The sequence below is a fragment of the Marinobacterium weihaiense genome (genome assembly GCF_019061305.1).
GTDB lineage: Bacteria > Pseudomonadota > Gammaproteobacteria > Pseudomonadales > Balneatricaceae > Marinobacterium > Marinobacterium weihaiense.
In genome coordinates this window covers 1-115343 of the sequence record NZ_JAHQZT010000010.1, presented here as the reverse complement: position 1 = coordinate 115343, position 115343 = coordinate 1, and the positions used below count along the sequence as shown (strand labels likewise).

Here is a 115343-nt window from a genome sequence, read left to right as displayed (position 1 = left end):
CGACCCTGCTGTGGCTGGACTCGAGCAAGGATTGGCTGGGCTGGACCGAGTGGTTCCAACAGATGGCGATCAAGCCGGCACCGCCCAAACGGCGCCTCAACCTCAACAACTACCCCATGCTGATTCAGGCGGCATTGAACGGTCAGGGCGTGGCGCTGGGCTGGGAGCAGTTGGTCTGCCATTACCTCGACAGCGGTCTGCTGGTGCGGCCGGTGCCGGTAGAACTGAACACCGAAGCCTGCTTTTACATGCTGGAGCCCGAGATCACCCTCAGGCGCAAGCCTGGTGTCGACGAGTTTCGGGCCTGGCTGCTGGAGTTGGTGACCGCCGAACAGATCGAGCAGCGCGCGGCCGACTGAGCGGCGCTAGTCCAGCGCCAGGGTATCCTCACGCAGCCAGGGAGCGGACTGCTGCAGATCCTGAAGCACCGATCCGCTCATCAACTCCCGGACATGGTGCGCGATTTCTGCGGGAATGTTGCCCAGTTCCTCCGCGCGTGCCAGCAGGTGCAGCTGGCGTGCATGGCGATTGTCATCCAGTGGCTGGATGCGGATACGGGCATCCAGCGGGCTCGCCTGTGCCAAGCAGAGCGCACTGATGATGCCCCAGCTGTGACCATCGCGGACAAAGTTCATCAGGGTATGGGTGTCATCGGTTTCGTAGCGCACTTGGGTCAGTATGCCCATGCGCCGCAGAGCCACTTCCGTCATGGCGCCGATGTGTGTGTTGCGACCATAGCGGATCAGCGGGTGCCGGCCGGCCAGCTCGGCCACCATTTCGCGCGGTGAGCGTTGCGTGTCCAGCGGCCAATCGGCCGGCACGGCCAGCAGCAGCGGGTCGCGGAACAGGCAATGGCGCTCCAGCCCTTCAATATCGTCCAGCGGGTCGTTGGACACCACGATATCCACTTCCCGGTTCAGAAACGACTGGATCATGGCCGGCGTCAGCCCGCTGCGCAGGGTCAGCTGTTCGATGCGGTTGTCCAGGCGTGCGATCAGGCGGCTGCCGAAGACCTCCGAGCAGGAGGTCACCAGCCCCAGACGGCATTGGGTCAGCCCCTGATCGGCGGCGTCACGGACGCTGTGGGTCAGTCGGCGCAGGTCGCCGATGATGGTGTCGGCCTGTTGTTTCAGCACCAGCCCGGCGGCGGTCAGCCGCAGCGGACGGGTACGCCGCACGACCAGAGGCGTACCCAACAGGGTTTCAAGCTGTTTCAGTGTCTGCGAAACCGCGGACTGGGTCACGTTCAGGCGCCCGGCCGCATCGGTCAGCGAATCGGCCTCGGCGATGGTGACAAAGCAGGCCAAGGCATGTGTGTCGATCAAAGAAGTAGGGCTCATAATATAAGTTATTCTTATGTTTATGCTTAGATTAAGTTAATTGAGCTTTATATCGTAGAAAATCTAATCTTTAGTGGAATAATGCATATCAGCAACACCGCCCTTGAAGGTGTAGGCATTCCATACAACTGAAGCCGAGTATGACAATAATGATTCTTCCCCGGTATGACAGACGTTGTGGCTGGTATGAACAGCTTGATTCCGTTTCCGACTTTCCAGAGATTACCACGGACACCCATGTCGATGTGTTGGTAATTGGTGCCGGTTTTGTCGGCTGCGCCGCCGCCCGGCGCATGGCCGAAAACCGACCTGACGCACAGGTGCTGCTGATTGATGCCATCAAGGTAGGGCAGGGCGCATCCGGGCGCAACTCGGGTTTTGTTATCGACCAGCCGCACAAGCGGGACCTGGAGAGCCACGATGAAACCCTGAAACAGAAAATCGTACGGCTCAACCGTGTGGCTGTCGAGTACCTGGAAACTCAGATCGAGCGTTACGGCATTAATTGTCATTGGTCCCATGCCGGCAAGTACCAGGCTGCCGTGGGCCCGCGTGGCGAGCAGCATCTGGCACATTACGAGTCCCTGTTGAACAAGGGCGGTGAAACCTACCATTGCCTGAGCAAGGCCGAGATGCGCGATGTTTTCGGAACTGATTTCTACTCGGCGGCCATTCATACACCCGGCGGGGCACTGATGCAGCCGGCCGCCCTGATGCGGGGCCTGGCGGACAACATGCCGAAGAACGTGCAGGTGGCCGAGCGTACAGCCGTGCAGGCAATCACCCGTACGAGCCAAGGCTTTGAAGTCCGCACCGGAAAGGCACGCATTCAGTGTCGCCAGCTGATTCTGGGCACCAACATCTTCACCGCCGAGCTGGGGTTCATGCGAGACCGTATTTTGCCGATCATGACCTTTGCCAGCATGACCGCACCGCTGAACGATGAACAAATGCAGCGTTATGGCGGACGCCTGGACTGGGGCATCACCCCGGCGGACCATGGCGGCACTACCTTGCGTATGACGCAGGATCGCCGCCTGATCGTGCGCAACTCCTACCGTTATGCCCATGATTACAACACGCCTCAGGAGCTGATCCCAACAATCGCGGCACGCCATCGCGAGGCCTTTGACCAGCGTTACCCGCAGCTCAACGATGTCGCCTTCGAGTATACCTGGGGCGGGGCCAGCGGTCTGTCAGCCAATTTCGAAACCTATTTCGGCGAGCTGGAACAGAATATCTTCGCGTCCTGCTGTGACCAGAGCGTGGGTGCGGCACGCGGCACCATCTCCGGCATGATGCTGGCTGATATGGCCGCGGGCCTGAAAACTGATCTGCTGCGCGACATGCAGCAGGTGTCTGGCAACCCGTCTCGTCTGCCGCCGCGCCCGCTGTTGCGCATCGGCGTGCCGCTGCGCCTGGCCTATGAACGTTTCAAAAGCCGATCAGAAGTTTGATTATCACGGTTCAAGGAAAAATATATGTCTGCAAAATTGATCAAAGGTTCCAGTCTGACCTATATGCACCGCGGCGGTCCGCCGGGGGATGCCGGTGTTGCCCGTGCCGTCAGCACGGATGTGAGTGCCACTCTGGGGGCTGGTGTGGCGCATTTCGATGCCTGCTCCATCAGCTGGACGGTGCTGTATGACGAGGTTATCTATGTCATTGACGGCGTGTTTCGTCTGGTCACAAACGATGGCGTACTGGAAGGCGAAGCAGGGGATATCATCTGGGTGCCCGAAGGCACCGAGCTGAAGTATGAGGGGGACCAGGCGCGTATCTTCTATGCGGTCTACCCGGGCAACTGGAAAGAGATTCACGGCCTCGCTTGAGGCCGTGTCGGTCAGGCCTGCTCCAATGTACGGGCCCGACTGCGACCGGAGTAGGACAGGCGTGTCAGCTCGCTGGATACTTCGACGGTCGGCTCCGGTTGCGGCATGCTGATCAGCTCCCCCTGGGAGAAGCTGATGCCCAGCCGCAGCACTTCCATCTGCACTTCCCGGGAGTGAACGAACTCCGCCACTGTTTCGATCTTCATGCTTCGGGCCAGGCCCACGATACCCCGTGTGACGCGGCGCGAATTGGCATCCTTGTCGAGGTTGCGGATCAGGCTGCCGTCGATCTTGATGATATCGACCTGCAGCTGCAGCAGGTGCTCGAAGTTGGAATACCCGGTGCCGAAATCATCGATGGCGATGCGGCAGCCGCGCTTTTTCACTTCATTCACGAATGCGCGTACCTGGTCATAGTTCTCGATGCTGGCGGACTCCAGCAGCTCGAAAATGACACGCGGGCCGACGCCGGTTTCGTCCAGGCGCTGCAGAATGAAATGGGTCAGCTCTTCGCTCTGCAGGTCGGTGTAGGACAGGTTGATCGAGAACTGCAGCGGCGAGTCGGCAAAGCGCGTCATGCACTTGTCGACCATAACGCGCGTAATATGCCCGTCCAGGCGCAGTTTGCCGGCCACATCAAGGAATTTCCCCGGGCTGATGATTTCGCCATTATCGCCCAGCATCCGCACCAAGCACTCATACTTGTCGATGCGGCCGGTGGTATTGTTCAGGATTGGCTGAAACCAGGCCACGAGCCCTTCGGAATCAAGTGCATCGCGGAGTTTCCCCGCCCACTTCTGATTGTATTCGAATGACTGCTCCAATGGTTCGGAGCCGTCATAAACACGGCAATGCAGGCCTTTTTCACGCGCTTCACGCATCGCTTCACGAGCATGGATATACAGGCTGTGCTCGCGGGGCACCTCGTGCCAGGGCACGGCGGCACTGACGGTGGCGCTCAGACCGATCTCGTGGTTTTGCCAGTGGATAGGCGTCTGGCGAATGAAATTGAGGATCTGCTCCAGCTGCGCCTGGACCATTTCCGGGCGGCGCCGAGGCAGAGCAATGGCAAACTCGTCACCCTGGACGCGGTACAGGCGCCCACCCCTGTTTTCGTCGCTGGACAGAAAGGACTGCATGCGCAATGTGACTTCTTTCAGGATCAGGTCACCGCAGTCATCGCCAAACAGGCCGTTCACTTCGCGAAAGCGGTCCAGGTTGACCAGTACCAGGCTGACCGAGCTGTCTCGCTCCAGGTCCTGCAGTAGCCGGGAGCGGTTGGGCAGGCCGGTCAGGCTGTCCAGGCTGGAAACGCGTAGGCCGCGCAGGGCCGGGACCAGCTGGCTCAGGCCCAGCAGGGTCAGCAGGGCGATTGCCAGCCCTAATGTAATCAGGTTGCTGCGATAGTCGGCTTTAAGGTTGGTCAGCGGGGCGTTCAGGTCGGCCATAGGCACGGCCAGCGTCAGGCTCAAGCCATTGTCCAGAGGGGCGACAAAGAGTTCAGCCGGGTGTTCCGGGTAATCCAGCGGCTGATGCTCGAAGTCGGTCACGAAAACCCGTCGGGGCAGTTGCTGCTGTGCACGTTGAACCAGCGCACGGGCATAGTCCCGGCGCTCATCAAAGTACGTCGGTGTCTGAAGGCGGTCCAGTGCGTCGGTCAGCCAGACCAGGCTGCCGTCTGTCGCTTCCGCATCACCTGCTTGTGCCAGCAATGTCTGTACGCGCCAGTCCAGTGTCAGCAGGCCGACAACACGTCCTTCAGCGGTCAGCAGGGGCTTAGCCAGCGTGATGACTTGTTCGTCGGTGTCCGCGTGCGCGTGCATCGGGCTCCACCAGAACTGATCCTTGCCGCTGTTTTGCAGCAGGTGGTCGGGCATCTGCTGCAGCCAAACAGGTGGCAGCTCATCTGTGCGACGCTGAACCTGCCCGTCAGTGCCATGGAGCGAGTACGTGACCTGGCGTTCGTTCCAGCGTGCATGAATGGAGCCGCCTGCCAGACCTTCCGACCAGCCGAGGGTTTGGCCCAGCGCATCCTGCCAGCGTGAAAGGGCGACCTCAGGCGGGTTGTCGAGCCAGAGGCTGGCCAACAGGCTGGCGTGCTGCTCTAGTTTTCGGGTGCGTTGGTTAATCTGGTTCAGTGTATTGTCAAAGCGGTACAGCACTTGCTCACGGACCTGGGCTTTCAGCGGCTGCTCGGTTGTGGCGAACATGGCATGGGTATAAAACCAGAAAATGGCCCAGGAGGTCAGTCCCAGAAACAGAATGCTTGTCAAAACGGTTTGTTTGGATGAATGGTCTGAATACTTGAACTGGGGGAATTTCAAGTTCTTAGCCTCCTGCCTTCACAGCCGAGTCTTGAGCTGGAGCGAATCAAATAGATGTTTCATTATGCCTGAACACGCGAGTGTCGTCCGAGGTGTCATCATGACATTGGTCAGGCATGATGCGTGTTTCCGGTCAGATATGCGAGCTGATACAGCTGTTTGATCTGACGCTATTCATTTCAACATATTGTCGGGGATTGATGGCAGTCTATTTGCGCACTTTGTTTCAGCAACGTATCGACCCTGGTCCGGCCAAAGGGGCTGTCAGGCCTCCTGCTTGCGGTAGGCCAGGGGACTGACGCCGGTCCAGTGCTTGAACGCCCGTGAAAAGGCCCCCGGCTCGGCAAAGCCCAGCTGGCTGGAGATTTCGCCAATGCTCAGGTTTTGTCGGGTCAGCATCATGATGGCCTGATCGCGACGCAGGTTGTCTTTGATCTTCTGGTAGGAAGTGCCTTCGGCCTTGAGCTTGCGTGACAGGGTGTAGGACGTGGTGTGCAGCTGCGCCGAAACCCAGTCCAGATTGGGCAGGCCACCGTCGTCAAAGCCTTCCAGCATGTTGCGCACGCGCGTGGTCAGGCTGTCATCCTCATCGGTCCAGATCAGCAGATCCCGCGGCGAGTTGAGAATGAAACTGTCCAGCTCCTCTCGGGTGCGGACCACTGGCATGCTCAGATAGTTTTTGCTGAAAAAAATGCTGCTGCGCGACTGCTCGAAATGACACCGGCAGGGGTAGATGAAGCGGTATTCATCGAAATGCGCCGGTAGGGTATGGCTGAAATGAGCGTGGCTGAGCACGATCTTGCGGCCGATCAGCCAGCCGATCAGGCGGTGCCATACCATCAGTAGCCACTCCACCAGGAAGTTGTCCGGGTCCAGTTCCGGGTGTCGGTGCGTCATGCTGAGTTCGACTTCGTCGCCGTCGAGGTCGAGCCGAATCTCGATATCCCGCGAAAACAGCCGATAGCAGCGGATGCTCTGCTCGATGACTTCCTGCAGGTTGCGGCTGTGGACGACCAGTGAACCCATCAAATGGAAGTGCCCCACCCGGCAGGGCGCCGACGTCAGGCCCATAAACTCATCGTCCAGCTCGCGCCAGATGGAGCGGAACAGGCGAATGAACTGGCCGGTGCCGATGCGGGCCTTGGGCTGGCGGATCAGGTCGGGGTCGATCCCGCAGGCCGCTAACAACGTTCTGTCATCATGCCCCTGAGCCTTGTAGCCGTGCAACATGGCGCGCGCGTAATGTGAGGAGAAGGTCAGGTGCTTCATGAAAACGGGACGGCTCCGAGCAGTAGGGAACGTGCCTGAATCAGCACAGTTGGCAATTCAGCGTTGCAAAAAATGTCAATTTATCTGTTGGAAGTTGTCATTCTGTCCCGCGTTCCAGTTGCATTAACCTGCATCCATACACAGCGGATAAGGGAAATCCCTTGTCGGCATGTCTGCTCAGGGAGCCGCTTGCACGGCGGCAGACCGATTACAACAATAAAACAGGTTTCAGTATGGACAAGACCCGCTACAACGATTTCATCCGGGACTTCACGCCGGAATCGATCATACAGAACTTCATCGGCGATTTTAATTCAGGCCTTAACGTGTGCGAAGAGATCTGCGATCGCTGGGCCGACGATCCGACACGGGTCGCACTGCGCTATGAACTGGCCAACGGTGACCGGGGGGAAATGACCTTCCGCGAGCTGATGCAGCGTTCGGCGCAGTTCGCCAACTTTCTCACGGCACAGGGCATCGGCAAGGGCGACCGCATCGCGGCACTGCTGACGCGCACTCCTGAGCTGATGATCGCCGTGCTGGGTGCGCTGCGCGTGGGAGCGGTATACCAGCCGCTGTTCACGGCCTTTGGCCCGGGGGCCATCGAGTATCGCCTGCAAAAGGCCAGTACGCGGCTGATCATTACCAACCCGGAGCAATGGCCCAAGCTGAAAGAGGTCAACGGGTTGCCGACGACCATGCTGGTCGCGGACGACACAGACCCGCTGGCGGGAGAGGCTGATTTCCTGTACTACCAGACCCTGGATGCTCAGCCCGATCAGTTCACGCCGGTGAAAATCGGTGCAGATGAGCCCTTCCTGCAGATGTTCACGTCCGGCACCACCGGCAAGTCCAAGGGCGTAACCATTCCAGCCCGCGCCCTGGCGGCGTTCCATGTCTACATGCGCTACGCCATCGGCCTGCGCGATACGGACAACTTCTGGAACGTGGCCGATCCGGGCTGGGCTTATGGTCTGTATTACGCCGTGGTCGGGCCGCTGCTGCTGGGCTGTACCACCCACTTCAACGAAGCGGGCTTTACCGCCGATAACACCTTCGAGTTTCTGCGCCGGTACAAGATCACCAACCTGGCGGCCGCGCCAACGGCCTACCGTATGCTCAAGGCCAACGATGCCCTGCTCAAGGACTACCCGGAAATCGATCTGCGCGTGGCCAACAGTGCCGGTGAGCCGCTCAACCCGGAAATCGTCAATTGGGTACAGCGGGTCTTCGACTGCCGGGTGTGTGACCAGTATGGCCAGACCGAAACCGGCATGACGTCGGCCAACTTCCATGAACTGGAGCACGAATACCGTGAAGCCAGCATGGGCTACCAACTGCCCGGCTATCGGCTGGTGGCGCTGGACGCCGATTTCAATGAAGTGGGCCCGGGCGAGAGCGGCGAGCTGGCGATCGACATGGAAAATTCGCCGCTGTACTTCTTCCAGGGCTACACCTGGGGTGAAAAGAGTCCCTATTTCGATCGCTACTACCTGACCGGCGATGTGGTGATCAGCAATGGCGACGGCTCCCATTCCTACACCGGGCGGGATGACGACATCATCGCCTCGGCCGGTTACCGCATCGGTCCGGCGGATGTCGAGAGCACGCTGCTGGAACATGAAGCGGTGGTAGAAAGCGCGGTGGTCGGCAAGCCGGACGACAAGCGCGGCAGCATCGTCAAGGCGTATGTGGTGACACACCCGCAGTTCGATGCCGACGACCAGCTGGCCGAAGCGCTGCAGCAGCACGTGCGCAACCGCTTGTCGACACACGCCTTCCCGCGTGAAATCGAATTCGTGACCGATCTGCCCAAAACCTCCAGTGGCAAGATCCAGCGCTTTTTGCTGCGCAAGCAGGCCGAACAGGAAGTGGCCGCGGGCTGAGGCTGCCTGCACTACCGCTGACCCATGAACATGAGGATATACCGATGAAAGTACTGGTCGCCGTCAAGCGCGTGATCGATTACAACGTCAAGGTGCGGGTCAAGTCCGACCGCAGTGACGTGGATCTGGCCAATGTCAAAATGGCCCTCAACCCCTTCTGTGAAATCGCCGTTGAAGAAGCCGTGCGCCTGAAAGAAGCGGGCACTGCCAGCGAAGTGGTGGTGGTGTCCATCGGCAGCAAGGCCTGCCAGGAGCAGCTGCGCACCGCGCTAGCACTGGGTGCCGATCGTGCCATCCAGGTGGAAGCGGCAGACCAGCTGGATTCCCTTTCGGTGGCCCGCATTCTCCAGAAGGTCGCCGAGGAAGAATCCGCCGATCTCATTCTGCTGGGCAAGCAGGCAATCGATTCCGACAACAACCAGACCGGCCAGATGTTGGCCGCGCTGATGGACCGTCCCCAAGCCACCTTTGCCTCTGCCGTAGTGGTGGAGGGCGAATCACTGCAGGTGACCCGCGAAATCGATGGTGGCCTGCAGACCCTGAGCCTGAACCTGCCGGCGATTGTGACCACCGACCTGCGCCTGAATGAACCGCGTTACGCCTCGCTGCCCAACATCATGAAGGCGAAGAAGAAGCCGCTGGATGTGAAAACACCGGATGAGCTGGGTGCCCAGCTGGCGGGGAGTGTCGAGCTGCTCGGCGTTGAGCCTCCGGCCGAGCGCCAGGCGGGCATCAAGGTCAGCTCCGTTGAAGAGCTGGTGGACAAACTGCGTAACGAAGCCAAGGTGATCGCATGAGCATTCTGATTATTGCCGAACATGACAACCAGTCCCTGAAGCCGGTGACCCTCAACCTGGTGACGGCAGCCCGGCAGATCGGCGGCGACATCGACCTGCTGGTGGCGGGTGAAAACGCCCAGGCCGCTGCCGAGACCGCTGGCGCCATTGCGGGCATACGCAAGGTGATCCTGGCTGACCATGCCGCCTACGCGCATCAACTGGCGGAGAACCTCGGCAAACTGGTGGTGGAGCTGGCCGACGGCTACAGTCATATCCTGGCCCCGGGCACGACCACCGGTAAAAACGTCGCGCCACGGGTGGCAGCGCTGCTGGGAGTCAATCAGCTGTCCGACATCATCGCGGTGGAAGCGGCCGATACCTTCAAGCGTCCGATTTATGCCGGTAATGCCATTGCCACCGTTAAGTCCACGGATGCGGTCAAAGTGATGACCGTGCGCGGGACCGCCTTCGATGCCGCTGAAGCAACCGGGGGCAGTGCCGCCATCGAAGCCTGCGGTGCGGTGCATCAGCACGCCGATGTGCGTTTTGTCGGAGAAGAGTTGGCTCAGTCCGACCGTCCGGAACTGACGGCCGCCTCGGTGGTGGTCTCCGGTGGTCGCGGCATGGGCAACGGCGACAACTTCGAGCTGCTCAACAAGGTGGCTGACAAGCTGGGCGCGGCGGTGGGTGCATCCCGCGCGGCGGTTGATGCCGGCTTTGTCCCCAACGACATGCAGGTGGGGCAGACCGGCAAGATGGTGGCGCCGGAGCTGTACATCGCTGTGGGCATTTCAGGCGCCATTCAGCACCTGGCCGGCATGAAAGATTCCAAGGTGATCGTGGCGATCAACAAGGACGAGGAAGCGCCCATCTTTCAGGTGGCAGATTACAGCCTGGTAGGGGATCTGTTCGAAGCAGTTCCCGAGTTGGAAAGCCGCCTCTGACAGGCTTGGGCGGGGCCGGGACTCAGTGTCCGGTCTGGCCCTTTCCGGTCTGACCATAATTGATCGCGGTCAGCGTCTCGTTGATATCGAAGATGCGGCCGCGAATGTTCTTGGCCCCCATCGCTTCCACCCGCTTCACGTGCATCTCCATGTAGGCCTGCGCCGATGCCCGGTCGGCAAAGTGATAGATCCCGCCGGCTTCACCGGTTGCCGTATTTTCTGTCCAGATCTTGGACATGAACCCCGGTTCCTGATTAATCGATTCGGCCAGGCCTCGTGCTGCTTCTGTCAAGTTTTCGCCGAGCATCTCGGCGGGCATGGTAAAATCGATCTGCAAGATGACAGCCATATTAGACTCCGCTAAATAACATTTCGCCCAAGCTTAGTGTGCTTTGGCTGTCGCGACAAGAACGGGCGCGAGCTCCTGCTGCGGCGGGACGAGAGAGGTGGTCATGTTGGCAGGCGTATTCGGGCGTCTTGGTGCGGTCCTGGGAGTCTCCCTGGCCGTTGCCGGGTGTGCCGTATCTCCCACGGGTGAAAGGACGCTATTACTGAACTCCCCGGCACAAATGAATGCGATGGGGACGCAGTCCTTTGAACAAATGAAAGCGCAGCTGACCATTGAGCAGGATGCGCAGACCAATCGTTATGTGCAGTGCGTGGCCGATGCCATCGTCATGCAGGTGCCCCGCGAGTATGGTTATGCGCCCCAGGACTGGGAACTGGTGGTGTTCAAGGACGATGCCGTCAATGCCTTCGCACTGCCGGGCGGCAAGATCGGCGTGTATACCGGCATGCTCAAGGTGGCCGGCAACCAGCACCAGCTGGCCTCGGTGATTGGCCATGAGGTATCCCATGTATTGGCTCAGCACGGTAATGCCCGCATGAGCCAGCAGATGGTGACGCAGCTGGGCATGGCGGCGGCCACCCTTGCGCTGGCCGACCGGGTGGACAGCAACACCCAGAAAGCGGCTGTCATGGCGCTGGGGCTGGGTGCCCAGTACGGCATTCTGCTGCCGTACAGCCGCAAGCATGAATCCGAAGCCGATACGCTGGGGCAGGGGCTGATGGCGCAGGCCGGTTTCGATCCGCGTGAAGCGGTCACGCTGTGGCAGACGATGGCCCAAAAGGGGGGCGCAACCCCGCCGGAGCTGTTATCGACCCATCCGGCGCCGAGCACCCGCATCCACCAACTTGATGCACAGGTGCAACGATATATGCCGGTGTACCAGCAGGCGCGGGTCGAAGGGCGTCGGCCGGACTGTGATCGGCTGAAGCCGCGCTAAGATACGTGGTTACATGCCTGTAACCGCTGCCTACCATACATCCTGTACATACAAACCTCCCACTGCTGTCAGAGCAGGGGAGGTTTTTCAATTGCTACGGCAGGTGTCAGATCAGTCGATCAGACCGTACTGGTCGCGCAGGATCTCGATGATCTCGGCTTTCGGGTTCTCCGACAGCTCGATTTTGTGACCGACGACCTTCTCGGCGATATCCAGATAGGTACGGGATACGTCCATCAGTACCTCGGTCGGCAGGGCGTTGTCACGGGCCAGGGCTTCACGTTCCGGCATGCGCTCCTTGTTGAGCAGGATGTCCGGGTCCGGGAAGTGGTTCAGCAGCAGCTGGCGGAAGCCTTCCTTGGATTTCTCGATCACCTTGCCATCGCGGTAGGCCGGGCCGTCCCAGATACGGGAGGAGTCCGGTGTACCCACTTCATCCATGTAGATCAGCTTTTCGTTGCCGGATGCGTCGGTGACGTAACCGAATTCGAACTTGGTATCGACGAACACCTGGTCCAGCTCGGCCAGCGCATCGCTGATCACGCCGAAGCCTTCTTTCAGCAGCTTTTCGTACTGGGCAATGTCGTCAGCGGAGCGGAAGCCAAAGGCTGCGAAGTTGTCAGCGATGTTGGCACGGGTGATGTTGACGTCATCCGCTTCCGGTACGCCCGGGATGCCTTTCAGAATGCCCTTGGTGGACGGGGTCATCAGCAGTTCGGGCAGCTTCTGGTCTTTCTGCAGGCCTTCCGGCAGGGTGATGCCGCAGAACTCGCGCTCGCCCTTGGTGTAGGCGCGCCACATGGAGCCGGTGATGTACTGGCGACAGATCGCTTCAATCATCACCGGACGCGCCTTCTGTACGATCCAGACGAACGGGTGCGGGATGTCGACGATATGGCTGTCGGCCAGACCCTTGTCGCGGAACAGGCCGAACCAGTGGTTGGAGATCGCGTTGAGTGCCGCGCCCTTGCCCGGCACGCCGTTGAGGCCGCCTTCACCGTGCCAGATGCAGTCGAACGCGGAGATGCGGTCGCTGATCACCATGATCGCCAGCGGCGCGTCAGGGGCGACATCGTAGCCTTTTTCTTCGATCAGGCGACGGCTGTCCGCTTCGGTCAGCCAGTAGACGGAACGTACCTTGCCACTGTGAACGGGGCGGTCGGTACGGATCGGCAGGTCGTTGTTTACGGCCAGAACGGATTGCGCAAGGCTCATGGTGTTACAGGTCCTGTAGCTTGGATTGATCAGCCATCATGGGCAGACATGAATGGCGCGATTCTAGCACAAGCAGGCGCGATGTCGCGCACTCCAGGCCTTGGACCGGGGCCGAACGCTGCTGCGACTTGTGCGCCCGTACTGGGTTGGCTGGACCGGGGGCTTGGAGCTGACAACAGCACTCCCGCCGCTGCATTCCCATACAATGGATGCATGTGTGGGTCTCATTCCAGCAAGTGCTCGTAGCGCTGGTCAGTCAGGGTCTTGAGGAACGCAACAATCGCGTCCACGCGCCTGTCCTCAAGGGCCGGGCCCTGTTGCAGTTCGTCCAGTGCCAGGTTGGCCTCGACTTCCGGCTCAGCCCAGGGTTGGCCGGTTTCAGGATTATGAGTACGGGAGGGGTTGTTGTACTTGTCGTAGAACAGCACCACGGTGCGCAGATCCTTGAACACGCCGTTGTGCATGTAAGGGCCGGTAACGGCGACGTTACGCAAGGTCGGCACCTTGAATTTGCCGGCCTGGGCGGGATCATCCACCGCCGGGTTCTGCAGCAGCCCCGTGTCGACCGTGTCGGCCCCGTTGACCGCCCTCAGTGCGACGTTGGCCGGGGTGCCGATATTGCGATATTCATGGTTGCTGAAGACCTCGTTTCGGGCGCGCGGATGGGTACGCAGCTGGTGACACTGGTTGCAGTTGGTGAACTGCTGAGAGAAGAAGAGCAGGCGCCCCAGCTCTTCCTGATCGGTCAGCTTGGCTTCACCGCGCAGGAAACGGTCATACTTGGAATCAAAGGGCGCAAAAAAGTCGCTCTGCTCGAATGCTTCAAGGCTTGCCGTCATGGCGTCATAGGCCTGTGCCGGCTGTTCCAGAATACCGGTGCCAAAGAGGGCATTGAACTGGCGTACATAGTTTGGATTCTCCTTCAGCCGTGCCACAACACTCGCCTTGTCGGGCATGCCCATTTCGACGGGGTTCAGCGGTGGCCCGCCGGCCTGCTCCGCCAGTGTCGAGGCGCGACCATCCCAGAACTGGCCGCCGACCCACTCGCCATCATCCCGGCGGTGAAACGCGGGACTGAAGCGGGCATACCCGGCAGTGGGGGCATTGCGGTCGCCAATGGAATGTCCGTCATCGCCAATGGAGCCGCCCGTGTGTGTGCCAGGGCGTGTATCGATAAACCCCTGAGCCGGGTTGTGACAGCTGGCACAGGATTGGGTGCGGTTTTTGGACAGGCTGGTATCGAAGAACAGCTGCCGACCCAGGGCAGCCTGGTCGGACAAGCTGTCGGCCGCCAAGGTGGGCAGGCTGATGCACAATAGCAGAGGCAATAAACGGGTAAGTTTCATGGATGCAACCTGATTATCAGAATCATTCTCATTGGCGTGCATGATATCATGCTGTCACGGCAGATAAAGGGTGGAGTAAAAGCGGTTTGATCCGGCGCAAGGCTGCGCTAAGGTGTTGGTTTTCATAACGCACAGCAGGAGGCCGACATGCGTGCTGCAACCGCACACAACCGTGACCAGCAGGTGATTGAAGCGCTAGAAGGATTCAACGCCGATCTTGATGACAGCCTAAGGCAGCAAAAATACAGCCGCATGTCGGCCTCGGCCTTCAGCTTTTTCCGTGGCAGCAACCACCTGTACTGGCAGGATCTGTACCGGGATTGGCACTTTTCACTCTTTGGCGGAGTGACGGCCACGCAGACCTGGCTGCAGGGGGACGCCCACCTGCATAACTTCGGTGCCTACGGCAGCCATGATGATCGCGTGCGTTTTGGCCTGGATGACTTCGACGACGGCATTGTTGGTGACTACCAATATGACCTCTGGCGTCTGCTGACAAGCGTGGTGCTGGCCGTGCGTGAAAGCGACAACCTCAAGCCCGAAGCTCTGCCGGAGATTCAGACCGCGCTGATCGAGGCTTACCTCGAAACGCTGCAGGGGGATACCGATACGGCCGCTGACTGGGCGGCCATGGCCGACACCACCGACGGCAAGCTTCAGGCCTTTCTGATCAAACTGGCGGGCAAGAAGGATCGCCAGCGCATGCTGGACAAGTGGACCTGTTGTGAGGATGGTCATGAACGCCGTTTTCAGCCGGACCATCCCAAGCTGGCGGCATTGGGCGAGTCTGAAAAGGCGTCGCTTGAGCAGGCGCTGACAGCCTACCAGGCAACCCTGAACGACGAAGTGCCGGGCCACAGTCGGCAGCATTTCAAGGTCAAGGACGTGGCGCGTCGCTTGAGTGCCGGTACGGGCTCACTGGGGACCGATCGCTTTTACGCGCTGGTAGAAGGCCAGGGCGACGGTGACCATGATGATGTCATTCTCGATATCAAGGCACAACAGCCCCCAGCTGCCTGGTGGGTCATGAATACCCGCGAGCGCAGCGAATATGCGCGCATGTTCGCCCATGAAGGCGAGCGTCATGCCCGTGCGTTTCAGGCCATGGCCCGTCACCCGGACCCTTACGTGGGCTGGCTTGAGCTGGGCGATCAGGTGTTTTCCGTGCGCGAGCGTTCACCGTTCAAGGCCGACTATCCGACCGACAAGCTGCACAAGCCCAAGCACTGGAAGCATATTGCGAAGGCCTGGGGGCGCATTCTGGCCGCGTCACATCTGCGCGGTGCCCGAGCGCTCAGTGAGGGGGGGGCTCAGGCGTTCGCGGATGGTGTACTGGCACGGGCACTGCCACAGCAGCAAGCCTTTACCGACTTGCTGCTAAACATGGCACAGGCGTACGCCGACTGTGTACGTAATGATTACGAGGCATTCTGTCGCTATCTGCAGGGCTGATCACTCGATCACGATCAACTCACGCAGCTGCTCCAGTTCTTCGATGCGCTTGCGGGTTTCATCGATGAAGGCCTGGCCGGCCGCGAAGCGAGCCACTTCGCCATCCTTGTCATTGAGGAAGGCGCGGGTCATCGCTTCGGCGCGCTGGTCGAGCCAGCGGTTTTGCAACTCCACTTCATGGCGCTGTGCCTGCTCGGGCAGGTAATCAAGGGTGTCCTGAAACAGCAGGTAAAGGCGTGCATCCCACAGGTAGGCGATGCTGGACAGGGTATGGTTCTTGGCCATTTGCGATTCTTCCAGCTGCATCTGGGCTTCCAGCTGAGCAATGGGCTGATCAAGCTTAGGCTCCCAGTTCAGATCGGCGCTGGCCGGCAGTGTGTCGGCGGCCCGGGGTGCCCCGGGTGCCGCCGATGCTTCCTCTTTCGGCATGGGTGTCGGCGTCGGCTCTGCGGGTTTGGCAAAGGGCATCGGCAGTGTCTGGCATCCGGCCAGAGTAAGGCTGAACAGCAGGCAAGCAGCGGCAGATCCCAGTCGTGCAGTCATCGGTAACCCTTTAATCTGAGTGAGGCAAAGTCATCATTCTACCCGAGCCAGAGCAACAGGCCAGTGCCGGGTTGTAATTGCACCGCCCCGGTGAGGCTGGTAGTATTGCCGCCGCTCTTGGGGGAGTAATCTTCCGTCCGATGCGTCGGCGGAGTGGCTGTCAACATAATTGAGCCTCACGCTCATGGCAGTCGCGTCCCGAACGGGATTGATGAGACCTGAGACATGACGCACTGTCCTGGCGGGCCGGTGTGTGATGTCTTATGGAATCAACATGCCCGCCGGACGTAGTATCAATGGACGCATTCCTGCCTTCGACCCTCGCGGTCGCCATCGCCGAAATCGGTGACAAAACCCAGCTTCTGACGCTGTTCCTGACGGCACGCTTTGCCCAGCGCAACGCGATCATCCTTGGTATTCTCGTGGCCACGCTCCTCAATCATGGTCTATCCGCCTGGCTGGGTGCCTGGCTGGTGCAGTGGGTGCCGGAAAGCTGGGGACCCTGGATCATTGGCCTGAGCTTCATTGCGGTCGGGCTTTGGGTGCTGATCCCGGACAAAGACGACGAGGAAGACACTGCCATATTGAAATATGGTGCTTTCGTTGCCACCTGTGTGCTGTTTTTCATTGCCGAAATCGGGGACAAGACCCAGGTCGCGACCGTGATTCTGGCGGCGCGTTATGACAGCCTGTTGTGGGTTATTCTGGGGACGACCATCGGCATGATGCTGGCCAATGTACCTGTGGCCTACGCCGGCAGCTGGCTGATGCAGAAAATCCCGCTGCAGCTGGCGCGCTGGTCGGCCTGCGGCCTGTTTGTCGGGCTGGGTGTACTGACTTTGATCATGGCCTGACCGAGTCGTTCAGACCCGACTCAGTTTGGTTGTCTATACTGCTGCACCCGACATCAGCATGATCAGGAGGCAAGCAAATGAATATATACAAGATGATGGGTGCCGCCGTATTGACGTCGGCCATCGCTCTGACCGGTTGTGGCGAAGAGGAGGCGGCAACTGAGTCATCACAGCAGGCACCAGCGGGCGAACAGCCGGCAGAAGCCTCTTCCGTTGAGACCCTGAAGCAGAAGGCCGGTGAAACGCTGGAAGCGGCCGGTGACGTTGTCAACGATGCGGAAACAGCCGCCCGTGATACAGCGGCAGACGTTGGTGAAAAGGCCGCTGAAATGAGCGAGCAGGTTCAACAGGATGCGGCCAAGGCCTACGAACAGGCTGAAGAGGGTGCGCGCAAGCTGAGCGAAGAGGCTGCTGAGGCAGCGGCTCAGCTGGAGCAGCAAGCAGAGGAAAAAATGGAAGCTCTGCAGTCGAACCCTGAACAGAAAGGCGAGGCTGACAGCGCTCAGTAATCGCACTTGAACCATACTTTGCAAACGCGGCCCGGTGGCCGCGTTTTTTTGTGTCATCGCACTGTCATAGAGGGCTGCTAGCGTTCAGGGTTGTTGCTTTTTGATAACATTTAGCCCCCTGTAGAGATCATTGCTTGAGCCAGCCGCTGGAACGAGATTCGGTATCGCTTACCGCGCAACAAGTGGCGGTTGCCCTGCTTGTCGTGGCGCTTCTAACGCTGCTGTGGGGCGCCCTGGGGCATGCCTTGCATGAGAGTCGCAGCCGACAGCTCAGCCATCACGCTCGGATGCTGACTCAACAGGTCCAGTGGCTGGCCCTGCAGCTGGAACAGTCGCCGGCCTATGTGCCCGTTGCCTCGACTCTGCTGCGCCGCCTGCCGACCGGGGTGTCGCAAAAGCCGGAGTTATCGGGTGTGGTGCTGCAATTGCTCGACGAGCGGGGCAAGGTGCTGACGGCGCTGGAAAACTGGCAGCCTCAGTTCGAGGATCGGCATCATTTCGACAGTAACCTGATCATGCGCGTACCTCTGGACCAAGGGCGGTTGGTACTGCGCAATCGGGACAATGGCGCTCGCTATATCAGTGTGTTTCAACGCTTTGAATTCATGCCCTGGACGCTGGTGATGCATCAGCCGGAGCGCCAGGTGCTGGCGCATTACCATCAGCAGCGAAGGCGTTATCTGTGGGCAGGGGGCCTGGCCAGCCTGCTGGCACTCATGGCTCTGGCCGGGTTGCTGTGGCGCCTGCATTGTCGGGAGGCCCAACTGCGTCAGCTGGAACGCAACGAGCAGCGCAGCCGGCTGCTGCTGCAGCGGCTGCGTCATGAACACCGGCAAACGCTGGAAGCTGCTTCACGGGATCACCTGACAGGGCTCTATAACCGTCGCCTGTTCATGGAGCTGGCCCATGCGCACCTGCTGGGGGCTAAGCGTCAGGGGCGTTTTGCCGCCGTGCTGTTCATTGATCTGGACCGTTTCAAGGCGATCAACGATACTCTGGGGCACAAGGTCGGTGATCAGCTGTTGCAGAGCGTTGCCCGTCGCCTGAATGACAGCCTGCGTGAAAGCGACATTATCAGCCGCTTTGGCGGGGATGAGTTCGTGCTCATGCTGACCGGTGGCGTGCAGCGTGATGACATTGCGCGCATCGCCGCCACGCTGGTGCAAGTCTTGGCCGCACCCTATGCCGAACTGGCCGGCTCCGAGCTGAGTACCAGCCCCAGTATCGGCATCGCACTCTCGCCCCAGGATGGCCCGGATACGGCAACGCTGGTGAAGCACGCTGACATGGCGATGTACCGCGCCAAGCAGGCCGGGCGCGGCCAGTACGCCTTTTTTGATGCGGTGCCACGGCTGGAAGCCGCGGATCAGGCCAGTCTTGCCAGGCTGCTGCCCGACGTCATGCGCGAGCAGGTCCAAGTCTACCTGCAGCCTCGCGTCTCCCTGCCGGACTACCGCCTGACCGGATTCGAGGCGCTGGTTCGCTGGGACAGCCCGGAGTTCGGGTTGCTGTCGCCGGCGCAGCTGCTGCCGTTGGCCGAGTCGCTGTCACTGATGCCGGCGCTGACGGAACAGGTTCTGGCACAGGCCTGTGCCCAGCTGGTGCAGTGGCGGGCCGATGGGCATGTGGTCGTGCCGGTGGCGGTGAATCTCGGTTGCGTACAGCTGCGCGATGCCAGGTTGGTGGAGCGAGTGGGGCGAGTGCTGGAACGGTTTGATATCGACCCCGCCTGGCTGGAACTGGAAATCGCGGCGCGTGACCTGCCGCAGTTGACCGAACGCGAGATCGAGCGCCTGTGTGCCTTGCACCAACGGGGGCTGCAGCTGACCCTAGATGATGTCGAATGCCTGGATAAGGGGCTGGGGCTGCTGGAACACCTGCCGTTCAATCGCGCCAAGTTAAGCCGCGCTTTCATTCGAGACATTCGCAACAGTTATGATGATCAGGCGCTGCAGTCGGCCGTCATCTCCGTGGCCAAGAAATTGAAGCTGCAGGTTGCGGCCAAGGGGGTCGAGACCCCAGACCAGCTGGTGTACCTGAAACTGGCCGGGTGTGATGAAGTGCAGGGGCATTTGTTCGGCCGGGCACTTAATGCAGAGGAAGTGAAGCAGTACCGCCAGCAGGGCCGGACGCCGCTGGCGGTATGATCAGGCCGGGCCGTTGTCAGGCAGAAACCGTTGCTGCAGCTCCTGCAGGCTGTCGCGACACAGGCAATCCAGCTGCCGCAGCGCCTGTTCCGAGCATTGGCCCTGTTGCTCCAGTTGACGGCTGAGATCGGCGGCCTGCTGCATGCCGAAATTACCCAGCGTACCAGCCAGCTTGTGCAGCAGCAGCGCGTGCTGACCGGGCGGTGCCGTCATCAGCTGCTGCAGCAGGTCCAGGCACTGGGCGTTCATCTGCTCGCACAGGCCGGCAAAGCGCATCTGCCCCAGCATGTTCAGGTGCTGGTTAAGCAGTGCAGCATTGAGCCGTGTCTCGGGTGTTGATCGTACCGGTTGGGCCGTTGCGGCGCCATCGGCCTGTCGCAGCAGCCGGTTGAGCTCATCGAACTGCAGCGGCTTGCTGACCACGGCATCCATTCCGGCTTCCTGATAGGCGCGCACCTGCACCGGGGTGACGGAGGCGGTCAGGGCGATGATGCGCACGCCGGCGCGGCCGGGATCGCTGTGCTGGCGCATGCGCCGGGCCGTTTCCACGCCGTCCATGTCGGGCAGGTGAATGTCCATCAGGACCAGGTCGTAACGGTGATCATTGTGCATCGACAGTGCCGTGTACCCGTCGTCGGCCACGCTGACCCGGTGCCCCTCGGATTCCAACAGCCCCACGGTGACCTGCTGGTTGATGGGGGTGTCTTCCACCAGCAGGATATCGAGGCTGGGCTTGTGCGGGTCCTGGGCGAGGCGTTCCGGTGCCACCGGGCCTTCCAGCGAGCAGGACGTGGCATAGCCGAGTTCGACCCAGAAGCGGCTGCCGGCTCCGGCCTTGCTGTCAAAGCCGATGCGGCCGCCTTGAAGTTCCACCAGCCGCTTGCAGATGGACAGCCCCAGCCCGGTGCCGCCGAAGCGACGCGTGATCGAACTGTCGGCCTGGCTGAAATGCATGAAGATGCGCGGATGCGCCGCTTCGGGGATGCCGATGCCGCTGTCCTCTACCTCGAACAACAGCCTGAAGCGGCCGTCGCTGTCGGGCAGTCGCCGGGCCTTGATCAGCACATAGCCTTCATGGGTGAACTTGAGCGCATTGGTGCACAGGTTGAGCAGAACCTGATTGAGGGCCCGGGGATCGCCACAGACCCGTTCCGGCAGTTGTGGGTCCGGTCGCAGAATCAGGTCCAGCCGTTTCTCCGCTGCCATGGGGGATAGCAGTTGGCGCAGCTGCTGCAAACGTTCGACAGGGCTGAACTCGACCAGCTCCAGCTCCATCTGACCGGCCTCGATCTTGGTAAAGTCGAGCACGTCGTTGAGAATGCTCAGCAACGACTGGCCCGACTGGTAGATCGATTCCACCTGCTGCTGCTGGGATGGGCTCAATTCGCTGCGCATCAGCAGCTGAGCCATGCCCAGGATGCCGTTCATGGGCGTGCGGATTTCGTGGCTCATGGTGGCCAGAAACTGGCTTTTGGCCTCGCTGGCCGCTTCCGCCTTTTCCCGGGCCAGTTCGGCCTGTTCCTTGGCCTTGCGCTCGCGAATATCGGTCAATGAGCCTTCATAATACTGCAGCGCCCCCTGCTCGTTGCTGACGCAGTGGGCGGAGATGGCGATGAAAATCTCGTCGCCGTTGCGGTGGCGCCAGCGGGTTTCAAAGTTCAGTACCCGCTTCTGGCGCCGGATCAGCACCAGAAAACGGCGGCAGTCGTCGCGGTCAACAAAACCGTCGCGGATCACATCGGTGACCTGCTGCAGAAACTGTTCGGCGCTGTCGTAGCCCAGCAGCCGAACCAGTGCCGGGTTGGCCGAAATGAAGCGCCCGCGGCGATCCAGACGAAAGATGCCTTCGCTAGAATTCTCGAACAGGGAACGGTACTGCTGCTCCGATTGTTCCAGACTCTGGTACAGCTTGGCATTTTCGATGGAGATGGCCGCCTGTGAGGACAGGATCTGCAGGGTTTTCAGCCGTTCCCGATTGAAGATGTCACGGCTTTCCGAATGTTCCAGATAGAGAATGGCGGTCAGTTCGCCGTGGTAGAGGATTGGCATGGCCAGCAGCGAGCGCGGTTGATGCTGACGGATGTAGCTGTCCTGCTGAAACATCTGATGCTCGGTGGCATTGCCCAGCACCACGTCATCCTTGGTGCGGGCGACATAGTGAATGATGCTCAGTGGCAGCAGGCTTTCGGCACGCTCCAGCTCCAGCGCATTGAACAGCCGCGGAGGCTGGTTGAGGCAGATTTCCGCTTCCAGAAACAGGCCCCGCGGGCGGCGCAGCATGAGAATGGCGCGTTGGGCACCGGCATTCTGGAGCGCCAGTTGCATCAGGCGCTGCAGCAGGCGCTCCAGTACGATTTCGTCTGAAATCGCCTGGGAGGCGTCAATCACCGAGTTGATGTCGAAGGCGCGGTTGTCCAGCGGCAGGCCGCTGCTGTCGCCGGCATGGATCTGTACCGGGTCCAGGTGGCGCAGCGGTCGCTCCAGGGCAAAGGGGTAGTGCTGCTGCATCTGCTCCAGCTTGGTCCGGCCGCCCCAGTCGGCATAGCGTTCATAAGCATCCTGCAGATAGGTGCGGGCAATGCCGGGCTTGTCCCAGTCGAGGTAGAACTGACCCGCCAGCTCCGAAGCCATGGCCTCGTCCAGCACAAAGCCCTGCTGACGCGCATGCTCGATGGACTGCTCGTACAGGTCCATGGCCTTGGTGTGAGCATGCTGGCTGCGGTAAAGCTCGGCCTGCAGCAGGTCGGCATGATGGCGGTGATTTTCCGGCGAAAAGCGGGCCAGCTTGCGCAGGTAACGCAGGGCCTGACGTACCTTCTGCAGCCGGGCCGGCTGTTGCAGAATGCTGGTGTGCGGCAGGCGCGCCAGGATGCTGAGTGCATTGATCAGCTGTAGCCGTGGCACAGTGAGGGTGCCACTGATGGACGCTCGCAGCTCCATGCCGGCCTCACTGTGGCGATAGGCGGCGGCATGGTCACCGAACAGGTAGCACAGCAGGCTCTTGTAAAAGTGGTGCAGGCTGATGGCGGTACGGTGATTCTCCCGCTTTAGCTCCGCCAGATCCCGTTCCTCATGATAAAAGCGGCCGTCGAAGCGCGTCGGGTCGGCACACTGGCCGCGCAAATTATCCATGGTCTGGAGCACAAAGCGTGAATACTGCAGGGACTGCTGCTGGCCGGATTCCACCAGCAGGGCTTCATACTGCTCCAGGCGCGGCTGCAGCTCGTCCAGATTGCGGCACAGCGGGAAGGCATACTGGATATAGGCCGCTAGGGCATAGGCGCCCCATTCCATGTCGCCGCTGTCCAGTGCCAGCTGATGTGCCTCCAGCAGTGACTCCATGCAGTTGCGCACCGGCTCGCGGTAATGGCGAATATAGGTGTCGAACAGAGACAGGGTGCGGTGATGCGTCAGCACCGCCGGTTGCTGTCGATCCAGCTGCAGGGCAAGCTTGCCCAGTTTGTAGCCCTGTTCGATGGCATTGAACTGGCCGCACAGTACACCGCCATAGCCGGCAAAGGCCAGTGCGGCCGAAGGGCTGAGGCCGTGTTTCAAGGTCAGTTCGACCTGGCGTGCCATGACCAGCGGGCGCAGCTCCGAACTGGAAAATTTGATGGCGCCGAACATGCTTGCCAGAATCGGCATGGCGGCCAGTTGGTGGCGATCGGTCATGGCCGGCAGTTGCAGAATGCGCTCTGGCGGCGTACGGCGCAGCAGCCACTGGGTGCGGGCGACCGCCAGCGTCAGCGGGCCTGTGCCAGGCGTTGAGGGGATGCGGATGCCCAATTGCTGCAGGGCCAGCTGGGCCGTCTGCAAGGCCTGGTGAAATTCGTTGTTGGCAACCTGCGATTGAATCTGGATCTCATAGACGCGAATACGGTCCAGCAGGTGCTGGGCACGGGCTTCCACGGTGCGAATCAGCTCCAGCATGCGACCGTGCTGGCCCTTGATGTTGGCGATGTCGGCAGCGGCGGTGTGCAACTCCAGCGCCAGCGGATAATCGCGCTGCCAGCCGTTGATGGGCAGCAGGGCCAGACCGGTTTCCAGGTACTCCATGGCCGAATCAAACGCAGCGGACTCGCGCGCACGCAGACCGGCACGCAGATTGAGACGGGACAGCTGCAGGCGCTCGTCGTCGTTGCCGAGCAGGCGGTGAGCCTGGTTGAGGTGGTTGCTGATCTCGAAGATGCGGGCATCGGTTTCGTCAGCGCTCAGGCTTTGCAACAGCTGGTGGCCGATCTGCAGATGCAGTGATTCCAGCGACGCATCGGGGATCAGGGAATAGGCGGCCTGCTGCACCCGGTCATGCACGAAACGAAAGCGGGTGCGCTCCGGCTCCAGGTTCTGAAACAGGCGATAGCTGTCGTCCTGAGGCACAATCAGCCCCTCGGTCAGGGCCGGCCAGAGGTGGTGCGTGACCTCCCTGGGTGTCTGCGCGCTGACCACTGACAGGGTGCGCAGGTTGAAGCGGCTGCCGATGCAGGCGGCCAGCGGCAGCACCGTCTGGGTCGAGGTCGGCAGGCGCTGTATCTTGCTGACCATCAGCTCGATGACATTGTCCGTCATCTCCTGGGCATGAATGGCACACTGGTCCCATTGCCAGCGCTGTTCGCGGAAGCTGATCAGCCCGTCCTGGTGCAGCGCGTGCAGAAACTGGCTCAGGAAGAAAGGGTTGCCCTGGGTCTTTTCCATGCAGGCCTGAGCCAGCTCCCGGCAAGCGTGGCGTTCCACCTTGAGCGTATCTGCGATCAGCTGGTTGACCTCGTGCGTGTCCAGGGGCTTGAGGGCGATCTCCAGTGGCGGTCGCGGGCTTTGCTGCAGCCGTTCCAGACAGGTGCGCAGGGGGTGAGTGGCGCTAAGACCGTGGTCGCGGTAGCTACCGATCAGCATCAGCCCGGGCGGGGCGCTGCCGTTGACCAGCGTTTCGATCAGATGCAGCGAGGCGAGGTCGGCCCAGTGCAGGTCATCCAGAAACAGGACCAGTGGCCGCTCCGGCGATGCCAACACGCCCAGCATCTGGGTAAACAGCCGGGAAAAGCGGTTCTGTTCCTCGGCCGGAGGCAGGGGCGGCAGTTCGGGCTGGCGGCCGATGATCAGCTCCAGCTCCGGGATCAGCTTGAGCAGCACTTGGGCATGGCTGCCCACGGTGTCCAGCAGCTGCCGGCGCCAGTGTGCGATGTGCTCTTCCGGCTCGGTCAGCAGTTGGCGCACCAGCCCCTGCAGTGCCTGGAAAATGGCGTAATAGGGGCGGTTGCGGCGGAACTGGTCGAACTTGCCGCTACTGAAGCTGCCGCTCTGTTCGTTGACGTGCTGGCGCAGTTCGTACACCAGGCTGGTCTTGCCGACACCGGCATACCCGGTAATCAGTACCAGCGGCTGGGGGCTGCGGCGGCAGCGGTCGTACTGCAGGCGCAACTGCTGCAGCAGGGCTTCACGGCCGTAGAGCCGTTGTGGAATCTGAAAGCGGGCCGAAAGATCATGCCGGCCGGGCGTGAACGCGGGGTCGTATTGCTGGCGTTGATGGGCCTGCAGGCATTGCTGCAGGTCATGGATCAGGCCGACGCTGGACTGGTAGCGTTGGGCTGCATCCTTGGCGAGCAGCTTGAGAATCACCCGCGACAGCATCTCTGGCAGCTGCGGATTGACCTGGTGAGGCACGCTGGGCTGCTTGGCGATCAGATCGTGCACCAGCACCATGCTGTCGTTACTGACAAAGGGCGGCCGGCCGGTCATCATCTCGTACAGGGTCGCGCCCAGGCTGTAATAGTCGCTGCGGTAGTCGATGCTGCGGTTGATGCGGCCGGTCTGTTCCGGTGCGATGTAGGCCAGGCCTTCCTGGCTCAGGTCCGGGGTGTGCCAGTTGGCCTGTTCCCGGCTCAGGCCGGTGCTGCGCGAAAACCCGATCAGCTCGACCATGCCGGTCTCCGGGTTGAGCAGCAGGTGGTCCGGGTTGATCTGCTTGTGGGTGACGCCGGCTTCATGCAGGCGTCCCAGCAGGTTGCTGATACGGACGGCCACGGCCAGCCATTGTGGCCACTCCAGCTGCTGCTCGGCGATCAGTTGGCGCAGCGGGATGGAGCCGGAGTCGGCGTGGATGGCGGCCGGTCCGCTTTCCAGGGTCAGCAGATCCAGCGGTTCGACCACGCCGGGAATGCGCAGCCGCGAGAGAATATCGTATTCATGCTGAAAGCGGCTGAGCCGGTCACGGCTGCACTGGCTGCGGTCCAGTTGCTTGATGATGACATTGCGCCCGTCGCGCAGGCGTACCGCGCGGCTGATGCGGCAGCCCTTGTCACGGTGCAGCTGGCGATAGATGCGGTAGCCTTCGGGCGCCTTCATGTGCCGGTATTGCCGGCAAACATGTAGCCAGCGCCATGGGCAGTCAGAATCAGCTGAGGGTTGGAAGGGTTGTCCCCGAGCTTGCGGCGCAGTCGGCCGATCAGCACATCCACCGAGCGGTCATTGGGCGTCCATTCGCGGTCGTGGATCGCATCCATCAGTTGGTCTCGGGACAGCACCTGGCCGGGGTGATTGACCAGCGCCTGCAGCAGTTTGAATTCACCTTCGGGCAGGCGTTCCTGCACGCCTTCGGGGCTGGTGAGCTGGCGTTTGTGTGGGTCCAGCTGCCAGCCTTCGAAACTGTAGCCGCCGTTGGCGCGGCTGTCCTGGCTGCGTGTTTGCTTGTCGCTGTCATGCATGCGCCACAGCAGATTCTTGGCCCGTACCAGCAGCTCGCGTGGATTGAAGGGCTTGGTGACATAATCGTCTGCACCCAGCTCCAGGCCTACGATGCGGTCGATTTCATCTCCCTTGCTGGTCACTAGGATGATGCCGACGGAGGAGCTGGCACGCAGCTCCCGGGTAACGGTCAGGCCATCCTTGCCGGGCAGGCTGATGTCCAGCAGCACCAGGTCCACACTGTCCTGCTCGATGCGGTCGCCCAGATGGTCGGCATTGTCGCTCTCCGATACCCGGTAGCCGGCGTTTTCAAAGTAGCTGACCAACAGGGAACGCGAGGCCAGATCGTCCTCTACAATCAGGATATGAATGTCGGCAGGCGTGGTCATCATGGGATGGATCTCTTGGTTACTGCGTGAGTGACTGCACGGGAACCGCCGAGGGAGCGGCGACCTCCAGGTGGCAGGCAATATCAACCGAGACGGGTGAAAGTAAAAGTCATTTTTACATTCTGTTACATCTGGGCACAACTTAGCACAAAAGCTGAGTATTTCATTTACATGCCCCGTTTAGTTTAGCCATGAGCGATGTAGTAGGTCGAGGCCCTGTACCGCCTTGCCGCTCGGGTGAAACACAAGATCCATCTCATCAGTGAGGGAGTGATGGCATTGAGTAATAATAATTCGAAACGTGCAGTTCTGGGCACGGGCGTTCTGGCCCTGGCCGGGCTGGTCAGCACGCCGGTGCTGGCACAGGATGCACAACAGATCATTCGGGACCGCTGCCTGGCGTGTCACACCGAAAGCGGTTCGGCGGAAGCCCCCAGCTTCTCCCGTATCAGTGAACAGCGTAAAACCCCGGAAGGCTGGTTGATGACCATCAACCGCATGACCCACCTACGTGGCCTTGAATTGAGCCGTGACGAAAAGCGCGAGCTGGTTCAGTACCTGGCCGACACTCAGGGCCTGGCCCCGGACGAGACCCAGGACTACCGTTATCTGCTGGAGCAGGACACCAATCGTGTGGAAACCGGTATCGATCAGGGCTTGGCTGAAACCTGCGCACGCTGTCACTCCGGCGCCCGTTTTAGCCTGCAGCGTCGTACCGAGCAGGAATGGAAATACCTGGTGGACTTCCACATGGGTCAGTTCCCGACCACTGAGCTTCATTCCCTGTCGCGTGACCGTCAGTGGTACCAGATTGCCAGTACTGAAACCGCGGCCGAGTTGAGCAAGCGCTTCCCGCTGCAAACCGCTGAGTGGCAGAACTGGCAGGCCGCCGATAAGACCGACCTGATGGGCCGCTGGCGCATTACCGGCTATGTGCCGGGCAAGGGTGCTTTTGACGCCTGGATGAGCGCTGCCAAAACCAGCGAAGGCCACTACGATCTGAGCCTGAAAGGCCACTACGCCGACGGTACCGCCCTGGCGGGCGAAGGCAAGGCAACGGTGTACACCGGTTATGAATGGCGTGCCAGCCTGACCATTGATGGCGTGAAAATGCGTCAGGTGATGGCGGCCGACAAGCAGGGCAACCTGATGGCGGGGCGCATGTTTACCGCGGCCGAGCGCGAAATCGGCGGTGAGCTGAGCGCCGTGCGCGATCAGGGCAAGTCTGGCCTGGTTGCGGTGCAGCCCGCTTACCTGCGTGCAGGCGAAAGTGCCGAACTGACGCTGATCGGTCAGCACCTCAAGGGTGATATCGACCTGGGCGAAGGCGTTGTCGTTGAGAAGATTCTGTCCCGCAGTGACGACCGCATCACCGTGCTGGCCAAGGCCACGGGTGCAGAAGGTCAGCGCAGCGTGCGTGTGGGTGACACCGAGCTGGCCGGTCTGGCCGTGTATGATGCGCTGGCGCGTGTCGAGGTGCTGCCGAAGGATGCCGTGGCCCGTATCGGCGGTGCCGGTGGCAAGATGCCGAAAGTACGCGCGGCTTACCGTGCCGTAGGGTACAGCGCGGGTGCCGATGGCAAGCCGGGCACCGAAGACGACCTGCGCCTGGGCTACATGCCGGCCCGTTGGAGCATCAAGCCGGCGGACGAAGTGGCCGCGCACGACAAGGATGACAAATACGCGGGCAGCATCAATGCCGCCGGTATCTTTACCCCGGGCGATGCTGGTCCCAACCCGGAGCGCAAGATGAGTGCCAACAACGTGGGCCGACTGAAAGTCGTGGCCACCGTTGCCGACGGCAGCGGTCAGGTTGAAGGTGAGGGCAACATGCTGGTATCGGTGCAGGACTTTGTCCGCCGCGTACTGGACTAAGCTCGGTCATTACCTGAACAAGTAGCCACCCTACAGAACAACAAAGAGGTGAATATGGGCGCCATGACGCTAGTGAAACCGAATCTGCACCGGGTTGATGTCGATGCCCGACAGATGCTGTTTCACATTCCCAGCAGCAGCATCTTCGAGCTTGATGACTTGGGCCGTGAACTGCTGCAGGTGTTCGACCGCCATGAGCAGGTTCTGCCTGAGCATCTGGCCGAACTGGGGGCGCGCTATTCGCAGGACGCGGTCAGCGAAGTACTGGACGAGCTGCGCAGCCTGGAGGTGATCTCCGATGCGGGTGTTGTGGCCCGGATCAACCCGGACCCCCAGAAGGTGGAGAAGTTTCCGCTCAACACCGTGGTGCTGAACGTCAATACCGGCTGCAATCTCAGCTGCACCTACTGCTACAAGGAAGACCTGACGACGCCCTCAAAAGGGGAGAAGATGGCCTATGACACCGCCATCCAGTCGGTCGAGATGCTGCTGAGAGAGTCGCCTGATCAGCCCAACTACAACGTGGTGTTCTTCGGCGGTGAGCCGCTGTCCAATATGCCGTTGATCCGTGAAGTGGTGGCGTACTGCGAGCAGCGATTTGCGGATCTGGACGCAACGGTGGATTTCACCATGACCACCAACGCCACCCTGCTCAATGAAGATCTGGTGGACTGGTTCAACGCGCACCGTTTCGGCCTGACCATCTCCATGGACGGCCCCAAGGCGATGCACGACAAGAACCGTATCACCGTGGGCGGTCAGGGCACCTACGATGTGGTCAAACGCAAGGTGGACATGCTGCTCAAGCGCTACACCGCGCGCCCGGTGGGCTGCCGCGTGACACTGACACGCGGCATCACCGATGTGGAGACCATCTTCGATCACCTCAATGGCGAGCTGGGCTTCTTCGAAGTGGGCTTTGGTCCGGTCACCTCGGGTGACATTGCCGAGTTCAACCTCACCGGGGAAGAGCTGGTCGAGGTGTTCGCCGGCATGAAGCGTCTGGGCAAGCGTTACCTGGAGGCCGCACTGCGCAATGAAAACTTCGGCTACGGCAACATGCACCAGCTGATCACCGACATGTATGAAGGCAACAAGAAACTGGTGCCCTGTGGCGCCGGGATCGGTCTGCTGGCGGTGGACAAGGATGGCGGACTCAACCTCTGCCATCGCTTCACCGGCTCGGACCTGCCCACCTTCGGTGATGTGGAAACCGGCATCGACAAGGTCAGCCTGGGCCAGTTTGTCGAAAAGCGCTTGGACCGCAGCAATACCGGCTGTGAAACCTGCCGTATCCGTAACCTCTGTTCGGGTGGTTGCTACCACGAAAGTTATGCCAAATATGGAGATCCGACGCATCCTTCCTACCACTATTGCGACCTGATGCGCGACTGGGTCGATTTCGGTGTGGAAGTGTATTCGCGGATCATGCTTGAGAACCCGGGGTTCTTTGAAGCATACGTCTCTCCCAGGAGGAGTGCCTGATATGAAACATTTGAAGTCTCTGAACAAGAAAGCACAGCTGATCAACAAGGCGATCAGCCCGGAAGAAGTTGAAGACGTGGTCGCCATGCAGACCGTGGTCGGCTGTACCGCCACCACCGACCCGGGCTGGGAGCTGGACCCGTTCGGCGGTCTGGGTTCGCTGTGTCAGCCGATGGAGTCCGACCTCTACGGCTGTGCCGACGCCTGCTGGTGGCCGGCGCAGGTGCCGGACACAATGAACACCTACCCGGACTGGGGTGAAGGTGTGGCGAAAGCCGACAAGGACTGGCGCAAGCTGGACGGTATTTTCGAGGATGCAGAGTAACGGGAGCCCGGTAATGAAACTGAACAAGCTGTTTAAATCAGCCGGACTTTTCGGCTCTCTGGCGCTGGGTGGCGCCCTGTCCGCAGTGGCCCCGGCGGCCATGGCGGACCAGGAATACCTGCTGACGGTCACCCGTCCCAACCAGTTGCATGTGATCGACATGAGTACCAACAAGGTGGCGCGCACCTGTGATATTCCGGGCGACTTCGGCTCCGGCATCATGTCGGTGCACCCGGAAGGAACCCATGTTTTCGTGCTGGGCCACAACTGGGAAGATGTCTACGGCTTCGATATCCGCAACTGTGACGTGACGTTCCACGCCAAGCAGTCCACACCGACGCTGCAGGTGAAGAGCTACCAGTCGCTGGCGGTGAGCGCCGACGGCAAGGAACTGTACACGGTACAGAACCCGGTGAAGAAACACCGCGACCACTTCGAAGTGCTGGAGCCGCGTCTGGCGGTGTTCAACATCGAAGATGGCCTGAACGCCAAGCCGGTACGTACCTTCCCGGTGGATCGCCGTATCACCAAGATCGTGGCCACCGAAAAGGGTGAGGTGGTCCTCGGCGGCGCTGATCTGAAGGCGATCAATCCGCAGACCGGCGAGATGCGCACGGTGGTGAAACTGGCCAACTGGGAGCGCGGCCCGCGCTGGCTGCAGCCGGATGCCTTTGCCATGCACACCCAGGGCAACCAGTCCAACGAGTACATCATGCCGTACTCCACGGCGAAGTTTACCGACGACAGCATGAACTTCGAAACCGCCGAATGGTGGTGGGGCATGGCGCGCGTGGATCTGGCAACTGGCGAAGTCGAGCGCCGTGAGCTGTTCCCGTTCGAGTTCATCATCTTCAACTTCGTCAGCGACCCGCGCAACGAAGAGATCCTGTACGGCAGCTTCAACACCCTGTCCAAGCATGACATCCGTCAGCAGAAGACGCTGGCCGTGAAAGAGATGCCGCACACCTATTACACCATCAACATCTCCGGCGATGGTGAAACCCTGTACGTGGGCGGTACCAGCAGCGATATTTCGATCCACAGCTCCGAAACACTGGAGAAGATCGGCTCGATCCAGCTGACCGGCGACATGACCACCGCCGACATGCGTGTGGCCACCATCAAGGATTAATTTCCTGGTTGCACAACATGCTCAGGTATAGTCAACGGGAGGAGCCGGCAGCGGCCCTCCCGTTTTTGTATTGGTGACAACGCAAAGGAACATCTGATGCTGAAGTGGCTGGTTCGTGCCATTCACGCCCCCGATCGCACCCGGCTGGAACAGGGGTTCCAGTGGCTGTACTCATTCGTCAAACCCCAGCGCCGCGCCATCATCGGCCTGTTGCTGCTGTCGTTTGTCGGTTCGGCCTTTGTGCTGTTGCAGCCCTGGCTGACCAAAATGCTGATCGACGACGGTCTGCTGGCCAAGGACTACGGCATGCTGATCCGGCTGGCCGGGGCCATGGTGCTGGTGGGGGTCCTCAGCACGGCGCTGTCCGGGATCAACCGCTACCTGCATACCCGGCTGTCGGGACGGATTCTGTTTGCCCTGCGCACCGATCTCTATGCCCATCTGCAGCGGTTGTCACCGGCGTTTTTTGGCCGTCGTCGCATTGGTGATCTGCTGTCGCGTATCGATGGCGATGTGGCGGCGATCCAGCGTTTTGCGGTCGACAGTCTGTTTTCGGCGGTCAGTAGCGTGATTGGGCTGGTCGGCGCACTGGTGCTGCTGGTGGCGCTGTCCTGGCAGCTGTCGCTGCTGGTGCTGGTGCTGATTCCGCTGGAAGTGATCTGGCTGCGCTGGATGCGGCGCAAGGTGGAGTTGCGTACCCGCGAGATGCGCGAGCGCTCGGCGGATCTGTCCAGCTTCCTGGTGGAAACCCTGCCGGCGATGAAATTCATCCAGGCCAGTGGTCAGGAAGGCCGTGAGCGCACCCGCCTGGGCGGGCTCAATGACAGCTATCTGGATAAACTGCTGCAGCTGCAGGTGACCGAGTTCTTTACCCATGCCATTCCCTCGACACTGACCTCCATGACCCGTGCGGCCGCCTTTCTGATCGGCGGCTGGTGGGTGATTCAGGGCCAGTGGCAGCTGGGCTCGCTGATCGCCTTTTCCACCTATCTGGGCATGGCCACCGGGCCGGTGAACAGTCTGCTGGGGCTCTATGTGGCGATCCAGCGCATGAGTGTCAGCTTGAACCGGGTCAGCGAGCTGCGCCTGGCCGATGCCGAGATTGAATCGCCCGCTGCGCCCGCGCCGCTGCCACAGCCGTTGCGCGGCGAGATTCGCCTGAGCGGCCTGACCTTTGCCCACGCCGAGCGGGAGCCGGTGTTGAACGGCATTGACGCAACCTTTGAAGCCGGGCAGAAAATCGCCCTGGCCGGAGCATCGGGGGCAGGCAAATCGACCCTGATTGATCTGTTGCAGCGGCATTATGACCCTCAGGCGGGGCAGGTACTGCTGGATGGCGTGGACATCCGCGCGCTGGGACTGGCCGATCTGCGCCGCAGCATCGCCGTGGTGTCCCAGGAGATCACCCTATTTCGTGGTTCTCTGGCGGATAACCTGCGCTACGCCTGCCCCGAGGCCAGTGATGACCAGGTGAAGGCCGCCGCTCATGACGCCCAGTTGGACGACTTGATCGAGCGTCTGCCGCAGGGGCTGGATACGCCGCTGGGCGAGCGTGGTCAGCAGTTGTCGGGCGGGCAGAAGCAGCGCATCGCCATCGCCCGTGCCCTGTTGCAGCAGCCGGCGGTACTGGTGCTGGACGAGGCGACCTCGGCGGTGGATGAAGCCACCGAGCAGCAGGTGATCTCGGCGGTGGACCGCCTCTTTGCCAACCGCACCCGCATTCTGATCAGCCATCGCCCGTCCACCCTGGCCGGGGCCGACCGACGTCTGCTGCTGCAGAACGGCACCCTTGGTGAAGTAAAAACAGGTGAAGTAAAACAAGGTGAGGTGAAACCAGGTGAGGCGAAGGAGGTGACCGATGTCGGTTGAGCCTGTACGGATCGGCGTGGTGGACTCGGGCCATGCGCCGAATCAGCCGGTGGTGGAGAGCGCCGCCTTTGTCTTGGCGGAACAGCAGCTCTGGCTGGCCGAGGCCGAGCCGGACGCGCTGGGCCACGGCAGTCGCATCATCGAGATTATTCATCAGCTGGCGCCCGAGGCGGAAATCGTGTCGGCGCAGGTGTTTCAGGATCGCCTGACCACGACTTCAGCGCAGGTGGCGGCGGCCATCGACTGGCTGCTGGAGCAGGGGGTGCAGATCATCAACCTGAGTTTAGGGCTCAGGCAGGATCGCGACAGCTTGAGGGACGCCTGTGCCCGGGCGCTGAAGCGGGGCGTGATCCTCTGTGCATCCAGCCCGGCACGGGGCGAACCGGTCTATCCGGCCGCCTATCCCGGTGTGTTTCGCATGACCGGCGATGCTCGCTGCGGGCGCGATCAACTCTCCTACCTGGAGACTGAATTTGCCGACTTCGGTGCCTGTGTGCGCCCGCTGGATGACAGCCGCGGACACTCCGGCGCCAGCCTGGGTTGTGCCCATCTGAGCGCCCATCTGGTGCGGTATCTGAGCGAAACGGCCCGGCCAAGCCTGAGTGGGGCGCGGGAGTGGCTGATCAACCGCGCCGCCTATCAGGGGCCTGAACGCCGAGGGCCGGATGAGCGCTGGGCAGAGCCTGGTGCAGAGACCACACCAGAGACAGCACCATGTCCAGAAGCAACAAGAGGACAGCAAAATGCATGAAGCGGATATTCTGGTACTGGGCGGCGGCCCGGCCGGCGGGGCTGTCGCTATCGGTCTGCGCCGACTGGGCTACTCCGTGACAGTGATTGGCGAGCCGCGCCCCTTTGATGCACTGGAAGGGATTTCCGACCGAGTGATTCAGGGGATGCAAGGGGCCGGGTTCCAACAGGCGCTGGCAACACTGGCACCACCGTCGCCGCGTCAGGTGACCTGGAACGGCGAGACCAACAGCGCCAATACCGAGCGGCTGCTGCCGCGTCAGGCGTTTGATCGGGCGCTGCTGCAGGACCTTGCGGCGCAGGGCGTCACCGTGATGCAGGGGCGTATCCAGCGCTGTCAAAGTGATGCCGAGGGTCACCGGGTCGAGGTGCGCCTGACTGATGGCGAGCCGCAGTCGTGCCGGGCCAACTTTCTGGTGGAAGCCCGTGGCCGTGCGGCACCGGCGGCGGGTACGCACCGAGTGCGCGGCACACAAACGGTGTCCCTGTTGCAGTATTGGCAGGGGCCGGCTGCCGAGCCACGCACGGCGGTGCAGAGCTTCGCCGATGGCTGGGCCTGGCTGGCCATGCGTGCCGATGGGCGCCGCTATCTGCAGCTGACGGTGGATGTGGCCAGTACCGACCTGCCGCCCAAGCGCGAGCTGAGCGACTGGTGTCGCGCCCGTCTGGAGCAGTTGGAGCAGGCCCGGCCGTTCATGGCGGACGCCGAGCCCACGGGCGAGGTCTACGCCCGCACCAGTACTCCGGTGCTGTGTGCGGATGTGGTCGGAGACAACTGGATTCGCGTTGGTGATGCCGCCATGGCAGTGGATCCGCTGTCAGGCAACGGCATTTTTCAGGCGCTGTCGTCCGCGCTGCAGGCTCCGGCCGTGGTGCATACCCTGATTCAGCACCCGGAGCGCGCGGCTTTGGCCAAGGCGTTTCACGAGGCCCGCATCGAAGGCCTGTTTTACCGCTTTGCCCGCATCGGGCGCGATTTTTACGCTCAGGACACTCAATGGCCGGAACGCCCCTTCTGGCAGGCGCGCCGCCAGTGGCCGGATGCCCGCCCCATGCATGAGGAGGTGACGCCGGATCAGGTAAGCACCGCGCTGCGCCCGGTGGTCGAGGATGGCCTGATTACCGAGGCCAGGGTGGTGGTGACCCCCGATCAGCCGCTGGGTATCTGGCATCTCAATGGACTACCGCTGGCGCCCTTGCTTGAGGCGGTGCGAGCCGAGCCCGAGACGGCACCCGCCGAGGTGCTGGCGCGCACGCTGGGTAAAGAGAAGGGAACCCTGCTGGAACAGTGGATGCGTCAGCAGGGGTGGCTTGCAAGATAGTTTACGCGGCGCTCAGGGGTCAGGTAGGCGCCGGCGATACTTGGTTCAACGGGCCTGGCTGATCAAGGCATCAATGTGCGCCACAACCTGATCCGATAGCTGGCAAACCTCTCGGTATTTACTTTCAGCCACCGCTACTTGCTGCCGTGATTTCGCGTCAATGATCTCACCAATCAGTCGGTGCATGTGATCATGAGGCTGCTCAATCGCGGCCATGGTGCCGGAGCGACCAAAGCGTTGCTGACCGGCACCGTAAAACCAGCGGCCAAAATCACAATCGTGTGATGATACCGCCTGTTCATGAGGGATCTCGGCTGTACCATCCAGAAATGCGCGCAGGCGCAACTTCCAGGCCTGGTGGGCCGCACGGGCCACTTCAAGCTCGGTAACATCATCCTGTTCGACCTTGAAGCGCCTGATCGTCCGCATCAACTGGGACAGCTCGGCTCCGATGGTCGCGGTCGAGTTCAGTATGTCGGCAGCACCGGTAGACGTTTCTTCAGAGCCCGTACTGACACGTGAAACCGATGCATTGATGGTTTCACTGACCTGGGTCTGTTCTTCCGCAGCAGACGCTATTTGTGCCGTCATATCACGGATTTCATCCATGGCTCGAGTGATGGCGCTCAAGGCTTCGCCGGCCTGACCGGCCGTGGCAACGGTTTTTTCCGACTGCTGATGGCTCTGCTCGATCACTTGCACCGTTCGTCCGGTGCCTTCCTTGAGGGCAGAAATCATTTCATTGACTTCAGCCGTGGAGTTCTGGGTACGGTGGGCCAGTGCACGCACCTCATCGGCCACGACAGCAAAACCACGCCCCTGCTCACCGGCACGTGCCGCTTCGATGGCCGCGTTCAAGGCCAGCAGATTGGTCTGGTCCGCAATGTCACGAATCACATCCAGGATGGTGTTGATTCTTTCACTGCGGCTTTCCACGTCACGTACCACAGACATCATGGAAGTTATGTCTTCTGCCAGAGCATGAATGGCGCTGATCGCTTCTTCAACCACTTCGCGCCCCAGCATCGCTTCCTGATCAGCCTGCCGTGTTACATCTGCCGTACCGGCGGCACTGCGTGCCACCTCTTCAGCAGTGGCCGCCATTTCGTTCATCGCTGTCGCGATTTCGGTGGTTTCCTGACGCTGACGGTTGGTTAACTCAAGTGTATGTTCGCTGATATTAAACAGATGAGAGCCGGACGAAGATACCGATGCGACCGAACGCATCAGTTCCTTGATCAGCTGTTCGATTTGAGCGATGAAGTGGTTGAACTCGTGTGCAATCTCGGTCAGCTCATTGTTGCCGTGTACGGGCAGACGCTGGGTCAGATTACCCTCGCCCGTGGAGATATCTTTCATGGCTTGCTGTACCCGCTTCAGCGGCCTGACCACACTTTGGCTGATCAGCACCGCAACCAGCCCGCCCAGCAACAGAAAGCCCAGAATAATCAACATCAGTTGCCAGAGTGCCTGCTCGTAGCTTGCAATGTAGTCACTGCGATCCATGGTCAGCGTCAATACACCGATCGATTTGCCCGAATAATCCTTGAGTGCGCCCATATACAGTGCCGCCGGATGATCTGACACTTCTGCCAGAGCGATCTGTGGGGGGCCATCGAACGCATTGTCGAGCAGTTCAGGCGTGACCGGCACACGGCTGTCGAGGGTTGATGCAAGGGTCTCGAAACCGCCGTTGGACTCCAGCATCAGTGCAACATCCAGGCCGGTATCCGCCTTGAACTGTTCAAGGAAGCTTGACCCAAGAGAAAAGCCGAACTCAACCGATCCCCAGTGGCGGCCTTCAACGCTAATCGGCACTACGCCGCGAATGCCCAGACCGGCTACACCGCGCTCGATACCTGCCAGGGCCTGGTGGCGTTGATTGGTCTCCAGCACGGTTTGACGAAAGCCGGAGAGGTCATCACCGAACTTTTCGGGGCGGTGGATGCGCAACCAGGAGGTGGCGGGCGGGGTATGAAACTGGAACTGGCGGAGGCCGAAGTCATTGCCCAAGCGGGCGAATGCCTGAGCAAATTCGTGTGCGACCTGCTCACGTGCCCCCTCTGCCAGCAGCTTTTGAACATGCGGCTGCGAGGCAACCAGCACCGCCATGGCGGTAGCCAAGCGGCGTTCCGCATCAATTCTTCCCTGCAATTCCTGAAAATGAACTCTGAGTTCACGCTCTTCAGCGGATGCGATCAGTCCACGAAGATCCGCATTGACCCCCGGCAGTATCACTGCGGCTACCAGCGCCAGCAGAATACAAAACCCACCCACAACCCGTGCCTTGATACTGAAGCGCTCCAACATGCCTTCTCCTGCGTGTGATATCCATACAACCAAGCATAGCCACCTAAGTGTCAGGATTGAACACTGTCGGCCTATAAGTTTTTAAATGAGTCCACGTTTGCTGCCATTGCAGGGTTGGGTTCTATCGCTTCATAGGCAGCAACGGCCTCTTTCACGTCTTTCAGATTACCCTGCTGCACGCGCCGATAGTGATTCAGTGTGCGCTGCAGGTAGTGCTGCGCGATTCGAGCCTGCTCCGGCGTTTCGGTCTGCCAGATGCTGTCGCCCGCAGGGCTGACCTTGGGCAGGTGACGGCTACGGTGTGAAAGAGGGCTGACCTTGAGAATTTCATAGCAGTGACGTCGCTCCTGCACCAGCGCTTCGGCATGCAGATGAAAGTCCAGCTGTATCAGGCGCTCGCGCACGGCAAACGTGTGATACACGGGGCAGAGCAGGTAATCGATCTCGGCTGTCGGATGCCTTTGGTGCAGGCGATTAACAATATCGATCACCAGATCGCCGCCGATACCGGCCAGAATCACCAGGTGACGGCCCGGATTTGCCGCCAGCGGCAGTTCCGCCACATCCATGCAGTGGGTGTGCCAATGCGAGCAGGGGTGCTGTGCCAGACGGGCATCGAGGTCGTTTATCAGCTCGGGTACTACATCGACAAAATGCACCTGGCCCATGCCAGGCTGTGTCAGCAGTGATATGCCCAGGTAGCCGTGGTCGCAACAGCCATCCCAGACATGGTCATAACCGCCACCAGCCATGGCCCGGATCTGTTGAAGTCGTATCCCCAGCTTCACGTTGTCACCCATGTGTATCGCAAAAGCGCGTCATTGTACGGGCCAGGGGCTGCGGCTGCACCCTGTGTCGTAGTTGCAGGACTCAGAGACGGGCAGAGTCCTGCGCACGCGGGGTGTTCGTGTCGCCGTCGCCGTCAAGCACATCTTCGGCCACTGCCCAGGGTTCAGCCGGTGACAGTTTGATATCACCGGGGCGTGCGGCATAGCGTTCGGAACGTAGCGCTTTCATCAGTCCTGCAATCATGCCCAATACCACGATGGAGAACGGGAGTGCAGCGGTGATGACAGCCGCCTGAAGGGTTTCCAGCCCCCCGGCCAGCAGCAATACGGCGGTCAGGAGGGCCAGCAGAATGCCCCAGAGAATGCGATGCGTTGGCGGTGTCTCGGTGTCGCCACCGGACAGGATCGTAGTAATCACCAGAGTGCCTGCGTTGGCGGAGGTGATCAGGTAGGTACCGATCAGCACAATCAGCAGCGTCGAGACGACCGGGGTCATCTGTCCCAATGACATACCTTCGATGGTCACGAACAAAGCCGACGAGATATCACGGTAAACCGCCTCGATTACACCGCCGTTCTGGAACAGCTCCTGATATAGCGCTGTGCCGCCGAACAGGCCAATCCAGACGATGGTAATCAGTGTGGGTACCAGCAGGACCCCCATCACGAATTCACGAAAGGTGCGGCCACGGGAGATGCGTGCGATGAACATGCCGACAAAGGGACTCCAGGCCAGCCACCAGCCCCAGAAGAATACGGTCCAGGTGGCCTGCCACTCGCCGCGATGGGTCGCATTGGTATGGAAACTCATGCGTAGCAGGTTCTGGATATAGTCGCCAGTGGCTTCAACGGTGATAGCGACCAGATATTGAGTGGGGCCCAGCAATAGCATGAACAGGACCGCCGCAATACTGAGCCAGAAGTTGACTTCCGACAGCAGGCGCACACCCCGTGAAACGCCTGAAATGACGGATAGGGTAGCGATCAGCATGATGGTGCCAATGACGATCAATTGCAGTTGGGCGGACGCGGCAATGCCGAACACGCGTTCGAGCCCGGCGCTCATCTGCTGGACCCCCAGCCCCAGGGTGGTTGCAATGCCGAACACCGTGCCGAACACGGCCAGCAGATCGACCAGGTGGCCCAGGGGGCCATACACACGGTCACCCAGCAGCGGACGCAGGGCAAAGCGGATAGTCAGGGGTTGTTGCTGGCGGAAGCTGAAATAGGCCAGTACCAGGCCAACAAAGGAGAAAATGGCCCAGCCGTTAATGCCCCAGTGGAAGAATGAAAGGCGCATGGCGATGATGGCCGCGTCGGCATCGGCACTGCCGAACTCGACAAAAGGGTTGTCTTGAAACTGCAGGATAGGCTGGGCAACCGACCAGAAAATGATGCCTACCCCTGTGCCGGCGGCAAACAGCATGCTGACCCAGGAAAAAAAAGTGAATTCGGGCACTTCGTCATCGGCCCCCAAGCGCACGTTCTTGTAGCGCCCCATGCCCAGCCAGATCATCAGGAACAGCAGAAAGCCCACTAGCAGGACGTAATACCATTCCAGAAACGGAGTCAGCCACTCGCGGGTGTGGTCCAGGGCTGCCGAAGTTTCGTCGGTGTAGAAGGAGCCGGTGACCAGGGCCACTGCCAACATCAGAATGGCGATGCAGCTCATCCCGGTATTCATGCCTTTGAAAAACCCCGATTCTGCTTGCTGCAGCATTGCGCCCTCCCTGTCCGTGCTTTGTGTTGGCTGTTGCCGGTTGGCAACCATCATACAAAACCTGAGCCGGGATGAAAGGGGGAGGGGCCGCAGTTGTGCGGCCCTGATGGGTGCGACTAACGGTCGAGCCGGTAAATCTTGTCGGCGTTGGGTTTGCTCTGCCAGGGCAGATCAGAGTTCTGCCAGCCGTTGCGGATGCGAAAGCCCTGTTTGTCGCCTTCCTTGACGGTGCTGCCCTGGAAGCCATTGACCACGTAACGGGCATTCTTGAAGCCGTTATCGATCAGGTACTGGGCGCTGGGCAGACCGCGTTCACTGCCGGAGCGACACATGGTGATGATGGTGGCATCCTTATCCAGGCCACGCGCCTCCAGCGCCTGTTCAACCTGTTGAATAAAGTCCGGGTTGCGGTACAGGCGGAAACGATTCTTGTCGCTGTCCCACTGGCTGCGGTCCACCATCAGGTAGGGGATATTCAGATCCACGCTATCGGTGAAGCCGATAAACATGATTTCGACCGGATCGCGCACGTCAATGAACAGCACATTCTCGTCTTGCTGCACCAGGTTATAAGTGGCTTGCGGCGTGATGCCGACCTCTTTTGCGGTTTGCTGCGCCATGGCTGGGGTGGCCAACAGGGCAGACGACAGTACCAGTCCGGTTAAAAGCTTTTTCATCGGGTACCTCCGGTTTTAGAAGCTGAATACCTGGGTATCGTCATCGATCATCTGCTCGGCGATTGCTGGCGGGGTCGCGACACCAACACCTTCACGCAGATCTTGCTGGCGATGTTCGCTGTTCGGCAGGTAGAGCGCGCAGACGTTCACTTTGGCACCACCCTGCTGAAGTTTGCCCATCAGCTGTTCCGGGGTGACATCGCGGGGCTTCAAGGTTGGGTTTTGCGTGCTTTTCAACGCCAAGTCGCCACCTTTATCGCACAACAGCACTTCAACGGCAGTGCCTTTGGCTTGCATGGCGTTGGCCAGCACCATGGCCATGCCTTGCGTTTGCAGGGAGCCACTGTTCACGACCACCAGAGCCTTGTCGATTTCACCGGCCTGGGTACCCCCGGCCAGCAGGGCCGAGCAGAGCGAAAGAGACACGAGTAGAGTTTTCTTCATGATGGGTTGCTCCTTTGGAATATGCTTATTCTTAATTAGAATATACTAATGTTTTTCATCATGGAAGCCGACTTGGGTGTCGGTTTGCACTTTTGCGTGAGGCGTGGACAATCCCGACTGTCACCGACGTCTGGAGTTGTCATGCAGTTTGATCCCCCTCTTGAAGCCGTTACTCTGTTGCGCCGTTACAAGCGCTTTCTGGCGGATGTGCGCTGTGCCGATGGCAGTGAAATTACCGTGCACTGCCCCAATACCGGCTCCATGCGCAACTGCGTACTGCCGGAGGTTGAGCAGGCCGCGCTGATATCTGACAGCGGCAACCCCAAGCGCAAGTATCGCTATACGCTGGAAGTCCTGCAGGTGGCGCATGGCCATTGGACCGGGGTGAATACCGGTCGTACCAATGCCCTTGTGGAGGAAGCTGTGCGGGCAGGACACATTGTCGAGCTGGCGCCGGACACCGGAGTCGAGCGGGAAGTGACATATGGTGATAGCCGTTTTGACCTGGCGCTGGGCGAACGATCCAATCCACATACTTATATCGAAGTGAAAAACGTTACTCTGGGGCCGGGCCCCGAAGATGCCGACGATGGCGTGATTGCCTTTCCCGATTCGGTCACTGAGCGCGGCCAGAAGCACTTACAGACATTGATGCAGGTGGTGGCATCGGGCAAGCGGGCCGTGTTGTTCTTTTGTGTGCAACATACCGGTGCGATCGCTGCCAGGCCGGCTGATGAAGTGGATGGGCGCTATGGCTGGCTGTTGCGAGAAGCGGTTGCTGCAGGCGTCGAGGTTATGGCCTGGCGTGTCCGCTTGCAGGCAGATGAATGTGTGCTGGAGCGGCCGTTGCCGGTTAGGCTTTAAGTAAACCCGTATAGAATAAACGGCGGCACTTTTGACACCATGCAGCAGATAGTGTTGCTGTTTGTTGCCAGATCAAGGAAAAGGCTGCTTTAAGGTGTAGTTTGCAGACATCTTGACGTGACTTTGCAACAATGTATTCAGCCACGGTTAATCCGCTTGAATGTGCGCGATAACAGTCTGGCCCCTCCACCCACTGTAAACGAAGCGGTCGTCCATGAAACCTATTCTGTTCGCTGCTCTGGCTTGGCTGTGTATTGCCGGGGCCGGGGTGGTCCCTGCTGGTGCGGTCCATGCCTCAACCATTCGCGCCGAGGTTGCTGCGCCGGTGTACACCATGGGGGTCGTCCCTCAGTTTGAACAGCGCAAGCTGTTTGATATCTGGCACCCGATTATTCAGGCGCTGCAGCCGGCGCTGGATTTCCGGCTTGAGTTGGTGGGCAGTCCCAAGATACCGGTGTTCGAGAAGAAGTTTCTGGCCGGTGAGTACGACTTTGCCTACATGAACCCCTATCACCTGCTCAAGGCCAATGAATCCCAGGGCTATATCCCGCTGGTGCAGGATGGTTCCCGCCATTTGAAAGGTATTCTGGTGGTGCACAAGGACAGCCCATACGCGCGCGTTGAACAGCTTGACGGCAAAATGATCGCCTTTCCTTCGCCCAATGCCCTGGGGGCGTCGCTGCTGATGCGGGCTGACCTTGAAAGCCTGTTTAAACTGACGTATTTCCCGCGTTACGTACAGACACACAGCTCCGTGTATCTAAATGTGGCGCTGGGACAGACCGCTGCCGGTGGCGGGGTTTACAGCACTTTGAAGCAGCAACCGCCGGAAGTGCGCGAACGCCTGCGCGTGATCTACAAGACCCGCAGCATGAGTCCGCATCCGCTGTCGGCACACCCCAGGGTGCCGGCTGAACATCGCGAAGCGCTGCGGCAGGCTTGGCTCAAGCTGGCCACAACCGATGCAGGGCGGCGCCTCATGGCGCGTATTCCCATGTACCAGCCGGTCGTGGCACAGCTTGAGGATTATGCCGAGATGCGTGCCTGGGGGCTTGATCGGTTTTATATCCTGGAATGATGCTGTGCGGGTAGGAGTACACGTTGGGTTTAAGGGCTAAATTCATCCTGTTGCTGGCATGCCTGACATGCGGCTTCATGGCTTATATTCATTATCTGGTACTGCCGCCCATTGGTGAGCAGGCGATCGCGATCGCGACCAATGCACATCGGTCGCACTTGCGCCTGACAGCTGAAGCGATCGTGCCTTCTCTGCTAGAAAGTGATCTGGCCAAGACCTATGAGTTGCTGGATGCCATTCGCTATGACAACCCGGACTGGCGCCGGCTGGAGCTTTTCAGCACAGACGGGAAACGCCTGTATCCGCTCGCCTTGCCTGCCAAGGCGTCCGGCTCGCTCATGACGCTTGAAGAGCCGGTCGGGTTTCTCAGTCCGCCTCTGGCCCAGCTGAAAATCGGCGTTGACCTGAGTCGCAGCATCGATATGGCCCAGGCGCTGGAGTCTTCCGTCATGAAGGCACTGGCCTTTCTGTTGTTGCTGATCATGCTGGCGGTGTGGCTGGAAGTGGAAGTGCTGATCCGGCGTCCGCTGTCGCGGATGGTGGCGGCCGCGCGGCGGATGATCAAGGGGGATTTCAACGCGCCTCTGCCAGCGCGGGGGCGGGACGAAATCGGTGAGCTGGCCGGTACGTTTGCGGATCTGCGCGGCACCATCGAGCGACACCACATCGACCTGGCCGCCGAGCTGGAGGCGCAGCGTGCCAATGCCCTTGCTCTGGTCGAGGCCAAGCGCCAGGCCGAGCATGATGCCACGCATGATGCGTTGACAGGGTTGCTCAATCGGCGAGAACTGGAGCGCAGGCTACGGATCGCACTGCATGAGGCTCAGACCGGGATCGGTAGCCGACATGCGCTCCTGTTCATGGACCTGGATCACTTCAAGCGCGTGAATGATAGCTGTGGGCATCCGGCCGGCGATGAACTGCTGCGCAACATCACCGCTATCATGCGGCGCTGCGTACGCGAGGACGATGCCTGTGCCCGCATGGGGGGCGATGAATTTGCCATTCTGCTCAAAGACTGTGAGCGCCGAGTGGCTGTTCGCATCGCCAATGACATTTGCCGATCAATACAGCAATATCGTTTCGAGTGCACCGGTCTTGTGTTTCACGTCGGGGCGAGTATTGGCATTGCCAGGCTGGATGCCACCAGTACCAGTGTCGATCAGGTCATGGCCGATGCCGATGCGGCCTGTTATGAAGCCAAGCGCCGTGGGCGCAGTCGGGTCGAAGTGGCGCCAGATATTCAGCCGGTTGATGCCTGATAATCAGAAGGCCTGCTCTCGGCGATTGATAAAGGGGGCGCGATGGGCAAAAAAGTGTGGCTGATGGTTTACTGTACAGTGCTGATATGGTCGGCCTGGCAGCCGGCAGACCCCGTTGTCTGGCTGTTGGAAGTGTTGCCGGCGCTGTTGGCCCTGTTGGTGCTGGCGGCGACACGCCGGCGTTTTCCGCTGACCCCGCTGGTGTACGGGCTTCTGCTGGTGCATTGCGTGATCCTGATGATCGGTGGCCATTACACCTATGCCGAGGTGCCGCTGTTCGATTACCTGCGTGACCTGACCGGCGGCAGTCGCAACAATTTCGATAAACTGGGCCACTTTGCCCAGGGTTTTGTACCGGCGCTGGTGGCGCGTGAAGTCATCGTGCGCCTGAATCTGATCAACGGCGCTACCTGGCGCAACTTCTTTGTAGTCTGCTTTTGCCTGGCGGTCAGCGCCTTTTACGAGCTGATCGAATGGTGGGTGGCGGTATTCTCATCGCAGGCGGCAGAGTCTTTTCTGGGTACGCAAGGCTATGTCTGGGACACTCAGTCCGATATGGCCTGGGCCCTGACAGGTGCCATCCTTGCGCTGCTGACGCTGTCACACTGGCATCAACGCCAGCTCGACGGTATGTCTCTGAAACCGTAACTGGTTCCGGCTGTTTTGTATCAGAAAAATACAATGCAAATATTCTGGTTTTAAGGAAATGTAGCTGCAAAATGTTACATTGATAACAATAATTACAATCCCGCGCCCGGAATGGATGTTGATATGCAGCCCTCACCTGTTCGTATTATGGATAATAATGCTCTGCGCTCCGGTGATATGACTGCCTTCAGTTGTGGTCCGGTGGTGCTGATCGAATGGGGCCTTGCGCCGGGCTGGCCGGTACTGTCATTGTCATCCAATTTTACCGGCCTGCTGCCGTTGCAGGCCGAGCAATTGGAAGCGGGCGTTGACTATATCAATCTGGTCTGCCCGGAAGATCGTGCGGAGCTGGTCAAGCAGACCCGAGCAGCCATTGAGCGTAGGGATGCGGATTGGGACCACCTCTACCGCATCAGTGACGGCCAAGGCGGTTATTGCTGGGTCATGGATCACACCCGTGCCACCTATGATACAGAGGGGCGTCTGGTGCGGTTGCACGGTTACCTGTTCCAGCATGACGGTATTGCCGAGCAGATGCGCCGCGAACAGGCGCTGGCCGAGAGCGAGGCGCGCTGGCGGGCGGTCCTGCTGGCAACCAGTCAGGGGGTGTGGGACTGGAATGCTCAAACCAATCGGGTTTATTTCTCGCCACTGTGGAAGTCGATGTTGGGCTATGGCGAAGATGAGGTGGGCGATACCCTAGATGAATGGGATTCGCGGCTTCATCCCGACGACCGGGAGCGCGTGTACCGCGACCTCAATCAGCACCTTGAAGGGCGCACCCCCGCCTATGAAAACATACACCGCATGCGGGCACGGGACGGCAGCTGGCGCTGGATTCTCGACAAGGGGCAGGTTTTCAGCCGCGATGCCCAAGGGCGGCCATTGCGCGTAATTGGCACCCATACTGACGTAACCGAACAGTACATCGCCACCAGCCGTCTCACGCTACTGGCCAGCAACGTACCCGGAGCCTTGTATCAGTATCACCTGCGGGCGGATGGCAGCAGTGCCTTTCCTTATGCAACCGCGGGCATTGAATCCGTTTACGAAGTGACGCCGGAGCAGGTTCGCAACGATGCCGCACCGGTCTTCGATCGCCTGCATCCGGATGATCAGGAACGCGTTGCCCACACCATTCAAGTTTCTGCCAATACCCTGACCGACTGGCGTGAAGAGTATCGAGTGATACTGCCTGAACGTGGCATACGCTGGTTACGAGGGCAGGCGACGCCACGCCGTGACGGGGACGGTGGGGTACTTTGGCATGGTTACCTGGTGGATATTACGGACGAGGCCTACCTTCAGCTGGGCTACGAACCCGGTGCCTTTGATGTCGATCTCGATGTGTTCCAGACACTGGTACACCCGGATGACTGGGATATGATGCTGGACGCCGTGCAGCGCCAGATGGCACGTGGTGAAGGCTTTATGGTGCAGTTTCGGTTGTTGCATGCCGATGGCCACTGGATATGGATGGAAGGGCGTGGCAAGACCACCGCTCATGATGCCGAGGGTCAACCGACCTTTATGATGGGCACCCATACCAATATCGATGCCAGCAAGCAGACCGAAGCGGCACTGCAGGCGGCTCGCCAGGCGGCTGATGAGGCCAACCAGGCCAAGTCGCGCTTTCTGGCCAATATGAGCCACGAAATCCGCACCCCCATGAGTGCCATCATCGGCCTGAGTGATCTGGGGCGGCATGAAACCGACCCGCACAAGCTGCGTGAACAGCTGCACAAGGTGCATGCCTCAGCCGGGCAGCTGCTGGGCATTCTCAACGATATTCTGGATCTGTCCAAGATCGAGGCGGGCCAGTTTGAACTCAGCCCGCGTCCTTACCAGATGAGTGTGCTGGTCGATAATCTGCTCAGCCTTTTTGGTGACAGTGCCCGTGACAAGTACATCGCACTGTCGGCGGAGGTGGAGCCGGTGGTCAGTGGCGCCTACACCGGTGATGAACTCAGGCTCAAGCAGGTGCTGTCCAACCTGCTCAACAATGCTATCAAGTTTACCGACGCGGGCCAGGTGCGTCTGAAAATCAGTGCGGCCCCGATGCCCGCCGGACAGGCTGACGACGGTCGCCGTTGGGTCAGGTTCTCGGTCAGTGACACCGGGCCGGGCATTGATCCTGAGACTCGGTCCAAGCTGTTTCGGCCCTTTGTGCAGGGTGACGCCAGCGCAACGCGCCAGCATGGCGGCACAGGCCTTGGTCTGACCATCAGCGAGCGGTTGGTCGACATGCTTGGCGGTGATGGTATCCACCTTGAAACGGCGCCGGGGCAGGGCAGCCGGTTCAGCTTTGTCATTCCACTGCGCAACAGTTCGGCGGCGGAGCTGGCTCGCTTGGCCGAAGACAACAGCAGCCCTTTGGCCAAGGATGTGCGTTTCGACGGACATGTGCTGCTGGCGGAAGACAACCCGATCAATCAGGAAGTGGCACGGGCGCAGCTGCAACAGCTTGGTGTCACTCTGGTTGTGGTCGATAACGGTCAGCGGGCGGTGGAGGCCGTGGCGACGCAACATTTTGATCTGGTTCTGATGGATATCCAGATGCCGGTGATGGATGGTTTTGAAGCGGCTCGGCGCATTGTGCAGCAACACCCGGATCTGCCGGTGGTGGCGTTGACGGCCGCGGTGATGCCAGAAGACCGTGATCGGGCTGCGGAGGCCGGCATGTGTGCGCACCTGGGCAAACCTTTTGACCGCACGGCGCTGGCCGAAGTGCTGGCGCAGTGGCTACCAGAGCTGTCGTCTCGAACGGCAGTCAGGGCGGAGGTGGCAGATACGCCGGCGCTGCCATTGCTCGATGAAGACTGGGCCTTGCAGCAACTGGGCGGTAATATCGAGTTATACCATTCGCTGCTGAGTACGCTGCGTGAGGATCTGCAGCAGCGTTATTGCCGGTTGGCAGAAAGGGCGCCAGCAGCACTGGATAGCGTTGAACAGGCGCATTGGCGTCGCGAAGCTCACAGCCTCAAGGGCAGTGCCGCCAACCTGGGCGTCAAGCGCATGGCCGATGCTGCTGCCCGGTTTGAAAAGGCACTGGACTCGGGGAATATGTTCGAGGCGGCACAGCGCCATTTTGCGGTTGTTCTGAGTGATACCCTCAGGGCGCTTGCCGCTGCGATCCCCGAGACGGTACTGGTCAGTGCATGCCCTGACCAGGCTGTTCCAGCCGAAGGCGCACGCGATCTGCTCGAGTTGCGGGAGCGCTTGCGTCATAATGAGTTCATCGACGATATAGAGCGGCAACGCTGCGCACGTCTTGTTCCGGAACATGGCCGGCGCCACTGGCATTGCCTGGAGCAGGCGCTGGATGCGCTGGACTTTGAAGGTGCTTGCCGGGCGCTGGAGCAGCTGCTGTCTGAACTGGGAGGAGAGCAGAATCGATGATGAGCCTGCTGCTGCGCCGCCACTCACTGGTCGCGCGCCTACTGTGGTTTACCCTGGCCGCCATGACCACGGTGACGGTACTGATTGCGGTGCTGGTTAACACCATGGTGAGCCACAGCCGCATGGAACAGTCGGTCAGTCAGCAGCAGTTGATCAATCGTGAAATTGCTCAGCACATCGCAACCGCGTTCGAGCAGCGTATCGATCATCTGCAGCGCCTTGCCGGGTTACTGGTGGACGGTGACCGGCTGCTGCCGCAATCCAGGTTGCAGACACTGCTGGATAACCGCATCGGCCTGCATGATGCCTTTAATGCCGGCATGATCCTGATCGGCCCCGACGGCCACATCCAGCTTGACTCCCCGATCATCGAAAACCGTGTGGGAACGGACCTGAGCGATCGGGACCATTTTCTGCAGACACGTGATCTGCGTCAGCCGGTGGTGTCCAGACCGCTGGTCGGGCGTGCGATCAAGCAGCCGCTGTACATCACCAGTGTGCCCGTACAAACAGCCGATGGCCGCTTTCTGGGCAGTCTGGCTGGCATCAATCGTCTGGAAGCCGACAATACGCTCAAGCTGATGGCCGCGCGTCGGTTGCCACAGGGCGGGCAGCTGTACGTGATCGACCTTGATACGGAACTGGTGGTCACCTCCACCCGTCGGTCACTGATCATGGCCGGGCTGGACAGCCTTGCCAACAGCGAGATCATTGCCCAGGTGCGTGCCGGTCAGCGCAGTGGTGTTGCCCGTTCGCATTTCGGGCATCAGGCTGTTTACAGTGCGGGTACGCTGGAACGGACCGGCTGGCTGATTCTGACCACCGCCCCGGTCGACTACTGGATGGCGCCGCTGCATGAGCTGCTGGTGCAGATCAGCCTGCTGGCGCTGGTGTGTCTGCTGCTGCTGGGGGCGGTGGCGCTGGTGTATCTGCGCTATCAGCTGATGCCGCTGAAACACGCGGCCGAAGGCGTCAATCGCATGCGCCGTGATCTGTCGCAGCTGACGCCACTGCCGGTGTACCGTAACGATGAAGTGGGCCAATGCGTGGAGGCCTTCAATGGCCTGCTGCTGCAGTTGCAGAACCGCACCGCCCAGCTGGCCAACTCACGCGATGAAGCGGAAGAGGCGAGCCGGGTCAAGACCGAGTTTCTGGCCAACATGAGTCACGAGCTGAGAACGCCGCTGGTCGGCGTCATCGGCCTGGCCGAAATCCAGTTGTCGCGGGTGGAGCATGCGGAAGACCGCGCACGGCTGAACAAAATTCTCCAGTCGTCACGGCTGCTGTTGGCGCACTTGGATGCCATTCTGACCTATGTAGCGGCGGAAAGCGGTCAGTTGAGTCTGCAGTGCAGCGCCGTCATGCTGGATGACCAGCTGCAGGCACTGCAGATGCTGCATCAGCCAGCGGCTGATGAGAAAGAATTGAATCTGGTCATCAAAGGCCCCGAGCTGTCGCAGGCATGCCAATTGGATCAACAGGCCCTGATGCAGGTACTGAACAGTCTGATGACCAATGCCATCAAGTTTACCGAGCGGGGCGAGGTGCGCCTGGATGTGCAGCTGCAACAGAGCGGCGACAAGGCTCGACTCTGTTTTAGCATGAGTGATACCGGCAAGGGCATCCCGGAATTGCTGCAGCAGAAGCTGTTTCATACCTTTCAGCAGATCGAAAGCGGCCACTCTCGGACTTTTAACGGTATCGGAGTCGGGTTGGTGCTGAGCCAGAGGCTGGTCTTGCTGATGGGGGGGGAATGGTATACAGGTGGAGTCGAAACCGGGCGTCGGCTCCACCTTCCGTTTCAGCCTGCCGGTGGAGCTGCTGGCAGACAATAGGCCGGTCACGATGCCGTTGCCAGTGGCACCCCCTCAATCGCTTCAGGTGCTGGTGGCCGATGATAACCCGATCAACCGTGAAGTGGCGGAGTCTCAGCTGGAACAGTTGGGGCTTCGTTGCCGCAGTGTGGAGGATGGTGCTCAGGCGGTAGCAGCCGTACAGGCGGACGACTATGACCTGGTGCTGATGGATATCCAGATGCCGGTTATGGACGGTTACGAAGCAGCTCGGATGATCCGGGCTGCAGGGCATCAGTTGCCGATTGTTGCGCTCACGGCGGCGACGCTGACGGAAGACCGTGAGGCTGCGCTACAGGCGGGCATGAGCGGGCACTTGAGCAAGCCGCTGAAAATGGACGAGCTGGCGGGCATGATCCGTACCTGCTGCGCGGTAGCTATCGAGCTGCCGCCTCAACCTGTTCCTGAGGAAAGCATGGCTGCGAAGCAGGCCCTGTCAGCCCGACGCCAACGTGTGCTGGTGGTGGACGATGAGGTCGTCAATCTGAAAATCCTGGCCAACAGTCTCAAGGATGATTACACCGTGCAGATTGCCAACAGTGGTCAGAAAGCGCTTGAGCTGGCACTCGGAAACATACCGCCGGACCTGATTCTGCTGGATATCATGATGCCCGCCATGGATGGTTATGATGTCTGTCGCGCTTTGAAGAACGATCCTGTTACCAAGGATATTCCGATCATTTTTGTGACGGCGTTGAATGATGCCAGTGAAGAGCAGAAGGGGCTGAGTCTGGGGGCCGTGGATTACATCATCAAGCCCTACCAGATGCCGGTGGTGAAGGCGCGAGTCAGCACGCACCTGAGTCTCAAGGCCAAGACCGACCTGCTGGAGGCCATGTCGTATCTCGATGGTCTGACCCACGTGCCGAATCGACGCCAGCTGGACATGGCGCTGTGTCGCGAAATCAAGCGGCACCAGCGTTCCGGTCAGCCGCTGGGGCTGGTGATGATCGATATCGATTTCTTCAAGCCGTTCAATGACCACTATGGTCATGGCCATGGCGATTACTGTCTGCAGCGGGTGGCCACGGCTTTGCAACAGGCGCTGCGCCGGCCGTCCGACCTGTTGGCCCGGTATGGCGGCGAGGAATTTCTGGCGCTACTGCCGGAAACCGATGCTGCTGGTGTCGAGCATGTGGCTGAACGCTTGCGCCTTGCAGTGGTTGCACTTCAGCTTGAGCATCGCCATTCGGCCATTGCCAACCATGTCACGATCAGTCTGGGTGGGATCGCCGTCAAGGTAAACGCGGAGCTGACAGCCGAGCTGTTGCTCGAACGTGCCGACAAGGTGCTGTACCGTGCCAAGGCGCAGGGGCGCAACCGCGTGGCCATGGCGTGCTCCGAAGATTTGGCGGCCGCAGATGTCAGGGTTGTGGCACCACAATGATCGGGCGCATCAGCAGCGGGCTGTTGAACATCGGCTCACAGTCACACTTGACCGGTTCCTTGATCACCGGCCAGAGGTGAACGCTTTCGCTGCGCAAGACCGGAAAACGATAAGGCTGCTCGTCGATATGGCCGTCAGTCATGCCCGAGAAGGTGCCCAGGGCCGTGACCAGCCGCCCAGGTGCATGAATGGCCGGGTCCAGAAACCCCGGCACCTGCAGCCTGAAGCGTCCTCCGCTGGTGTCGCTCTTGAGTGGGCGACCACTGGCATTGAGTTCAAACTGTACCACCTCGATCTCCGTGCTCTCGGCACGGTTGTGCACGGCCGCGATTTCGCCGCCCCAGCGCGCCGTTGCCGGTGCCGCATCCGGGCCGTGCTCGGCAAAGGGCAGCAGTGTCCGGGTATCCTCCGTCTTCAGACCCTCCGGTACGGCGGCACAGGCGCCCAGCGCCAGGGTCAGGGTCAGCAGTGCAAGTTGTTTCAACATGCGGGTTCTCCCGTCATCCTCGTTTCAGGGTGAGACCTCAGGGTCCGAAATGAGTTCGGTGGTCAAAAAAGGCGCCCGAGGGCGCCGTTTAAAGGGTCAACGTAGCTCTGTTGCCGGCCTCCGGTCCGGCTCAGGCCCGGCATCGACCTCGGGGTGTGTCTCCTCGTCTTCCGGTTTGCTCAGGTCGTCGTCATGTTCTTCCATCTGCCAGGGCAGAATGCCCGGTGAGGTATGCAGGAAGTGCAGGTATTTTTCGAACTGATCGAGAATGTCGCTGATGATGTCCTGCTGGTCATAGCTGTAGACGTCATAGGCCTGGCCGCCACGGCGCAGGAACACCTCGGCCCGGTAATAATGTTCATCCCCGTCCGGATCCCGGTCCATTTCCGGGTAGGCAAAGGCCGGCATGGCGTAGCCGCGCAGGCGGATTTCGTAGATGAATTCCAGCTCGCCCGGTTTGATGACATCGATGTGCGCGCGCCAGTTGTGTTCGTCAAAGGTGACCTCCGCTGGCCAGCCCTTGTCTTCCAGCTCTTGTTTGACACGCTCCATGCTGGTGTAGGCCGTGGTGTGAATGAAGCGCTCAACATCTTCCTTGCTGGGGAAGTCGACCAGGGACGCCAGGCGTTTCTTCCAGACCCCGGGGCCCTGCTTGCTGCCACCGCTCTGGCGGTGTGTCTGCATGTGGCTCTGCAGGCTGGCTTCATGGTGCTGCTCGATCACCAGCGCTCGCCACATGCCGGCCATGGCGATCAGCATGATGATGGCAAAGGGCAGTGCGCTGACAATGGAAGCGGTCTGCAGAGCACCCAGGCCCCCGGCGACCAGCAGCACGGCAGCGACCACCCCTTCGGTCGTGGCCCAGAACACCCGCTGCCAGGCCGGTGTCTGCAAGGCGCCGCCCGATGCCAGCGAGTCGATGACCAGAGAGCCGGAGTCGGAGGAGGTGACGAAGAAGGTGATGATCAGGATCACGGTGATGAACGAAACGATAGCGGTCAGCGGCAGACGCTCGTAAAGCTTGAACAGCGCGATGGCATGATCGTTCTGCACTTCGTCGATCAGCGAGGTGTAGCCCTCCACCATGATCAGGTGCAGCGCGGTATCGCCAAACACCGAGAACCAGAGAAAGGTGAAAATGGTCGGCACCAGCATGACACCCACCACGAACTGGCGAATGGTCCTGCCGCGGCTGATCTTGGCAATGAACAGGCCCACAAAGGGCGCCCAGGCAATGGTCCAGCCGAAGATGAACAGGGTCCAGTTGCCGATCCAGTCACTGGCCGTGTACGCCTGCAGGCTGAAGGTACGCTCGACGATATTGCTCAGGTAGCTGCCGGTGTTTTCAACGAAGGTCTCCAGAATAAAGATGGTGGGACCCACGATGAACACGAAGATCAGCAGCGCGATAGCCAACCCGATATTGATCATCGACAGGCGCTTGACCCCCTTGTCCATGCCGGCCACCACCGAAAAAATGGCCAAACCCGTAATGGCGGCAATGGCGATGACCTGAAAGGTAGTGTTCACTGGAACCGAGGGAAACAGGTAGTTGACCCCTGCATTGATCTGCGCGACCGACAGGCCCAGGGTGGTGGCGATACCGAACAGAGTGCCCAGAATGGCAAAGGTATCGACGGTGTGGCCCATCCAGCCGTGAATGCGGTCACCGATCAACGGGTACAGGGTGGAGCGCATGGCCAGGGGCAGGCCGTGGCGAAAGGCGAAGTAGGCCAGCGACAGGCCGACCAGGCCGTAAATGGCCCAGATATGAAAGCCCCAGTGGAAATAGGCAATCTGCATCGCCTGTTTGGCGGCGTCGATGGTCTCCGGGGCACCGGCCGGCGGCGACGCATAGTGCAATACCGGCTCGGCCACGCCGAAGAACAGCAGGGCAATGCCGTATCCGGCCGAGAACAGCATGGCAAACCAGGATTTGAAATCGTATTCCGGCTCGGCATGGTCCGGCCCCAGCTTGGTGTTGCCCCAGCGGCTGAAGGCGACACTGACGATAAAGATCAGAAACAGTGCAACGGCGAGCATATAGAACCAGCCAAAGCTGGTGGTCACGTAGGCCAGGGTGTCGGAAAACACCTCGCCGGCCAGTTTCGGGTTGCTGATGGTGCCAATGACCATCAACACGATCACAACGACCGCCGGCAGAAATACCGGTACCAGAATGGTCGAATTGCGTTCTTTGGGGGCTGTCGTCATACCTGACTCCTTGTTCCAGTCGACATTCCAGCCGGTGTGTCCGAAGAGCACTCGGCTTTGGTCAGCGTTCAGTATGACAGCTTGAAAAATGAGCGCAAAAAACGCGCCGATTGCCGCTGTTCAAAGCGGGCGTCAGGCCGCCCGGATCCGGCTTCCATAGGGAGCGGAGTCTTGCGGTTACAATTTGTTACAAACCGCCACAAGTTCATACATTAACCGCGCATCTGGTTTACAGCCGCGTTCTACGCTTGTGGAATGACAACAACAATTGGCGGTTCCCCGGTCCTCACTGAATCGTCAAGTAGAGGGAAAACCCATGAACAATCAGACTGCTCGCCGTATTTCCGGTTATCTGCTGAGCACAGCGGTGGCGGCGGCCATCGCGGCGCCGGCATCGGCCTATACACTTCATTCGCAGAACGGCACTGAACTCAACCTTGATGTTGAAGCGGTGCTGGGCGTGTTTTCCAGCGAAGAGAACTACAACACCGTTGGCCGTACCGATGGCGGTGGCTCCGACTGGCAGGAAGGCTATATCAAGTACGGTCTGTCCGGTAGTCATGCATATGGCAGCCGCGGCGCGGCAGTCTATGGCGGTATCAGCGCGGTCAGTTCAGCAACCTGGGGTGATGGCGATGCCGCCGGTTTCAGTACCGGTGACGAACGCGAAACGGCGCTGGAAGATGCCTACCTGGGCTGGCGCTCCGGCTCCCTGATTCCGGCACTGGGTGAAGACGGCCTGGAACTGTCCTTTGGTCGTCAGCAGTTCAGCATCGGCGATGGCTTTCTGATCAACGGGGATGCGCTCAATTTCGGCGAAGGGCTGGGCAAATCGCTGAACCGTGGCGGCGCCTACTGGCTGGCGGCACGCAAGGCATTTGACCGTACCGCCATCGTGCGTGTGGGCGTCAGTGAAGGAGTGCGTGCCGACCTGTTCTGGCTGGAGTCCGACAACCGGTCTCAGGCGGAAATGGAACTGGCCGGTCTGAACGCCGAATACGTGCTGCCGCAGGGAACCTTCGCGGCCACTTATATCGAGGGGCTGGATGTCAACGAGCGCTATGGCCTGAGCCATCGTGACGGCCAGGAAACCCTGAGCTTGCGCTATCAGGGCAACGCCGGTGTTGAAAACCTGTTCCTGTCGGCTGAATTTGTGACCCAGGATCAGGGTGACAATACCGCAAAAGATGCCGATGCCTGGTATGCCGAAGCGGGTTGGACCTTTGCCGACTTGCCCTGGTCGCCGAGCGTCAACTACCGTTACGCCCGCTTTGAGGACGGCTTCGATCCGCTGTTTTTCGGTTTCAACCGTGGTTACGGCACCTGGTTCCAGGGCGAAGTGGCCGCCAACTATGCCGGCCCCTTCAATAGCGGCACCGATGTACACCATGTGGGTGTGAAAGCCAGCCCGACCGAGATGTTGAGCCTGGGCGCACTGTACTTCGACTTCAGCGATACCCAGGGCAACGGTGCCAATGACGGGCGCGAAATCGATCTGTATGCCGAATGGGTCGTGACCCCGAATCTGATCCTCAGCCCGCTGGTCGGCTTCTATACTCCAGACAGCAGCAGGGGCACGCAGATCGGTAACGACGGCACCAATGTCTATGCGCAGATGATTGCGATTGTTCCATTCTGATTTGATTCAGCGTTAACCCGGACCTGCCGCAACAGTCGGCAGGCCCTTTGAATGTAAGGATTCCGAAATGCAGACGGTATCGACTCTTTTTATCAACGGTCAGGCAGTGGCGGGCGAGCGCGAAGCCTTCGGCGTGGTAAACCCGGCAACCGGTGAAGCCTTCGCGCAGTGTCCGGCGGCCTCACCGGAGCAGGTGGATGCCGCCGTTGCAGCGGCCAATACCGCTTTCAAAACGTTCCAGCACACCGCTGATGCGGACCGCAAGGCGATGCTGCATCGCATTGCCGACCTGATCGATGCACATGCCGACGAGCTGGCCCAGCTGGTGACCCTGGAGCAGGGCAAACCGATGGCGCTGGCGCAGATGGAAGTGGGCGCGGCCGCCGGCTGGACCCGCTACAACGCCGATCTGGATATTCCGGTCAAGGTGATCGAGGACAGCGAAACCCGTCTGGCCGAACTGCATCACAAGCCGCTGGGTGTGGTGGGGTCCATCACGCCCTGGAACTGGCCGCTGATGATTGCCGTCTGGCACATCATGCCGGCGCTGCGGACCGGCAACACCGTGGTATCCAAGCCGTCCTCCTTTACCCCGTTCAGCACCCTGAAACTGGTCGAGCTGATTAACGAAGTCGTGCCGGCCGGCGTGATCAACATCGTCACCGGTGAAGGCGGTATCGGCCGTGCCATGACCCAGCACCCGGATATTCGCAAGATCGTCTTCACCGGATCCACTCCGACCGGTCAGGACATCATGCGCAAGGCCGCGGACAATCTGAAGCGCCTGACGCTGGAGCTGGGCGGCAACGATGCCGGTATCGTGCTGCCGGGTACCGACCTGGACAAGTATGTTCCGGCCCTGTTCCAGACCGCATTCGTCAACATGGGTCAGACCTGTGCCGCGCTCAAGCGCCTGTACGTGCATGAATCCCAGTATGACGACGTCTGCCAGCGTCTGGCGGCCATCGCGCGCGAGCAGGTGGTCGGCAACGGCCTTGAAGCCGGCGTGACTTTTGGCCCGGTCACGAACCAGGCTCAGCTGGACCTGGTTGCGGCGCTGGTGGAAGATGCCCGTGCCCAGGGGGCTCAGGTGCTGAGTGGCGGCGCAGTCCAGCCCGGCAACGGCTACTTCTATCCGCCGACCATCGTGGCCGGCATCAGCAATGGTGTGCGCCTGGTGGACGAAGAACAGTTCGGCCCGGTGCTGCCCGTGGTCAGCTACCGCGATATCGACGAGGCGGTGGCACTGGCCAACGACAACATCAATGGCCTGGGCGGTTCCGTCTGGGGCAATGATATCGAACAGGCGCGCTCGGTGGCGGCACGTCTTGAAAGCGGTACTGCCTGGATCAACAACCACGCCGAAGTCCTGCCCCACTGCCCCTTCGGTGGCAGCAAGATGTCTGGCATCGGTGTTGAATTCGGTGAAGAAGGTCTGCTGGAGTACACCCAGTCACAGTTGCTCAATATCAGCCGCGGCTGATCTGCATCATCTCACTTTCCCGTTCTTGCTACGGAAGTGTTTTGCCGGGGCCTTGTGCCCCGGCTTTTTTATGCTCTTACCTCACCTTTCCCCTTGACCATGAGCGCCAGGCCGCCATCAGGGCATAGCCCGCGCAGAGCGCAAAGGCGATCTCCAGCAGGCGGATCAGGGCCGGGAACTGCTCCGGCACCAGCTGCGCATTGCCAATCAGCAGGTTGAACAGGAACACCACCACGGCCATGCCGAGCATGTTGCCCAGGGTACGCGAGATGTTGAGCAGCGACGACGCAATGCTGAGCTTGTCGGTTGGCACCACGCTCAGGGCACCATTGTTGTTGGGCGACGAGAACAACCCGAACCCGGTGCCCATGACCAGCAGGGCGATCACGACCTGAGTCATGCTGCTGTCCTGTTCCAGCAGGGCCAGAATCACGAAACCCGCTGCAAACAGCAGGCACCCCAGGGTGGCTGGAATGCGCGGCTCGAAGTGATCGGACAGACGACCAGCCAGGGGCGCCAGAATCGCCATCATCATCGCCTGCAGCAGCATCAGTTCACCCGCTTCAGCGGGGGACAGGCCGCGAATGTACTGCAGATAGAGACTGAGCATGAACTGCAGCGGATAGTTGGCGGCGTACATGAAAAAGCTGGCCTGGATCGAGCGGAAAAACACCTGGTTGTTGACCATTCGGCGCAAGCGAATCAACGGATACGGCGAGCGTTCCTGCTGATAGATGAAAGCGCCCAGCAGCGCGAGCCCGGCCAAAGCCAGCAGCCCGCCAGCGAGCGCCGGCAGTTCGGACAGGCCGACAAAGAACAGGCTGGAGGCGGCGATGAACAGCAGGCTGCCGATCCAGTCCAGGCGCTGGTCCGCCTGGCGCTCGGTCTCGCGTACATGGATGCCGACCAGAATGGTACAGAGCACGGCCAACGGCAGCGGCGCCAGAAAGACGGCATGCCAGTCCCAGGCTTCGGTCAGCCAGCCGCCGATGGGCGGGCCGCAGGTGAGGCCCAGATAGACCGAGGTGGAGGTCAGTCCCAGCGCCATGCCGCGGCCGTGGTTGGCAAATACCTGAGAGACGATGGCCATGCCGGTCCCGAAGACCATGGCCCCGGAGATTCCCTGTAGCAGGCGCATTAGCAGCAGCCAGTAGATGTGCTCGATCAGGATGATGGCAAAGGAGCTGAGCGCAAACAGCAGCAGACCGGCAAGAAAGACCTTCTTGCGCCCGATCATGTCGGCGATGCGTCCAGCGGGCAGTTGCAACGCGATGGCCCCGAGCAGGTTCATGGTCGGAATCCAGCTCACCAGCACGGCGTCGGCGTTGAGGTCTTCGGCGATGGCGGGCAGGGCCACATTGACCGCCGACATGCTCATCGGCATCAGGAAGGTCGCCACGCAGATGCTGAGCAGCGTCAGCCAGCGTACGGAAGCGGACGGGTACAGCGCAGAATCATCGGAGGTCATGAACCGCTCGCAGGCAAAAAATATAGCTACATTCTAGACCGGCCGCGGGGCGGGTGTCATCGGCGTTGCACCGGTTGAAACGGCCCCGCTGCAAAAGCGGGGCCTTGGGTTTAGAGCAGGTTGTACAGGAAGACCACGGCAATACCGGCCGGCGTCAGGTAGCGCAGGACAAACATGAAGGCGGAGTAGACAGCGCCCTTGAGGCCTATCTCGTCATCCAGGCCCTGGCGTTGCATCGCCCAGCCGACAAACAGGGCAATGGCCAGACCGCCCAGCGGCATCATCAGGCTGGACACCAGGAAGTCCAGCAGGTCGAACAGGGTCTTGCCCTCGAAGTAGGGCAGGAAGCCCAGCGGGTGAATGTCAGACCAGACATTGAACGACAGCACGGTGCCGATGCCAACCAGCCAAATAGCCAGGCCGCCGAAAAAGGCGCTCTTGGCACGACTGATACCCTTGTGTTCTTCCAGCCACTCCACCACCGGCTCCAGCATGGAGATGGCGGAGGTCAGGGCTGCGACCAGCAGCAGGCCAAAGAACAGGGTGCCGAAGAGCACGCCACCGGTCATCTGGCCGAACGCCAGGGGCAGGGTGACGAAGATCAGGCCCGGGCCTGCGCCAGGTTCAAGGCCGTTGGCGAAGACCAGCGGGAAGATCGCCAGACCGGCCAGCAGGGCCACACCGGTATCCATGAAGGCGATGGTCATGGCGGTACGGGCGATATTTACCTTCTGTGGCAGGTAGGAGCCGTAGGCCATCATCACGCCGATACCGATGCTCAAAGTAAAGGCAGCATGGCCAAGGGCTTTCAGTACACCCTCGGTAGTGAGCTTGCTGAAGTCGGGCGAGAACATGAAGCTGACGGCTTCACCGAACTTGCCGGTGGTAGTGGCGTAGCCGACCATGATGAACAACAGTACGAACAGCAGTGGCATCAGCGTGTTGATGGCTTTTTCCATGCCGGAGCGGATGCCGCGGCCGACGATTAGCACGACCACGGCCATGAAAATACTGTGCCAGAGCAGCAGGTCGCCGGTGCTGGCGAGCATGCCTTCGAAAGCGCCGCCAATGGTGGCGGCGTCTGCACCGGTGAACACACCGGAAGCAATTTTGCCGACATAAGCCAGGGCCCAGCCGCCGATGACGGAGTAGAACGACAGTACCAGGAAGGACGCGATAATGCCGTTCCAGCCGATCAGGCGCCAGCCCTTGGCTGTGCCTTCAGCAGTGGTTAGCTCGCGCATGCTGGCCACGGGGCTTTGGCCGCCACGACGGCCGACCATGACTTCGGCGATCAGTACGGGGATACCGACCAGCGCGATACAAGCCAGATAAATCAGAACAAAGGCGCCACCACCGTTTTCGCCGGTGATATAGGGGAATTTCCAGATATTGCCCAGACCGACAGCGGAGCCGACCGCCGCCAGAATGAATGCCATACGGGATGACCAGAGGTTGCCCGCCTGCTGGTGTGCCTTGGGTGTTGCTTGACTCATTATAAGAGTTCTCCGGTATCGTTATTGTTATCGGTCAGTGCCGGGACTGAAAAGCCCCTGCCATTGCGGTGGCAGGGGCTCGAGTGCAGGTTATTCAGCGCGTCCAGCCACCTCCTTCAGAGCCTCGGCAACACGGGGCAGGGTAGCGGTGGAAAGACCGGCAATGTTGATCCGACTGGAGTCGAGCATGTAGATGCCAAACTCGTCGCGCAGGCTCTGTACCTGTTGCGGGGAGATTCCCAGGAAGGAAAACATCCCACGCTGCCGTTCGATAAAGCTGAAGTCGCCGGCCGGGCCGAGTGCCCGGCTCAGCGCTGAGCGAAGCTCAAGGATGCGCGTACACATTCCGTTGAGTTCGTTCTGCCATTGCTGCATCAGCTCGGGTGTGTCGAGGATCATCTCGACCACCGCTGCGCCATGCGAGGGAGGCATGGAGTAGTGCGACCGGATCGCACTCAACAGCTGGCTGGTGGCAGCCTGGCCCTGAGCGGCATTGGCCGAAATCAGCATCAGGGCACCGGTACGTTCACGGTAGAGGCCGAAGTTTTTGGAACAGGAGGAAGCCACAATCACTTCCGGCAGGCGCTCGGCCATCAGGCGTACGCCCAGTGCATCCTGTTCCAGGCCTTCGCCCAGGCCCTGGTAGGCAATATCGATAAACGGCAGCAATCCCTTGCGCTCGACCAGGTCCGTGATAGCGGTCCACTGATCGGCGTCCAGATCTGCGCCGGACGGATTATGACAGCAGCCGTGCAGGAGTACCACATCACCGGCGTCTGCCTGTTCCAGGCAGGCCATCATGGCATCGAAGTCGACGCTGAGCGTTGCCTTGTCGAGGTAGGGGTACTCGCGAATGCTCAGGCCAGCACCGCCCAGCAGGGGGATGTGGTTGGCCCAGGTCGGAGTGCTGACCCAAACGGTGGTATCGGGCTTGCACAGCTTGAGGAACTCGGCGGCCATGCGCAGGGCGCCGCAGCCGCCCGGTGTCTGTACCACGTTGACGCGGCCGTCATTCAGCGCCGGGTGGCCGGCACCCAGCAGCAGCTGGCCGATCAGGTGGTTGAAACCTTCGGCACCGGCCGGGCCGATATAGGCCTTGGTGGTTTCGGTCTCCAGCAGGCGCTGCTGCGCCTGCTGGACTGCGGCCATGATCGGGGTTGCGCCCGCTTCATCACGGTAGACACCGACGCCCAGATCCACCTTGTTGCTGCGCGGATCTTCACGGAAGGTCTTCATCAGGCCCAGGATCGGATCCTGGGGCAGGGTTTTGAGGTGTTCAAACATGCGCTTTCTCCTCTGCCTGGGCAACCTTGATCAGCGTAGCTTGTCCGGTCTCAAACGCCTTGATCAGGTGCTTGCGCTTCTCGGCAACGCCTTCAGCGGCCTGTTCGCGAACCGGGCCATAGCCGCGGATTTCGGACGGCAGTTCGGCCAGGTCGACGGCGAACTCATAGTTGCCTTCGTTCAGTTCACGGGCAATGCGGTTTAGCAATTCCTTGTATTCCTCCATCAGGGCACGATCCAGCTTGCGGTCGGCGGAAAAACGGAAGGGATCAAATGCCGTGTTACGGAGCCCCTTCAAAGGTGCCAGAACTTTCAATGCCTTCAGCATCCAGGGGCCGAACTGACGCTTCACTGGGCGGCCTTTTGCATCCTTCTTGCCACCCAATACTCCAGACAAAACAGGCGGTGCCAGATTGAAGTTGATGCGGTAGTCACCTTCGAAGGTCTGTTCGACCTCTTTCAGGAAGTCGGTTTGGGTGAACAGACGTGCAACCTCATACTCATCTTTATAGGACATCAGGCGGAACAGCTGCTGCGCTACGGCGCGGGTCAGTGTCATATCTGCCTTGCCCAGCGACAGTTCAGCGGTGCGGATCTGCTCCACCAGCTGTTGGTACTGATCGGCCCAGTTGGCATCCTGATATTCGGTCAGATGCTTCATGCGGCGCTCGATCAGCTGCTCGAGGGTTTCCTGTTCAGGCGTGATTGGCTTTTCACGGGCGTCGTCGCTCAGCTGTGACTCGACCCAGATACGGTCTTCGGCGGCCAGACGGCCCCAGCCGAATGCCTGCTTGTTGCGATCGATGGCGACGCCGTTCAGTTCGATGGCACGCATCAGCGCGTCCAGTGATACCGGTACCAGGCCTTTCTGCCAGGCGAAACCGAGCATCATGACGTTGGAGAACACGGTGTCGCCCAGCAGTTTTTCGGCGATCAGGTTGGCGTTCAGCTGATCGAAAGCGTCGTTGCCAACCGCATCCTGCAACAGCTTGAGGCGCTTTTCGGCCTGCATGTCGGCGTCGCGGAACATCACGTAGTCGGCGGTAGCCAGCTCGGCTTCGTTGGCGACGATGCGGGTGTGGTTCGGGCGCAGCACGTTAAGTGCTTTCTGCGACGTGGCCACAACCATGTCACAGGCAACCATGGCATCAGCCTGGCCGTTTTCGATACGGACCTGATGCAGGCTGTCCGGTGACGGCGCCAGACGCACGTAGCTCAGTACGGTGCCGCCTTTCTGAGCGAAGCCCATGAAGTCCAGCACGGAGGCGCCCTTGGATTCCAGGTGCGCGGCCATGGTGATCAGCTGGCCCACGGTGACGACGCCGGTACCACCGACACCGCCAACCAACAGGTCATAGCTGCCAGCCAGCGCCGGGATCACCGGCGCGCTGACCTGTGCCAGGCGCTTGTCCAGCTCAGCGCCCAGATCCAGGCCCTTGGACTTGCGCAGCTGGCCGCCTTCGATGGTAACGAAGCTCGGGCAGAAGCCGGTGACACAAGAGAAGTCCTTGTTACAGGAGGACTGGTCGATCTTGCGCTTGCGGCCCAGTTCGGTCTCACGCGGGATGACGGACAGACAGTTGGACTGGGTTGAACAGTCGCCACAGCCCTCACACACGTGGTGGTTGATAAATGCTCGCTTGGCCGGGTCCGGGAACTGGCCGCGCTTGCGGCGGCGACGCTTCTCGGCGGCACAGGTCTGATCGTAGATCAGGACGGTACAGCCTTCGATGTCACGCAGTTCACGCTGAACCTTGTCCAGTTCGGAGCGATCGTGGAAGGTCACGCCCTGCGGGAACAGGGATTCGTTGCCCTTGTACTTCTCCGGTTCGTCGCTGAGCACGACTACGCGCTTGGCACCTTCGGCCGACACCTGCTTGGCGATGGCATCCACGGTGATAACACCATCCACCGGCTGACCACCGGTCATGGCGACGGCATCGTTGAACAGGATCTTGTAGGTGATGTTGATGCCGGCCGCAATCGCCTGACGGATCGCCATGGAGCCTGAGTGGAAGTAGGTACCTTCACCCAGGTTCTGGAACACGTGCGGGTTGCCGGTATAGCGGCTCTTGCCGATCCAGTTGACGCCTTCGCCACCCATCTGGATCAGGGATTCGGTGTCACGGTCCATCCAGGACGCCATGAAGTGGCAGCCGATACCGGCCAGGGCCTTGCTGCCCTCGGGTACCTTGGTGGAGGAGTTATGCGGGCAGCCGGAGCAGAAGTAGGGCATACGGCGCACGCCACCCGGATCGGTAATACCCAGCGAGCAGTTGATCTGCTCCAGGCTGGCGGTGAAATTCACCCCGAAAAAGCGTTCCAGGCGCGCGGACAGATAGCCGGCCAGCAGTTTCGGGCTCAGTTCGCCGACGTAGGGAATCAGCGGTTCGCCGTTCTGGTCCTGCTTGCCGGTGATCAGGACTTCACCCGGGCGGTCAGGCTCGGACATGTATTCCTTGATCTGGCTTTCGATGATGCCGCGCTTCTCTTCGACCACCAGCACTTCTTCCTTGCCGTGAACGAAATCGAGAGTGCCTTTGCGCTCCAGCGGCCATACCAGGCCGATCTTGTAGATATCGATGCCCAGCTCTTTGGCGCGAGCTTCATCGATACCCAGCAGCTGCAGCGCTTCCATCAGGTCCAGATAACCCTTGCCGGTGGTTACGATACCGAAACGCGCATCCGGGTGATTGAAGATGCGACGGTCGATAGGGTTGGCACGGGCAAAGGCCTGGACCGCAGCGAGCTTGTGCTCGATACGGGTTTCCAGCTGAGGACCGGGCAGATCCGGCCAACGGTAGTGCAGACCGTCAGCCGGCGGGGTGAAATCGGTGGGTGTTACAAAGGTCGGCAGCGGCTTGAGCTCGACGGAGGCCGCGCTTTCCACGGTCTCGGAGATCGCTTTGAAGCCAACCCAGCAGCCACTGAAACGGGACAGTGCATAGCCCCAGAGGCCGAATTCGAGGTATTCGGAGATGTTGGCCGGGTTGATGGTCGGCATGAACCAGGCCATGAACGCCACGTCAGACTGGTGCGGCATGGAGGAAGATACGCAGCCGTGGTCGTCACCGGCGACAACCAGCACACCACCGTGCGGGGAGCTGCCGTAGGTCGTGCCGTGCTTGAGCGCATCACCGGCGCGGTCGACACCCGGGCCCTTGCCGTACCAGAGACCAAATACGCCGTCGACCTGCTTGTCGTCATCGGTCTCCACCTGCTGGCTGCCCAGGACAATGGTCGCCGCCAGGTCTTCGTTAATGGCCGGCACGAAGTCGATTCTGTTTTTGTCCAGCAGTTTTTTGGTCTGCCAGAGCGCCTGGTCGTAGGCGCCAAGGGGGGAGCCGCGGTAGCCACTGATCAGGCCGGCCGTATTGAGGCCGTTCTGCTGATCAAGCCGTGCCTGCATCAGGGGAATGCGCACCAGGGCCTGAGTGCCGGTGAGGAAGACGCGACCGGTGTCGCGCAGATAGCGGTCCTCGAGACGATAGTCGTCGAGCGCGGGGGTCTTTGCAGACATGCCCGGATACCTCTCTGTGTTGGATCTTGTTGTTATCAGCATCGATGGCTGGGTAGGGCGGCCAGCGAGCTTCATTGACTGACCAAAATTGTAGGGAGATGTGGGCTGAAGGTGCTTGCGAATTTAATGTCGATAATCGGTTTTTTTGAAATAGTATTTATTTTAATCTCTCTGAAAGAAAGAATATTTGATAAAAGTGGAGTGTTACCAAATGAAACAAGCCGATCTGGACAGTTTTGACCGCAAGATTCTGCAGCGGCTGCAACAGGATGGACGCATCAGGAACCAGCAGCTGGCCGACCAGGTCGGGCTGTCACCGGCGGCCTGCTGGCGTCGAGTCAGGGCGCTGGAAGAGCAGGGGGTGATCGAGGGCTACAGTGCGCAGCTGAACGCAGAGGTAATGGGCCAGGCGTTGAGTGTCTTTGTGCTGGTCTCCCTCCAGCGCCACACCATTGACAGTACTGAGGAATTCGAGCGCCAGGTCAAGACTTACCCGGAGGTCTTGCAGTGCTTTGCCGTGACGGGCAATGCCGATTTCGTATTGCGTGTGGTGGTGCCGGACATGCGTGCTTATGACCGTTTTCTGAATGAGAAAATCTTTACGCTTCAAGGTATTGCACAAGTTCACTCCAACTTTGCACTGCGTGAGATCAAGAACACGCAACATTTACCTGTATGAGATCAATTATCGTTTGATGCGGTTGCGCGGGGGTGCTATAAACCGTTGAAATGTATTCTTGTGCGGGTAAAAAGGAGGCGGCCCGTACAGGAGTAGTTGCAGTTTAAACGGACTCCCCCATGTCGCTGACCATCAATGCAGACACTCTGCCGCGCTACCAGACCCGTGCCATTCTGGGTGTGGTTACGTTACTCATGCTTGTTGTCTCCGCTTTCTTCATTATTACCACATACCAGGCGGGGTATGACCGCATTGAAGAACAGGCAGAGCAACTCAAGGACGAGCGCCGCCAACGCTTGCGCAGTGAAATTGATGCCGCGCTGAACTACATCGACTACACCCGTCAACAGACTGAAGCGGTTCTACGCGACAACATCCGTGAACAGGTTCGTCACGCGATGGAGCTGGCCCGGGCTATCCATACTGTTGAGACCGCCCGTCAGAACAACCCCGAGGCCATCGCGACCCTGATCCGTGAATCTCTGCGCAACCTGCGCTTTTTTGACGGCCGTGGTTATCTGTTTATCGATACCATGGACGGTGAGTGTGTACTGTTGCCGACTCAGCCGGAAATAGAAGGGTACTCCTTGCTCGATAATCGTGATGACTCGGGGCGCTATATCATGCAGGGGTTGATCGAAGCCGCACGCAAACCCGCAGGTTCCGGTTATGTCACCTATCGCTGGTATGCGCCCGGCTCCACGACACAAATGCACGACAAGATTGCGTACGTCGAGCATTTTGAGCCGCTTGACTGGGTGATTGGCACGGGCGATTACTTGTATGAAGTGGAGAACGATCTCAAGCGCGAGATGCTGAGGCGCCTGCAGGCTCAGCAAATTGTAGGGGAAGGCTACATGTCCGTCCTGGATGCGACCGGTCGGGTTTTGCTGTCACCCAGTCGCCCGAACAGTGAAGGGCTGGCATTCGATGAACTGGCTGACGAGCATCGTGCGCTGGTCAATATGCTAGTTGACCAGGCTACACCCAACGGGCGGTTTGTTGAGTACCGCTGGTACGAGCAGTCATCCGACGTCATGCGTGACAAATTGGCGCTGGTACAGCTGGTGCCGGAGTGGGGGTGGGTCCTGGTTGCCAGCGTCTACCAGGATGCGCTGGCAGACGTGATTGAGCATCAGAAGCGGAGGCTGGAGGCAGAGCTGCATGCTGATTTGCAGGCACTGTTTCTATTGCTGATTTCTGCGCTGGTTGTGGCAATGGCCGTTGCACTGTTGATTAGTCGCTGGTTGCGTCAGTTGATGCAGCGTTACCGCTGTGAGTTGGAACAGCAACAGGCGGAGCTGGCCGCCAGCAACCATGAACTGCAACTGGCGGGACAGATCTTTGAGGCTGCTGGTGAAGGCGCGATGATCACCGATGCGAACAATTGCATCATGGCGGTCAATCCCGCCTTCACGCGCATTACCGGTTACAGCGCGGATGAAGTGATCGGGCAGAAGCCGTCCCTGTTGGCATCCGGCCTGCAAAGCCGCACCTTTTATGCGCGTATGTGGCAGGCATTGAGCGAGGAAAAACGCTGGCAGGGTGAGGTCTGGAACCGCCGTCGTACCGGAGAATTCTATCCGCAGTGGCTGTCGATCACCGTCATCGAGGACGAGCAGGGATTACCCTGTAATTACGTGGCCATGTTCAATGACATTACCGAGCGCAAGGCGACCGAGGATCAGCTGCGATACCTGTCGGATTATGATGCTTTGACCGACCTGCCCAACCGTCGCCTGTTGCGTGAGCGGGTGACCAAAGCCGTACAGGATGCCCGGGCTACGGATCAGCCGCTGGGACTGCTGATTATCGATCTTGACCGGTTCAAGGGCGTCAATGACAGTCTGGGCCATGCTGCCGGTGATACCTTGCTCAAGGCGGTGGCACATCGACTGGCTCGTAGCGTCCGCAGCTGCGATACCCTGAGTCGTATCGGTGGCGACGAATTTGCGGTTCTGCTGACTGAAGTGAATGACACGGATGCGCTGCAGGGGCAGATTGAGCATTACCTCGCGCTGGTGGCGGTGCCATTGAATCTGGACGGGCATGAGCTGGTCGTGACGGCCTGTGCGGGTCTGGCGTTGTATCCGCAGGATGGCGAGGACTTTGACACCCTGTTGCGCAACTCGGATACGGCCCTGTATCACGCCAAAGAGCGTGGCCGCAATAACCTGGAACTCTTTGCACCGGTCATGACGCGCCAGGTTTCGGACCGCCTGCTGTTGGAAGGTCGGCTGCGCGAAGCGCTCAAACGTGGCGAGTTCGAGTTGTATTATCAGCCCCAGTACGACTTTGCCCACAACCGTCTGACTGACTGTGAGGCCCTGATTCGCTGGAACAGCCCCGAGGGTATGGTGATGCCGGATACCTTCATCCCGTTGGCGGAAGAAACCGGTCTGATCGTGCCCATCGGTGCTTGGGTGCTGCAGGAAGCCTGCCGCCAGGGGGAAGCCTGGAACCGTGTGTCGGTCGAGCCGCTGTCGGTGGCGGTTAACGTGTCAGCGGTGCAATTCCGACCGGCACTGGTCAGTGAGGTTCAGGCAGCATTGGATGAAACCGGTTTTGATGCTTGCTTACTGGTGCTTGAGGTCACCGAAAGCGTCTTGATGAGTGACATCGAGGGCTCGGTTCAGTTGTTGCAGGAGCTGCGTGAGTTGGGCGTTCGTGTGGCGCTGGATGATTTTGGCACCGGGTATGCCAGCCTGGCGTATCTGAAGCGTTTTGTGCTCGACAAACTCAAGATCGACCGCGCCTTTATCATGGGCATCCCGGATGACAAGGATGACGTCGCCATTACCTCCTCGATCATCGATATCGCGCGCAACCTGAACATCATGACAGTGGCGGAAGGGGTGGAAACCGAAGCGCACTGCGCGTTTCTGCGCAAGGCGGGCTGTAATCTGGCGCAGGGCTACTACTTCGACAAGCCGCTGCCGGCCGAGGAATTCATGCGCCGACTGCAGTGATGGGGGACGAACAGGGGCGGCTTACAGCCAGCCCTTGTGCTTGAAGAAGAGGTAGGGCGAGATTGCTGACACCACCATCAGCCCCAGCGCCATGGGATAGCCGAATATCCAGTCCAGCTCCGGCATGGTATGGAAGTTCATGCCATACACGGTACCCACCAGCGTCGGCGGCAGAAAGACCACCGCCGCGATGGAAAAGATCTTGATGATCTGGTTCTGGCGGATATTGATGAAGCCCTGGGCGGCGTTCAGCAGGAAGTTGATCTTTTCGAACACGAAGGTTGCATGTGCCATCAATGTATCCAGGTCGCGCAGAATCTCGCGGCAGGTCTCTACCTCGGGCGGCTGCTGACGAATGTGCCGCAGCAGGAATGACGTGGAGCGCTGGGTGTCCATCAGGCACAGGCGAATCTGACCGTTGCTGTCTTCCAGCTTGGCCAATCTGTCCAGCTGCTCCCCCAGATCCGCCTCCCGGTTTTCCAGTACCTCCATGCTGATCTTTTCCAGATCGCGGTGCAGATCTTCCAACTGGTCAGCCAGGTTATCCACCTTCTGCTCGAACAGAGACGTCATGACCTGCAGTGGGGTTGCTGCTTCAATCCAGCCGCGACGGGCACGGAGCCGGGTTAGGCGAAAGTCGGGCAGCTCTACATCTCGACTGCTGATCAGGCGCTGGGGTGTTAGCGTGAAGGCAACCGTTGCAGCCCGGAAGCGCCCTTCGGCCTGGTACAGAAACAGAGAGTGCACATGCAGGTCTTCGCCTTCCACAAAATAGCGAGCACTGGATTCGATTTCCTCCACTTCATGCGCGTCGGGCAGACTTTGCGGAAACAGTTGCTCAATGGCATTGCGTTCCTGTTCAGCGGCGTCCTGAAGATCAATCCAGCTGGCCGCTTCCAGGCCGTCGCGTGATAGCGGGTTCGCTTCATCTCGTTCACGCAGCTTGCCGGCTTCTATTATGAAGGTACGAATCACGAACCCTACTCCCTTGTGTCAATCAGGCGCTCAGCAGCGCGCCGTATACCAGATACGCCGTGTAGGCGATGAAGATGGCCACCAGCAGGCCGCCCTCGGGTCGGTTGATGCGTCCCTGGCCGCGGAAACCATAGCCCAGTACAAATAGCGACAGGGTCAGACCGGCCATGACGACCCAGTCGCGGGTCAGTACTTCGGGGCTGACGCTCATCGGATGGATGGCGCCGGCAATGCCGACCACGGCCAGGGTGTTGAACATGTTGGAGCCGATAACGTTGCCCAGCGCCAGATCATGCTCATTCTTGCGCACAGCAATAATGGAGGAAGCGAGCTCCGGCAGCGAGGTGCCGATAGCGACTACGGTCAGGCCGATGATCAGGTCGCTTACGCCCAGAGCGCTGGCGATATCAACCGCGCCCCAGACCAGCACGCGCGAGCTGCCCACCAGCAGCAGCAGGCCCAGCAGCAGCCAGAAGATGGCCTTGCCCAAGGGCATGTCGACATCGGCTTCCATATCCTGCTGAACATCCGCGCCCAGTGCATCACCTCGCTGGCGCATGCCCTGTACGACCGACCATCCCATCATGAGGAAGAAAGCACCGAGCAACACCCAGGCTTCGAGTGAAGTGATCTGTCCATCCATCAGCTGATAGCCTGCCAGCAGGGTGATCAGGGCCAGCAGCGGCAGCTCTTTGCGCAGAATCTGGGAATGTACGGCAATCGGACTGAGAAGGGCGGTGATGCCCAGGATCAGTGCAATATTGGTGATGTTAGAGCCATAGCCGTTGCCCAGTGCCAGATTGGGGTTGCCCTGCAGGGAGGCAAACGCCGATACCACCATCTCGGGGGCGGACGTACCAAATCCGATAATGACCATGCCGATGAGTAAAGGCGGCATGCCAGCATACCGGGCGGTTGCGGCGGCGCCATCAATAAAGCGATCGGCACTCCAGACCAGCACTGCCAGTCCACCAATTACGGCCAGAATTGCCATTAACATCTGTTCAGGAACTCCCTTGTTGATCACATCATGGGTATGGGGCGAATGATACTCTGACAGCGCCGCTGCGTCTGCGTTTAGACAAAGTGTTAAAAAAAATTGCCAAGGGGGTTGTGCTTTGAAAACAAGGGTCTATAATACGCGCCATCGTTTGAGGCAACGCGGTCTGCAAGGCAGCAAAGTTTTAAACGATGAAAATTTGGTGAGGTGTCCGAGTGGCCGAAGGAGCACGCCTGGAAAGTGTGTATACGGAAACGTATCGAGGGTTCGAATCCCTCCCTCACCGCCATTATTCCTCAAAAAAGCCCGCTCAGTGCGGGCTTTTTTGTGCCTGTTTTTTGGCGATGTCATGTGTCCGCAAATGGGATGTTCCTACACAGGTCACTCCTGTTGCCACAAACGAACGGACGGTTATACTGAAAGGCTGCTTTTGAACTGGCAGCGTCGCCACGCTAAGTGGGGGCTAAACACAAGGACTGATGTTTATGCCGATCAATTACGCTGCAATTTTGTGTGAGCATGGATTTGTTGCTGAATCCGACGTTCTTCACGATTCAATCACCGGTTTCGACTATGAAATCGGTGATCTTCTGTACGATGATGATTCGCCGTTCGATGCGAATATGTCAGACATCCAACGACAGCCGCACAACCTCGATGCTCTTCTCCAATGCTCGTTGACGCTCAAGCCCGGTGAAAGCGTCGACGCTGGCGTTCGTTTCCTAGTCGACAAGTGGCAGTCGTGGCTGCGCTATGAAAATCCGGTCTATGAAAACATTGAGCGTCAGTCATGCGGTGATGGGGCGGTGTTGCGGATTCTGGCCATTTCTGGTCACACGGCATGTTCCATTGTGTTCGGCATTAAGATTCAAACGGAGGTGTTGTGTGAACAAGTTTAAGAAAGAAGCATTGCGCCAGCATTGTGAAGCTCGGGAAGGTTTGACGCCGGATCAGGTTGCAAAATTGGATGCACAACAAGCCCTGGCTGGCAAAGTGGGTGAGCGTGCCCGTTCGATTCATGCATATCTGTTTGATGAAGAGTATGCGTTCATGTATGCGGACGCCTTTGGTGAGCCTCGCCCATCCGCTGAAACTATCATGTCCAAGAATGCATACCGCAAAGAGCATGGATTGCCATTGCTTGATCATGAGGGGAAAGCCCCTGATTTTCAGGAAGCCACCATGGAACATTGCATGAACATTGCTCGCAAGGAAATAGTCGACCAGGGGCTCGAAGATACGAGTCCGTTCCTGGAGCGGTTACAAGCTGAACTGGATGATCGTGTAAAAAGCCTGCATCCAGAAAAAAAGCCGTTCGAGTTTCGTGCATCCACACCTTACATGCCGGGTCAGTTTGACGCGATTTATCTTGAGCAGGAGCTGCCATCCGGGTGTCGTTTGGTTGCGTTTGATGATGATCCCTATATAGCAGTGGCTGTACTAAAAGGTGATGAGCAACTGTTCACGCTCCTATGTGCCAATTTGAATGTGACGGTGGCATATATCGAAGCGAATCTGGATGCGTTGGTACGCGATGAGGTTTGATCATTGGCGTAGAGTGGTTCCGGTTTAAAGTGACGGCAGGGGGAAGTATGGATGTAAAAGGGTACGATATCATCGGTGATATCCATGGACATGCCGATGAGTTGGTAAAGCTGCTGAACCACTTGGGATATCAGGATCACGGTACTGGATTCAGTCATGCAACCCGTAAAGTCATCTTCCTGGGTGACTTTATTGACCGAGGTGAGCACTTGCGTCAGCACCGGCAGTTGCTCGGTATCGTGATGCCCATGGTCAGCAATGGTCATGCTCATGCCGTGATGGGTAACCACGAATTCAATGCCTTGGCATTTCATACCGAACATGACGGTGAGTATTTGCGTCCACATACCGCCAAGAACATAGAGCAGCATCAAGCCTTTTTGAATGAGTACGAGGCGGAGCCGGACCTGAAGCGGGAAGTGCTCGACTTTTTCATCCGCTTGCCGCTGTGGCTCGAATTGGACGGTATCAGAGTCGTGCATGCATGCTGGGATGACGAATTCATTAAAGTGATGTGCAGCAAAGCCCCGAAGCGGGTTCTGGATCGTGACTTGTTAATCGAGGCATCCATGAAAGGCACTCTCGCATACAACGCCATAGAACGGCTGCTGAAGGGCGTTGAGGTCAAGCTGCCCAAGGGCATCACATTCAGAGATAAAAACGATCACGAGCGTGGTGCGGTCCGTGTGCAGTGGTGGAAGCAAAATGCCGAAACATTGGGTGAGATTGCGCTGCCGGAGGCGCTGGATATCGGACATGCGGCATCAATGTCAGCACCGGATTTTATCCCCACCTATTCTGCCGATCAGCCGCCGTGCTTTGTTGGGCACTATTGGCTGGACGGTGAGCCGGAACCACTTGCCCCGAATGTGGCTTGTCTGGATTACTCGGTGGCAAAAGAGGGCAAATTGGTCGCTTACCGGTGGAGTGGTGAACGTGTGCTGTGCAAGAACAACTTTACTCACATTTGAGGATATTGGCGGATGATGATTCTTGTTGGGGTTATGGTGCTGATCATGTGGTTGGTCGTGGGTATCCTTGCAGAACGGTCAATGAATGACCTCACGGGCGGGAGTGAACTTCCATACATGGTGCTGCCATTGCGAATCGTGGTTATTTTGCTGGCGCCAATCCTGTTCCTGGTATTTGAACGGCATATCTTTTTTAAAAAGAAGCTGAATGGTTGCGTTACTGATATCGATGGCCGGATGAATCGTGATGGTTGAATAATGGCAGATGCGAAAATTCCGTGATGCTTCAATCAGACTTTGGCTGTCATGGGCATCACTCCTTTTTGAAGCATCCGGCTGTTCAGTGCCCCCATGGAGTCATACCTAGCGGCGCCAGCGCACGCACCTACAACCCCGTTAATGCACAACCGCCGCAACGGCGTCTAGACTGATAGACAGAGTGCGGAAGGGAGGCTGCTTTAACCGCACGTTCGACCGGGTTCGAGCGTGCCGGCGGGAGGAAGCAGCATGCCTCATTCTGCAGCAGTCATTGTCAGCGCTGTCCGGACGCCGGTCGGGCGCTTCGGCGGCGGTCTTGCCACTATCCCCTTGTCCGAGCTGGCGACCCGCGTGGTGGCGCAAGCCGTGCGCGTTTCCAGTGTTGATGGGGCGAGTATCGAACAGTGCCTATTCGGCCATGTCATGCCCACGGAGCCTGTGGATGCCTACTTGGCACGCCTGGCGGCCTTGCGGGCCGGTCTGCCCGACAGCATCCAGGCGATGTCGATCAATCGCTTGTGCGGCAGTGGTCTCCAGGCCGTGATCAGTGCGGCTCAACAGATCGAACAGGGACGGGCACGCACGGTGATTGCCGGGGGCGCCGAGTCCATGAGCCGTGCTCCCTATTTCTTCCCGGCCGGTCGCTTTGGTCAGCGCATGGGCGATGCCGCCCTGGTTGATCCTCTCCTAGCGGCGTTGCATTGTCCCTTCTCACACCTGCACATGGGGGCCACGGCCGAAGGCCTAGCCCGTCAGTTTGGCATCACCCGAACACAGCAGGATGACTGGGCTGCACGCAGTCACAATCGTGCGCAGCATGCCATCGAACAGGGTCACTTCAAGGATCAGATTCTCCCCGTTGAATGTCAGGGGCGTGCCGATCATGCGGTGATGGCACGGGATGAGCAGGTGCGCTTCGACTGTACCCCCGAGACGCTGGCGGCATTGCAGCCGGCCTTTCAGAAGGACGGGACGGTGACGGCGGGCAATGCCGCGGGCATGAATGACGGGGCGGCGGCGCTGGTGTTGATGAGTGAAGCAGCCGCCCGTCAGCAGGGTATCCGGCCACTGGCACGGGTTCTGGACTATGCCGGTGCCGGCGTTGCACCTGAACAGATGGGTATGGGGCCGGTACCGGCCATGCAGCAGCTGCTGCAGCGTCAGGGGCTGAGCCCCGAGGCGATCGACCGGTACGAAATCAATGAGGCCTTTGCCGCGCAGCTGTTGGCCGTGGCGAAAGTCATGGACCTGCCACTGGAGCGGGTCAACCCCGATGGCAGCGGGATCGCACTGGGGCATCCTATCGGGGCGACCGGTGCCATTCTGACAGTCAAGGCCGTGCATGCCCTGGCGCGCACGGGCGGACGCTACGCCATCGTTTCATTGTGTATCGGCGGCGGTCAGGGGGGTGCGGTCCTGCTGGAGCGGGTGCCTGCAGCAAGCGAAAGCGGAGGGGCCAAATGATGTATTCAGGTGAGTCATTAAAGCTGCGCATGCTGGACAACGGCATCGGCGAGCTGGTGTTCCATCAGGCCGAGGCACCGGTCAATACGCTGAATCAGCGGGCGCTGACTGAGCTGGGCGAAGTGGTCGAGCAGCTGCAGCAGGATGAAAGCATGACGGGGCTGTTGATCAGCAGTGCCAAGTCGGGCTTTATTGCGGGGGCTGACATCACCGAGTTTCCGGTGTTGTCGGCGATGCCGGATGCGCGTCTGCAGGCGGTGATCACGGCGACTCAGCGCACCTTTGCGACGCTGGAACAATTGCCGTTTCCCAGTGTGGTCATTATTGGCGGCGCGGCACTGGGGGGCGGTCTGGAACTGGCCCTGTCGGCAGATTTTAGAGTGTTGGCGGATGATGCCCGGCTGGGGTTACCGGAAGTGGGACTGGGCATCTGTCCGGCCTGGGGCGGTACGGTCAGGCTAAGTCGTTTGCTGGAGCCCAATCAAGCGTTGCAATGGTTGCTCAGTGGGCGCACCTTTCGTGCTGAAGCCGCCTTGAATGACGGGGTCGCCGACCAGGTGGTGCCTGCGGAGCAGTTGCGCGAGGCCGGGCTGGCGCTGCTGCAGCGTGCCATCGAGGGGGAGGTGAATGTTCAACGCCAGCGGCAACGCAAGCGTATGGCGCGCCCCCCGGAAGCGGCGGACAGCATCCAGCTGGAAGGGATCGAGCGCCTGCTGCAGACGCATTACCCGGCGCCGGAGGCGATTTTAAAGGCGGTTCGTCAGCACCTGTCGCTGCCGTTTGAGGCGGCGCTGCAGGTTGAGGTGGACACCTTTGTCCAGCTGGCGCACGGCGATGTGGCGCGCAGTCTGGTAGGGCTGTTCATGAATAATCAACTGTTGCAGCGCAAGGCGCGGCGCCTGAGTCAGGCGGCGCGACCGGTACGGCAGGCTGCCGTGCTGGGGGCGGGGGTGATGGGCAGCGAAATTGCCTGCCAGTCGGCCCGCTCAGGCGTACCCGTCGTGCTCAAGGATATCAATGACGCCGTGCTTGAACGGGGCATGCAGACCATACGCACGCTGCTGCAACGGCAGGTCAGTCAGGGGCGGCTGGCACAGGACCGGGCCGAGCGCATCCAGGCAGGGGTGGCACCGCTGTTGAGCCTGGAGCATCACGCCGGGGTGGATCTTGTGGTGGAGGCGGTGGTTGAACAGGCGGACATTAAATCCTCCGTGCTGGCAGAGGTGGAGCAGCAGCTGGATGAAAGCGCCGTGCTGGCCACCAACACCTCGACACTGTCCATTGACCGCCTGGCAACCGGGTTGTCACGACCGGAGCAGTTCTGCGGCCTGCACTTTTTCAACCCGGTACACCGGATGCCGCTGATCGAGGTAGTGCGCGGGCGCAGGACATCCGAGTCGACTCTGGCCACTGCGGTGGCCTATGCCACTGCGCTGGGCAAAACGCCGATTGTGGTCAATGACGGTCCCGGTTTTCTGGTCAATCGCATCCTCTTTCCCTATTTCAATGCCTTCAACCGCCTGCTGCTGGATGGCGTTGATTTTGAACGGATCGACCGTGTGATGGAAAGCTTTGGCTGGCCAATGGGGCCGGCGCGCCTGGCGGATGTGGTGGGTTTGGATGTGCTGGTTCATGCCGATACCGTGCTGCAGGCCGGGTTCCCGGATCGCATGCAGCATGCAGGCCCCGTCATTGCGGCCAAGCTGAGTGCGGCCGGTATGTTGGGATGCAAGAGCGGTCAGGGGTTCTATTGCTATGAACGCGATGCCGATGGCCGGCCCGTGCATCGCCCGGCGCCGGAGGCTCGTGCGCTGGTCGCGCTTGAGGGTGCCGCCGGCGTGACCGATCAGGTGATCCGTGATCGCCTGATGGTCCCTCTGTGCCTGGAGGCGGTGCGTTGCCTGGAAGACGGCATCGTGGAAACGGCCGCGGAAGTGGACATGGGGCTGGTGCTTGGGCTTGGATTCCCGCGTTTCAGGGGCGGTGCGCTGCGCTATATCGATACCCTGGGGCTGGAGACCTTCGCGTCGCGCGCGCGGGCATTGCAGCATCTGGGGCCGCTGTACCAGCTGCCTGCCGCTTTCAGGGCGCGCCTGGCCAGGGGGCGGCGCTTCTATCAGCCTGCAACGGGAGGCTAATGCCATGAACGAGTATCTGTACCCGGCTGCCGATATGCGATTTGTGTTACAACATCTGATTGGCTTTGACCGACTGTGCCGCGACTGCGGCCAGGATGCGGTCGATCAAGCGCTGGCCGATGAAATTCTGGCGCAGGCGGGGCGTTTTGCCCAGGCCCAGCTGGTCCCTCTGAATCCGCTGGGGGATCAGCGCGGCTGCCGGATGGGGCCGAACGGGGCGGAACCACCCGGCGGTTTTGCCCAGGCACACGGTCAGTTCGTGGCGGCCGGCTGGCATGCGCTGACACTGGCCCTGGAATGGGGTGGGCAGGGTCTGCCCCGGGTGCTGGGTGCGGCCGTCAACGAGATCTGGCAGTCGGCCAACATGGCCTTTTCGCTGTGTCCGCTGCTGACAGAAGGGGCGATGGAAACACTGGTGTGTCATGGTTCAACGGCGCTGAAGCAGCGGCTGCTGCCGGCCATGGCCGAGGGGCGCTGGAGTGGGACCATGAACCTGACGGAACCCGAGGCCGGTTCTGACCTGGCCGCTATTCGCACCCGTGCCGAACCCTGCGCTGACGGCTATCGGCTGTTTGGACAGAAGATCTACATCACCTGGGGCGAGCACGACATGACCGATAATATCGTGCACCTTGTGCTGGCCCGGTTGCCGGATGCGCCGCCGGGGGTCAAGGGCATTTCCATGTTTGCGGTGCCGCGCTACCTGCCGGATGCGGCCGGTGAGTGGTGCTTGCCCAACGACGTGCGGTGTCTGTCACTGGAGCACAAGCTGGGCATCCATGCCAGCCCGACATGCGTGATGAGCTATGGCGAACAGGGCGGTGCTCTTGGGTATCTCGTCGGCGCGGCACATGAAGGGCTGGCGCAGATGTTCACCATGATGAACAGTGCACGCCAAGCGGTTGGGCTGCAGGGGGTGGCCATTGCCGAGCGCGCCTGTCAGCAGGCCCGTGCTTATGCTTGTGCCCGTCTGCAGGGCACGGCGGCGGACGGCACGCGGTTTGCCATTGTGCGCTATCCCGATGTGCGCCGCATGCTGATGCAGATGCGGGCCAGCATCGAAGCCATGCGGGCGCTGGCTTATAGGGGGGCGGCCGATGTGGACAATGCCCGTTGTCTTGCCGACAGGGGCCTGTCACAGCGCTATCACGCGCGTGCGGATCTGCTGACGCCGATCATCAAGGGCTGGTGCACCGAACTGGCCCAGGAGGTGGTCAGTCAGGCGTTGCAAATTCATGGCGGCATGGGCTACATCGAGGAGACCGGCGTAGCCCAGCATCTGCGCGATGCGCGCATCCTGACCATCTACGAAGGCACCACGGGCATTCAGGGGCTGGATCTGGTCGGGCGCAAACTGCTGCATGACCGGGGCGCGGCGCTGGAGGCGTTGCTGGACGAGATCGACAGCCTGGCCGAACGGTTGTCATCGGATACTGATCTGGCGGTACAGGGTGCCCGGCTGGCCGAGGCGGTCGCCTCGGCACGTATTGCCCAGGCCTGGTTGATCCAGCAGGCGCCGGTTGATCCGGCGGCAGCCGGCGCCGCCAGCGTGCCCCTGCTGATGCTGTTGGGGTATCTCTGCGGCGGTTGGGTGATGGGGCTGGCGGCGCTGCAGGCGCGCGCCGCACTTGCGTTGGGTCAGGGGGATGAGGCCTTCCTGCACGACAAGTGTGTCACGGCGCGTTTTTACTCTGAGCACCTGTTGCCACGAACAAGGGCGGCGCTGGAGTCGGTGCTGGCGGGCAGTGACAGCATCATGGCCATACCCGAGCAGCGTCTTTGAACCTCTCAGCCGGTCGTGACAGCGTCGGCTTCATAGAGAAGGCACTGATTGCGCCCGTTCTCTTTGGCCCGGTACAGCGCCTTGTCGGCATACTTGAGTACCTGAGCGGGCTCGTCGGCCTGTTCAGGCCAAGCTGCAATGCCGATGGACGTGGTGATGTGTCCGACATGGGGGATGTCCGCAGTACTGATCTCCTGCCGCAAACGTTCGGCCAGCGTGTTTGCCGTGTAAGCGTCGGTGTGTGGCAGGATAACAATGAACTCTTCTCCACCGGTGCGACAGACCATGTCGCCCTGGCGTGTGCCCTCGCGCATGATGCGGGCCATTTCCTGAAGCACCTCATCACCCGCATCATGGCCATGGCTGTCATTGACGCGTTTAAAGTGATCGATATCCAGTGCCAATACACTGAACGGGGTCTGTTCAAGCTCCAGCATGTTCAGGTAGCGCTCGAGGCTGCGGCGGTTTTGCAGCCCGGTTAGAGGGTCAGTACGTGAGTCATCCTTCAGCTGGCCCATGCGCGTATGCAGCAATCCGACCCCCAGCAACATGGCTTGCTTGATCTGGCTGCTTTCAAAGTACCAAGAATGGATTTGCTGGATGCGCCCGGGAGAACAATCGGTATCCATGCGCCGGGCATTGTCCGCCAGCTGCCACAGCGGCCGCGAAATCAGGCGTGCCAACCACCAAATTAACCCAAGCGTGATCAGTGCCAGAGGTAAAGTGTGATCAACGACCGTGCGCATCAATTGGTTCAAGGGTTGCAGCGTTGCATCAACGGGCCGTTGTGCCACCACGCCCCAGCCCGCGGCCTCGATGGGCGCATATCCCGCGAGCATTGGCACATTTTCGCTGTTGTTGACTAGCTGCTGGCCGGACTGCCCCTGAATGACGGCTTCTATGACCGGGTTATGATTAACCCGTTCAGCCGCGCGCGAGGTGTCCGGGTGATATAGCAAGCGGCGTTGTTGGTCGACAACGTACAGGTAAGAGCCGTCATTATAATAATGCGTGCCCAGCAAGTCATTCAGGATACTGCGTTGGTCCAGATAGATGGAGCCTGCAATAAATCCGAGATAGCGCCCTGTTTCATCGACTATAGGATGTGAAATCAGAACCAGCAGGTTGTTGGCAGCGGACACGAAGGGCTCGCTGATCATAGGACGCTGTTGTTCCAAAGCGGTCTGTACAGCTTGGGACACCAGTTGCTGGCCTTTCAACTGCAGGGTGTCAGGCGAGGTGGCGAGCACCATGCCCTTGGGATCGAGGACGGCCACCGAATTGAAACTGTCGGTTTGCAGACGCAGGCGCTCTGCTGCGTGAAACAGCAGGGCATCATCGTCCATCCGGGTGCTGATTTCACCCGCTGCATAGGCCAGCTGCTGTTGTGCCGAAAGCAGAAAGTTGTTGGTCGAAGCCGCCAGCTTGCTGGCATATACCGCGTTATTATTCAGGGTTTGATCAAGCAGAAGCTGGCGCTGCACTTTGTGGCTGGCATATAGCCCGTTGACGAGGGTGACAGCGGCAGTGGTGAATGCCAGCAGCAAGATCAAGCGCCTCAGGTCAAGGCGGAAAAAGGATTTAAGCGACACGATGACAATCCCTGAACTGCATGGGGCACCTGGAGAGGAAACGCGGCCAAAGGCCTGAGGCTCAGGCATGAAAGTTAACATGACAAACATTAGCAGGTATACCCTGCTCGATAAAGAACTCCAGCCAAAGTCGCTGGTGATCCTGTAGACGATCCTTGGGACCCTTGACTTCAATCAGCCGATACGTGTGCCGTGCCGGTTGAAGACATAGCAGATCGGGCATGCCGCGACGATGATGTCGCAGGTCCAGCAGCAGGTGTCGGAAGATGGCGGCGAGGTGTGCAGCGGGGATGCAGGCCAATGCCTGCTCGACCCGATCGGCCTGCACTGCAGGCCAGTGCACCAGGCTGCAGCGAGTCCCCTGTTTGGACCTCAGGCGCTGCAGGATGACTTCAACATGATCATCCTTGTCCAGCAGGGCAAACCCTGCTTCGATCAAGGCCCGGCGACGCGGGACAAAGTCAGGGCTGTACAGGTCGGCTGGCGCGGCCTGGAAAGGATGGAAGAAGGCGCCCGGCACCGGCGCAAACAGGGCGGGCCAGAACAGCAGTGCGAACAGACCATTGAACAGGCTGTTTTCAACGTGATAAACCCTGTCTCCCTGCAGCTCCAGGTGTTCAATGACCAGGCGCTCCACCCGCATGCCCTCACGGCTTGGCAGTGAGAGTGTCTGGCTTGGCAGTGGCATGGTGTGGCACTGGATGGCTTGGCCCGCCTTGCGTGCACTGCGTGTCAAAATGCGCTGAATCCGCACGCGTGCCTCGGGCTGGTGTATCTGTTGCAGCAACTGTTGTGCCATTGCCAGGGTGTCGACGGGCGTATCCTGCTGTTCGCTCAGGCGCAGCAGGCGCAGTTTGGCTTCCCGGTGCCGATTGTCCTGATACAGCTGCCGGGCCAGTTCGGCCAGCCCCTCACGTTCGGCCTGGCGGCCCAGCGCCAGCAGCAGTTTCTGGCGCCGGTTTTCCAGCCAGGGGGATGACGCTTCGGGAGGCTGCATGGCGGCCAGGGGTTCGACGGACATGCCTTCATCGAGGTGTTGCTGCAGCTGATGCAGGCGCAGGTAGAGGTCAACGGAGCGGCGGTCGGAAAAGGCGCGGTTGTGGTTATCTAAACTGACCGGCTCGTATTGCTGGTGGCCCAGCTCGGCCAACACAAATTCCGACCAGTCCTGGCGCAGATTACCGAAAAACATCAGCCGCAGGCGGTCCATGAGGTCGCGACAGCACAAGTGGATCAGGTCAAAGGGGGCGTCGGGCCAGTAGTGCTGCAGGGGTAGGGGAGTGGTCATGGCATCGACCAGAATGGCCTTGAGGTGAGCCTTGCTCTGGCTGCGCGGGGGAGCCGGATCAAGATGTCGTTGCGCGATGCGATAGAGTTCATCCTTGCGGCACAGATCCGCAAGATCAGGCATCGCGATCGCGGCTTGCAGATGTAACAGCCCGATATCCTGCAACCGCGCCAGGGCATCATTGAGATCTTCAATCTCGCTGTAGTTCAGGCGGTCGCTGCGAAACCACTCCCCCTTGCGCATCACCAGTCGGAACAGCAGTGCCCGGGGCTGCTCTGGTAAACTGAACAGCCGATCCAGCTGTTGGCGCTCGTCGGGCAGCAGCAGGTCGTCATGGCACTGGCGCACCCAGCGAATCAGTGTGGAGGCATTGTGCATGTAATACAGCGGATCGGAGAGGTCTGCCGGGCGCAAGGCTTGCGTATCGGGCGCCGTGGAATCAGTGTGCAGCGAGGAATCAGTCATGCGTCGGATATGCCGTTTCGGAAGCCGGGGGGCAACATGAAAAACAAGTCATTCTACCGTCAGGGCCCGGATCACCGCGAGGGAGAGGAAGTCGATTTCGTGCATATACGGCGGCGTTTCGATTTTCGATCGATTCAGCTGGGGCGCTGGGTCACCGCTGCCGAGCGGGAACGGGCAGCCGGTCTTTTCCATGATGCGCTCTGCGATCTGATGCTGATTCTGCAGGGCCCCGAAATGCTGATCTCGCTGCGCGGTACGCTGGCGCTGATGTATGGCACCGGCGGTCGGCCCGGAGTGTCGGCGCATTATGATCCGGCGCAGCGAGCGTTTGCGCTGGCGAAAAATGCCGGTCCCGGCAGCATTGCCCATGAATGGTTTCATGCGCTGGATCATTATCTGGCGTCCAAGGTGTTCATGGATGCGCCCGAGGGCCTGTTTGCTTCCAGCGCCTGGCTTGAAGACGCCACTCCGGTTGTGCACCCGCTTAATGATAACTTCATACAGTGCCTGCAGGCTGTGTTGCTGACACCGGATGGACAGGCACCCAGTGATCTGTTTCGGCATTCGGCGGCCATGGATCGACGCCTGGGCGTTACCTATTACAGCCGTCCGGAAGAACTGTGCGCACGCGCGTTCGAGGCGTTTGTACAGGATGCTCCGGTGAAGAACAGCTTTCTGGTCAAGGGGACGTTGACGTCACCTGAGGCCAGGGCGGGGTTGTATCCGCAGGGGGATCAGCGGCAACGGGTGAACCGGGCATTTTGCCGATATTTTCACCAGTTGGGGCACGTGCTCGGCAAATTATCAACATAGCTGCAACAGAATGTAGTCGTATTAGCCTAAATATTCATTGTGCTTGTCTGAATCCGTCCCTAGAATCGCCTTCCTTTTCTCACGAACATAAGAAGAGCTTATGAACGACGCACAAAAATCTAGCTACCAGGGACGGCGCAAGCCACGTGCAGCTTTCGCAACACGTGCGGAGTATCTCGATCACGAACTGCAGATCATGGAACCCAAACGCTGGCGTCCGAACCTGCCGTTCCGTGATTTCGGCTTTGAGATCGAGGACTGGGTTCCGGCCATGGCCGCCACCATCGGTAAAATCGTGATGGTGGCGGCGATTGTCGCGGCTTTTGCAAGTCAGATGGGGCTGAGTGACGCTTTTGTCATTGAAAACGTTCGCTACGAGCTGTTGATTGCGGCGGTACTCTTCGTAGTACTGATTTCCGGCTTTCTTAACCCCAACGCCAACCTGGCGGGCACGCACGGCCCGTTGATCCCGCTGATTCCCCTGATTGTGGCCTCGGGCGGTCACCCCATGGCGCTGGGTCTGTTGATCGGTGTATTCGGCTTTATTCTGGGTATTACCAAGGGCGGCAGCCTGCTGGCCAAGCTGACCAGTAATGGGGTCTGCGGTGGCCTGTTGCTTTACTTGGGCTTTATCGGTGTCACCGGTCAGATCAAGGCGCTGTTTGCCTGGGCTGAAGGTTTTGACATGGCTTACCTGGCGTTCATCGTCATCATCAGTACCATCGTGATGTATGCCTACTTGGAGCACATTCAGATGCGCTGGCTGGCCGTGCCGCTGGGTTCGGTACTGGCGGCAGGCATCGCCTTTGCATTGGGCGCACCGTTCGAATTCACCACTGAACCGGGTATTCCGAACATGAACCCGGCGTACTGGTGGGGTGAGGACACCGGTTGGCAGCTGGGCCTGCCGGAATTGCACCACTTCATTGCCGTGGCGCCGTTCGCCATTCTGGCCGTGGCCATGTGGTCGCCGGACTTCCTGGGTCATCGCGTGTTCCAGCAGATCAACTATCCGCCGAAGACCGAAAAGGTGTTGATGGATATCGATGACACTATGGTGGCGGCATCGGCCCGTCAGGTCACCGGCAGCCTGCTCGGTGGTGGCAACATTGCCTCTTCCTGGGGTACTTATATCGTACCGGCCGCCATCGCGCGTCGTCCGATTGCGGGTGGTGCCATCCTGACCGGTTTGCTGTGTGTGGTTGCGGCTATTTGGGGCTACCCGATGGACCTGGCGATCTGGCGTCCGGTGCTGAGTGTGGCACTGATCGTGGGTGTATACCTGCCGCTGCTGGAAGCCGGCATGCAGATGACCCGTGAAGGTAAGACGACTCAGTCGGCTGCCGTGGTCATCTTCTCCTCCGCTCTGGTCAACCCGGTATTCGGCTGGTCGCTGACCGTGCTGCTGGACAACCTGGGCCTGATCGGCTGCAAGGAGCGTGGCAAGGAACTGGGTCATGTTGGCCGTTGGGTGGTGCCGGGCATCATGTTTGTTATCCTTTGTAGCTTGATGGCGGCTATCGGCATGTTCCCGGGTATTCCGGCGCTGATGGAATCCTTCCGCGGGCTTCAGTAATCCTGCTCTGCGAGTGGCCGCCAGCCGGCGGCTGCTCGCTACTTTCTGCTGTAACATATCCTGTCTTATGTACCTGTCCCAGTACGGCTTTTTCAAGAATTGTTGCTGTTTTTGCCATTTTGGGTGGGCTATTGGCGCTCAAAGTGCGTAGAATACACGCCCCTTAAGCGGCACGCGTGGTACGCCTGCCTTAGTATGAACTCGATCCCAAACGGCCGGGAGGCCCCTATGACCTCGACCACTCAGGCAGCGACAGCTGACCGGGAGATGGACTTTGACAAACGATCATTCCTTTCAGGTGTTGATCTCCCCGTATTTCTCATCAGCGGCGGGGCGCTGGTATTATTCGCCGTCATGGCCTTGTATGACCTGGAGCTGGTTTCCAGCTGGGTAAACGATGCATTTGCATTCTCGACTCACCTCTTCGGTGCCTATTGGCAGCTTCTGCTGCTGTGCACCTTCTTTATCGGTCTGGCCCTGGCCTTCAGCCGCACTGGCAAGGTCGTCATGGGTGGCACCGATACCCCGGTAATCTCCACATTCCAGTGGACCTCTATCATCATGTGTACTCTGCTGGCCGGAGGCGGTGTCTTTTGGGCTGCGGCAGAACCCATGGCACACTTTCTGTCACCGCCGCCAATATATGCCGCTCAAGGGATCGAAGCGGGTACGGCGCAGGCCGCCTATGGCGCGCTGGCACAGAGCTTCATGCACTGGGGATTCCTGGCCTGGGCGATTCTCGGCAGCTTGACCGGCATCATTTTCATGTACCTGCACTATGAAAAGGGTTTGCCGCTCAAACCGCGCACGCTGCTGTACCCGGTTTTTGGTGACCGCGTCATGAAGGGCCCGCTAGGCGCTATTGTTGATGCCTGCTGCGTGCTGGCAGTCGTGGCCGGCACGGTAGGTCCAATCGGCTTTCTTGGTCTTCAGGTCAGTTTCGGCCTTGAGTTCCTGTTCGGTATCCCGGACAACTATATCACCCAGGCCTGTGTCCTGTTCGGCCTGATTCTGGTGTATACCCTCTCGGCTGTCAGTGGCGTGACCCGCGGCATTCAGATTCTGAGTCGCACCAATGTCTTTCTGGCCGTTGCGCTGATGGCGTTCATTCTGCTGGCTGGCCCGACCGGCTTCATCATTGACGGGTTTCTGCAGAGCTTTGGTCTCTATTTGAACAAGTTCATTCCGATGGCAACCTTCCGCGATGATACCGGATGGCTGGACTGGTGGACCGTGTTCTTCTGGGGCTGGTTCCTGGGCTACGGCCCGTTGATGGCAATGTTCGTGGCGCGCATTTCTCGCGGACGCACCATTCGCCAGATGATCACGCTGATCTCGCTGGTGGCGCCGGTCATTACCTGCTTCTGGTTCACTATTGTGGGTGGGGCCGGTATCTCCTTCGAACTGGCCAATCCCGGCGTGATCTCGGAGCCGTTCAGCGGTTTCAACCTGCCGGCGGCGCTGATGGCGACAACCTCCGAGCTGCCGCTGGGCTTCATTGTTTCCATTTTGTTCCTGATTCTGACGGTGATCTTTGTGGCCACAACCGGTGATTCCATGACGTATGCCGTGTCCATGGTCATGACCGGTACCGACCATCCACAGACCAGCGTGCGCGTTTTCTGGGGTGTGATGATGGGGGTGACGGCGGCGATTCTGATCTCTATCGGCTCCGGTGGCATTTCAGCGCTGCAGTCCTTCATTGTCGTGACAGCCGTTCCGGTCTCGCTGGTGCTCTTGCCGTCGCTGTGGGTGGCACCGCAGATCGCACGCCAGATGGCACGTGAGCAGGGGCTTTGATCCTTAGGGTGCAATAAAGCCCGACAGTCGCGCCACCCTTTCTTCGGTGGCGCGACATCTTATGGCTGAGGCCAGTTTGCTGTATACTCCGCGCTCGAATTTCAACCAGTGATCCGAAGCGCCCTATGCACACCGACAGCCTCGACAAACAGACCAAAACCCGCCTCAACAAGCTGCAGAAACGCCTGCGTCGCGAAGTGGGCCAGGCCATTGAAGCCTTCAACATGATTGAAGAGGGCGACAAGGTGATGGTCTGCCTGTCCGGCGGCAAAGACTCCTACACCATGCTCGATATTCTGCTGAACCTGCAGAAAAGCGCCCCGATTCGCTTTGAGCTGGTGGCCGTCAATCTGGACCAGAAGCAACCCGGCTTCCCGGAGCATGTTCTGCCGGCCTATCTGGAAGCGCTGGGTGTGCCGTTCCATATTGTCGAGCGTGATACCTATTCAATCGTCAAGGAAGTGGTGCCCGAGGGCAAGACCACCTGCGGACTCTGTTCACGTCTGCGCCGCGGTACCCTGTATGGCTTTGCCGACGAGATCGGTGCCAACAAGATCGCGCTGGGGCATCACCGCGATGATATTCTTGAAACCTTTTTCCTCAACATGTTCTACGGTGGCAAGCTCAAGTCCATGCCGCCCAAGCTGGTCTCCGATGACGGCAAGAATATGGTCATTCGGCCGCTGGCTTATGCCCGTGAAAAGGATATTGCCGAGTATTCCGAACTGCGCGAATTCCCGATCATCCCGTGCAACCTGTGCGGCTCCCAGGAAAACCTGCAGCGTCAGGTGATCAAGGAGATGCTGCAGGGCTGGGACAAGTCCCACCCGGGACGTATCGAAACCATGTTCCGTGCCCTGTGCAACGTGGTGCCCTCGCACTTGGCCGATAACCAGCTGTTCGACTTCAAGGGCCTGCAACTGGGCTTTGCACATGGCATCGTGCCGGGTCGTGAGGCCAATGTGGGTCCGCTGGGCGATGATGAAGATACGGGTGCCAACGGCTCTGGAGTACAGGTAATGGAAAAGATCGATATTCTGTCGGTCTGATGTTTTTCGGCCGGTTAGGCTTGACCGGTCGCTTCCTTTTGTTGATATTCGGGCAAACCCTCATTGCTCGGATAACAACAACAGGGAACTCACATGTCTCAATCATTACTTGAACGCCAGGATCAGGATGGCGTTGCTCGCCTGACCCTTGCCCGTCCCCATGCCTACAACAGTCTGTCACTGGAACTGATGCAGGCCTTACATGCCGAACTGGACCGCATTGCGGACGACATCTCGATCCGCTGTGTCGTCATTCGTGGTGCCGGCAAGGGATTCTGTGCCGGCCATGATCTCAAGCAGATGCTGGGTGAGGGCGAAGAAGCCTATTATCGCTGTACCTTTGAAACCTGTTCCAAACTGATGCAGCGTATCGTCAGCCTGCCCGTGCCGGTGATTGCCCAGGTCCATGGAGTTGCTACCGCGGCCGGCTGTCAGCTGGTGGCCAGTGCTGATCTGGCCGTGGCCGCCGAGGATACGCGTTTTGCCACGCCAGGTGTCAATATTGGTCTGTTCTGCTCAACACCGATGGTGGCGCTGAGCCGCGCGGTTCAACCTAAACATGCCATGGAACTGTTGCTGACCGGTGATCTGATCGATGCCGAGCGTGCCCTGGCGATGGGGTTAATCAATCAGGCCGTTCCCGGAGATGCCCTGGAGGCCAGCGTAACGGTACTGGCGGAAAAGATCGCATCCAAATCCCGTAAGGCGCTGCAGATCGGCAAGCAGGCGTTTTATCGCCAGCGCGAGATGTCGCTGGCGGACGCCTATGCATACTGCAGTGAAGTGATGGTGGGCAATATGCTGACGGATGATGCGCAGGAAGGGATCGATGCCTTCATCAACAAGCGTGCGCCGCAGTGGCAACACCGCTGATATGGGAACATCACGTATGAAGGCGTGAAAACGGCCCCCGCGTAACAGCGGAGGCCGGATGCTTACAGCAGCTCCAGCTGGAGGTGAAAGGTGGTGCCGACTGCCGGATCGGATGTGACGGCCATGTGGCCCTTGTGCTGTTCGGTGATGACAAAGTAAGCAAACGACAGACGCTTGTCGGCCCCGGCTGCCGGCTGGTCACTGTTGCCGCTGTGCAGGTAGGGCTCGAACAGGTACATCTGCTCCTCGCTGGTCAGGCCGATACCGTTGTGCTGAATACGCAGTGACAGGGAGTCATAGGACTGACCGGCGTACAGCTTGAGCGTCGGTTTGAACTCCGCCGGTGCCTGAGCGGCCTTGTCAGCCAGCGACTGGTATGCATGGCGGAACAGGCTCAGGAACACCTGCTGCAGTTCAGTGACATAGCAGGGTGCCAGCGGCGTATCCGGGTCGAAGTGGCGTTCGATTTGAATACTGCTGAACGGAATCGCGTCCGGCAGCGACAGGGCCTCGTTGGCCTGGACCAGCGAGTGTTCCAGAATATCGATCACGTTGGCGTCTTCAGGCTCGCCGCTGCGTCCGCGGGCAAATTGCTGCAGATTGCGAATCACGGATTCGACCTGACGCCCGTTCTTGGCAGCGTTATGCAACAGGTGCTGCACGCGCTCGGCTTCATTGCTCTGCGGGCTGCCTTCCGGGAACAATCGATTGGAGTCCAGAATGCTCTGGAAGCTGCGCAGGTCGAACAGAATGGCCTGCAGTGGTGTATTGATATCGTTGGCCATGGCCGTGGCCAGTTCACCCATGGATGACAGCTTGTCGTGCTGGATCAGCATGTTTTCGGTGACTACGCGACGGGTCACGTCATCCACCAGCACGACTACACCGGGCTCGCTGTAGTTTTCCAGCGGGTACACGGTTATATCCATGTGGAAACTGCCAGCCTGGCTGTAACGCAGGGTCTGAGCTTCGCCGGTCTCCAGGGCGCGCTCGATATGCCGAGGGGTCACGGTCACGTCCGGGTAGATGGACCAGAGGTTACGTCCGATGGCATTGTCGGCACGAATGCCGGACAGCTGTTCCGCCTTGCGGTTCCAGTGTGTGATCGTGCCGTCATGGTTCATGCCCACCAGTACCAGCGGCATGGAACGCAGGATGTTCTGAATGTAAGACTCGGAAGCCTGCAGGCGCTGGGTCGTGACGACGTGCTCGGCGACTTCCTGCTCCAGCTTGGCGGTACGATCCTTGACGCGTTGTTCCAGCTGGCCGCGAATCTCTTCCAGCTCCAGGTTGTAGCGACGGGCGCGGCGCCAGGTCACGAACAGAATGCAAGCTGCTAGCGTCAACAGAATGATCAGGACGCCGCTGGAAAAGTTGGCAACGTATTGCCAGCGCGTGCTGCCGTCATCATTGCGGAAGGGACTCAACAGGCTGGCCTGTGCCAGCGGTGAAGACAGTAATAGGGTCGCAAGCAGAGTCAATCGGGTCATGGTATATGGGGCCGCTCATCCGGGCAGGTGAAAACGAATTTCTCCCAGTATACCGGATCAGGACGCGCTGCAGGACCCCCGTTTTCGGCCGCCCGTGCAGGCGCTTCAGATGCGAAAAAAGGCGCCGCGGCGCCTTTGGGGAGAGAGGACGGATGCGTGCTCGTCAGCTGTTATCGATATCCTCGTGTTCCAGCCACATGGCGTTGATGATGCCGAAGGCGCAGGCCAGTAATACACCGAGAATCCAGGCGAAGTACCACATGTGTGTATCTCCTTGATCAGTAAGCTGAATAGTCGTTTTCCTGAATGTAGTCCACTGAAATCTTCGACCAGAGCGCTCGGTAGCACCAAAGGGTGTAGCCGAGGATGATCGGCACGAAGATAAAGGCGGCGATCGCCATCACATTCAGGGTCAGGTGACTGGAGGCGGCATCCCACAGGGTCAGGCTGGAGTTGGGGCTCAGGCTTGACGGCATCACGAATGGGAACATGGAGACCCCGGCGGTGGCGATAATGCCGGCCAGCGCCAGTGAACTGAACAGGAACGACCAACCAGTCCGGCCGCGTCCGGCCAGCAGGAACACGCCGATCAGGCCGATAAAGCCGGTGATCGGTGCCAGGCGGGTCAGCGGGTAGGTGCTGTAGTTGGTCAGCCAGGCACCGGCAACGATCTCCACTTCCTTGGCCAAAGGGTTCGGCAGAGCGCCCAATTCCGGTTGGCTAATGATGCGGTAACCATCGATACCCAGGCTCAGCCAGATGCCGGCGGCCGCAAAGGCGACCAGCGTTACCAGCGCCAGCAGTTGAGCGTATCCCTTGGCGCGACGTTCCACTTCGCCGTGGCTGCGCAGTTGAATCCAGACCGCGCCGTGCATGGACAGCATGGCCAGGCTGACAATGCCGCAGAGCAGGCCGAAGGGGTTGAGCAGACCAAAAAGGTTGCCGTCGTAGCTTGGGCGCATGAATTGGTCATGCTCGAAAGGTACGCCCAGCAACAGGTTGCCAAAAGCGACTCCGAAGACCAGTGACGGCACCACGCCGCCGGCGATCAGGCCCCAGTCCCAGGCACGGCGCCATTGGCTGTTGGCCAGCTTGGAGCGGTAGTCAAAGCCCACCGGACGGAAGAACAGGGCGAAGAGTACCAGCAGCATGGCCCAGTAGAAACCGGAGAAAGCCGCGGCATAGACCGCCGGCCAGGCGGCGAAAAGTGCGCCACCGGCGGTAATGAACCAGACCTGGTTGCCCTCCCAGTGTGGGCCAACCGTGTTGATGACCACGCGGCGTTCGTCATCGGTCTTGCCGATCAACGGCAGCAATGCGCAGGCGCCCAGGTCGAAGCCATCGGTGATGGCAAAGCCGATTAGCAGCACCCCGACCAGAGCCCACCAGATCAGCTTCAGTGTTTCGTAATCAAACAGCATCTCGATTCTCCTTTGCCGGTATCAGGCCTTGACCGTTGATTCAGCCGGCACATCGTCCTGCTGCTCGAAATGATAGCGTCCGGTATGCAGGCTACTCGGCCCCTGGCGGGCAAATTTTTGCATCAGATAGATCTCGACAATGGCCAACAGCGTGTACAGGGCGATAAAGGCGAACAGGCTACCAATCAGATCAGCACGGCTGAGCATGGACGGTGCCACGTAGGTCGGCAGAATTTCACCAATCGCCCAGGGCTGGCGCCCGAACTCGGCCACGAACCAGCCCATTTCGGAGGCGATCCAGGGTGCCGGAATCGAGAACAGTGCCAGGCGCAGCAGCCAGGGCTTGTTGAATGCGGTACGGCGGGCGGTGAAATAGAACGACAGCGCGAAGATCATCAGCATCCAGAAGCCACAGGCGACCATGATGCGGAATGCCCAGAACATGGGGGCTACGCTGGGAATGGAGTCGCGTGCCGCCATGCGGATCTGCTCGTCGGTAGCATCGACCACCTTGTCGGTGTATTTCTTCAGCAGCAGGCCGTAGCCCAGGTCAACCTTGGCACGGTCGAACTCGGTCTTGAGCGCGTCTGTCTCTTCACCGGCGCGCAGACGTTCCAGTAGAGCATAGGCGTGCATGCCGTTGCGGATGCGCACTTCATGCTCGGTTATCAGGTCTTTGATACCGGTGACCTGTTCGTCGAGGGAGCGTGTCGCAATGATGCCCATGACATAGGGAATCTTGATTGCATAATCGGTTTCCATGGTGTCGTCATTGGGCATGCCGAACAGAGTGAATGCCGCTGGCGCCGGCTCTGTTTCCCATTCGGCCTCAATCGCAGCCAGCTTGGTCTTCTGCACATCCCCCAGCTCGTAACCGGATTCGTCACCCAGCAGAATTACCGACAGGGATGCGGCCAGACCGAAGGCGGAGGCAATGGCGAAGGAGCGGCGGGCAAACGCCAGATCACGCCCCTTGAGCAGGTAGTAGGCGCTGATACCAAGCACGAACATGGCGGCGGTGGTGTAACCGGCGGATACGGTGTGCACGAACTTGACCTGCGCTACCGGGTTAAGAAAGACCTCGGCAAAGCTGACCATCTCCATGCGCATGGTTTCGTAGCTGAACTCGGCACCCACCGGGTTCTGCATCCAGCCGTTGGCCACCAGAATCCACAGCGCCGACATGTTGGAGCCCAATGCGACCAGCCAGGTCACCATCAAATGCTTCACTTTGGACAGGCGATCCCAGCCGAAGAAGAACAGGCCGACAAAGGTGGACTCCAGGAAGAACGCCATCAGCCCTTCGATTGCCAGCGGTGCGCCGAAGATGTCGCCGACATAATGCGAGTAATAGGCCCAGTTGGTACCGAACTCGAATTCCATGGTCAGACCGGTGGTCACCCCGAGGGCGAAGTTGATGCCAAAGAGCTTGCCCCAGAACTGGGTCATGTCCTTGTAGATCTGCTTGCCGGTCATGACATAGACCGATTCCATGATGGCCAGCATGAATGACAGCCCCAGCGTCAGCGGGACGAAAAGGAAGTGGTACATTGCCGTGATGGCGAACTGTAGCCGGGAAAGATCAACGATGTCCTCAGTGATCATTACCAGTCTCCTGTAGGGTTGAACGCGAATGCGTCAGGCGTCTTTCGGTAATATGTTAAGCATTAAACGTGCCACATATGTCGTTTTGATAACGGCTTGTGCTTTTCAGGTATAAGCCAGTCGTTGCGCAAGGTGGCCGATGTTTTTTTAAGCGGTTATACGCCCAATCAACCGGCATCGACAGTGACAAAGTGTCGCAGCCATGTCATATATGGCAGTAGAACTGACGTTAATGGCGTTTTGCCATTGGGTACCAAGACTCGGGGAGGCGACATGAAACAGGCTGAATTTGACCCGGTGCGGATTCTGGAAGCGATACCGGAGCCCGCGGCCATACTGTCGACCCGGTATGAGATTCTGGCGACCAACAGTGCCTATCGGCGCTATTACGCGTCGGAAGGCAGAGTGGAAGGCCGGTATTGTTATGAAGTGTCGCACGCGTATGCCGTCCCCTGTGACCAGGCGGGGGAGGCCTGTCCGCTCAAGGCCTGTCGTGAAAGCGGCCAGCGCCAGCGCGTGCTGCATGTACACAACACGCCTCAAGGCGATGAGCACGTCGACGTGGAGATGACACCCCTGACCGATGCGCGCGGGACGCTGGTCGGCTTTCTGGAGGTTATGCACCAGGTCAGGGAGGCGCGTGCCCGGGTGTCAGACCAAGGCGGCATGGTCGGGCGTGCGCCCGCATTTACCCGCATGCTGTCGTTGGTGCACCGGGCGGCGCCCAGTGAAATCACCGTGCTGCTGCAGGGCGAGTCGGGGACCGGCAAAGAGCTGGTGGCGCGTGCCCTGCATGAAAGCAGTCCGCGGGCGCGATCGGCGTTCGTCACCGTCGAGTGTTCGGGGCTGAGTGAAAGCCTGTTCGAAAGCGAACTGTTCGGGCACGAGCGGGGCGCGTTTACCGGTGCCATCAGTCGCAAGAAGGGGCTGGTGGAAGCGGCGCGGGGCGGCACCCTGTTTCTGGATGAGATCGGAGAGGTGCCCCTCGCTCTGCAGGTCAAGTTGCTGCGTTTGATCGAAACCGGCACTTACCGCCCCGTTGGCAGTGTGGAGCCTCAGCATGCCGATTTCCGACTGGTGTGTGCGACCCATCGCAATCTGCGTCAGATGGTGGCGCAGGGGTGCTTCCGCCAGGACCTGTACTACCGCATCTCGGCTTTTCCCGTTCCCCTGCCGGCTCTGCGTGAGCGGCGCGACGACCTGCCGCTGCTGGCCGCCTCCTTGTTGCAGCGCCTGCCGGGTGGTGCCGACGTGACGCTGGCGCCGGCTACGCTGAAGCGGTTGGCCGGTCATGATTTTCCCGGCAATATCCGTGAACTGCGCAACCTGCTGGAGCGGGGTATCCTGCTGGCGGACGATGGCGTGATCGAGCCGGAACATCTGCCGGACGAAGTGGGTCAGCCGGCCCCCGGCGGTTCGCTCGCGGCAAACCCCTTCGATCAGCTGCCGCTGCTATCCCTGGTGCAGTTGGAGTCCGAATACCTGCAATCTGCCGTGCGCCGTTTTCAGGGCGAGCGGCGTGAGCTGGCCCGTCTGTTGGGCGTAAGCGAACGCACTCTGTACCGCAAGCTGCAAACCTGATGTGAACTGCTGGTCTCAAGCCATGGGCGCTGGGGCCGGCACCTCAATAGCCAAAAAACGCCTGGCCGGCGTTCTTGACCGCAGCATTTGCTGATAACGACTTTCATGACAGGAAAAAGTCAGTACAATAGCGATCTCTTATATATCTTTTAGTAATTTAAAAGAATAAATATATTCATTTTAAGAATAAGGGTCTCGAGGACCCCGCCGGAGGAATCCTATGCGCAGACTGACCACCGCTCTCAGCGCGGCAGCAGTGGCCCTCATGCTGAGTGGCCCAGTGGCAGCCGCATCCGGGGATGCGTTGATCGAGGAAGGGCGTGCCATTTACCACGACAAAACCCGTGGCAATTGTATCTCTTGCCATAACATCAATGATCCCGTTGCCAACCTGCCGGGCAACCAGGGGCCGATGATGGTGGCGATGAAGCAGCGTTTCCCGGACAAGCGCAAGCTGCGTGCCCAGATTTGGGATGCCACGGTCGCCAATCCACTCAGCATCATGCCGCCCATCGGCAAGCACTGGATCCTGTCTGAAGACGAGATCGATGCCGTCGTGGAATATATTTACCAGTACTGACCCACACCGGAGTGGAACAGCCCGGTTTAACAAGAGGATGAACAGATGAGTATGAATCGTCGCAGCCTGATCAAGGCCGTTTTGGCCGGCGGTGCGCTTATGGGTGTGGGTGTACTCCTGCCGCGTGCTGCCATGGCGGCCTGGGCCAGCAAGGCCTTTGAAGCCACCGAACAGGGCACCGCCATGAAGGCGCTTTTCGGCGGCGAGATGCCCGTTGCCAGCGCCGACGTGGTGCTGGATGCACCGGATATTGCCGAAAACGGCGCCGTGGTGCCGGTCAGTGTCAGCACCGAAATGGCCGGTGTTGAGTCTATCAGCATCTTCATCGAGAACAATCCGGCGCCGCTGGCTGCCCAGTTCGTCATTCCCGAGGGTACGGCGGCGGATGTGTCGACCCGTGTACGCATGGGCAAGACCACCAACGTAACCGCCGTGGTCAAGGCCGACGGTAAACTTTACAGCGCGACCAAAGAGGTCAAGGTCACCATCGGTGGCTGTGGCGGCTAACAGCGAAGCATTGGAGGAAAAACTATGGGTATCATGCGAGTAAAGGCCAAGGCACGCGGCGACAGTACTGATGTGAAAATGCTGATCAAGCACAACATGGAGACTGGTCAGCGCAAGGACAAGTCCGGCAACGTCATCCCGGCCAAGTTCCTAGCCGAGATTGAAGCCCGACACAACGGCAAGCTGGTGTTCGGCGCCAGCCTGGGGCCAGCGGTTTCGAAAAACCCGTACTTCTCGTTCAGCTTTGCAGGCGGTGCCGCCGGCGACACTCTGGAACTGAGCTGGAAAGAAAATACCGGTGCGTCCGGTACGGAAACGGCAGACATTCGCTGAGCGCCCGTATCAGGAGTTGTTATGAAGACAATAAAAACATGCCTGCTGGGTGCCGCGCTGTCACTGCTGTCGCCGCTGGCGAGCGCCGCTGAAACCGGTTTTTCGCTGGAAACGGTCGACCCCGAGGCTGACCGTCTGGCGTTACAGGCCTATTACCAGAAGCGTTTTCCCGGCGTGCCGCTGGAGGACTATGTCAACGGCATTTATGCCATTGATCCCGACTCGCGCAAGCAGTGGGATGCGCTGATGGAGTTTCCGCCCTACGAGTTTGACCTCGAAGAGGGCGAGGTGCTGTTCAATACGCCCTTTGCCAACGGCAAGGGCTACGCCGACTGTTTCGAAAATGGCGGCATCGGCATTCGCCAGAAATATCCGTACTGGAACAGCGAAGAAGGTACCGTCAAGACACTCGAGCAGGAGATCAACGAGTGTCGAGTAGAAAACGGTGAGCAGCCGCTGAAGTGGAAGAGGGGCGACATTGCCAAGATCTCTGCGTACATGGCATCTACATCCCGTGGCAAACCGTTCGAGATTGACATCCCCGAAAACGACCCGCGCGCACTCCAGGCTTACCTGGACGGCAAGCGGTTCTTTTACACTAAGCGCGGCCAGCTCAACCTGTCCTGCGCCAACTGCCACCTGCAGGGCTCACGTATCTATATCCGGGCTGACCTGCCGGGCCCGACGCTGGGCCACCCGACCCACTTCCCGGTCGTGCGTTCCAAGTGGGGTGACATTGGTACGTTGCATCGTCGCTACGAAGGCTGTTACCGCGATACACGCTCCGTGCCGATTCCGGCCCAGGACGAGCAGTTTCGCAAGCTGGAGTACTTCCAGACCTACATGAGCAATGGGCTACCGGTCAACGGTCCCGGCGCGCGCAAGTAATGGAGGCGGTGATGAAGACAACAGGCAAACTGCTGGCGGCGGCGCTGGCACTCACGGCCACACTGGCACAGGCGCAGACGTTCGAGCAGGTGTTCAATGAACAGCGTGCCCTGTACGGCAAGGGGCATGAGTTCACCTTTGAAGGCCAAACGTATACTACCCTGCACCCGGAAGAGCTCGAGGCCATGGCCGAGCCGAACCGGGCCAATGCCCAGGCGCTGATTGACAGTGCGGATGCGCTGCGCGCGCAGTCTGCTGAGGTCGGCAATGAGTGGCGTGACCCGGCGCGATATATCAAGCAGGCACGTGCAGCACTGGCGCAGGAGCAGTTCCAGCAGGCCATGAACCTGGCGGCCCGTGCCAAATATCAGGCCCGCGTGTCACTGCAGCAATACGAGCATTCACGGGCGACCTGGCACAACGCGGTCCCCGAATAACCATTTCCCACCGATTGCCCGTCACTGCCCGGTGACGGGTATGCTTTTTCCGAAAGGTAAACACCATGTCAATGACTCGACGTGAATTCGCCCGCCTGCTGGGGCTGGCCGGCGTGGCCGGTATGCTGCCCGTGCGCGGCCAGGCCGCCAGTCGTCAGCCGTCCGACCTGTATGAAGTGCCGACCTTCGGCAATGTGCGTCTGCTGCACATGACCGACTGTCACGCCCAGTTGCTGCCGGTGTACTTCCGCGAGCCCAACGTGAACATCGGCGTGGGCAGTGCGGTCGGTAAGGCGCCGCATCTCGTCGGTGACCGGTTACTGCAGCATTTCGGCATCGCGCCGGGCAGTATTGAGGCGCATGCCTTTACCTGTCTGGACTTTGACCAGGCGGCACACCAGTACGGTAAGGTGGGCGGCTTTGCACACCTCAAGACACTGGCGGACCGCCTGCGCGACAGCTTCGGACGCGAAAAGACACTGCTGCTGGACGGCGGTGATACCTGGCAGGGGTCGGGTACCTCCTACAAGACCCGTGGCATGGATATGGTCAAGGCCTGCAATGCGCTGGGTGTTGACATCATGACCGGCCACTGGGAATTCACCTACAACCAGACGGAAATCCTGCGCAATATCGAAGCGTTCGATGGCGAATTCCTGGCGCAAAACGTGTTCATTACCGAAGATGCCATGTTCGCCAGCGATACCGACTATCTCTACGATGACTTCGATGGGCAGGTGTTCAAGCCCTACAGTATTCGCGAGCTGGGCGGAGCACGCATTGCCGTGATCGGTCAGGCGTTCCCGCGCACCAAAATTGCCAACCCGGCCCGTTTCATACCGGACTGGAGCTTTGATATCCACGACAGTCACCTGCAGGGCATCGTGGATAAGGTGCGCAGCGAGGAAAAGGTCGATGCCGTAGTGGTGCTGTCTCACAACGGCATGGATGTGGATCTGGCCATGGCGAGTCGGGTCTCCGGTGTTGACGTTATTCTGGGCGGTCATACTCATGATGGCATGCCGGCGCCGACCGTGGTCAAGAACAGCGGCGGTCAGACGCTGGTGTTCAACGCCGGCTCCAATGGCAAGTTCCTCGGTACCCTCGACCTGGAGATTCGCAACGGTAAGATCCAGGATTATCGCTACCGCCTGGTCCCGGTGTTTTCCGAACTGATCCCGGCGGATGTCGGCATGCAGGCGCTGATTGACGAAATTCGGGCGCCTCATCTGGACTGGTTGAACGAAGAGTTGGCACTGGCGGGCGACCTTATGTTCCGTCGGGGCAACTTCAACGGCACCTTTGACCAGGTGATCTGCGATGCCCTGCGCGAAGTGGGTGATGCACAGATCTCGCTGTCACCCGGTTTCCGCTGGGGCACCACGGTGCTCAAGGGGCAGATGATCAACATGGAGCGTGTGCTGGATCAGACGTGCCTGACCTATCCGGAAACCTATGTTCGTGACATGAAAGGTTCCGAGCTGAAGCTGATCATGGAAGATGTGGCCGACAACTTGTTCAATCCTGAGCCTTACCTGCAGTCCGGTGGTGACATGGTGCGTGTGGGCGGTTTTGACTACGTTTGCGAGCCCAACCGCAAGATCGGCGAACGGATCAGTGAGATGACACTGGATAACGGCGAGCGCATTGAAGCCGACAAAACCTACAAGGTGACCGGTTGGGCAACGGTCGGGGCACAGTCCGAAGGGCCGGCGATCTGGGATGTGGTCGCGGAGTACCTGCGCGATCGCAAGGAGGTCCAGGTGGATCGCCTCAATACGCCGGTACTCAAGGGCGTTGCCGGCAATGCCGGTCTGACCGGCTATAACGGCAAAGTGCTTGGCTGAGAACGGCTATTCCCCGGGCCTCTGAATTCGCTAGAATAGCGCTTTTAACGTATTTCAGAGGCCCTGCATGAACCTGTCACGCCTTTCTGCCGGTATGTTGGCGCTGCTACTGGCCGGCTGCAACGCGGCCAGTCCGGACAAGCCGGTGGCGCAGACTCCGTCAGCGGCGGAATCTGCCGAGCCGTCGTCTGCCGGTGACACCCGACCAGCGGCCGGCCGGAACTCTGCTGCACCGGCAGGCGAACAGCCGTCCGCCGCAGCGAATTCCGTCACGCCTTCCTCTCCCGTACAAAGCGGCTTCGATCAGCTGAGCGGTCGCCTGACCCTGCTGCAGGAGCAGGTACTGCAGTTGCGCACTCAGAGTGGTCAGTTGCTGGAGCAGAACCGCATGCTGCTCAATCGCATGCAGCTGCTGACTTCGCCGGCGGCGGACCGGCAATCCGGCAGCGAGGAGGATGCCTCCGATCAGCTGGGGGACAGCGCTGGCGCGACCGAACAACTGGATGCTGCCATCGGCCAGCTGATGCAGGTCATGAACCAGATGGATGCGCCGGTCGAGGGCGGCGGGCAGTTTGCGCTGACCACCACCTACACCCGCGACGGAGCCTGGATCCTGCTCAAGTATGATCGCTTCAGTGGTGCAACCTGGCTGGCCGATGCCGGCAGCTGGCGTTTGCTCGGTGATGTTGATTACCTTGAGCCCTCGACCTACCGTGTGCTGCTCCACCGTGCCGACAAGGACACCAAGGGTTATGTTGCGGTGCGCATGGACGAGCAGACCGGCCAGAGCTGGTGGTTGAACGACAACCGCTGGCAGGAGTACGAACAATGAGCATGCCCGACTATCAACCTCTGATCGACCTGTTCAATCGGTTGTTCCTGCCAACCTACAATACCGTGCTGGTTGCCGGTGATGACGAACCGATCTATCTGCCAGCGGATGCCGAGCATGCGCATCACCGCATTATCTTTGCCCATGGCTTCTATGCCAGCGCGCTGCACGAAATTGCGCACTGGTGCGTAGCGGGGCCGGAGCGTCGATTGCGGGAGGACTTCGGCTACTGGTACAAGCCTGACGGCCGCACGGCTGAGGAGCAGGCCGAGTTTGAGCGGGTGGAGGTCAAGCCGCAGGCATACGAATGGATCCTCAATCAGGCGGCCGGGCGGCGCTTCCATTTCAGCGCCGATAACCTGTCGGCCGGGCTGGGGGCAAGCGATGCCTTCAAGCAGAACGTGCTCCAGCGGGTACGGCAACTGCTGGCCGACGGCTTGCCGCCCCGGGTGCAGATGCTAGTCGAAGCGCTGCAGCAGCAGTACGGTACGCCGGCGTTACACCCTGACCAGTTCAGTCTAAATACGTCGGAGGCTGCTTGTGCGTAACCTCAGCATACTGGCAACGCCTTGGCGGGACGTATCCCCGCCGGGGCCGGTTGAACTGCCCGATGGCGACCGGCTGGAATCGCTATCGCAGTGCGACTATGACGGCTGGCACTATCAGCGTCTGACGCTGTACCGGCAGGACGAGCGTTTCGTGTATCTCTATGCCATGTTCGCAGGGCGAGTATGGGTGCTGGGCGTGTTCGATACCCCGGATCAGGCTGACCTCTTTCTGGCGCTGCATAATGCCAATCCGTTGAACGTGCCTGCACTGGAGCAAACGGATCAAGCGGGTGAAGCGGTATTCATTGACCAGGGTCGGCTGGTCTATCCCCTGTATCAGGGGTTGTACCGGGTCGGCTTCAAGTCGTACCAGGTGGAAATCGACAGCAAAAATGTCTGTCTGCGCGCCATGCTCTATGTTGATCGCTATAACAGCCAGGGCTTGGGTGTGTTGCCGGAGAAAGAGGCCTGCCTGGCCATTTACAGCCACTTCGACGGGCGTCTGCGTGGCTGCAAGATGTGCTGAGTATTTCGCTTAGTGCTGCATGCCCTTGCCGTGCTGCATGCCCGCAGGCATCACCTGCTTGACCGGTACCTCAAACTGCTCAGAGGTGCCATCGGCAAACTCCAGTGTCAGATCGATATGTGAGCCGGCCTGCAGAGGGGCGTCCAGTCCGATCAGCATGATGTGGAGCCCGCCGGGCTGCAGGGTGACGGCTTTCGCCGCCGGCAGCTCGATGGCATCGATACGGCGCATGCGCATCACACCCTGGTCATGCATGTGGGTATGCAGCTCGGCCACCTTGGCCGCTGAGCTGCTGGCACCGGTGATTGCAGTGTCATTACCGGTGTTGGTCAGCTGCATGAACACCGCGCTGTTGGGCTGTCCGGGTGCAGTGGCACGTGCATGCGCCGCATCCACTTGAACATCGGCTGCGAACACGGAGCTGCTTAGCAGGCAGCCTGTCAGCAGTGAAGCAAAAGACTTGTTCATCATATGATCCTTATCCCTGAGAGTGAAGCATGGCCTGAAGGCGATCGGTCAATGCGTGTGGTGTTGCGTTGTGCAGCAGCGTATCGACCAGCTGACCGTTGCGGTCAACCAGATACAGCCGTGAAGAATGATCAACGGCGTAGCCCATGGCGGAGTCCTTGAGCTCGACCATGCGATAAAAGGCGCCATACTGGCGGACGACCTGATCGATCTGTTCGCGGCTGCCGGTGACTCCCAGAATGCTGGGCGAGAAAAAAGCGGTATAGTCGGCCAGTTTTTCGGGGGTATCCCGTTCCGGATCGACGCTGATGAAAATGCCTTGCACCTGCTCACGCTCCGCCGGGGAAAGCTGCTTCAGTGACTGTGTCAGTATGGCCAGTGCGGTCGGGCAGACATCCGGGCAGGAGGCATAGCCGATGTAAAGCACACTGACTTTGCCGCGAAAGTCGGACAACGACACCGGTCCATTGGCTGACATCAGCGTGAAGTCGCCGCCCAAGCTGCTGTCACCCATGGCCAAGCGCGTTTCAACCGGCTCGGGTCTCAGCATGAAGGCAACGGCCAGGCCTGCCAGCAGACAGGCTGTCAGTAAAAGCAGAATTTTGAGTGTTTTGAGTTGTGTCTTCATCGCGCCTCAAACTCGAACAAATGCTGTTGTGAACCGGTCATATCGCTGATGTCGATTTGCAGCTGCCACAGCATTGTGCCGGTCGTGCAAACCGCCAGTTCCGTTTTACCTTGCCAGTGTCCGGGTGCAGCAGTGGGTGACAGAGTAAATTCGTTGATGCCCATGTACATCTCGGCCCCTTGCAGTCGTGCGTTAACCCGGTCTGGCTGATGACCTTCTATGCTGACACTGATCGTTATGGGTGTCAGTGAACGCAGTGGGCGCGGCCCAGCTTCAAGGGTCAAGCGGCTATCCTCAAGCTCGACCGTGCAGGGGCCTTGCTGCAGGTCACACGCATGTCGTGTAGCCCCGACCTCTTGCGTCAGCAGGTCCTGTGAAGTCAGTGCGGCGGCCAGGACAATGATCAGTAGCAGCGCCAGCAATACTATTTTCAACAGTCCCGTGCGTGAGCTCGGGGTAGGTGTAACTTCAGATTCGGGTGACATCGGCATTAGTCTATGCAGGAAAGAAGGCAGGCTAAAGTGACAAATTGTCGCACCAGATCATGCCAGAGTCGAGTTTGCCTGGCATGCCGTCAAAGGATTCGCTATCTTGGGTGACAGCGAATAGCAACAGTAGAGATCAGTGGTAATGATTGAACACAGCGCGATGCCGACAGAGTGGGAAAAAGTCGTTTCAAACCGGCACCTGATGCAATTGATGGATGGCCTGGATGAGTTGGTGGTGGTGCTGCGGCTTGATGGTACCTGTGCCTGGTGCAATCTGGCGTTTGCCCGGTTACTGGATAAGCCTCGCGAAGCCCTGGTGGGCAAAGCCTATCCACTGTCAGCTTTGCGCGAAGTCATGGTGACCGAGCCGGGGGAGGGCGTGGAAACCTGGGTGGAAGTGCCCGATGTGGGGGCGCGCCTGATTCGATTCAGTGCCATGTCCGGTCAGGATACAGAAGGCTGTGTCGAAACCCTGCTGATTACCGGGCGTGACATGACACCCCTGTTTCGTTTGCAGCACCCGCTCAGTGTCGAGACGCCGGATCAGTTACTGCCGGCGACAGCGCCCGAGACTTTGGCGCGTATCAAGCATTCCCTGCAGCGGGCGCAGCGAGCGGATGAATATGTGGCCTTCATGGCGCTCCAGATCAGTGGCACGGGGATGACAGAAAGCGGTTACTCTCTGGCGTTGACAAGCATGTCGCAGGCACTGCAGCAGAATATCCGTCAGGGAGATACTCTGGCACGCTTGGACTCCGGAGCCTATCTGCTGGTGATCGAACAAGTCGACTGTCCGGATGCCATTCAGGTCGTGGCCGAAAAACTTTCCGCGGCACTGGTACAGACACAACCGGCAGACATGGCAGCACCCTCCGTACATATCGGGGCGGCCATCAGCCCCGACGATGGGGAAGAGCCCCACGAACTAGTCGACCTTGCGCTGCAGGCGATGCAGCGTGCCATTATGACCGACATGCCGCTTTGCCATGCCTGATTTGGCATGACGCTTCTACTGCTGCCAAGGATGGCAGCCAATCCCTTCGTCAACCGTCGTTTGAGACGGCAGTTTGCTTTCATGGCATAACCCCTGGTCAGCGTCTAGACTGCTCACTCCACATGCCATCAGGAAAGGAGGCTTGAGCATGAAGGGAATTCTGATGACCGTTCTGGTCAGCGGTTTGGGTTCTGTGTCAGCCATGGCACAGGTCTATACCTGTGAAGTCAATGATCGTCGCATATTTCAAAGCACCCCTTGCGCGGTGGGTGATGCCCCCATGGAGTTGCAGATAACGCCAGCGGCCACCGGTGATGGGCCACGCATGAATACCGGCGTAGGCGATTATCTGCAAACCTTGAAAGCGCGGCGTCAGCAGGATCGTGATTATCGGGACCGGATGGCTGACGAGGCCAGTCAGCGGCGACAGTGGCGTGAAAAAATAGAGCGTGCCATTCAGCGTCGACAAGTCATTGTCGGCATGACGGAAGACCAGGTGCGCCGAGCCTGGGGGCAGCCAACCGAGGTCAATCGCTCGACCAGTCGCTCCGGTGCGACCGAGCAGTGGGTCTATCGAGAAAAGGATGCGGCGAAAGCGGATTACGTCTATCTGGAAAATGGCACCGTCAGCGGTACTAACTGACGGTGCAGGGTTGTGTGCCACCCGGCTGGGGTGCAGGGTAGCAACAGGTTTACAGCCCCAGTTTTTCGGCGACGTAATCCGAATCTTTGTCGCCTCGGCCGGAAAGGTTGATCAGAATGGTCTGATCCCGGCTGAGGGTGGGGGCGGTGCGCATAGCCCAGGCGACGGCGTGGGAGCTTTCCAGCGCCGGGATAATGCCTTCAACGCGAGACAGCGTCATGAAGGCATCCAGACATTCCTGATCCGTAGCGCTGGCATACTGTACGCGGCCCAAATCCTTTAGATAGCTATGCTGAGGGCCCACGCCTGGGTAGTCCAGACCGGAGGCAATCGAATGAACCGGCATGGGTGTGCCGTCGGCCTGTTCCAGTACGTAGCATTTCATGCCGTGCAGCTCGCCCGGGTGCCCCAGTGACATGGTGGCCGAGTGCTTCTGGGTATCGAGGCCCAGGCCGGCCGGCTCAACCCCTACCAGGCCGACATTATCGTCTTCCAGGAAGGCCGTGAACATGCCCATGGCGTTGGAGCCGCCGCCGACACAGGCGGTGACGTAGTCCGGGAGCTTACCTTCGCGCTCCTGGAACTGGCGACGAGCTTCCGTGCCGATAATGCTCTGGAAGTCGCGTACCATTTTCGGGAAGGGGTGCGGGCCGACCACGGAACCGATGGCATAGATGAAATTCTGAGGGTCCTTCAGATATTCGTCGAAGGCGCTGTCGACGGCATCCTTTAGGGTAGCGGTGCCGCGTGTCACCGGGATCAGATCACACCCGAGGATCTTCATCTTGACCACGTTCGGATGCTCTTTTTCGATGTCGACCTGACCCATATGGATTTCACAGGGGATGCCCACCAGTGCACAGGCTGTCGCCAGGGCAACGCCGTGCTGTCCGGCACCGGTTTCGGCGATCACCTTGGTCTTACCCATGTACTTGGCCAGCAGGGCTTCGCCCAGGCAGTGGTTGATCTTGTGAGCACCAGTGTGGTTAAGGTCTTCGCGCTTGAGATAGATGCGTGCACCGCCCAGCTTTTCACTCAGACGGCGGGCGTAAAAAATCGGGCTTGGACGGCCTACGTAATCGGCAAAGAGGTCGGCGAGTTCCTGCTTGAACTCCGGCATCTGGCGAATTTCTTCATACGCCTGGTTGATCTCGTCCATGACCGCTTTCAGTTCCGGCGGAATCTGCTGGCCGCCATATTCACCGAAGTAGCCGTTGGCGTCGGGCATCGGGGAAAAATCAAATTTGCTCATACTCACTCCACTGTGTACGTCGCTTGCAATCGTAAGCGGCCATCCAGGCGTATCGCCATGAAACGGCAACGAAATCCGAGGGTAAGTGACTATAAAGCGCTGTAACGGGAGTGCCAAGCGACAGGGGAGAAAAACTCAGCTGAAATCAAAGCCCAGCTGTTCCTCACGGCTTTGTTTGCGACGAAAACCGCGCTGACGCTGCTCGCGACCGATTTCACGCAGCAGTTCCAGAGCGTCGCTGTAGGAGTCCACGAGAGTATGGCTGTAGGCGCCGGGTTCACCGCTGCTGCCCCAGCACTGGGTCACGACCCAATCGCCCACCAGATCGCGATAGATCCGGACGACAAGGTAATCGTTATTTTTTTGCCAGCGCACAACCAAGGAAGCGTTACCGTTCAATGACCCGAAGGGGTGATATCTCTATAATGGCGCGTGATTGAGCCTGAATCACCGGCATTTGTAAAGCCCTCGGCATGAATTAAGGATACCTGGCGTGACTGAACCCCGTTTGACGATCCTCGCGGACGAGAATATCCCGGCATTAGCCCCTCTGTTTGAGCGCTTTGGCGAGCTGCGCACGGCACCGGGGCGGACGTTGAGCCGGGCGGACCTGGAGGGCGTGGATGTGCTGCTGGTGCGCTCGGTGACCCGGGTGGATGAAGCCTTGCTGCGTGGCTCCCGGGTGCGCTTTGTGGGCACGGCCACCATCGGGACCGATCATATTGACCGCGCCTGGCTGGAGCAGCAGGGCATTGCCTTCAGCAGTGCGCCGGGCTGCAACGCCGATGGCGTGGTGGAATATGTGCTCAGCAGTCTATTGCAGTTGGCGGCCGAGCAAGGGTTTGACCTGTGCAGCAAAACAGTGGGAATCGTGGGGGTCGGCAACGTGGGCGGACGTCTGCAGCGGCGCTTGCAGGCCATGGGGGTACAGGTGCTTTGCTGCGATCCGCCGCGCGAGGCACGGGAGGGCGGTGACTTCGTGCCGTTGGAGCAGGTGTTGGCTGATGCCGATATCCTTGCTCTGCACACCCCCCTGACAGAGGGGGGGGCTTGGCCGACCCGTCACCTGCTCAATGCCGACAACCTGGCGCAGCTCAAACAGGGGGCGATCCTGCTGAACGCTGGGCGCGGACCGGTTATTGACAACGTGGCATTGCTGGCGCTGGCGCGCCAGCGTGACGATCTTACGCTGGTACTGGATGTCTGGGAGCATGAGCCACGGGTTAATCCCGATCTGGCGCGGCGCTGCGCCATCGCGACGCCTCACATTGCCGGTTATTCGCTGGATGGCAAGATTCGGGGAACCTGGATGCTGTATTGTGCCCTCTGCGAGTACCTCGGGTGGACGGTCAATACCCCTCTGGAGCAGGTGTTGCCCCCCGCTGGTGTGCCGGCACTGACACTGGCCACGGCTGACGATCTGCTGACACCGGCGCGACTGGTGTATGACCCCTACCGGGATGACCGGGCACTGCGGCGCACGCTGGGACTTGGTGAAGCTGAACAGCGTCAGGCGTTTGATCGCCTGCGTCGCGAATATCCCGAGCGGCGCGAGTATGCCACGCTGACAGTCCGCGTAGCCGGTAGCGATCAAGCGCCACAACGGTTGGCGGCCATGGGGTTTGCGACAGTCGATACCGGGGAAAACGATGACTGATCTGGCGGCGGTGAATGAGGCGCCGCGCCAGGCCCGATTGGCTCAGCTGGGACTGGCCAGTGGCGAAAAAATTCGCTTGGAGGTGCGGGCGTTGCGTCAGCGTGTCGTGGTGCCGTTGCTGGGCTTCAAAGAACACCAGAGCCTGATGGTCGGCAAGCCACGCATGGCGCCCGGCGCGGCCGTATTGCATGAAGGGACGCGCTTCATGGCGCGGATGATGCATGGCAACTATCTGTGCACCTTTGAAACGCGACTGATTCAGGTGCAGACACGCCCCTTTGGCTACTGGCATCTGGAATATCCCGAATGGGTGGAGTTGCGTCGGGTGCGTCGTCACAGTCGTGTCGGCATGGTGCTCAGCGTGCGTGTCGAACCGGATGATCCGGTCATGCTGGACAGCAGTGTGGCGCAGACGGCGATCTGCCGCGACATCAGCCTGAGCGGGGCGCGTCTGGAAAGCGCCCGGCCGCTGGGGCAGCCGGGGGAGCAAGTATTCGTAACTGCCCGGGTCAGTGTGGCCGGCATGGTGCATCTGCTGTTGTTGCCGGCGTTGCTTCGTAGCGTGACACAAAGTGAAAGTGGCGTGATCGACGTGTTTTCGCACGGGGTCGAGTTTGTTGATCTGGAGGAAGAGACGCGCCTGGTGCTGGCCGGCTTCGTGTACGAGCAGCAGTTGTTGGGGCTGGGTATGCTGGAGGACGATGAAGTATGAGTTTTCGATTGGGACTGATCATCAATCCGCTGGCAGGCCTGGGTGGTAGCGTGGCGCTCAAGGGCAGCGACGGTGCCGATATCGTATGCCAGGCGCTCGCGCTGGGGGCATCGCCGCGCGCGCAGGCGCGGACGCGCACGGCGCTTGCTGTGTTACAGGGCATGGAGATCGAGCTGCTGACCTGGGGCGGGGCTATGGGTGAGGACCTTGCCCGTGACATGGGGTTTGAGCCCCGTGTGCTGGGTGCGCCGGAACACACGCCCAGCACGGCCGAGGATACCTGTCGTGCGGCCCGGACTTTGCGAGACGCGGGGGTTGATCTGCTGCTGTTTGCCGGTGGCGATGGCACGGCGCGCAATCTTTGTGAAATGCTGGGCGATTCGGTGCCGGTGCTGGGTATCCCGGCAGGCGTCAAGATTCACTCGGGCGTCTACAGCTTGACTCCTGCTGCTGCCGGCGAGCTGGTAGCCATGCTGGTGCGAGGGGAACTGGTGGCCATCAGCGAGCAGGAGGTGCGTGATCTCGATGAGGCGGCCTTCAGGGCCGGTCAGGTGCGAGCCCGCTTCTACGGTGAAATGCGCGTGCCTGCCGAACACCGTTACCTGCAGCATGTGAAAAATGCGGCCAACCGCGAAGATAAAGCGCTGGTGCTGGACGACATTGCCGCCGGCTTCATCGAGCAGATGGAGGCGGATACGCTGTACCTGATGGGGTCCGGCTCGACCGTGGCCGCCATCATGCATGAGATGGGACTGGAGAACAGTCTGCTGGGCGTGGATGCGGTGTTGAACGAGGAGGTTATCGCGGCTGACTGTACGGCGGCACAGCTTCTGGCATTGTGTGAAGGGCGGCCGGTGCGCATCGTGATTACGCTGATTGGCGGGCAGGGGCTCCTCATCGGGCGCGGCAACCAGCAGCTCAGTGCCGAGCTGCTGCAGCGCTGCGGACGTGACAGTCTATATGTGGTGGCGACCCGTACCAAGCTGAATGCCCTGCGGGGAAGGCCTTTGATCATCGACTCTGGGGATGCCGATTTGGATCACAGCTGGAGCGGGCTGATTCAGGTGCACACCGGCTATCGGGATGCCGTACTCTACCGTATTGCCGTGCCGGGTGGAGACGCTGCGCCCGATATCGAGCACTAACAAAAAAGGCACCCGAGGGTGCCTTTTTGTGCAGAGTGATCAGCGCATCTGCTTCAGTGCCGCGATGCGATCATCCAGCGGCGGGTGGCTTGAGAACAGTTCCATCAGTCCCTGTTTCAGGTGGCTGTTGATACCGAACGCCGTCATTTGCGCGGGCATCTGATCCGGAATGCCTGATTCGGCCTTCAGTCGAGCCAGGGCTCCGATCATGGCGTGCGGGCTTGCCAGGCGTGCACCGGCTTCATCGGCGCGGTACTCGCGGCGGCGCGAGAACCAGGCGACGATGGTCGATGCCAGAATGCCAAAGATGATTTCAAAGATGAAGGTGGTGATGTAGAAACCGATGCCGACACCGCCTTCACCCTCTTCGTCGCGGCGCAGGAAGGAATCCACGGCGTAGCCGACGATGCGCGCAAAGAACATGACAAAGGTGTTTACCACGCCCTGAATCAGCGCCAGCGTCACCATGTCGCCATTGGCCACGTGACCGATCTCGTGGGCCAGTACGGCACGGATCTCTTCGGGGCGGAAGCGTTGCAGCAGGCCGGCGCTGACGGCCACCAGTGCATCATTTTTATTCCAGCCGGTCGCGAAGGCGTTGGCCTGCTGGGCCGGGAAAATGCCGACGTCCGGCATTTTGATGCCGGCCTGTTCAGACAGTTCAGCAACGGTTTCCAACAGCCAGCGCTCTTCTTCGCTGCGTGGTTGCTCGATCAATTGGGTGCCCGTGGACATTTTGGCCATCATCTTCGACATCAGCAGCGAAATGATGGAGCCGGCAAAGCCGAACACAGCACAGAAAATCAGCAGCGACGTGAGGTTGAGGCCGCTGCCGCTGAGGTAGTGGTCAACACCCAGTAGACTCAAGGTCAGACTGGCCACAAGGATCACTGCCAGGTTAGTGGCGAGGAAAAGGACGATTCGCATCATGGTCGTTCAGGGTTCCTGAAAGTGGGTTTGCTGGTTAGATAAGGGCAGTTGGTGAAAGTTTCAATGCGCGTTGGTTGCAATTACATGCAGCCGTTATACTCCAACCTTTTTGTGAAGGACAGATGGATGCAGGCAATCATCAAATGGATGGCTCAGCAACTGCCGGCAGCCGATGGCGATTGTCGGCGGCTGTTTCATGGCCGCGGTGGCATGGTGCCCGGATACGAGTGGCTGGTAATTGACTGGCTGCCGCCGGTTGCGGTGATTCGTGTATACCAGCCGGCCAGCCCGGACAAGGTTGCGCCGCTGGTGGAGTGGCTCGGTCAGCGTCCCGAAGTTGAAGCGGTGGTGTGGCAGCCGCGTGGTCAGCAGGCAGATGCCGGGGTCGAATGCCTGTACGGTGAGGTCATCGGCCCGCATGTGGTCACTGAAGCCGGGCTGCGTTATCAGGTGGATGCGCGAGCAGTGCAGAATTCGGGGCTGTTTCTGGATATGCGCCCCGGTCGCGCTTGGGTGCGACAGCATGCCGAGGGTGCGCGGGTGCTGAACCTGTTTGCCTACACCTGTGCCTTTTCCGTGGCGGCCGTGGCCGGCGGGGCCGAATGTGTCGTCAACGTTGATATGAGTTCAAGGTCGCTTTCAACCGGGCGAAGCAATCACCGCCTCAACGCTCAGGACGCAGCGGATGTACGCTATCTGGCCGTCAACCTGCTGCGTTCTTGGAGCCGTATACGTCGCCCCGGCCCCTATGAGCTGGTCGTGATTGATCCCCCCAGCTTTCAGCCGGGCAGTTTCGTGGCGGTCAAGGACTACATCAAGGTGTTGCGGCGTCTGCCGGAGCTGACGCTGCCGGGAAGCCGCGTGCTTCTGTGCCATAATGATCCGCGAGAGACACGACAGTTTCTTGAGGAACTGATGGAAGAAAACCTGCCGGACTTTGCGCGACTGGACAGCTTCGGCGCGGGCGATGATTTCCCCGAGTGTGGTGATCATCAGGGACTCAAGGTGACGGTTTATCAGCGAGAGGGGGCGGATGCTTGATCTGTATCGACCTTGAGGCCAGTGGCCTGTCACCGGATTCCTACCCGATTGAAATTGCCTGGAAGTGCACCCGTACCGGCCGCAGCGATACCTTTTTGATCAATCCCGACAGCGTGCCGGAATGGGATTACTGGGACGAGTGTGCCGAAGAGTTGCACGGTATCGAGCCGGAGCTGTTGCAGCAGCAAGGCATCAGTGCCGAGGCGGCGTGCAGTCGGCTCAATCACGCTCTGGAAGGGGCATGTGTGGTCAGTGATGCACATGCCTTTGATGACTTCTGGCTGCGGCGTCTGTTCGAAGCGTGTAAGGTAGTGCCCCGCTTCAAGCTGGTCGGGCTCGAGACGGTGCTGCCGCCCAAGCAGTGTGAGCGCTATGAGCAGATTGCCCGCGGCCAGTTTCGGCGTCATCGAGCGCTGCAGGACGTAGACGATCTGATAGCGGCCATCGAGCAGGCACGGCAGACCGAGGCTTGATCAGAGGTTGCCGACCTGGTTCTCGATCAGGTTGCGCAGTTCTTCGTAGGTATCGACGTTTTCCGGCGAGAAGTACAACTTATAGTACTGACGCTCCACCAGTCGCCCCTTGTTGCCGTTGATGGTTTCCTTGTAGGTGGCATAGAGATAGCTCATCTGCAGGTGAATGACCCGAGTCTGCAGCGGCAGTTCGAACTCGTGGCCTTCCAAGTCGAAACGGGTCTTGCGTTCCTTGATGGTATAGAAGGAAATCTCGGCCACCTGATTCAGGTTGAGTAGGAAGTTGGAGGTGACGGGCACCAAGCGGCGCTTTTCCAGACCGTTGTGTTCCATCTGGATGCCGCTGTTCTTCTTGATCTTGATAAACATCGTGGCTCTCTGTTAGTAGATGAGTACCGTCAGAGTATATGTCACTATCATGACATTTTGCTGACAGCCCCGGATGGGGCTGTCAGGGGGTATGGTCTACTGTTCGTAAGTGCGCAGGAAGGTGGCGATGCGCTCGATGGCGTCGGCCAGCATTTCCTGAGAAGGCAAGAACACCAGGCGGAAGTGCTGGGTATCCGGGTGGTTGAAGCCACTGCCCTGGACAACCAGCACTTTCTGCTGCTGCAGCAGATCCAGTGCGAATTTCTCGTCATTGCGAATCGGGTAACGCGTCGGGTCCAGTTTCGGGAATAGGTACATGGCGCCTTTGGGCTTGATGCAGGACACGCCCGGAATATCGTTTAGCATCTCCCAAGCCAGGGTGCGCTGCTCGTAGAGTCGGCCGCCGGGTACAATCAGCTCGTTAATGCTCTGGTAGCCGCCAAGCGCCGTCTGGATCGCGTGCTGAGAAGGCACGTTGGAGCATAGGCGCATATTGGACAGCATCTCGTATCCCTCGATCAGGTCGCGAGACTTGTGTTTCGGTCCGCTGATGATCATCCAGCCGGAACGGAAACCGGCGGCACGGTAGGTCTTGGACAGGCCGTTGAAGGTGATGCACAACACGTCATCGGCCAGCGAGGCCAGGGATGTATGCTGCTCGCCGTCATAGAGAATCTTGTCGTAGATCTCGTCCGCGAACACGATCAGCTTGTGTTCGCGCGCCACTTCCAGGATTTCCAGCAGCAGGGAGTCCGGATACAGGGCGCCAGTGGGGTTGTTCGGGTTGATGATGACGATGCCGCGGGTATTGGGCGTGATCTTGTTGCGAATATCGTCGATATCCGGGAACCAATCCTGCTGCTCGTCACAGACATAGTGTACCGGGTTGCCGCCGGCGAGGCTCACAGCGGCTGTCCACAGCGGGTAGTCCGGTGCCGGGATCAGCATTTCGTCGTTGTCGTTGAGCAGACCCTGCATGGCCATTACGATCAACTCGGACACGCCGTTGCCGATATAGATGTCTTCAATGCCTACGTTGCGGATGTTCTTGCGCTGGCATTCTTGCATGACCGCCTTGCGTGCTGAAAACAGACCCTTGGAGTCGCAGTAACCCTGTGAGGCGGGGAGGTTCAGAATCACGTCCTGAACGATCTCTTCGGGCGCTTCGAACCCCCAAGGGGCCGGGTTGCCGATGTTCAGCTTGAGGATGCGGTGGCCCTCTTCCTCAAGACGCTTGGCTTCCTGCAATACGGGACCACGAATATCGTAGCAGACGTTGATCAGTTTGTTCGATTTGCGAATAACAGACATCTTCTCGTTCCTGAGCTCCAGGCGCGACGGACGGGCGTACTTGACTGGCCGGGCGTGGCATCGACTGGACAGCAAAATTGAAGTGCCCAATCATACGCGCATGGCTGAGGGCGTACAATGCTGCCTCCGGCACGGTACGGCAACGTTCCAGTGCCGTTTTCGGTGCATGTCCGGGTTAACGGCAAAAGGAGAAAGAAGTGAAAAACTGGTCAGACCTCTGTGCGCAGGCACTGAACCTGCATCCGCAATGGTTGCTTGAGGATATGCTGGGGCCTTTACCGCGCACCGCCGATGAGCTGGCGGCGCTGGCCGATGACCGCGTGTTTTCGGTGATGACGCGGCGCATTTTTCGCGCCGGCCTCAAGCATTCGCTGGTGGATGCCAAGTGGCCGGCCTTCGAGCAGGTGTTTTACCGCTTCAACCCGGAAGCGGTTCAGGAAATGAGCGACGAAATGCTGGAGGAGCTGATGCAGAACACCCAGATCATCCGGCACTTCGGCAAGATTAAGGCGACGCGGGAAAATGCCATGATGGTGGTCGATTTTGCACACGAACATGGCAGCTTTGCCCGCATGCTAGCGGACTGGCCGGAAGACGACATCATCGGTTTGTGGACGCTGTTGAAAAAGCGCGGCAAGCAATTGGGGGGTAACTCGGCGGCATCCTTTTTGCGCATGCTGGGCAAAGATACTTTCATGCTGACTGATGATGTGGTGACGGCGCTCAAGGCGCAGGGTGTGATCGACAAGCGTCCCACGGCGCAACGTGATCTCAGGCAGGTTCAGGCTGCGTTCAATGAATGGCGCCGGCAGTCGGAGAGACCCTTGTGTCAGATCAGCCGTTTGCTGGCGCACAGCATTGGTTGATATTCAGTTCGCCGGTTGCAGGGTATCGAACAGTTCGGCCAGGGAGGTTGACAGCTGCTGTTCTGGCGCCTTGCCCGGGCGTTCCAGCCAAACGCTGCCATCACGGTTGTCGATGCTCAGCATGTAGTCCGTATTCGGCTCAAGTGTGGCGAAGAACAGCGTCAACGGGCGTTTCTGTTTTTGCTTGGACAGCGCGTGGCCAATCAGGTTGGCCCGAAGTCGCTCCAGGTCTTGCTGGCTCCAGGCAAACAGCAGGTGGATGCGGCGGCCGTCCGGCAGGCAGCAGGGCAGGGGGTCGGACCAGTAACGGGTGTAGTACTCGATGATGTCCGAGTGAATGTCGATGTTCAGCGCCTCGCTCAGGCGCTCGAACATGTCGCTATTGTCCATGTTGCGCACCGGTTGCCAGCTGACATCGGTTCCGGCCTCTGCCTGGTGGCGGTAGCAGGGGCTGGGCCACTCAGGGTCGTAAGGAATAAGTGGATAGGCGTCTTCCTCATAGTGTTGAAGGGTGCGATCAATTAATCGATCAAGTGCGTCTTGTGTATCCGTCATGTGGTTTGCCTGTTCACTGCTACAATATACGTCTGACTCTGGCGCAAGCCTTCAAATGCCGCAACCCCTTGTACTGCTTTGGTTAATCTTTGTACGACTCTGAAATAAAACGAAATTCTTTTGAAATAAGTGATTGACAAGGGCAGGAAACTGCTTAAAATGCGCACCTCATTCACGGGGCACTCAACAACGTGTTCAGTGAGTTGAAAAAGTGGAGCGGTAGTTCAGTTGGTTAGAATACCTGCCTGTCACGCAGGGGGTCGCGGGTTCGAGTCCCGTCCGTTCCGCCACTTCTTCTCAAAGTGCTGAGAAGTCGTAACAAGCCACCATGTTTTGGGCGAATAGCTCAGTTGGGAGAGCATCTGCCTTACAAGCAGAGGGTCGGGGGTTCGAACCCCTCTTCGCC

The 115343-nt window shown here is 59.7% G+C and carries 96 protein-coding genes and 2 tRNA genes (1 of these 98 running past the window's edge); 61 read left to right on the top strand and 37 right to left on the bottom strand.

Translation table 11 applies throughout. The features are described 5' to 3' along the window. A protein-coding gene (gene gcvA, locus KTN04_RS09890; RefSeq protein WP_217335067.1) for a transcriptional regulator GcvA crosses the window boundary here: on the top strand, positions 1 to 359 show its 3' portion. Its footprint begins 565 nt before the window's first position; only the last 359 of its 924 coding nucleotides appear in the window; its start codon lies beyond the left edge, outside the window; its stop codon occupies positions 357 to 359. A 6-nt stretch (positions 360 to 365) separates the two neighbouring features. On the opposite strand, the gene KTN04_RS09885 is transcribed toward gcvA, so the two are convergent. After that, positions 366 to 1340, bottom strand: a complete 975-nt coding sequence (locus KTN04_RS09885; RefSeq protein WP_217335066.1) for a LysR family transcriptional regulator — start codon at positions 1338 to 1340, stop codon at positions 366 to 368. A gap of 140 nt (positions 1341 to 1480) precedes the next feature. Between KTN04_RS09885 and KTN04_RS09880 the strand changes: the two genes are divergently transcribed. Then, positions 1481 to 2797: an NAD(P)/FAD-dependent oxidoreductase gene (locus KTN04_RS09880; RefSeq protein ID WP_254262483.1), complete on the top strand. Its 1317-nt coding sequence runs from the start codon at positions 1481 to 1483 to the stop codon at positions 2795 to 2797. 24 nt (positions 2798 to 2821) lie between these two features. Next, complete coding sequence (locus KTN04_RS09875; RefSeq protein WP_217335065.1) at positions 2822 to 3172, top strand: ethanolamine utilization protein EutQ; 351 nt, start codon at positions 2822 to 2824, stop codon at positions 3170 to 3172. Between the two features lie 11 nt (positions 3173 to 3183). On the opposite strand, the gene KTN04_RS09870 is transcribed toward KTN04_RS09875, so the two are convergent. Both KTN04_RS09870 and KTN04_RS09865 read right to left on the bottom strand, forming a co-directional pair. After that, on the bottom strand, positions 3184 to 5496 hold the full coding sequence (locus tag KTN04_RS09870; RefSeq protein ID WP_217335064.1) for an EAL domain-containing protein: 2313 nt from the start codon (positions 5494 to 5496) through the stop codon (positions 3184 to 3186). A 264-nt stretch (positions 5497 to 5760) separates the two neighbouring features. Continuing rightward, entirely contained in the window at positions 5761 to 6765 is a 1005-nt protein-coding gene (locus tag KTN04_RS09865) for an AraC family transcriptional regulator (protein WP_217335063.1), read from the bottom strand. Between the two features lie 233 nt (positions 6766 to 6998). Between KTN04_RS09865 and KTN04_RS09860 the strand changes: the two genes are divergently transcribed. Genes KTN04_RS09860 through KTN04_RS09850 form a run of 3 tightly spaced genes read left to right on the top strand, consistent with a single transcriptional unit; the run spans position 6999 to position 10374 of the window. Beyond that, the gene (locus KTN04_RS09860) at positions 6999 to 8651 is read left to right on the top strand and encodes an AMP-binding protein (RefSeq protein ID WP_217335062.1); all 1653 of its coding nucleotides are present in this window, start codon (positions 6999 to 7001) and stop codon (positions 8649 to 8651) included. A 44-nt stretch (positions 8652 to 8695) separates the two neighbouring features. Continuing rightward, positions 8696 to 9448, top strand: coding sequence for an electron transfer flavoprotein subunit beta/FixA family protein (locus tag KTN04_RS09855; RefSeq protein ID WP_217335061.1), 753 nt, complete (start codon positions 8696 to 8698; stop codon positions 9446 to 9448). Next, a complete protein-coding gene (locus KTN04_RS09850; protein WP_217335060.1) occupies positions 9445 to 10374 on the top strand; it encodes an electron transfer flavoprotein subunit alpha/FixB family protein in 930 nt (309 codons plus the stop codon). The genes KTN04_RS09855 and KTN04_RS09850 overlap by 4 nt, the downstream gene beginning before the upstream one ends. 22 nt (positions 10375 to 10396) lie before the next feature. Here KTN04_RS09850 and KTN04_RS09845 read toward each other — a convergent pair whose 3' ends face one another. Continuing rightward, on the bottom strand, positions 10397 to 10723 hold the full coding sequence (locus KTN04_RS09845; RefSeq protein ID WP_217335059.1) for a monooxygenase: 327 nt from the start codon (positions 10721 to 10723) through the stop codon (positions 10397 to 10399). Positions 10724 to 10976: 253 nt separating this feature from the next. Between KTN04_RS09845 and KTN04_RS09840 the strand changes: the two genes are divergently transcribed. Continuing rightward, a complete protein-coding gene (locus KTN04_RS09840; RefSeq protein WP_328515981.1) occupies positions 10977 to 11660 on the top strand; it encodes a M48 family metallopeptidase in 684 nt (227 codons plus the stop codon). Between the two features lie 111 nt (positions 11661 to 11771). Here the strand turns inward: KTN04_RS09840 and KTN04_RS09835 are convergent, their stop codons facing one another. Together KTN04_RS09835 and KTN04_RS09830 are read right to left on the bottom strand one after the other, a co-directional pair. Then, a complete protein-coding gene (locus KTN04_RS09835) occupies positions 11772 to 12875 on the bottom strand; it encodes a phosphoribosylaminoimidazolesuccinocarboxamide synthase (RefSeq protein WP_217335057.1) in 1104 nt (367 codons plus the stop codon). A 224-nt stretch (positions 12876 to 13099) separates the two neighbouring features. Then, the gene (locus tag KTN04_RS09830) at positions 13100 to 14221 is read right to left on the bottom strand and encodes a cytochrome-c peroxidase (RefSeq protein WP_217335056.1); all 1122 of its coding nucleotides are present in this window, start codon (positions 14219 to 14221) and stop codon (positions 13100 to 13102) included. A 147-nt stretch (positions 14222 to 14368) separates the two neighbouring features. Here KTN04_RS09830 and KTN04_RS09825 point away from each other — a divergent pair, with 147 nt between their 5' ends. Continuing rightward, complete coding sequence (locus KTN04_RS09825) at positions 14369 to 15673, top strand: DUF2252 domain-containing protein (protein ID WP_217335055.1); 1305 nt, start codon at positions 14369 to 14371, stop codon at positions 15671 to 15673. On the opposite strand, the gene KTN04_RS09820 is transcribed toward KTN04_RS09825, so the two are convergent. Continuing rightward, positions 15674 to 16216, bottom strand: a complete 543-nt coding sequence (locus tag KTN04_RS09820) for a lysozyme inhibitor LprI family protein (protein WP_217335054.1) — start codon at positions 16214 to 16216, stop codon at positions 15674 to 15676. It abuts the gene before it with no gap. 296 nt (positions 16217 to 16512) lie between these two features. Here KTN04_RS09820 and KTN04_RS09815 point away from each other — a divergent pair, with 296 nt between their 5' ends. The 3 genes from KTN04_RS09815 to KTN04_RS09805 all read left to right on the top strand — a co-directional run bounded on the left by KTN04_RS09815 (position 16513) and on the right by KTN04_RS09805 (position 19726). Further along, on the top strand, positions 16513 to 17070 hold the full coding sequence (locus KTN04_RS09815; RefSeq protein WP_217335053.1) for a TMEM165/GDT1 family protein: 558 nt from the start codon (positions 16513 to 16515) through the stop codon (positions 17068 to 17070). 77 nt (positions 17071 to 17147) lie between these two features. Then, on the top strand, positions 17148 to 17579 hold the full coding sequence (locus tag KTN04_RS09810) for a hypothetical protein (protein ID WP_217335052.1): 432 nt from the start codon (positions 17148 to 17150) through the stop codon (positions 17577 to 17579). A 134-nt stretch (positions 17580 to 17713) separates the two neighbouring features. Then, entirely contained in the window at positions 17714 to 19726 is a 2013-nt protein-coding gene (locus KTN04_RS09805) for a putative bifunctional diguanylate cyclase/phosphodiesterase (protein WP_217335051.1), read from the top strand. On the opposite strand, the gene KTN04_RS09800 is transcribed toward KTN04_RS09805, so the two are convergent. Continuing rightward, entirely contained in the window at positions 19727 to 26065 is a 6339-nt protein-coding gene (locus tag KTN04_RS09800; RefSeq protein WP_217335050.1) for an AAA family ATPase, read from the bottom strand. It lies immediately after the preceding gene. Next, positions 26062 to 26796 carry a response regulator gene (locus KTN04_RS09795; protein WP_217335049.1) on the bottom strand — a complete coding sequence of 245 codons (735 nt, stop codon included), beginning with the start codon at positions 26794 to 26796 and terminating at the stop codon, positions 26062 to 26064. The genes KTN04_RS09800 and KTN04_RS09795 overlap by 4 nt, the downstream gene beginning before the upstream one ends. Positions 26797 to 27066: 270 nt before the next feature. Between KTN04_RS09795 and peaA the strand changes: the two genes are divergently transcribed. From peaA to qhpG, 7 genes are all read left to right on the top strand, one after another. Beyond that, complete coding sequence (gene peaA / locus KTN04_RS09790) at positions 27067 to 28668, top strand: quinohemoprotein amine dehydrogenase subunit alpha (RefSeq protein ID WP_217335048.1); 1602 nt, start codon at positions 27067 to 27069, stop codon at positions 28666 to 28668. A gap of 54 nt (positions 28669 to 28722) precedes the next feature. Next, entirely contained in the window at positions 28723 to 30153 is a 1431-nt protein-coding gene (gene peaB, locus KTN04_RS09785; protein ID WP_217335047.1) for a quinohemoprotein amine dehydrogenase maturation protein, read from the top strand. A gap of 1 nt (position 30154) precedes the next feature. Continuing rightward, complete coding sequence (gene qhpC / locus KTN04_RS09780; RefSeq protein WP_217335046.1) at positions 30155 to 30478, top strand: quinohemoprotein amine dehydrogenase subunit gamma; 324 nt, start codon at positions 30155 to 30157, stop codon at positions 30476 to 30478. A gap of 13 nt (positions 30479 to 30491) precedes the next feature. After that, a complete protein-coding gene (gene peaD / locus KTN04_RS09775; RefSeq protein ID WP_217335045.1) occupies positions 30492 to 31610 on the top strand; it encodes a quinohemoprotein amine dehydrogenase subunit beta in 1119 nt (372 codons plus the stop codon). Positions 31611 to 31706: 96 nt separating this feature from the next. Continuing rightward, positions 31707 to 33479, top strand: a complete 1773-nt coding sequence (locus KTN04_RS09770; protein WP_217335044.1) for an ABC transporter ATP-binding protein — start codon at positions 31707 to 31709, stop codon at positions 33477 to 33479. Continuing rightward, on the top strand, positions 33469 to 34230 hold the full coding sequence (gene qhpE / locus KTN04_RS09765) for a subtilisin-like serine protease QhpE (RefSeq protein ID WP_217335043.1): 762 nt from the start codon (positions 33469 to 33471) through the stop codon (positions 34228 to 34230). Before KTN04_RS09770 ends, qhpE begins: the two co-directional genes overlap by 11 nt. After that, positions 34223 to 35551, top strand: coding sequence for a flavin-dependent monooxygenase QhpG (qhpG, locus tag KTN04_RS09760; RefSeq protein ID WP_217335042.1), 1329 nt, complete (start codon positions 34223 to 34225; stop codon positions 35549 to 35551). The genes qhpE and qhpG overlap by 8 nt, the downstream gene beginning before the upstream one ends. Positions 35552 to 35596: 45 nt before the next feature. Here qhpG and KTN04_RS09755 read toward each other — a convergent pair whose 3' ends face one another. From KTN04_RS09755 to KTN04_RS09735, 5 genes are all read right to left on the bottom strand, one after another. Further along, positions 35597 to 37861: a methyl-accepting chemotaxis protein gene (locus KTN04_RS09755; RefSeq protein ID WP_217335041.1), complete on the bottom strand. Its 2265-nt coding sequence runs from the start codon at positions 37859 to 37861 to the stop codon at positions 35597 to 35599. 71 nt (positions 37862 to 37932) lie between these two features. Next, complete coding sequence (locus KTN04_RS09750) at positions 37933 to 38661, bottom strand: tRNA (adenine(22)-N(1))-methyltransferase TrmK (RefSeq protein WP_217335040.1); 729 nt, start codon at positions 38659 to 38661, stop codon at positions 37933 to 37935. Positions 38662 to 38731: 70 nt separating this feature from the next. After that, a complete protein-coding gene (locus tag KTN04_RS09745; protein WP_217335039.1) occupies positions 38732 to 40369 on the bottom strand; it encodes a BCCT family transporter in 1638 nt (545 codons plus the stop codon). Between the two features lie 116 nt (positions 40370 to 40485). Then, the gene (locus KTN04_RS09740) at positions 40486 to 41046 is read right to left on the bottom strand and encodes a rhodanese-like domain-containing protein (protein WP_217335038.1); all 561 of its coding nucleotides are present in this window, start codon (positions 41044 to 41046) and stop codon (positions 40486 to 40488) included. 15 nt (positions 41047 to 41061) lie between these two features. Beyond that, positions 41062 to 41490 carry a DsrE family protein gene (locus KTN04_RS09735; RefSeq protein ID WP_217335037.1) on the bottom strand — a complete coding sequence of 143 codons (429 nt, stop codon included), beginning with the start codon at positions 41488 to 41490 and terminating at the stop codon, positions 41062 to 41064. Positions 41491 to 41631: 141 nt separating this feature from the next. On the opposite strand from KTN04_RS09735, the gene sfsA reads away from it, so the two are divergent. The 7 genes from sfsA to KTN04_RS09700 all read left to right on the top strand — a co-directional run bounded on the left by sfsA (position 41632) and on the right by KTN04_RS09700 (position 51981). After that, on the top strand, positions 41632 to 42354 hold the full coding sequence (gene sfsA / locus KTN04_RS09730; RefSeq protein ID WP_217335036.1) for a DNA/RNA nuclease SfsA: 723 nt from the start codon (positions 41632 to 41634) through the stop codon (positions 42352 to 42354). A 214-nt stretch (positions 42355 to 42568) separates the two neighbouring features. Then, positions 42569 to 43432, top strand: a complete 864-nt coding sequence (locus KTN04_RS09725) for a phosphate/phosphite/phosphonate ABC transporter substrate-binding protein (RefSeq protein WP_217335035.1) — start codon at positions 42569 to 42571, stop codon at positions 43430 to 43432. 77 nt (positions 43433 to 43509) lie between these two features. Continuing rightward, entirely contained in the window at positions 43510 to 44694 is a 1185-nt protein-coding gene (locus tag KTN04_RS09720) for a GGDEF domain-containing protein (RefSeq protein ID WP_217335034.1), read from the top strand. A 42-nt stretch (positions 44695 to 44736) separates the two neighbouring features. Beyond that, a complete protein-coding gene (locus tag KTN04_RS09715; RefSeq protein ID WP_217335033.1) occupies positions 44737 to 45342 on the top strand; it encodes a DUF2238 domain-containing protein in 606 nt (201 codons plus the stop codon). A gap of 147 nt (positions 45343 to 45489) precedes the next feature. Next, the gene (locus KTN04_RS09710; RefSeq protein WP_217335032.1) at positions 45490 to 48741 is read left to right on the top strand and encodes a PAS domain-containing hybrid sensor histidine kinase/response regulator; all 3252 of its coding nucleotides are present in this window, start codon (positions 45490 to 45492) and stop codon (positions 48739 to 48741) included. Continuing rightward, complete coding sequence (locus KTN04_RS09705; protein WP_217335031.1) at positions 48738 to 50576, top strand: sensor histidine kinase; 1839 nt, start codon at positions 48738 to 48740, stop codon at positions 50574 to 50576. The genes KTN04_RS09710 and KTN04_RS09705 overlap by 4 nt, the downstream gene beginning before the upstream one ends. Continuing rightward, complete coding sequence (locus tag KTN04_RS09700) at positions 50506 to 51981, top strand: response regulator (RefSeq protein ID WP_217335030.1); 1476 nt, start codon at positions 50506 to 50508, stop codon at positions 51979 to 51981. The genes KTN04_RS09705 and KTN04_RS09700 overlap by 71 nt, the downstream gene beginning before the upstream one ends. Here KTN04_RS09700 and KTN04_RS09695 read toward each other — a convergent pair. Further along, entirely contained in the window at positions 51959 to 52468 is a 510-nt protein-coding gene (locus KTN04_RS09695) for a Slp family lipoprotein (RefSeq protein ID WP_217335029.1), read from the bottom strand. The two genes, KTN04_RS09700 and KTN04_RS09695, sit on opposite strands and share 23 nt — an antisense overlap. A 96-nt stretch (positions 52469 to 52564) precedes the next feature. Next, the gene (locus KTN04_RS09690; protein ID WP_217335028.1) at positions 52565 to 54682 is read right to left on the bottom strand and encodes a BCCT family transporter; all 2118 of its coding nucleotides are present in this window, start codon (positions 54680 to 54682) and stop codon (positions 52565 to 52567) included. Positions 54683 to 54998: 316 nt separating this feature from the next. Between KTN04_RS09690 and KTN04_RS09685 the strand changes: the two genes are divergently transcribed. Beyond that, positions 54999 to 56321, top strand: a complete 1323-nt coding sequence (locus KTN04_RS09685; RefSeq protein ID WP_217335027.1) for an alginate export family protein — start codon at positions 54999 to 55001, stop codon at positions 56319 to 56321. Positions 56322 to 56388: 67 nt separating this feature from the next. After that, positions 56389 to 57804, top strand: coding sequence for an aldehyde dehydrogenase family protein (locus KTN04_RS09680; RefSeq protein WP_217335026.1), 1416 nt, complete (start codon positions 56389 to 56391; stop codon positions 57802 to 57804). 76 nt (positions 57805 to 57880) lie between these two features. Here the strand turns inward: KTN04_RS09680 and KTN04_RS09675 are convergent, their stop codons facing one another. From KTN04_RS09675 to KTN04_RS09660, 4 genes are all read right to left on the bottom strand, one after another. Beyond that, positions 57881 to 59272, bottom strand: a complete 1392-nt coding sequence (locus KTN04_RS09675; RefSeq protein WP_217335025.1) for an MFS transporter — start codon at positions 59270 to 59272, stop codon at positions 57881 to 57883. A 110-nt stretch (positions 59273 to 59382) separates the two neighbouring features. Then, positions 59383 to 60768: a sodium-dependent transporter gene (locus tag KTN04_RS09670; protein WP_217335024.1), complete on the bottom strand. Its 1386-nt coding sequence runs from the start codon at positions 60766 to 60768 to the stop codon at positions 59383 to 59385. A 90-nt stretch (positions 60769 to 60858) separates the two neighbouring features. Next, entirely contained in the window at positions 60859 to 62052 is a 1194-nt protein-coding gene (locus tag KTN04_RS09665) for an amino acid aminotransferase (RefSeq protein ID WP_217335023.1), read from the bottom strand. After that, positions 62045 to 65572, bottom strand: a complete 3528-nt coding sequence (locus KTN04_RS09660; protein WP_217335022.1) for an indolepyruvate ferredoxin oxidoreductase family protein — start codon at positions 65570 to 65572, stop codon at positions 62045 to 62047. The genes KTN04_RS09665 and KTN04_RS09660 overlap by 8 nt, the downstream gene beginning before the upstream one ends. 211 nt (positions 65573 to 65783) lie before the next feature. On the opposite strand from KTN04_RS09660, the gene KTN04_RS09655 reads away from it, so the two are divergent. Both KTN04_RS09655 and KTN04_RS09650 read left to right on the top strand, forming a co-directional pair. Further along, entirely contained in the window at positions 65784 to 66251 is a 468-nt protein-coding gene (locus tag KTN04_RS09655; protein WP_217335021.1) for an Lrp/AsnC family transcriptional regulator, read from the top strand. 119 nt (positions 66252 to 66370) lie between these two features. Beyond that, positions 66371 to 69220, top strand: coding sequence for a bifunctional diguanylate cyclase/phosphodiesterase (locus tag KTN04_RS09650; protein ID WP_217335020.1), 2850 nt, complete (start codon positions 66371 to 66373; stop codon positions 69218 to 69220). Between the two features lie 21 nt (positions 69221 to 69241). Here KTN04_RS09650 and corA read toward each other — a convergent pair whose 3' ends face one another. Further along, a complete protein-coding gene (corA, locus tag KTN04_RS09645) occupies positions 69242 to 70195 on the bottom strand; it encodes a magnesium/cobalt transporter CorA (protein WP_217335019.1) in 954 nt (317 codons plus the stop codon). A 22-nt stretch (positions 70196 to 70217) separates the two neighbouring features. Beyond that, positions 70218 to 71195, bottom strand: a complete 978-nt coding sequence (locus KTN04_RS09640; protein ID WP_217335018.1) for a calcium/sodium antiporter — start codon at positions 71193 to 71195, stop codon at positions 70218 to 70220. 201 nt (positions 71196 to 71396) lie between these two features. Between KTN04_RS09640 and KTN04_RS09635 the strand changes: the two genes are divergently transcribed. The 8 genes from KTN04_RS09635 (at position 71397) to KTN04_RS09600 (ending at position 79354) form a co-directional block, all read left to right on the top strand. Next, positions 71397 to 71484, top strand: a tRNA-Ser gene (locus tag KTN04_RS09635). Between the two features lie 196 nt (positions 71485 to 71680). After that, entirely contained in the window at positions 71681 to 72094 is a 414-nt protein-coding gene (locus KTN04_RS09630; RefSeq protein WP_217335017.1) for a hypothetical protein, read from the top strand. Then, entirely contained in the window at positions 72081 to 72740 is a 660-nt protein-coding gene (locus tag KTN04_RS09625; protein WP_217335016.1) for a hypothetical protein, read from the top strand. The genes KTN04_RS09630 and KTN04_RS09625 overlap by 14 nt, the downstream gene beginning before the upstream one ends. A gap of 47 nt (positions 72741 to 72787) precedes the next feature. Then, the gene (locus KTN04_RS09620) at positions 72788 to 73711 is read left to right on the top strand and encodes a metallophosphoesterase (RefSeq protein WP_217335015.1); all 924 of its coding nucleotides are present in this window, start codon (positions 72788 to 72790) and stop codon (positions 73709 to 73711) included. Between the two features lie 12 nt (positions 73712 to 73723). Then, positions 73724 to 73966, top strand: coding sequence for a hypothetical protein (locus KTN04_RS09615; RefSeq protein ID WP_217335014.1), 243 nt, complete (start codon positions 73724 to 73726; stop codon positions 73964 to 73966). Between the two features lie 252 nt (positions 73967 to 74218). Beyond that, positions 74219 to 75433: an acetyl-CoA C-acyltransferase gene (locus tag KTN04_RS09610; protein ID WP_217335013.1), complete on the top strand. Its 1215-nt coding sequence runs from the start codon at positions 74219 to 74221 to the stop codon at positions 75431 to 75433. Then, on the top strand, positions 75430 to 77571 hold the full coding sequence (gene fadB, locus KTN04_RS09605) for a fatty acid oxidation complex subunit alpha FadB (RefSeq protein WP_217335012.1): 2142 nt from the start codon (positions 75430 to 75432) through the stop codon (positions 77569 to 77571). The genes KTN04_RS09610 and fadB overlap by 4 nt, the downstream gene beginning before the upstream one ends. 4 nt (positions 77572 to 77575) lie before the next feature. Next, the gene (locus tag KTN04_RS09600; RefSeq protein WP_217335011.1) at positions 77576 to 79354 is read left to right on the top strand and encodes an acyl-CoA dehydrogenase; all 1779 of its coding nucleotides are present in this window, start codon (positions 77576 to 77578) and stop codon (positions 79352 to 79354) included. Between the two features lie 5 nt (positions 79355 to 79359). Here the strand turns inward: KTN04_RS09600 and KTN04_RS09595 are convergent, their stop codons facing one another. Beyond that, on the bottom strand, positions 79360 to 80946 hold the full coding sequence (locus KTN04_RS09595; RefSeq protein WP_217335010.1) for a sensor domain-containing diguanylate cyclase: 1587 nt from the start codon (positions 80944 to 80946) through the stop codon (positions 79360 to 79362). Positions 80947 to 81007: 61 nt separating this feature from the next. Next, complete coding sequence (locus tag KTN04_RS09590) at positions 81008 to 82699, bottom strand: VRR-NUC domain-containing protein (RefSeq protein WP_217335009.1); 1692 nt, start codon at positions 82697 to 82699, stop codon at positions 81008 to 81010. Positions 82700 to 82735: 36 nt separating this feature from the next. On the opposite strand from KTN04_RS09590, the gene KTN04_RS09585 reads away from it, so the two are divergent. The 5 genes from KTN04_RS09585 (at position 82736) to KTN04_RS09565 (ending at position 88810) form a co-directional block, all read left to right on the top strand. Then, positions 82736 to 83512 (top strand): CLCA_X family protein, encoded by a 777-nt coding sequence (locus KTN04_RS09585; protein WP_217335008.1) that lies wholly within the window; start codon positions 82736 to 82738, stop codon positions 83510 to 83512. 100 nt (positions 83513 to 83612) lie between these two features. Further along, positions 83613 to 85088, top strand: coding sequence for a DUF3360 family protein (locus KTN04_RS09580; RefSeq protein ID WP_217335007.1), 1476 nt, complete (start codon positions 83613 to 83615; stop codon positions 85086 to 85088). 228 nt (positions 85089 to 85316) lie between these two features. Continuing rightward, positions 85317 to 86888: a BCCT family transporter gene (locus KTN04_RS09575; protein ID WP_217335006.1), complete on the top strand. Its 1572-nt coding sequence runs from the start codon at positions 85317 to 85319 to the stop codon at positions 86886 to 86888. Between the two features lie 125 nt (positions 86889 to 87013). Beyond that, positions 87014 to 87937, top strand: a complete 924-nt coding sequence (gene ttcA / locus KTN04_RS09570; RefSeq protein WP_217335005.1) for a tRNA 2-thiocytidine(32) synthetase TtcA — start codon at positions 87014 to 87016, stop codon at positions 87935 to 87937. Positions 87938 to 88030: 93 nt separating this feature from the next. Beyond that, positions 88031 to 88810 (top strand): enoyl-CoA hydratase, encoded by a 780-nt coding sequence (locus KTN04_RS09565; protein ID WP_217335004.1) that lies wholly within the window; start codon positions 88031 to 88033, stop codon positions 88808 to 88810. A gap of 62 nt (positions 88811 to 88872) precedes the next feature. Here the strand turns inward: KTN04_RS09565 and KTN04_RS09560 are convergent, their stop codons facing one another. From KTN04_RS09560 to KTN04_RS09545, 4 genes are all read right to left on the bottom strand, one after another. Then, the gene (locus KTN04_RS09560; protein ID WP_217335003.1) at positions 88873 to 90300 is read right to left on the bottom strand and encodes a two-component system sensor histidine kinase NtrB; all 1428 of its coding nucleotides are present in this window, start codon (positions 90298 to 90300) and stop codon (positions 88873 to 88875) included. Positions 90301 to 90463: 163 nt separating this feature from the next. Further along, positions 90464 to 90562, bottom strand: a complete 99-nt coding sequence (gene cydX / locus KTN04_RS09555) for a cytochrome bd-I oxidase subunit CydX (protein ID WP_217335002.1) — start codon at positions 90560 to 90562, stop codon at positions 90464 to 90466. Positions 90563 to 90578: 16 nt separating this feature from the next. Beyond that, positions 90579 to 91721: a cytochrome d ubiquinol oxidase subunit II gene (gene cydB, locus KTN04_RS09550; protein ID WP_305799391.1), complete on the bottom strand. Its 1143-nt coding sequence runs from the start codon at positions 91719 to 91721 to the stop codon at positions 90579 to 90581. Between the two features lie 21 nt (positions 91722 to 91742). Next, complete coding sequence (locus KTN04_RS09545; protein WP_217335001.1) at positions 91743 to 93326, bottom strand: cytochrome ubiquinol oxidase subunit I; 1584 nt, start codon at positions 93324 to 93326, stop codon at positions 91743 to 91745. A gap of 273 nt (positions 93327 to 93599) precedes the next feature. Here KTN04_RS09545 and KTN04_RS09540 point away from each other — a divergent pair, with 273 nt between their 5' ends. The 10 genes from KTN04_RS09540 to KTN04_RS09495 all read left to right on the top strand — a co-directional run bounded on the left by KTN04_RS09540 (position 93600) and on the right by KTN04_RS09495 (position 101405). After that, positions 93600 to 94907 (top strand): sigma-54 interaction domain-containing protein, encoded by a 1308-nt coding sequence (locus KTN04_RS09540; RefSeq protein WP_217335000.1) that lies wholly within the window; start codon positions 93600 to 93602, stop codon positions 94905 to 94907. A 220-nt stretch (positions 94908 to 95127) separates the two neighbouring features. Further along, positions 95128 to 95487, top strand: coding sequence for a sulfur oxidation c-type cytochrome SoxX (gene soxX, locus KTN04_RS09535; RefSeq protein ID WP_217334999.1), 360 nt, complete (start codon positions 95128 to 95130; stop codon positions 95485 to 95487). 45 nt (positions 95488 to 95532) lie between these two features. After that, on the top strand, positions 95533 to 95994 hold the full coding sequence (soxY, locus tag KTN04_RS09530; protein WP_217334998.1) for a thiosulfate oxidation carrier protein SoxY: 462 nt from the start codon (positions 95533 to 95535) through the stop codon (positions 95992 to 95994). A 24-nt stretch (positions 95995 to 96018) separates the two neighbouring features. Then, positions 96019 to 96327, top strand: a complete 309-nt coding sequence (soxZ, locus tag KTN04_RS09525) for a thiosulfate oxidation carrier complex protein SoxZ (RefSeq protein WP_217334997.1) — start codon at positions 96019 to 96021, stop codon at positions 96325 to 96327. 21 nt (positions 96328 to 96348) lie between these two features. After that, positions 96349 to 97215, top strand: coding sequence for a sulfur oxidation c-type cytochrome SoxA (soxA, locus tag KTN04_RS09520; RefSeq protein ID WP_217334996.1), 867 nt, complete (start codon positions 96349 to 96351; stop codon positions 97213 to 97215). 11 nt (positions 97216 to 97226) lie between these two features. Then, positions 97227 to 97652, top strand: a complete 426-nt coding sequence (locus KTN04_RS09515; protein WP_217334995.1) for a hypothetical protein — start codon at positions 97227 to 97229, stop codon at positions 97650 to 97652. Between the two features lie 65 nt (positions 97653 to 97717). Then, the gene (gene soxB / locus KTN04_RS09510) at positions 97718 to 99499 is read left to right on the top strand and encodes a thiosulfohydrolase SoxB (RefSeq protein WP_217334994.1); all 1782 of its coding nucleotides are present in this window, start codon (positions 97718 to 97720) and stop codon (positions 99497 to 99499) included. 67 nt (positions 99500 to 99566) lie between these two features. Continuing rightward, entirely contained in the window at positions 99567 to 100331 is a 765-nt protein-coding gene (locus KTN04_RS09505) for a hypothetical protein (RefSeq protein ID WP_217334993.1), read from the top strand. After that, a complete protein-coding gene (locus KTN04_RS09500; RefSeq protein ID WP_217334992.1) occupies positions 100328 to 100879 on the top strand; it encodes an elongation factor P hydroxylase in 552 nt (183 codons plus the stop codon). Before KTN04_RS09505 ends, KTN04_RS09500 begins: the two co-directional genes overlap by 4 nt. Continuing rightward, the gene (locus KTN04_RS09495; protein ID WP_217334991.1) at positions 100872 to 101405 is read left to right on the top strand and encodes a hypothetical protein; all 534 of its coding nucleotides are present in this window, start codon (positions 100872 to 100874) and stop codon (positions 101403 to 101405) included. Before KTN04_RS09500 ends, KTN04_RS09495 begins: the two co-directional genes overlap by 8 nt. A 9-nt stretch (positions 101406 to 101414) precedes the next feature. Here the strand turns inward: KTN04_RS09495 and KTN04_RS09490 are convergent, their stop codons facing one another. The 3 genes from KTN04_RS09490 to KTN04_RS09480 are packed head-to-tail and all read right to left on the bottom strand — an operon-like array spanning position 101415 to position 102935. Beyond that, a complete protein-coding gene (locus tag KTN04_RS09490; protein WP_217334990.1) occupies positions 101415 to 101873 on the bottom strand; it encodes a copper chaperone PCu(A)C in 459 nt (152 codons plus the stop codon). A gap of 10 nt (positions 101874 to 101883) precedes the next feature. Next, positions 101884 to 102501 carry an SCO family protein gene (locus KTN04_RS09485; RefSeq protein ID WP_217334989.1) on the bottom strand — a complete coding sequence of 206 codons (618 nt, stop codon included), beginning with the start codon at positions 102499 to 102501 and terminating at the stop codon, positions 101884 to 101886. After that, positions 102498 to 102935 (bottom strand): hypothetical protein, encoded by a 438-nt coding sequence (locus KTN04_RS09480; protein WP_217334988.1) that lies wholly within the window; start codon positions 102933 to 102935, stop codon positions 102498 to 102500. The genes KTN04_RS09485 and KTN04_RS09480 overlap by 4 nt, the downstream gene beginning before the upstream one ends. A 196-nt stretch (positions 102936 to 103131) precedes the next feature. On the opposite strand from KTN04_RS09480, the gene KTN04_RS09475 reads away from it, so the two are divergent. Together KTN04_RS09475 and KTN04_RS09470 are read left to right on the top strand one after the other, a co-directional pair. Further along, positions 103132 to 103983, top strand: a complete 852-nt coding sequence (locus KTN04_RS09475; RefSeq protein ID WP_217334987.1) for a diguanylate cyclase domain-containing protein — start codon at positions 103132 to 103134, stop codon at positions 103981 to 103983. Positions 103984 to 104131: 148 nt separating this feature from the next. Next, entirely contained in the window at positions 104132 to 104626 is a 495-nt protein-coding gene (locus tag KTN04_RS09470) for a hypothetical protein (RefSeq protein ID WP_217334986.1), read from the top strand. A 49-nt stretch (positions 104627 to 104675) separates the two neighbouring features. Here KTN04_RS09470 and trpB read toward each other — a convergent pair whose 3' ends face one another. Both trpB and KTN04_RS09460 read right to left on the bottom strand, forming a co-directional pair. Next, positions 104676 to 105878 (bottom strand): tryptophan synthase subunit beta, encoded by a 1203-nt coding sequence (gene trpB, locus KTN04_RS09465; protein ID WP_217334985.1) that lies wholly within the window; start codon positions 105876 to 105878, stop codon positions 104676 to 104678. A gap of 135 nt (positions 105879 to 106013) precedes the next feature. Then, positions 106014 to 106253, bottom strand: a complete 240-nt coding sequence (locus KTN04_RS09460) for a hypothetical protein (RefSeq protein WP_328515979.1) — start codon at positions 106251 to 106253, stop codon at positions 106014 to 106016. Between the two features lie 118 nt (positions 106254 to 106371). Here KTN04_RS09460 and pdxB point away from each other — a divergent pair, with 118 nt between their 5' ends. The 3 genes from pdxB to KTN04_RS09445 are packed head-to-tail and all read left to right on the top strand — an operon-like array spanning position 106372 to position 109392. Then, positions 106372 to 107535, top strand: coding sequence for a 4-phosphoerythronate dehydrogenase PdxB (gene pdxB, locus KTN04_RS09455; protein ID WP_217334983.1), 1164 nt, complete (start codon positions 106372 to 106374; stop codon positions 107533 to 107535). Then, positions 107528 to 108247 carry a PilZ domain-containing protein gene (locus tag KTN04_RS09450; RefSeq protein WP_217334982.1) on the top strand — a complete coding sequence of 240 codons (720 nt, stop codon included), beginning with the start codon at positions 107528 to 107530 and terminating at the stop codon, positions 108245 to 108247. The genes pdxB and KTN04_RS09450 overlap by 8 nt, the downstream gene beginning before the upstream one ends. Next, positions 108244 to 109392 (top strand): ATP-NAD kinase family protein, encoded by a 1149-nt coding sequence (locus KTN04_RS09445; RefSeq protein ID WP_217334981.1) that lies wholly within the window; start codon positions 108244 to 108246, stop codon positions 109390 to 109392. The genes KTN04_RS09450 and KTN04_RS09445 overlap by 4 nt, the downstream gene beginning before the upstream one ends. Positions 109393 to 109431: 39 nt before the next feature. Here the strand turns inward: KTN04_RS09445 and htpX are convergent, their stop codons facing one another. Then, positions 109432 to 110322 (bottom strand): protease HtpX, encoded by an 891-nt coding sequence (gene htpX / locus KTN04_RS09440; RefSeq protein WP_217334980.1) that lies wholly within the window; start codon positions 110320 to 110322, stop codon positions 109432 to 109434. A 126-nt stretch (positions 110323 to 110448) separates the two neighbouring features. Here htpX and KTN04_RS09435 point away from each other — a divergent pair, with 126 nt between their 5' ends. Continuing rightward, the gene (locus KTN04_RS09435) at positions 110449 to 111363 is read left to right on the top strand and encodes a class I SAM-dependent methyltransferase (RefSeq protein WP_217334979.1); all 915 of its coding nucleotides are present in this window, start codon (positions 110449 to 110451) and stop codon (positions 111361 to 111363) included. Beyond that, positions 111360 to 111836: a 3'-5' exonuclease gene (locus tag KTN04_RS09430; protein ID WP_217334978.1), complete on the top strand. Its 477-nt coding sequence runs from the start codon at positions 111360 to 111362 to the stop codon at positions 111834 to 111836. Before KTN04_RS09435 ends, KTN04_RS09430 begins: the two co-directional genes overlap by 4 nt. On the opposite strand, the gene KTN04_RS09425 is transcribed toward KTN04_RS09430, so the two are convergent. Both KTN04_RS09425 and KTN04_RS09420 read right to left on the bottom strand, forming a co-directional pair. After that, the gene (locus KTN04_RS09425) at positions 111837 to 112205 is read right to left on the bottom strand and encodes a hypothetical protein (RefSeq protein WP_217334977.1); all 369 of its coding nucleotides are present in this window, start codon (positions 112203 to 112205) and stop codon (positions 111837 to 111839) included. It abuts the gene before it with no gap. Positions 112206 to 112301: 96 nt separating this feature from the next. Beyond that, entirely contained in the window at positions 112302 to 113516 is a 1215-nt protein-coding gene (locus KTN04_RS09420) for a pyridoxal phosphate-dependent aminotransferase (RefSeq protein ID WP_217334976.1), read from the bottom strand. A gap of 197 nt (positions 113517 to 113713) precedes the next feature. On the opposite strand from KTN04_RS09420, the gene KTN04_RS09415 reads away from it, so the two are divergent. After that, the gene (locus tag KTN04_RS09415; protein WP_328515978.1) at positions 113714 to 114382 is read left to right on the top strand and encodes a DNA-3-methyladenine glycosylase I; all 669 of its coding nucleotides are present in this window, start codon (positions 113714 to 113716) and stop codon (positions 114380 to 114382) included. A 3-nt stretch (positions 114383 to 114385) separates the two neighbouring features. Here KTN04_RS09415 and syd read toward each other — a convergent pair whose 3' ends face one another. Beyond that, the gene (gene syd / locus KTN04_RS09410; RefSeq protein WP_217334975.1) at positions 114386 to 114937 is read right to left on the bottom strand and encodes a SecY-interacting protein; all 552 of its coding nucleotides are present in this window, start codon (positions 114935 to 114937) and stop codon (positions 114386 to 114388) included. Positions 114938 to 115150: 213 nt separating this feature from the next. Here syd and KTN04_RS09405 point away from each other — a divergent pair. Continuing rightward, positions 115151 to 115227 (top strand) — tRNA-Asp (locus tag KTN04_RS09405). Positions 115228 to 115343 lie beyond the last annotated feature (116 nt).

Excerpts from the sequence above, each read along its gene's own strand:
- soxY (WP_217334998.1), top strand. The coding sequence starts at position 95,533 with ATGAGTATGAATCGTCGCAGCCTGATCAAGGCCGTTTTGGCCGGCGGT.
- KTN04_RS09695 (WP_217335029.1), bottom strand. The coding sequence starts at position 52,468 with ATGTTGAAACAACTTGCACTGCTGACCCTGACCCTGGCGCTGGGCGCC.
- KTN04_RS09620 (WP_217335015.1), top strand. The coding sequence starts at position 72,788 with ATGGATGTAAAAGGGTACGATATCATCGGTGATATCCATGGACATGCC.
- KTN04_RS09505 (WP_217334993.1), top strand. The coding sequence starts at position 99,567 with ATGAACCTGTCACGCCTTTCTGCCGGTATGTTGGCGCTGCTACTGGCC.
- KTN04_RS09420 (WP_217334976.1), bottom strand. The coding sequence starts at position 113,516 with ATGTCTGTTATTCGCAAATCGAACAAACTGATCAACGTCTGCTACGAT.
- KTN04_RS09800 (WP_217335050.1), bottom strand. The coding sequence starts at position 26,065 with ATGAAGGCGCCCGAAGGCTACCGCATCTATCGCCAGCTGCACCGTGAC.
- KTN04_RS09840 (WP_328515981.1), top strand. The coding sequence starts at position 10,977 with ATGAAAGCGCAGCTGACCATTGAGCAGGATGCGCAGACCAATCGTTAT.
- KTN04_RS09880 (WP_254262483.1), top strand. The coding sequence starts at position 1,481 with ATGACAATAATGATTCTTCCCCGGTATGACAGACGTTGTGGCTGGTAT.
- KTN04_RS09590 (WP_217335009.1), bottom strand. The coding sequence starts at position 82,699 with ATGACTGATTCCTCGCTGCACACTGATTCCACGGCGCCCGATACGCAA.
- KTN04_RS09810 (WP_217335052.1), top strand. The coding sequence starts at position 17,148 with ATGAATATATACAAGATGATGGGTGCCGCCGTATTGACGTCGGCCATC.
- KTN04_RS09665 (WP_217335023.1), bottom strand. The coding sequence starts at position 62,052 with ATGTTTGAACACCTCAAAACCCTGCCCCAGGATCCGATCCTGGGCCTG.
- KTN04_RS09875 (WP_217335065.1), top strand. The coding sequence starts at position 2,822 with ATGTCTGCAAAATTGATCAAAGGTTCCAGTCTGACCTATATGCACCGC.
- KTN04_RS09685 (WP_217335027.1), top strand. The coding sequence starts at position 54,999 with ATGAACAATCAGACTGCTCGCCGTATTTCCGGTTATCTGCTGAGCACA.
- cydB (WP_305799391.1), bottom strand. The coding sequence starts at position 91,721 with ATGCTGTTTGATTACGAAACACTGAAGCTGATCTGGTGGGCTCTGGTC.
- KTN04_RS09640 (WP_217335018.1), bottom strand. The coding sequence starts at position 71,195 with ATGTTAATGGCAATTCTGGCCGTAATTGGTGGACTGGCAGTGCTGGTC.
- KTN04_RS09740 (WP_217335038.1), bottom strand. The coding sequence starts at position 41,046 with ATGAAAAAGCTTTTAACCGGACTGGTACTGTCGTCTGCCCTGTTGGCC.
- cydX (WP_217335002.1), bottom strand. The coding sequence starts at position 90,562 with ATGTGGTACTTCGCCTGGATTCTCGGTGTATTACTGGCCTGCGCCTTC.
- KTN04_RS09860 (WP_217335062.1), top strand. The coding sequence starts at position 6,999 with ATGGACAAGACCCGCTACAACGATTTCATCCGGGACTTCACGCCGGAA.
- KTN04_RS09500 (WP_217334992.1), top strand. The coding sequence starts at position 100,328 with ATGAGCATGCCCGACTATCAACCTCTGATCGACCTGTTCAATCGGTTG.
- peaB (WP_217335047.1), top strand. The coding sequence starts at position 28,723 with ATGGGCGCCATGACGCTAGTGAAACCGAATCTGCACCGGGTTGATGTC.
- fadB (WP_217335012.1), top strand. The coding sequence starts at position 75,430 with ATGATGTATTCAGGTGAGTCATTAAAGCTGCGCATGCTGGACAACGGC.
- KTN04_RS09815 (WP_217335053.1), top strand. The coding sequence starts at position 16,513 with ATGGACGCATTCCTGCCTTCGACCCTCGCGGTCGCCATCGCCGAAATC.
- KTN04_RS09830 (WP_217335056.1), bottom strand. The coding sequence starts at position 14,221 with ATGAAACTTACCCGTTTATTGCCTCTGCTATTGTGCATCAGCCTGCCC.
- KTN04_RS09670 (WP_217335024.1), bottom strand. The coding sequence starts at position 60,768 with ATGAGTCAAGCAACACCCAAGGCACACCAGCAGGCGGGCAACCTCTGG.
- soxA (WP_217334996.1), top strand. The coding sequence starts at position 96,349 with ATGAAGACAATAAAAACATGCCTGCTGGGTGCCGCGCTGTCACTGCTG.
- KTN04_RS09825 (WP_217335055.1), top strand. The coding sequence starts at position 14,369 with ATGCGTGCTGCAACCGCACACAACCGTGACCAGCAGGTGATTGAAGCG.
- syd (WP_217334975.1), bottom strand. The coding sequence starts at position 114,937 with ATGACGGATACACAAGACGCACTTGATCGATTAATTGATCGCACCCTT.
- KTN04_RS09445 (WP_217334981.1), top strand. The coding sequence starts at position 108,244 with ATGAGTTTTCGATTGGGACTGATCATCAATCCGCTGGCAGGCCTGGGT.
- KTN04_RS09725 (WP_217335035.1), top strand. The coding sequence starts at position 42,569 with ATGAAACCTATTCTGTTCGCTGCTCTGGCTTGGCTGTGTATTGCCGGG.
- KTN04_RS09680 (WP_217335026.1), top strand. The coding sequence starts at position 56,389 with ATGCAGACGGTATCGACTCTTTTTATCAACGGTCAGGCAGTGGCGGGC.
- KTN04_RS09425 (WP_217334977.1), bottom strand. The coding sequence starts at position 112,205 with ATGTTTATCAAGATCAAGAAGAACAGCGGCATCCAGATGGAACACAAC.
- ttcA (WP_217335005.1), top strand. The coding sequence starts at position 87,014 with ATGCACACCGACAGCCTCGACAAACAGACCAAAACCCGCCTCAACAAG.
- KTN04_RS09835 (WP_217335057.1), bottom strand. The coding sequence starts at position 12,875 with ATGAGCCTTGCGCAATCCGTTCTGGCCGTAAACAACGACCTGCCGATC.
- KTN04_RS09435 (WP_217334979.1), top strand. The coding sequence starts at position 110,449 with ATGCAGGCAATCATCAAATGGATGGCTCAGCAACTGCCGGCAGCCGAT.
- qhpG (WP_217335042.1), top strand. The coding sequence starts at position 34,223 with ATGCATGAAGCGGATATTCTGGTACTGGGCGGCGGCCCGGCCGGCGGG.
- KTN04_RS09585 (WP_217335008.1), top strand. The coding sequence starts at position 82,736 with ATGAAAAACAAGTCATTCTACCGTCAGGGCCCGGATCACCGCGAGGGA.
- KTN04_RS09885 (WP_217335066.1), bottom strand. The coding sequence starts at position 1,340 with ATGAGCCCTACTTCTTTGATCGACACACATGCCTTGGCCTGCTTTGTC.
- KTN04_RS09850 (WP_217335060.1), top strand. The coding sequence starts at position 9,445 with ATGAGCATTCTGATTATTGCCGAACATGACAACCAGTCCCTGAAGCCG.
- KTN04_RS09795 (WP_217335049.1), bottom strand. The coding sequence starts at position 26,796 with ATGATGACCACGCCTGCCGACATTCATATCCTGATTGTAGAGGACGAT.
- soxX (WP_217334999.1), top strand. The coding sequence starts at position 95,128 with ATGCGCAGACTGACCACCGCTCTCAGCGCGGCAGCAGTGGCCCTCATG.
- KTN04_RS09710 (WP_217335032.1), top strand. The coding sequence starts at position 45,490 with ATGGATAATAATGCTCTGCGCTCCGGTGATATGACTGCCTTCAGTTGT.
- peaA (WP_217335048.1), top strand. The coding sequence starts at position 27,067 with ATGGCATTGAGTAATAATAATTCGAAACGTGCAGTTCTGGGCACGGGC.
- KTN04_RS09545 (WP_217335001.1), bottom strand. The coding sequence starts at position 93,326 with ATGATCACTGAGGACATCGTTGATCTTTCCCGGCTACAGTTCGCCATC.
- KTN04_RS09750 (WP_217335040.1), bottom strand. The coding sequence starts at position 38,661 with ATGGGTGACAACGTGAAGCTGGGGATACGACTTCAACAGATCCGGGCC.
- KTN04_RS09660 (WP_217335022.1), bottom strand. The coding sequence starts at position 65,572 with ATGTCTGCAAAGACCCCCGCGCTCGACGACTATCGTCTCGAGGACCGC.
- KTN04_RS09745 (WP_217335039.1), bottom strand. The coding sequence starts at position 40,369 with ATGCTGCAGCAAGCAGAATCGGGGTTTTTCAAAGGCATGAATACCGGG.
- soxB (WP_217334994.1), top strand. The coding sequence starts at position 97,718 with ATGTCAATGACTCGACGTGAATTCGCCCGCCTGCTGGGGCTGGCCGGC.
- KTN04_RS09705 (WP_217335031.1), top strand. The coding sequence starts at position 48,738 with ATGATGAGCCTGCTGCTGCGCCGCCACTCACTGGTCGCGCGCCTACTG.
- KTN04_RS09470 (WP_217334986.1), top strand. The coding sequence starts at position 104,132 with ATGAAGGGAATTCTGATGACCGTTCTGGTCAGCGGTTTGGGTTCTGTG.
- KTN04_RS09650 (WP_217335020.1), top strand. The coding sequence starts at position 66,371 with ATGTCGCTGACCATCAATGCAGACACTCTGCCGCGCTACCAGACCCGT.
- htpX (WP_217334980.1), bottom strand. The coding sequence starts at position 110,322 with ATGATGCGAATCGTCCTTTTCCTCGCCACTAACCTGGCAGTGATCCTT.
- KTN04_RS09630 (WP_217335017.1), top strand. The coding sequence starts at position 71,681 with ATGCCGATCAATTACGCTGCAATTTTGTGTGAGCATGGATTTGTTGCT.
- KTN04_RS09770 (WP_217335044.1), top strand. The coding sequence starts at position 31,707 with ATGCTGAAGTGGCTGGTTCGTGCCATTCACGCCCCCGATCGCACCCGG.
- KTN04_RS09610 (WP_217335013.1), top strand. The coding sequence starts at position 74,219 with ATGCCTCATTCTGCAGCAGTCATTGTCAGCGCTGTCCGGACGCCGGTC.
- KTN04_RS09615 (WP_217335014.1), top strand. The coding sequence starts at position 73,724 with ATGATGATTCTTGTTGGGGTTATGGTGCTGATCATGTGGTTGGTCGTG.
- KTN04_RS09855 (WP_217335061.1), top strand. The coding sequence starts at position 8,696 with ATGAAAGTACTGGTCGCCGTCAAGCGCGTGATCGATTACAACGTCAAG.
- KTN04_RS09515 (WP_217334995.1), top strand. The coding sequence starts at position 97,227 with ATGAAGACAACAGGCAAACTGCTGGCGGCGGCGCTGGCACTCACGGCC.
- KTN04_RS09735 (WP_217335037.1), bottom strand. The coding sequence starts at position 41,490 with ATGAAGAAAACTCTACTCGTGTCTCTTTCGCTCTGCTCGGCCCTGCTG.
- KTN04_RS09720 (WP_217335034.1), top strand. The coding sequence starts at position 43,510 with ATGGCTTATATTCATTATCTGGTACTGCCGCCCATTGGTGAGCAGGCG.
- KTN04_RS09865 (WP_217335063.1), bottom strand. The coding sequence starts at position 6,765 with ATGAAGCACCTGACCTTCTCCTCACATTACGCGCGCGCCATGTTGCAC.
- KTN04_RS09540 (WP_217335000.1), top strand. The coding sequence starts at position 93,600 with ATGAAACAGGCTGAATTTGACCCGGTGCGGATTCTGGAAGCGATACCG.
- KTN04_RS09675 (WP_217335025.1), bottom strand. The coding sequence starts at position 59,272 with ATGACCTCCGATGATTCTGCGCTGTACCCGTCCGCTTCCGTACGCTGG.
- KTN04_RS09565 (WP_217335004.1), top strand. The coding sequence starts at position 88,031 with ATGTCTCAATCATTACTTGAACGCCAGGATCAGGATGGCGTTGCTCGC.
- peaD (WP_217335045.1), top strand. The coding sequence starts at position 30,492 with ATGAAACTGAACAAGCTGTTTAAATCAGCCGGACTTTTCGGCTCTCTG.
- sfsA (WP_217335036.1), top strand. The coding sequence starts at position 41,632 with ATGCAGTTTGATCCCCCTCTTGAAGCCGTTACTCTGTTGCGCCGTTAC.
- KTN04_RS09655 (WP_217335021.1), top strand. The coding sequence starts at position 65,784 with ATGAAACAAGCCGATCTGGACAGTTTTGACCGCAAGATTCTGCAGCGG.
- soxZ (WP_217334997.1), top strand. The coding sequence starts at position 96,019 with ATGGGTATCATGCGAGTAAAGGCCAAGGCACGCGGCGACAGTACTGAT.
- KTN04_RS09560 (WP_217335003.1), bottom strand. The coding sequence starts at position 90,300 with ATGACCCGATTGACTCTGCTTGCGACCCTATTACTGTCTTCACCGCTG.
- qhpE (WP_217335043.1), top strand. The coding sequence starts at position 33,469 with ATGTCGGTTGAGCCTGTACGGATCGGCGTGGTGGACTCGGGCCATGCG.
- KTN04_RS09575 (WP_217335006.1), top strand. The coding sequence starts at position 85,317 with ATGACCTCGACCACTCAGGCAGCGACAGCTGACCGGGAGATGGACTTT.
- KTN04_RS09450 (WP_217334982.1), top strand. The coding sequence starts at position 107,528 with ATGACTGATCTGGCGGCGGTGAATGAGGCGCCGCGCCAGGCCCGATTG.
- qhpC (WP_217335046.1), top strand. The coding sequence starts at position 30,155 with ATGAAACATTTGAAGTCTCTGAACAAGAAAGCACAGCTGATCAACAAG.
- KTN04_RS09490 (WP_217334990.1), bottom strand. The coding sequence starts at position 101,873 with ATGAACAAGTCTTTTGCTTCACTGCTGACAGGCTGCCTGCTAAGCAGC.
- KTN04_RS09845 (WP_217335059.1), bottom strand. The coding sequence starts at position 10,723 with ATGGCTGTCATCTTGCAGATCGATTTTACCATGCCCGCCGAGATGCTC.
- KTN04_RS09755 (WP_217335041.1), bottom strand. The coding sequence starts at position 37,861 with ATGTTGGAGCGCTTCAGTATCAAGGCACGGGTTGTGGGTGGGTTTTGT.
- KTN04_RS09715 (WP_217335033.1), top strand. The coding sequence starts at position 44,737 with ATGGGCAAAAAAGTGTGGCTGATGGTTTACTGTACAGTGCTGATATGG.
- KTN04_RS09600 (WP_217335011.1), top strand. The coding sequence starts at position 77,576 with ATGAACGAGTATCTGTACCCGGCTGCCGATATGCGATTTGTGTTACAA.
- KTN04_RS09475 (WP_217334987.1), top strand. The coding sequence starts at position 103,132 with ATGATTGAACACAGCGCGATGCCGACAGAGTGGGAAAAAGTCGTTTCA.
- KTN04_RS09580 (WP_217335007.1), top strand. The coding sequence starts at position 83,613 with ATGAACGACGCACAAAAATCTAGCTACCAGGGACGGCGCAAGCCACGT.
- trpB (WP_217334985.1), bottom strand. The coding sequence starts at position 105,878 with ATGAGCAAATTTGATTTTTCCCCGATGCCCGACGCCAACGGCTACTTC.
- KTN04_RS09690 (WP_217335028.1), bottom strand. The coding sequence starts at position 54,682 with ATGACGACAGCCCCCAAAGAACGCAATTCGACCATTCTGGTACCGGTA.
- KTN04_RS09485 (WP_217334989.1), bottom strand. The coding sequence starts at position 102,501 with ATGAAGACACAACTCAAAACACTCAAAATTCTGCTTTTACTGACAGCC.
- KTN04_RS09820 (WP_217335054.1), bottom strand. The coding sequence starts at position 16,216 with ATGACTGCACGACTGGGATCTGCCGCTGCTTGCCTGCTGTTCAGCCTT.